At 60.1% G+C, this 98,472-nt stretch carries 75 protein-coding genes and 2 pseudogenes; 32 read left to right on the top strand and 45 right to left on the bottom strand.

Features of this window, described 5'->3' with window-relative positions; genetic code table 11:
• Nucleotides 1-61 precede the first annotated feature (61 nt).
• Nucleotides 62-385, bottom strand: coding sequence for a hypothetical protein (locus CFR71_RS09590; protein ID WP_133251125.1), 324 nt, complete (start codon nt 383-385; stop codon nt 62-64).
• Nucleotides 386-1,004: 619 nt separating this feature from the next.
• Between CFR71_RS09590 and CFR71_RS09585 the strand changes: the two genes are divergently transcribed.
• The 4 genes from CFR71_RS09585 (at nt 1,005) to CFR71_RS09570 (ending at nt 7,535) form a co-directional block, all read left to right on the top strand.
• Nucleotides 1,005-1,610, top strand: coding sequence for a TetR/AcrR family transcriptional regulator (locus tag CFR71_RS09585; protein ID WP_110530508.1), 606 nt, complete (start codon nt 1,005-1,007; stop codon nt 1,608-1,610).
• Between the two features lie 198 nt (nt 1,611-1,808).
• A complete protein-coding gene (locus CFR71_RS09580; RefSeq protein WP_110530506.1) occupies nt 1,809-3,035 on the top strand; it encodes an efflux RND transporter periplasmic adaptor subunit in 1,227 nt (408 codons plus the stop codon).
• Nucleotides 3,013-6,117, top strand: a complete 3,105-nt coding sequence (locus tag CFR71_RS09575) for an efflux RND transporter permease subunit (protein WP_110530504.1) — start codon at nt 3,013-3,015, stop codon at nt 6,115-6,117. The genes CFR71_RS09580 and CFR71_RS09575 overlap by 23 nt, the downstream gene beginning before the upstream one ends.
• Entirely contained in the window at nt 6,114-7,535 is a 1,422-nt protein-coding gene (locus CFR71_RS09570; RefSeq protein ID WP_110530502.1) for an efflux transporter outer membrane subunit, read from the top strand. Before CFR71_RS09575 ends, CFR71_RS09570 begins: the two co-directional genes overlap by 4 nt.
• Before the next feature lie 127 nt (nt 7,536-7,662).
• On the opposite strand, the gene CFR71_RS09565 is transcribed toward CFR71_RS09570, so the two are convergent.
• Entirely contained in the window at nt 7,663-9,216 is a 1,554-nt protein-coding gene (locus tag CFR71_RS09565; RefSeq protein ID WP_239020343.1) for a tannase/feruloyl esterase family alpha/beta hydrolase, read from the bottom strand.
• A 207-nt stretch (nt 9,217-9,423) separates the two neighbouring features.
• On the opposite strand from CFR71_RS09565, the gene CFR71_RS09560 reads away from it, so the two are divergent.
• Nucleotides 9,424-10,617, top strand: coding sequence for a DUF3500 domain-containing protein (locus CFR71_RS09560; protein ID WP_110530498.1), 1,194 nt, complete (start codon nt 9,424-9,426; stop codon nt 10,615-10,617).
• Entirely contained in the window at nt 10,614-11,162 is a 549-nt protein-coding gene (locus tag CFR71_RS09555) for a hypothetical protein (RefSeq protein ID WP_110530497.1), read from the top strand. The genes CFR71_RS09560 and CFR71_RS09555 overlap by 4 nt, the downstream gene beginning before the upstream one ends.
• 209 nt (nt 11,163-11,371) lie before the next feature.
• On the opposite strand, the gene CFR71_RS09545 is transcribed toward CFR71_RS09555, so the two are convergent.
• The 6 genes from CFR71_RS09545 to CFR71_RS09520 all read right to left on the bottom strand — a co-directional run bounded on the left by CFR71_RS09545 (nt 11,372) and on the right by CFR71_RS09520 (nt 17,815).
• Nucleotides 11,372-11,908, bottom strand: coding sequence for a sugar O-acetyltransferase (locus CFR71_RS09545; RefSeq protein WP_110530495.1), 537 nt, complete (start codon nt 11,906-11,908; stop codon nt 11,372-11,374).
• Nucleotides 11,905-12,564: a DUF1349 domain-containing protein gene (locus CFR71_RS09540; RefSeq protein ID WP_110530540.1), complete on the bottom strand. Its 660-nt coding sequence runs from the start codon at nt 12,562-12,564 to the stop codon at nt 11,905-11,907. Before CFR71_RS09540 ends, CFR71_RS09545 begins: the two co-directional genes overlap by 4 nt.
• 263 nt (nt 12,565-12,827) lie before the next feature.
• Nucleotides 12,828-13,559 (bottom strand): pirin family protein, encoded by a 732-nt coding sequence (locus CFR71_RS09535; protein WP_110530494.1) that lies wholly within the window; start codon nt 13,557-13,559, stop codon nt 12,828-12,830.
• Entirely contained in the window at nt 13,556-15,097 is a 1,542-nt protein-coding gene (locus CFR71_RS09530; protein WP_110530493.1) for an efflux transporter outer membrane subunit, read from the bottom strand. The genes CFR71_RS09535 and CFR71_RS09530 overlap by 4 nt, the downstream gene beginning before the upstream one ends.
• Nucleotides 15,084-16,160 (bottom strand): HlyD family secretion protein, encoded by a 1,077-nt coding sequence (locus CFR71_RS09525; RefSeq protein WP_110530492.1) that lies wholly within the window; start codon nt 16,158-16,160, stop codon nt 15,084-15,086. Before CFR71_RS09525 ends, CFR71_RS09530 begins: the two co-directional genes overlap by 14 nt.
• Nucleotides 16,161-16,177: 17 nt before the next feature.
• Nucleotides 16,178-17,815: an MFS transporter gene (locus CFR71_RS09520; RefSeq protein ID WP_110530491.1), complete on the bottom strand. Its 1,638-nt coding sequence runs from the start codon at nt 17,813-17,815 to the stop codon at nt 16,178-16,180.
• A gap of 120 nt (nt 17,816-17,935) precedes the next feature.
• On the opposite strand from CFR71_RS09520, the gene CFR71_RS09515 reads away from it, so the two are divergent.
• The gene (locus tag CFR71_RS09515; RefSeq protein ID WP_110530490.1) at nt 17,936-18,868 is read left to right on the top strand and encodes a LysR family transcriptional regulator; all 933 of its coding nucleotides are present in this window, start codon (nt 17,936-17,938) and stop codon (nt 18,866-18,868) included.
• 102 nt (nt 18,869-18,970) lie between these two features.
• Here the strand turns inward: CFR71_RS09515 and CFR71_RS09510 are convergent.
• Nucleotides 18,971-19,289: pseudogene (locus tag CFR71_RS09510) on the bottom strand (transposase); the annotation flags it as partial.
• Nucleotides 19,290-20,080: 791 nt separating this feature from the next.
• Here CFR71_RS09510 and CFR71_RS09505 point away from each other — a divergent pair.
• From CFR71_RS09505 to CFR71_RS09490, 4 genes are all read left to right on the top strand, one after another.
• Nucleotides 20,081-20,920 carry an ABC transporter permease gene (locus tag CFR71_RS09505; protein WP_110530489.1) on the top strand — a complete coding sequence of 280 codons (840 nt, stop codon included), beginning with the start codon at nt 20,081-20,083 and terminating at the stop codon, nt 20,918-20,920.
• On the top strand, nt 20,917-21,666 hold the full coding sequence (locus CFR71_RS09500) for an ABC transporter ATP-binding protein (RefSeq protein ID WP_110530488.1): 750 nt from the start codon (nt 20,917-20,919) through the stop codon (nt 21,664-21,666). Before CFR71_RS09505 ends, CFR71_RS09500 begins: the two co-directional genes overlap by 4 nt.
• Nucleotides 21,667-22,026: 360 nt before the next feature.
• Nucleotides 22,027-24,561: a TonB-dependent receptor gene (locus CFR71_RS09495; protein ID WP_110530538.1), complete on the top strand. Its 2,535-nt coding sequence runs from the start codon at nt 22,027-22,029 to the stop codon at nt 24,559-24,561.
• Nucleotides 24,562-24,721: 160 nt separating this feature from the next.
• Nucleotides 24,722-25,672, top strand: coding sequence for an aliphatic sulfonate ABC transporter substrate-binding protein (locus CFR71_RS09490; protein WP_110530487.1), 951 nt, complete (start codon nt 24,722-24,724; stop codon nt 25,670-25,672).
• Between the two features lie 150 nt (nt 25,673-25,822).
• Here CFR71_RS09490 and CFR71_RS09485 read toward each other — a convergent pair whose 3' ends face one another.
• Together CFR71_RS09485 and CFR71_RS16530 are read right to left on the bottom strand one after the other, a co-directional pair.
• Nucleotides 25,823-29,230 (bottom strand): DEAD/DEAH box helicase, encoded by a 3,408-nt coding sequence (locus CFR71_RS09485; protein ID WP_110530486.1) that lies wholly within the window; start codon nt 29,228-29,230, stop codon nt 25,823-25,825.
• A gap of 413 nt (nt 29,231-29,643) precedes the next feature.
• Complete coding sequence (locus CFR71_RS16530) at nt 29,644-29,862, bottom strand: hypothetical protein (protein WP_165832082.1); 219 nt, start codon at nt 29,860-29,862, stop codon at nt 29,644-29,646.
• Between CFR71_RS16530 and CFR71_RS09480 the strand changes: the two genes are divergently transcribed.
• On the top strand, nt 29,861-31,099 hold the full coding sequence (locus CFR71_RS09480; protein WP_165832081.1) for an MFS transporter: 1,239 nt from the start codon (nt 29,861-29,863) through the stop codon (nt 31,097-31,099). The two genes, CFR71_RS16530 and CFR71_RS09480, sit on opposite strands and share 2 nt — an antisense overlap.
• A gap of 88 nt (nt 31,100-31,187) precedes the next feature.
• Nucleotides 31,188-32,600 carry a M20 family metallopeptidase gene (locus CFR71_RS09475; protein WP_110530536.1) on the top strand — a complete coding sequence of 471 codons (1,413 nt, stop codon included), beginning with the start codon at nt 31,188-31,190 and terminating at the stop codon, nt 32,598-32,600.
• Between the two features lie 67 nt (nt 32,601-32,667).
• On the opposite strand, the gene CFR71_RS09470 is transcribed toward CFR71_RS09475, so the two are convergent.
• The 3 genes from CFR71_RS09470 to CFR71_RS09460 form a co-directional block, all read right to left on the bottom strand.
• On the bottom strand, nt 32,668-33,513 hold the full coding sequence (locus tag CFR71_RS09470) for a 23S rRNA (adenine(2030)-N(6))-methyltransferase RlmJ (protein ID WP_165832080.1): 846 nt from the start codon (nt 33,511-33,513) through the stop codon (nt 32,668-32,670).
• 164 nt (nt 33,514-33,677) lie between these two features.
• On the bottom strand, nt 33,678-34,691 hold the full coding sequence (locus CFR71_RS09465) for a DMT family transporter (RefSeq protein ID WP_110530484.1): 1,014 nt from the start codon (nt 34,689-34,691) through the stop codon (nt 33,678-33,680).
• Nucleotides 34,692-34,888: 197 nt separating this feature from the next.
• Nucleotides 34,889-35,848, bottom strand: a complete 960-nt coding sequence (locus tag CFR71_RS09460) for an aldo/keto reductase (RefSeq protein WP_110530532.1) — start codon at nt 35,846-35,848, stop codon at nt 34,889-34,891.
• Between the two features lie 182 nt (nt 35,849-36,030).
• On the opposite strand from CFR71_RS09460, the gene CFR71_RS09455 reads away from it, so the two are divergent.
• Nucleotides 36,031-39,231 (top strand): Eco57I restriction-modification methylase domain-containing protein, encoded by a 3,201-nt coding sequence (locus tag CFR71_RS09455; protein WP_165832079.1) that lies wholly within the window; start codon nt 36,031-36,033, stop codon nt 39,229-39,231.
• A gap of 132 nt (nt 39,232-39,363) precedes the next feature.
• On the opposite strand, the gene CFR71_RS09450 is transcribed toward CFR71_RS09455, so the two are convergent.
• Both CFR71_RS09450 and CFR71_RS09445 read right to left on the bottom strand, forming a co-directional pair.
• Nucleotides 39,364-40,326, bottom strand: coding sequence for a D-2-hydroxyacid dehydrogenase (locus CFR71_RS09450; protein ID WP_110530482.1), 963 nt, complete (start codon nt 40,324-40,326; stop codon nt 39,364-39,366).
• Between the two features lie 187 nt (nt 40,327-40,513).
• The gene (locus CFR71_RS09445) at nt 40,514-41,602 is read right to left on the bottom strand and encodes a saccharopine dehydrogenase family protein (RefSeq protein WP_165832078.1); all 1,089 of its coding nucleotides are present in this window, start codon (nt 41,600-41,602) and stop codon (nt 40,514-40,516) included.
• A gap of 127 nt (nt 41,603-41,729) precedes the next feature.
• Here CFR71_RS09445 and CFR71_RS09440 point away from each other — a divergent pair, with 127 nt between their 5' ends.
• Nucleotides 41,730-42,200 (top strand): Lrp/AsnC family transcriptional regulator, encoded by a 471-nt coding sequence (locus CFR71_RS09440; protein WP_165829214.1) that lies wholly within the window; start codon nt 41,730-41,732, stop codon nt 42,198-42,200.
• Between the two features lie 9 nt (nt 42,201-42,209).
• Here CFR71_RS09440 and CFR71_RS09435 read toward each other — a convergent pair whose 3' ends face one another.
• From CFR71_RS09435 to CFR71_RS09395, 9 genes are all read right to left on the bottom strand, one after another.
• Entirely contained in the window at nt 42,210-43,592 is a 1,383-nt protein-coding gene (locus CFR71_RS09435; protein ID WP_110530530.1) for a glucoamylase family protein, read from the bottom strand.
• Nucleotides 43,593-43,814: 222 nt separating this feature from the next.
• Entirely contained in the window at nt 43,815-44,240 is a 426-nt protein-coding gene (locus CFR71_RS09430) for a DOPA 4,5-dioxygenase family protein (RefSeq protein WP_110530479.1), read from the bottom strand.
• A 66-nt stretch (nt 44,241-44,306) separates the two neighbouring features.
• Nucleotides 44,307-44,699 carry a hypothetical protein gene (locus CFR71_RS16525; protein ID WP_165832077.1) on the bottom strand — a complete coding sequence of 131 codons (393 nt, stop codon included), beginning with the start codon at nt 44,697-44,699 and terminating at the stop codon, nt 44,307-44,309.
• A gap of 9 nt (nt 44,700-44,708) precedes the next feature.
• On the bottom strand, nt 44,709-44,900 hold the full coding sequence (locus tag CFR71_RS16520) for a hypothetical protein (protein WP_110559673.1): 192 nt from the start codon (nt 44,898-44,900) through the stop codon (nt 44,709-44,711).
• 460 nt (nt 44,901-45,360) lie between these two features.
• On the bottom strand, nt 45,361-46,683 hold the full coding sequence (locus CFR71_RS09415) for a cytochrome c (protein ID WP_110530476.1): 1,323 nt from the start codon (nt 46,681-46,683) through the stop codon (nt 45,361-45,363).
• Nucleotides 46,676-48,313 (bottom strand): GMC family oxidoreductase, encoded by a 1,638-nt coding sequence (locus CFR71_RS09410; protein ID WP_110530475.1) that lies wholly within the window; start codon nt 48,311-48,313, stop codon nt 46,676-46,678. Before CFR71_RS09410 ends, CFR71_RS09415 begins: the two co-directional genes overlap by 8 nt.
• A 20-nt stretch (nt 48,314-48,333) precedes the next feature.
• Nucleotides 48,334-48,942, bottom strand: a complete 609-nt coding sequence (locus CFR71_RS09405; RefSeq protein WP_110530474.1) for a sorbitol dehydrogenase family protein — start codon at nt 48,940-48,942, stop codon at nt 48,334-48,336.
• A 364-nt stretch (nt 48,943-49,306) separates the two neighbouring features.
• Nucleotides 49,307-49,693: an oxalurate catabolism protein HpxZ gene (gene hpxZ / locus CFR71_RS09400; protein ID WP_275405110.1), complete on the bottom strand. Its 387-nt coding sequence runs from the start codon at nt 49,691-49,693 to the stop codon at nt 49,307-49,309.
• Nucleotides 49,694-50,012: 319 nt separating this feature from the next.
• Nucleotides 50,013-51,710 carry an alpha-keto acid decarboxylase family protein gene (locus tag CFR71_RS09395; RefSeq protein WP_110530472.1) on the bottom strand — a complete coding sequence of 566 codons (1,698 nt, stop codon included), beginning with the start codon at nt 51,708-51,710 and terminating at the stop codon, nt 50,013-50,015.
• 562 nt (nt 51,711-52,272) lie between these two features.
• Between CFR71_RS09395 and CFR71_RS09390 the strand changes: the two genes are divergently transcribed.
• Nucleotides 52,273-53,529 (top strand): carbohydrate porin, encoded by a 1,257-nt coding sequence (locus tag CFR71_RS09390; protein ID WP_338065930.1) that lies wholly within the window; start codon nt 52,273-52,275, stop codon nt 53,527-53,529.
• Nucleotides 53,530-53,572: 43 nt separating this feature from the next.
• Nucleotides 53,573-55,324 carry a D-lactate dehydrogenase gene (dld, locus tag CFR71_RS09385; RefSeq protein WP_110530471.1) on the top strand — a complete coding sequence of 584 codons (1,752 nt, stop codon included), beginning with the start codon at nt 53,573-53,575 and terminating at the stop codon, nt 55,322-55,324.
• 169 nt (nt 55,325-55,493) lie between these two features.
• Here the strand turns inward: dld and CFR71_RS09380 are convergent, their stop codons facing one another.
• A complete protein-coding gene (locus tag CFR71_RS09380) occupies nt 55,494-56,711 on the bottom strand; it encodes an MFS transporter (RefSeq protein WP_239019278.1) in 1,218 nt (405 codons plus the stop codon).
• A 444-nt stretch (nt 56,712-57,155) separates the two neighbouring features.
• Here CFR71_RS09380 and CFR71_RS09375 point away from each other — a divergent pair, with 444 nt between their 5' ends.
• Nucleotides 57,156-57,938 carry a sulfite exporter TauE/SafE family protein gene (locus CFR71_RS09375; protein WP_110530524.1) on the top strand — a complete coding sequence of 261 codons (783 nt, stop codon included), beginning with the start codon at nt 57,156-57,158 and terminating at the stop codon, nt 57,936-57,938.
• Between the two features lie 41 nt (nt 57,939-57,979).
• Here the strand turns inward: CFR71_RS09375 and CFR71_RS09370 are convergent, their stop codons facing one another.
• Nucleotides 57,980-59,521, bottom strand: a complete 1,542-nt coding sequence (locus tag CFR71_RS09370; RefSeq protein WP_110530470.1) for a flippase — start codon at nt 59,519-59,521, stop codon at nt 57,980-57,982.
• Nucleotides 59,522-59,622: 101 nt separating this feature from the next.
• Entirely contained in the window at nt 59,623-60,732 is a 1,110-nt protein-coding gene (gene galE, locus CFR71_RS09365; RefSeq protein ID WP_110530469.1) for a UDP-glucose 4-epimerase GalE, read from the bottom strand.
• Between the two features lie 396 nt (nt 60,733-61,128).
• On the opposite strand from galE, the gene CFR71_RS09360 reads away from it, so the two are divergent.
• On the top strand, nt 61,129-62,259 hold the full coding sequence (locus CFR71_RS09360) for an acyltransferase family protein (RefSeq protein ID WP_165832076.1): 1,131 nt from the start codon (nt 61,129-61,131) through the stop codon (nt 62,257-62,259).
• On the opposite strand, the gene CFR71_RS09355 is transcribed toward CFR71_RS09360, so the two are convergent.
• From CFR71_RS09355 to CFR71_RS09330, 6 genes are all read right to left on the bottom strand, one after another.
• The gene (locus tag CFR71_RS09355) at nt 62,208-63,074 is read right to left on the bottom strand and encodes a glycosyltransferase family 2 protein (protein WP_110530467.1); all 867 of its coding nucleotides are present in this window, start codon (nt 63,072-63,074) and stop codon (nt 62,208-62,210) included. The genes CFR71_RS09360 and CFR71_RS09355 overlap by 52 nt on opposite strands.
• 18 nt (nt 63,075-63,092) lie before the next feature.
• A complete protein-coding gene (locus CFR71_RS09350) occupies nt 63,093-65,129 on the bottom strand; it encodes a glycosyltransferase (protein ID WP_110530466.1) in 2,037 nt (678 codons plus the stop codon).
• Nucleotides 65,130-65,154: 25 nt separating this feature from the next.
• On the bottom strand, nt 65,155-65,559 hold the full coding sequence (locus CFR71_RS09345; RefSeq protein ID WP_110530465.1) for a hypothetical protein: 405 nt from the start codon (nt 65,557-65,559) through the stop codon (nt 65,155-65,157).
• Nucleotides 65,556-66,605 (bottom strand): glycosyltransferase family 4 protein, encoded by a 1,050-nt coding sequence (locus CFR71_RS09340; protein WP_206057872.1) that lies wholly within the window; start codon nt 66,603-66,605, stop codon nt 65,556-65,558. The genes CFR71_RS09345 and CFR71_RS09340 overlap by 4 nt, the downstream gene beginning before the upstream one ends.
• 63 nt (nt 66,606-66,668) lie before the next feature.
• Complete coding sequence (locus CFR71_RS09335) at nt 66,669-68,903, bottom strand: GumC family protein (RefSeq protein WP_110530463.1); 2,235 nt, start codon at nt 68,901-68,903, stop codon at nt 66,669-66,671.
• A gap of 77 nt (nt 68,904-68,980) precedes the next feature.
• A complete protein-coding gene (locus CFR71_RS09330) occupies nt 68,981-70,438 on the bottom strand; it encodes an exopolysaccharide biosynthesis polyprenyl glycosylphosphotransferase (RefSeq protein ID WP_110530522.1) in 1,458 nt (485 codons plus the stop codon).
• Between the two features lie 412 nt (nt 70,439-70,850).
• On the opposite strand from CFR71_RS09330, the gene CFR71_RS09325 reads away from it, so the two are divergent.
• The 7 genes from CFR71_RS09325 (at nt 70,851) to CFR71_RS09290 (ending at nt 79,617) form a co-directional block, all read left to right on the top strand.
• Entirely contained in the window at nt 70,851-72,137 is a 1,287-nt protein-coding gene (locus CFR71_RS09325; RefSeq protein WP_239019279.1) for an outer membrane beta-barrel protein, read from the top strand.
• A 68-nt stretch (nt 72,138-72,205) separates the two neighbouring features.
• Nucleotides 72,206-72,796, top strand: a complete 591-nt coding sequence (locus CFR71_RS09320; RefSeq protein ID WP_110530461.1) for a polysaccharide biosynthesis/export family protein — start codon at nt 72,206-72,208, stop codon at nt 72,794-72,796.
• Between the two features lie 355 nt (nt 72,797-73,151).
• A complete protein-coding gene (locus CFR71_RS09315; RefSeq protein ID WP_110530460.1) occupies nt 73,152-74,348 on the top strand; it encodes a glycosyltransferase in 1,197 nt (398 codons plus the stop codon).
• Nucleotides 74,349-74,389: 41 nt separating this feature from the next.
• Nucleotides 74,390-75,868 (top strand): hypothetical protein, encoded by a 1,479-nt coding sequence (locus CFR71_RS09310; RefSeq protein ID WP_110530459.1) that lies wholly within the window; start codon nt 74,390-74,392, stop codon nt 75,866-75,868.
• Nucleotides 75,869-75,884: 16 nt separating this feature from the next.
• Nucleotides 75,885-76,463, top strand: coding sequence for a phosphatase PAP2 family protein (locus CFR71_RS09305; protein ID WP_110530458.1), 579 nt, complete (start codon nt 75,885-75,887; stop codon nt 76,461-76,463).
• 346 nt (nt 76,464-76,809) lie between these two features.
• Nucleotides 76,810-79,059 carry a TonB-dependent receptor gene (locus CFR71_RS09295; protein WP_207781360.1) on the top strand — a complete coding sequence of 750 codons (2,250 nt, stop codon included), beginning with the start codon at nt 76,810-76,812 and terminating at the stop codon, nt 79,057-79,059.
• 168 nt (nt 79,060-79,227) lie between these two features.
• Nucleotides 79,228-79,617, top strand: a complete 390-nt coding sequence (locus tag CFR71_RS09290) for an acyl-CoA thioesterase (RefSeq protein ID WP_110530456.1) — start codon at nt 79,228-79,230, stop codon at nt 79,615-79,617.
• 121 nt (nt 79,618-79,738) lie between these two features.
• Here CFR71_RS09290 and CFR71_RS09285 read toward each other — a convergent pair whose 3' ends face one another.
• Nucleotides 79,739-81,775 carry an FUSC family protein gene (locus CFR71_RS09285; RefSeq protein ID WP_110530455.1) on the bottom strand — a complete coding sequence of 679 codons (2,037 nt, stop codon included), beginning with the start codon at nt 81,773-81,775 and terminating at the stop codon, nt 79,739-79,741.
• Nucleotides 81,776-82,158: 383 nt separating this feature from the next.
• On the opposite strand from CFR71_RS09285, the gene CFR71_RS09275 reads away from it, so the two are divergent.
• Nucleotides 82,159-83,088 (top strand): 2-hydroxyacid dehydrogenase, encoded by a 930-nt coding sequence (locus CFR71_RS09275; RefSeq protein WP_110530453.1) that lies wholly within the window; start codon nt 82,159-82,161, stop codon nt 83,086-83,088.
• Nucleotides 83,089-83,257: 169 nt separating this feature from the next.
• Here the strand turns inward: CFR71_RS09275 and ddpX are convergent, their stop codons facing one another.
• Together ddpX and CFR71_RS09265 are read right to left on the bottom strand one after the other, a co-directional pair.
• Nucleotides 83,258-83,830, bottom strand: a complete 573-nt coding sequence (gene ddpX / locus CFR71_RS09270) for a D-alanyl-D-alanine dipeptidase (protein ID WP_110530452.1) — start codon at nt 83,828-83,830, stop codon at nt 83,258-83,260.
• Nucleotides 83,831-83,874: 44 nt separating this feature from the next.
• Complete coding sequence (locus CFR71_RS09265; RefSeq protein ID WP_239019280.1) at nt 83,875-84,492, bottom strand: hypothetical protein; 618 nt, start codon at nt 84,490-84,492, stop codon at nt 83,875-83,877.
• Between the two features lie 194 nt (nt 84,493-84,686).
• On the opposite strand from CFR71_RS09265, the gene CFR71_RS09260 reads away from it, so the two are divergent.
• A complete protein-coding gene (locus CFR71_RS09260; RefSeq protein ID WP_110530450.1) occupies nt 84,687-85,358 on the top strand; it encodes an SCO family protein in 672 nt (223 codons plus the stop codon).
• Between the two features lie 28 nt (nt 85,359-85,386).
• Here CFR71_RS09260 and CFR71_RS09255 read toward each other — a convergent pair whose 3' ends face one another.
• Nucleotides 85,387-87,735: a TonB-dependent receptor family protein gene (locus tag CFR71_RS09255; RefSeq protein ID WP_408891811.1), complete on the bottom strand. Its 2,349-nt coding sequence runs from the start codon at nt 87,733-87,735 to the stop codon at nt 85,387-85,389.
• Nucleotides 87,736-87,820: 85 nt separating this feature from the next.
• Nucleotides 87,821-88,213: a hypothetical protein gene (locus CFR71_RS09250; protein WP_110530449.1), complete on the bottom strand. Its 393-nt coding sequence runs from the start codon at nt 88,211-88,213 to the stop codon at nt 87,821-87,823.
• Between the two features lie 404 nt (nt 88,214-88,617).
• On the opposite strand from CFR71_RS09250, the gene CFR71_RS16175 reads away from it, so the two are divergent.
• Nucleotides 88,618-88,842, top strand: coding sequence for a hypothetical protein (locus tag CFR71_RS16175; protein ID WP_133251123.1), 225 nt, complete (start codon nt 88,618-88,620; stop codon nt 88,840-88,842).
• A gap of 263 nt (nt 88,843-89,105) precedes the next feature.
• On the top strand, nt 89,106-89,411 hold the full coding sequence (locus tag CFR71_RS09245; protein ID WP_110530448.1) for a hypothetical protein: 306 nt from the start codon (nt 89,106-89,108) through the stop codon (nt 89,409-89,411).
• Between the two features lie 102 nt (nt 89,412-89,513).
• Here CFR71_RS09245 and CFR71_RS09240 read toward each other — a convergent pair whose 3' ends face one another.
• From CFR71_RS09240 to wrbA, 3 genes are all read right to left on the bottom strand, one after another.
• Nucleotides 89,514-92,012, bottom strand: a complete 2,499-nt coding sequence (locus CFR71_RS09240; RefSeq protein WP_110530516.1) for a mechanosensitive ion channel family protein — start codon at nt 92,010-92,012, stop codon at nt 89,514-89,516.
• A gap of 797 nt (nt 92,013-92,809) precedes the next feature.
• Nucleotides 92,810-93,460 carry a YceI family protein gene (locus tag CFR71_RS09235; RefSeq protein ID WP_239020340.1) on the bottom strand — a complete coding sequence of 217 codons (651 nt, stop codon included), beginning with the start codon at nt 93,458-93,460 and terminating at the stop codon, nt 92,810-92,812.
• 36 nt (nt 93,461-93,496) lie between these two features.
• On the bottom strand, nt 93,497-94,108 hold the full coding sequence (wrbA, locus tag CFR71_RS09230; RefSeq protein WP_110530447.1) for an NAD(P)H:quinone oxidoreductase: 612 nt from the start codon (nt 94,106-94,108) through the stop codon (nt 93,497-93,499).
• A 431-nt stretch (nt 94,109-94,539) separates the two neighbouring features.
• Here wrbA and CFR71_RS09225 point away from each other — a divergent pair, with 431 nt between their 5' ends.
• Both CFR71_RS09225 and CFR71_RS09220 read left to right on the top strand, forming a co-directional pair.
• On the top strand, nt 94,540-94,746 hold the full coding sequence (locus CFR71_RS09225; RefSeq protein ID WP_110530512.1) for a cold-shock protein: 207 nt from the start codon (nt 94,540-94,542) through the stop codon (nt 94,744-94,746).
• A 95-nt stretch (nt 94,747-94,841) separates the two neighbouring features.
• On the top strand, nt 94,842-95,309 hold the full coding sequence (locus tag CFR71_RS09220) for a hypothetical protein (RefSeq protein WP_110530446.1): 468 nt from the start codon (nt 94,842-94,844) through the stop codon (nt 95,307-95,309).
• Between the two features lie 65 nt (nt 95,310-95,374).
• On the opposite strand, the gene CFR71_RS09215 is transcribed toward CFR71_RS09220, so the two are convergent.
• The 3 genes and pseudogenes from CFR71_RS09215 to CFR71_RS17195 form a co-directional block, all read right to left on the bottom strand.
• Complete coding sequence (locus CFR71_RS09215; protein ID WP_110530444.1) at nt 95,375-96,886, bottom strand: sodium:solute symporter family protein; 1,512 nt, start codon at nt 96,884-96,886, stop codon at nt 95,375-95,377.
• Nucleotides 96,883-97,059 carry a DUF3311 domain-containing protein gene (locus CFR71_RS09210; RefSeq protein WP_110530442.1) on the bottom strand — a complete coding sequence of 59 codons (177 nt, stop codon included), beginning with the start codon at nt 97,057-97,059 and terminating at the stop codon, nt 96,883-96,885. Before CFR71_RS09210 ends, CFR71_RS09215 begins: the two co-directional genes overlap by 4 nt.
• A gap of 164 nt (nt 97,060-97,223) precedes the next feature.
• Nucleotides 97,224-98,363, bottom strand: a pseudogene (locus CFR71_RS17195) (TolC family protein); the annotation flags it as partial.
• Nucleotides 98,364-98,472: the final 109 nt, after the last annotated feature.

The following is a 98,472-nucleotide window of genomic DNA, read 5'->3' as shown; positions in this document are numbered from 1 at the left end:
GCATCGGGTTTTCTTATAGCTTACGAAAATTTCTTTTGTGCAAAACAGACTTTTTCATAATCTAACCCGATGTACAACCCTTCTGTGAGATTTCCGCGTCGAAGAGCGAGCGGAAAGTCAGGTTTTCCTGATCCGAAGGCTGCGCCTCATTGGGGAAAGCCGGGGCCTGCGACTGCCGGAGACGGGTTGTGACGGGTTGTGCCAGCCCGGTCGCAGTCATTGCGAGCATCATCATCAGCGTGACGATACCCGCCATGTTTCCGCGTAACAGCCATCCTGAATATATCCGTTTCGCCAATATATTCATAAATGCAAATCCATTTTCCATATTCTTCTCATGATACAGAATGAATCGGGTGGTATAGGTAACATTTCTGATACTCACGATTATATTCATAAGTATCCGGATATTTTCTTTGCCCTGGAATGAATGTAATATTTTCAGGAATTCAAAAAATGCGGCATGCAGGTAGCGAAAAGCATGATCGGCAATGCGGAATTTGGCATGTCCCGGATGTGCGGTTCCGGATTACGAAATTTACAAATTCATCCATTCTGGTCGCATGATTTCCCCGCACCATCACCCTGAAGGAAATTACAGGAGGACGAGCCCATGACCTCCGGTTCGTGACAAACCGCGTGGATCCTTCTGGATCCCATGTCCATCCTCACGCATCGGGCCTGACTTCAAAGCTTCAGGGCGTCTTGCATCCGCAGAGTCCTGCAGGAAACCGACCGGGACATGATCCACGGGTTTGCGCTGGCCGCAGGGGCGCATGGTGGTCCGACATGCAATCCTCCGTATCCGGCCATCAGACCCGTATTCCTGTCGTCAGGACGCGCCGGGCTGGCATCCGTTCCCACAGGAAAGGCACGCAATGGCGTCGCAAAGCCGTTCTGTGGTATGAGGCCCGTGCTTTATCAGACCCGAGGCAACCGAAGGACAGGAAATGCCTGACGCACTATCAAGGCCCCAGCATACAGGTGGGCGTCCGTCACCGGAGATGTCGGCGCAGCTTGACCGGCAGGTTCTTGAGGTTGCGGCAGCCCTTTTCGTCGAGCAGGGATATGCCGCCACGTCGCTCGAAAAGATAGCGCGTGTCATAGGGTGCAGCAAAGCCACGCTCTATCGCCGCTATTCCTCGAAAGAGGACCTGTTCAAGGCGGTCGTGGCCGAGCGCGGCAGGATGCTGCTGGATGAAGCCGGCGCGGTCGAGGTATCATCGACGGATCCGCTGGTGGCGACGAAAGAGATCGCCCTGTTCTTTCTGGACTTCATGCTGCGTCCCGAAACGCGGGAGGCCTATCGCATCGTCATCGGGGATGGGCATCGCATCCCCTTCATCGCCGACGAAATGATGGAAACCATCGTGGAACCCTTCGTGGCGACCCTCTGCCGCCTTCTCAAGGCGGCGGCGGATGCGGGGCGCATCAAGTCCGCGAACCATGAGGAGACGACGCGCGTCCTCATGAGCCTTGTGATCGGCTGGCCATTGCAGAATACCATGCTGGGGCAGAATCAGGTGCAGGATGCCAGGGCGCGACAGCAGTTTTTCGACCGGGCCTGGGGCATCTTCCTTGGCGGCATAGGCTGCACGGACAATGCCTGACCCGGCGGTATTCCATCCATGCGCTGCCTGGCCGCCACTGTGGCAGCCCATCCATCGGGCGGATAAGGGACTGGAAATGGCCGTGCTGTTTCCATAGCCTTTTATCATGTTGCGATACGATACGGGTCCGTATATGTAAATCGTGACGGCCGGATCCTGCTGCCGGGTTCGCGAACTGATTGGGGATGGTGCATATCCATGCAAACCAGAGATGCTGGCAAAAAGGTCATGGGTCATGCGGGGGCCCCTTCGTTCCTGGGCGCCATCCTGTTCCCGGTCATGCGGGGCAGGGGGCGCACCGCGCCGGACATGCATCCTGACCCGACAACGCGGAAGGCGGATGACCGGCAAAGGCCCGTGCTGATCCTGCTCTGCCTGCTGCTGTTGCTTTCGGCATGCCATAAGAAGGCACCCGTGGAAGAAGTCCGCCCCGTGCGTTCGGTCATCGTTCAGCCCGCGCCCGATACGGATGGGGAAGTGGTGACCGGCCAGATTGCGGCCCATCGCTACATTAATCTGGCCTTCCGCCTGCCTGGCAAGGTCGTGGAACGCACGGTCCTGGTGGGAAGCATCGTGCATGCCGGCGATGTGCTGGCGCGACTGGATGATACGGTCCAGCAGCAGACCCTGCGCACCGCGCTGGCGGAGGCCGCGACGGCAAAGGCCGCGCTGGATCAGGCCGCGCCCCTGAAACAGCGCGCGACAGCGCTCCTGCCGGCGCAGGCCATTTCGCGCAATGAATATGATGATGCGGTCCGCCGGTACAAAACCGCGCTGGATCAGGTGCAGGCCACGCAGGCACAGGTGCGCGTGGCGCAGGAACAGCTTGGCTATACACGCCTTTCCGCCCCCGAAGACGGCATGGTGACCGACAGGCTGGTGGAGGCGGGCGAAGTGGTCGCCGCAGGCCAGCCCGTGCTGCGCATGGCGGCCAATGACGGGCTGGATGCGCAGTTCGACATGCCCGGGGACATCGCGCATGCCCATCTGGCCGTGGGCATGACGATGAAGGTCTGCCTGGACGCATCCCCGCATGTCTGCGCGCCCGCCGCGATTTATGAAATCGCGCCCGATACCGATCCGCTAACCCGAACCTATCACACCAGGGCCCTGCTGCATGCCACGCGGGACATGATGCCGCTGGGCGCGGTGGTGACGGGCCATCTGGTCATGCCGTCGGCAGTGAGCGTCCATCTGCCCCCGTCCGCGCTGACAACGCAGGATGGCAGGCCCGCCGTATGGGTCGTCGCCCCCGATACGCTGCGTGTGTCGCAGCGGCCCGTTGCCATCGCCCGGTACGCAACCGATGACGTGGTGGTTGCATCCGGCCTGAACGCCGGGGACCGGGTGGTGACGGCGGGCGTTCAGGCGCTCTACCCACAGGAAAAGGTCAGCCTGCTGGATGAAGCCGATGTCCGTCCCTGAGCCCGCCCCCCCGGGAGGGGTAAACCTGTCCGACTGGTCCATCCGCCATCGCGCGCTTGTGCTGTTCTTCATGATCCTGATCAGTGTCGCGGGCATCCGGTCCTATTTCGGGCTGGGCCGGAACGAGGATCCGCCCTTTACCGTGAAGACCATGGTGGTGCAGGCGTTCCTGCCTGGTGCCTCGGTGGAGGAGACCACCCATCAGCTGACGGAGCGCATTGAAAAGAAGCTGCAGGAAACCCCTGACCTCGACTACATCAAAAGCTATACGCTGGCGGGAAAGACCACGATTTTCGTCAACCTGCTGTCGGGCGCGCCCAAGGCGGAAGTGCCCGACATCTGGTATCAGGTGCGCAAGAAGGTGGGGGATATCAAGGCGCAGCTGCCATCTGGCGCGGTCGGTCCGTTCTTTGATGACGAATTCGGCGATACCTACGGCATCATATACGGTTTTACCGCCGATGGATTTTCCCACCGCGAACTGCGCGATTATGTCGAGACGGTGCGCGACGAACTGCTGCATGTGCCCGACGTGGCCAAGATCGACACGCTGGGCGCGCAGGATGAGAAGATCTATGTCGATTTCTCCACCCATCACCTTGCCCGGCTGGGCATAAATGGCGCGACGATCGCAGCCGCCCTGCTGGCGCAGAACGCCACGGTGCCGTCCGGCGTGATCGATACCGGGCGCGAACAGATACAGGTCCAGCCAACCGGGCAGTTCGGTTCGGTGGAGGACATCGCCAACGTCACGGTGTACGCGGGCGGCCGCAAGATCCGCCTGGGCGACATCGCGACCATCACCCGCACCTATTCCGACCCGCCGCAGACGATGTTCCGGGTGGGGGGGCATGACGCGATCGGCCTTGCCCTGTCCATGCGCAGCGGCGGCAACGTGCTGGAGCTGGAAAAGAACATCACGGCGAAGATGGCCGAACTGCATGCCCGGATGCCCATCGGGATCGAGGCGCACCTTGTCGCCAACCAGCCCAAGGTCGTGCACGACGCCGTCGGGGATTTTACGGAGGCCCTGTTCGAGGCCATCCTGATCGTGCTGGGCATCAGTTTCCTCAGCCTTGGCGCGCGCGCGGGCACGGTGGTGGCGTTCTGCATTCCCTTCGTGCTGGCGGTCGTGTTCGTGTGCATGAAGATGTTCGGCATCGACCTGCAGCGCGTCTCGCTCGGTGCGCTGATCATCGCCCTTGGCCTGCTGGTGGATGACGCCATGATCACGGTCGAGAGCATGGTCAGCAAGCTGGAGGAAGGCTGGAGCCTGACGCGGGCGGCGACCTATGCCTATGTCTCCACCGCCTTTCCGATGCTGACCGGCACCCTTGTGACCGTGGCGGGGTTCATCCCGGTGGGGTTCGCCAAAAGTGTCGCGGGGGAATATACGTTCTCGCTCTTCGCCGTGGTTGGCATCGCCCTGATCGCGTCATGGTTCGTGGCCGTGCTGGTGGCTCCGCTGGTGGGTGTGACCATCCTGAAGCAGCGCCCGGCGACGACGCCCCACACCCCGCCGGAGGGACGGCTGCTGCGCGTGTTCAGCCGCGCGCTGCTGTTCACCATGCGCCGCCCGCGTACTACCGTTCTGACCAGCCTTGCGGCGCTGGTCGTGGCCATTGCACTGTCCCCGCTGGTGCCGCGGCAGTTCTTCCCGGCGTCCGACCGGCCGGAACTGCTGGTTGACCTTTCGCTGCGGCAGGGGGCGTCGATCAAGGCGACGGCGGATGTCTCGCGCCGGCTGGATGCCATCCTGCGCAATGACCCCGATATCGACCACTGGAGTTCCTATGTCGGGCGGGGGGCTGTGCGCTTCTATCTCTCGCTTAATGAGCAGTTGCCCAACGATTTCTTTACCCAGACCGTCATCGTCGCCAAAAGTGCCGTGGCGCGTGACCGGCTGCGCAGACGGCTGGACGTGGCGTTGAGCCGCGACATGCCCGACGTGGTGCATGGGCTGTTCCCGCTGGAACTTGGTCCGCCGGTGGGCTGGCCGGTTCAGTACCGCGTCACGGGCCGCGATCCGGACCGCGTCTGGCATTACGCGCATGACGTGGCGAAAATCATGGCCGACGGCAACCAGCTGCACATGATCAATTTCGACTGGGGCGATCCTGCGCGCAAGCTGAAGATCGACGTGCGCCAGGATGAGGCGCACCGGCTGGGCCTGTCATCCGGCGCGATCGCGCTGGCGATCAATTCGGCGGTGACCGGGCTTACGGCGACCCAGATCCGCGACAGCATCTATCTGGTGGATGTCGTGCTGCGGGCCAACCATGCGCAGCGCCTGTCGATCGAGGACCTGCGCAATCTCGACATCCGCCTGCCCAATGACCAGACGGTGCCGCTGTCGACCGTGGCGAGCGTCTCCTACGTCGAGGAATACCCCCTGATCTGGCGGCGCGACCGGCTGCCGACGCTGACCATACAGGCGCAGCTGCGCGACGGGGTGCAGGCGGATACCGCCGTTGCCACGCTGGCCCGGAAAATCGCGGCGTTTAACGCCCGCCTCCCGGTCGGCTACCATGTCGCGGTGGGTGGTACGGTTGAGGAAAGCGCGAAGTCACAGAATTCGGTCATCGCCGTGATGCCCGTCATGGTGCTGGTCATGCTGGGCGTGCTGATGATCGAATTGCAGAGCTTCAAGCGCCTGGCGCTGGTCATCAGCGTGGCGCCCTTCGGCCTGATCGGTGTGGTCGGCGCGCTGTTCCTGACGCAGCATCCCATGGGCTTCATCGCCATGCTGGGGCTGGTGGCGCTGATTGGCATGATCATCCGCAACTCGGTCATTCTGGTCCACCAGATCCAGATCGAGAAGGATCTGGGACAATCGGAATGGGACGCGGTCATGAATGCCGCCAAAATCCGCTTCCGTCCCATCATGCTGACTGCTGTCGCCGCCATCCTTGGCATGCTGCCGATTGCATCGAGCGTATTCTGGGGGCCGATGGCCGATGTCATCATGGGCGGCCTTGCCGTGGCGACGGCGCTGACGCTGATCTTCCTGCCTTCGCTGTACGTGCTGTGGTTCGGGGTGAAGGAAACGCCATCGCCCCAGGCCGGGGGAAATGCCCGATGAAACGTTCCCCGATACTCCTGCTGCCCGTTCTGCTCGCAGGCTGCGCGTGGCTGGCGCCGACCTATCACCGGCCGCAGATGCCCATGCCTGACAAATGGGGAACGGCGCAGACCGCCGCCACGCCGGATGACAGCACATGGTGGCGCAGTTATGGCGATCCGGTTCTTGACGGACTGGTCGATGAAGCGCTGAAGAACAACGATGACCTTGCGCTGGCCGGCGCGAAGCTGCAGCAGGCGCGCGCGCAGTACAAATATGCCTTCGCCAACCAGTTGCCGTCCATTTCCGTCGCGGGCGCGGATGCCTATGGCCGCGTGCACCTGAAGGATGACCTGCCGACGCCGCACAGGATGAGCAACCTTGGCTTCGTCGGCGGCATGCTGAATTACGAAGTGGACCTGTGGGGCAAGAATGCCAGCCTGAGCAAGGCGGCGAAGGCCGGGGTGCGTGCCGCAGGCTATGGCCACGCGGCGGCCCGGCTGTCCATCGCCGCCGCAACCGCGAAGCTGTATTTCAGCCTGCGCGCGCTGGACAGCGAACGCGACATCCTGCAACGGACGATCCAGACCCAGACGGAACTGCTAGCGCTGGTGCAGCGGCAGCATGAAGTCGGCGCGGTCGATGCGCTTGCGGTACAGAACGTGACGGAACAGCTTGACGCCGCGCAGGCGGCCCTGCCGGATGTGGAGGACCAGCGCGGCAAGGCGGAAAGCGCGCTGGCCGTCATGCTGGGCCGCTCACCTGAACAGATCATCGGACAGGCGATGGATCGGGGTAAAAACATTGATGAACTGACCATTCCCATCCCGACACCGCCGGAAATCCCGTCCACCCTGCTTGAACGCAGGCCCGACATCGCCATGCATGAACAGACGCTGATTGCCAGCAACTTCAATATCGGCTTTGCCCGGGCGGCCTATTTTCCCACCATCTCGTTGGCCAGTCTGGCGGGGGTGAACAATATCGATATTGACAACCTGTATCGCGCGACAACACGGTCATGGACGCTGGCGGCGTCAATGGCCGCCCCGGTGCTGGATTTCGGCCGGACGGCAAGCGGGGTCAAGCTGGCGAAAGCCGAGAAGAACGAGCAGATCATCCTGTATAAACAGAGCATCCGCACGGCCTTCAGGGAGGTGCATGATGCATTGCTGGAACAGAACAACGCCCATGAGCGCGAACAGGGTGACGGGGGCAAGGAAACAGCGGCCGAAAAAACGGTGGAACTGACGCAATTGCGGCTGGAACATGGATATTCCAGCCGGCTGGATGTGCTGTCGGCCCAGGTGATTGAACAGCAGGCGGAACTTGCGCATACGACGGCGCTGCTCGGCAGTCTTGATGCGTCCGTTGATATGTACAGGGCGATCGGGGGCGGGTTTCGACTGACCGCCCATGAAAAGGGGAAACGCGAATGATCGCGGACAGATTTCAGGTGACCCCTGAACGATCAGTCCTGAAGGCTGTTTTGAAGTCATCTTCTGACAAAAGTTTTTGGATGCTGCCTTTTTCAAAAAGGCAGCGTTCTTCCAAGCTTTCCAGATTTTACCGGGGCATGGCGCAGGCGAAGCTGGATGCCTGGTCCATGTCGCCGTGCCCGTCATAACGGGCGACCTTTGGCCATGCGCAGAGCGGGCGGGTACGGATGACCTTTCCATCCGATACGCGCGCGGCGATGATCGTTTCCGGGGACTGTCCACGGACAACCCAATCATCAATGGCGCCAAGCTTACTGAACGTATCGCATCCCGCCCCCCCGTGGCAGTGCCCCATGCCCGGAATGGTGATGAGCCGTGCGGAATCCCGCCCGGTGGGGCCGGCATGCCGGATGACGGATTGATAATAGCTGGCCAGCTGTTCGGGGTTGTGGCCGTCATTCCAGCCAATATACATCAGCAGCCTGCCGCCATGGCGGAAGAAAGGCGTCAGGTTGTCGTCAACATGCAGCAGCGGCCCGAGCCTGCGGGTAGCCGTTGCAATATCCGTATCCCAGTTCAGCGTGGTCCAGTCCCAGTCAGGATTCTGGAAGGCCGCATATTTGAAAAGATCCAGCGCGACGGGAAAGGCTTTCCCGTCAGCTGAAAATCCATCCTCGCTGCCCTTGGCCGGTCCGGGGAAAATGACCTTGCCGGTTTCGGGATTGATGGGACCGCGATAGATCTGCTCCACCGATTTCACTTCATTATCCGTCAGACAGCCCGAGGTCTCCTGCCCCTTGCACAGAAGCTGGCGTGGCTCGAAACCGCAGCGGTCAGGTTCGTCAAGGAAGCCCTGCCTTTTGCCGACAGGCGACGCGCAGGCCGCCATGACGGCATTGTTGAGCAGCTGGAATTTCTGCCGGCTCACACGAAGCGCGGGGTCGTCATAGCTCATCCATCCGGCCCACAGCTGTTCCGCATTGAAATTCACGATCGGATTGGGCGGGGCGCCAACGACAATGCCGTCATAATCCTTGGGATAGCGCCTGGCCTCGATCAACCCCTCCAGACCGCCAAGCGAACATCCGATCCAGTAGGCATGCGACGCGGGTTTTGCATAAAAGCGCCGTATGATCTGCCTGGCCGTAACCGTCATCAGGTGATCGGCCCGATAGGCGTAGTCGATCAGCTTTTCCGGATGACCAAGCGTGAAGCGGCCGCCTTCGCCCTCTGGCGTGGAACTGTCATGTCCGGTATCGGTGCTTGCGACCGCGTAACCTTCCCCCACGCCGGTGACCATGCCGTCATACATGAGCGAACCGGCCCAGCCGAAATTCCCGACGCCAAGGAATTTCCCGTTCCAGCCCCGCAGAGGCAGCCAGATTTCGGTGCGGATCCGGGAATCCTGAGTGGGATGGAGTGTAATGGCAACGCGGCAAAAGGCAGGATTGGGGGCCTGCACGGGATGTCCCGCAAGGTTCATGCCCGAAGATGTCATGATCCGGGTCAGTTGCGTCTGCGGGCTGTGCCAGGCGCCGGCCTCCACGGTTTCGATTTTGGTATAGGTGGCATCCGAAAGCGCGAAATGCGCCAGACTGGCGCAATCGTCCGCATGGGCCCCGGATGACAGGAAGGGCAGCGCGAAGGCCGCAAGGACCGTCCCTGCGGCAAGCGTGAGCATGGGCGGGCACGGCAGCTTTGCAAAAGGAAGGGGGCATCGCTTTACAGACGGCATGACGGTCCTCGACTTTGATCTTCCTGTATCGTGACCTTTCCGGAGCGGGAAAGGCAAAGCCTTGATTTCATGCCTGACGGCATACAATGTTTCAACACTGGCGCCTGAAGCAGGAATTGGGGCGGGAGAGGGTTGAGACGGGATGGTGAGTGGATGAAGACCGGATTTTGGGTGATTGGCAGCCTGTTTCTGGCGGCCGTTCCCGCCGTTGCGCAGGACGCCTTGCCGCGTTCCGCCATCATGCCGGCGGCAGGGGATCCTGCGGTCAGCCAGACCCATGAGGCCGTTACCGCTGCCCGCGCGTTCCTCGCAACCTTCGATTCCCATGGTCGGGAAATGGTGCAGTTTCCCTTTGTTACACAAAAGTCCGGCACCCTTGCCCGTTTCCGCAGAAGCGCGCCCGATCAGCCATCATTGCCCGTAACGGATGCGCAGGCCGCAGCGCCAATGAAACGCGGACCCGGCATGGGACCGCCGGGGGGCTTTGTCGGGGAACGATATGGCACGGCGGTGTGGTCCAATTATCCCGTCAGCGACGTGCCCCGTCCGGGCCTGCAGATGGGCCACCTGACATCGGCGCAGCAGGCCGCCGCCCTGCATCTGCTGCGCACCCTTCTGAGCACGAAAGGATATCAGAAGGTGCAGGACATCATGGGGGCCGATCAGGCGCTTGCGGATGGCGGCACGCCATTCGCCTCGGGCCGGGCGGTCTATACGATCGCGCTTTTCGGGCAGCCCTCGGAAACATCGCCATGGATGGTGCAGTTCGGCGGCCATCATCTGGGCCTGAATGTCGTGGTCGATGGCGCGCATGGCGTGATGACGCCGACGCTGACCGGGGCGCAGCCAGCCCTCTATTCCCGCGATGGAAAGACCGTCCGCGTGCTGGCCGGTGAAAATGACAGGGCGTTCGCGCTTCTCAATTCCCTGAATGCAGGCCAGAAGCAGCAGGCCATCCTTCCATACAGGGTGGAGGATCTTGTTCAGGGGCCGGGCCATGACGGCGAAACCCTTGTCCCCGAGGGTATCCGGGGGACAGCCCTGAATACCGCCCAGAAAGGGATGCTGATGGACATCATCGCGGAATGGGCCGGGATCATCAATGATGCCTATGCCGCGCCGCGTCTGAAGGAAATCCGCGAGGGGCTGGATGAAACCTGGTTCGCCTGGAGTGGGCCGACCACCTGTGAACCCGGCCATAACGGGTCGTCCTATTACCGGATTCAGGGGCCGCGCCTGCTGATCGAGTTTTCGCCCCAAGGGGTTGGTGGGGATCCCACCCTGCATGTCCATACGGTCTATCGGGACCCGACCGACAGCTATGGCAGTCGCTTTACCGTGCAATGAACCGGGTAGGGATCGCGCTGTTCGCCGCAGGTATCCTGCTGCTTTCCGGCGGGGCGGCCATGGCGCACCGGCTGGATGAATACCTGCATGCGGCAACCCTTGACCTGACGCGGACGCATATCCTGCTGCATCTGCGGCTTACGCCAGGCATGGATGTTGCCAATGACGTCATCCGACAGATGGACCGGAACAGTGACGGGCGCCTGTCGCCCGTTGAGCAGCGGGCCTATGTGTCGCAGATCATGCAGGGCCTTTCGCTGTCCCTGAATGGGCGGGCGGCGCGGTTGCGGGTGGAGGCGCTCACTTTTCCCACCATCGCGGAGATGCGGGCGGGCACTGGCGTCATCGACCTGCGTTTCAGCGTGAAAACCGGTCTTCAGACCGGCAGTTACCGCCTGACATATCGTGACAGGGGCGCAGGGACCGGAACGGTATGGCTGGTAAACTGTCTGCTGCCGCAGGATCCCGCGATACATGTCACCCGGCAGAAGCGTTCAGAGGATCAGTCTTCCTATATGCTGGACTTTTCCATCAGCCCGCCGTGATGATGCCATGCGGGCAATGTCTGCTTTTCGGAAATGATCTGTCATTTTATGGGGAGTGACAACACGCGACCGTCGGTGTTTGTCCTGTCGTTGATTGGGAGTGATTTGTTGAGGGCAGGTAATAAAAGTTTTTGGGTGTCGCCTTTTTTCAAAAAGGTGGCGTCTTCCGAAGCTTTTTGAAAAAAGCATCACCAAAAACTTCTTGATGATCAGCTGCGCAAAGGTCGCGCCGGATTGCCTGCCACGGTTGCGCCTGCCGCCACGTCGCGCGTGACGACGCTTCCGGCCCCGATTATGGCATCATTGCCGATCGTGATCCCTGGCAGGATGATGGCGCCCCCACCGATCCAGACATTTTTGCCAATGGTAATGGGGCGACCATATTCCAGCATTTTCCGGCGCTGGTCCGGGTCGCGGGGATGATCGGCCGCAAGGATCTGAACGCCGGGGCCGATCTGCGTGCCATGGCCGATCCGGACCGGAACCACATCAAGGATGATGCAGCCAAAGTTCAGGAACACATTGTCCCCTAAAAAGATGTTATAACCATAATCACAGTGAAAAGGCGCGCGTATGGTCGTGTTCTGCCCAACCGCGCCCAGCCGGTCATGTAGCACCCCATCATGGTTGTTATACCGGCCAAGCCATGCGGCGCATTGCGCCATGTCGCGCTGCAGTTCGGGGTCGCTGGCGATATACAGTTCACCGGCGAGCATTTTCTGCTTTTCGCTTCGCGGGGCGGTCATGTCAGGTCATGCAGCGCCTTGCCAAGCGGCGCGCCAAGTTTCCAGTCCGAAAAACGGACCTTGAGTCCCTGTCGTTCAGGTGTGCAGCACATCGGGCCGACCAGATAGGATCCGGCCTGGGGGAAGGGGGCCAGACGGACCAGCGGCCATGTCCTGCCATCGGCTGATACCTGCAGCCGCAGCACGCCATCGGCGACGGTCGCCCGCATCCAGAAATCTTTGGGATCGCCCTCGTACGGGGCCGTTGCCCAGTCCGAGCGGCCATCCGTCAGGACGCTGCTGAGCATGGCGCGCCCATCGGAAAGCTCGATCCCGGCCTTGACCCAGTGTTCTTCGTCAATCCGGACCATAAGGCCCGCCTGATCGTACAGCTTTTCATATTCAGCACGAATGCGAAGCTGCGCCGTAAAGCGGGACGGTGCGTGCATCCCGTAAAAATGGCCACTGTCGCGGGTAAAACCGTAAAAGGTCTCGCGCCAGAAATCAGAACCTTTGTCGGTGGTCATTTCGAGGGCATCTGCCGTAATGATGCTTTTGCGCGGTCTGTTGAGCCATACACCACCGCGCCATGGACCGGGGGCGCGGGCCTGCGCCTGTCCCCCCAGAACCATGCCGCCCGCCACGGTACCCGCCGCGATGACCGTTCGTCGCGTCATGCCAAGGCGATCGTTTCTTTTGTCTTTATCGCTCATTGCCAGATCTCCCATGCCGGTTGGAATTTTTCTTTAACCGCAAAACCGGCATAGATCAAAATCCGAGGGGTGTCTGGGAAGTTTTTTCAAATGTGAGCTTCCTTGAGGATTTTTGGAAAATTTCACCAAAAACGTCTTTAAAATTAAATGAATTTTGGAATATCCTTCCGGTGACGGAGGGAAATGTCAGCCGTCAATGCGCGGGCATGCCAGCAGGATCAACCTGTCTATCTTGCGACATCAACCAGAAGAACAATCCCATTTTCCTGCGCGATGACCGTCAGGGTATTTTCCCCCTCAATCGCGGCCGCGTCTCCCGCCATCAGCACGTCGTTTCCAATCCGCATGACCCCTGAGGCAACGACCAGATAAAGATCGCGGGCCGTGTCCGTTTGATAGGCCGCACCTTCGCCAGCCCGAAGCGTGGCCTGCAGCAGGCGGGCACAGCTGCTGAGGGGGACGGGGCTCCCATCCCGCACCATCTCTGTCTGTTCAGGGTCATCTTCCGCAAAACCGGAGGCCAGGATGCGGAATGAACCGTCATCCATGGCCGGACAGGGGGCGCGGACTGACTGGAATGGGAAATCGCCCTGCGTATCCGCCATGAACCAGAACTGAAAGACAGCAGCCGCCGCGTCGGTCGTTTTCCATTGCAGGTCCGAACATCCGGACCCGGTACTGATCAGGTGCAGCCCACCTGTCTGGATATGTTCATGGGGGAAATGGTCCACCTGAACGGCGACATCGCCCTGCGCCACCCATGTCGCGATATCCATGCTGGTTTCAGGGCCAAGCCGACAGGTGGCGCCGGGCGGCAGGGTGGCCTGATTGACCGCGCGCAGCCGCCCTTCATGCGCATGCCCGGCGGAGCGCCAGTCGGCAAAGTCGAAATGACAGCGAAAGGTGACGCCGCCATCATGGGCGGTGCCCAGCGTGCTGGCGCGGCGGATGGTGATCATGCGTGCTTCCCCGGTTTTTTACGGACGGGATAGATATTCTCCCACCCCCCACCTAACGCACGATAAAGGCGGGTCACGCAATTCGCGACCTGCCCGGTGGCGCTCACCAGTTCGCTCTGGGAGCCGAGCAGCGCGTTCTGCAGGGTCAGCACGTTCAGGAAGTCGGATGCGCCCTGTACATACTGGGCCTGTGCCGTCTGCACGGCGATCTCGTTCTCATGCACGGCTTCCGTCAGCCTGTCGCGCCGGTTCTGGGCGGCGGTGAAGGCGGCCATGGCATTGTCGATTTCTTCCCATGCCTTGAGGACCGTGCGCTGGAAAAGTGTCGCCGCCTCCTGCTGCTGCGCCTTGCGCAGGCGAAGCTGCCCGGTCAGGCGCCCACCCTCGAAAATCGGCAGGGTCGCGGTCGGGCCAAAGCCATACTGCCGTGACGCCCACGAACCCAGTCCACTGAACTGGAGCGCCTGCACATCCAGACTGCCGGAAAGGGTGACGCGCGGGAAGAAATCCGCGATCGCGACACCGATATTGGCCGTCGCGGCATGCAGGCGTTCGGACGCCATGCGGATGTCCGGCCGACGTTCCGCCAGTTCCGAGGGAAGGCCCGCCGGCACTTCATCCGGAACGGACGGTACAATTTCTGCCTTGCCAAGTTCCGCATTCAGCGCGCCGGGCTCCCGCGCCACGAGAAAGCTCAGGGCATTGAGGAGGTGGATTTCCTGGCTTTTCAGCGGGGACAGGCGGGATTCGAAATTATGCAGCTGCCCCGTCGCTTCCGCCACGTCCAGTCGCGTTGCGGCACCTTGTTCAAAGCGCAGCCGGGTCAGCTGGACGCTGTGGCTGGCGATATCGATATTATGTTCCAGAATGGCAATCTGCGACTGCGTGGCGCGCAGGTCGATATAATCCTGCGCGGTTTCGGCCATAAGGGAGACCAGCACGTCACGCTGCATTTCCTGCGTGGCGTGCATGGCGGCGGTGGCGGCCTCCACCTGCCGGCGGACATGCCCCCACAGGTCGACCTCCCACGACGCATTCAGGCCGTATTGCGGCAGGTTGAATGACGGGTTGCCAATGCTGCCGGGAAAGGCGACAGGACCAAAACCCTGCGTTCCACTGGCGATGGTGCCGGCCGGTTCACGCTCCATCGTGCCCAGCAGGCCCAGAAGCCCGTTCGTGCTGGCCCGTTCGCGGGCATAGGATGCGTTGGCCTGCATCTGGGGAAACTGGGCCGCGCTGGCGATGCGCCGTTCCGCCGTGCTTTCAGCCAGGCGGAATGACGCCGCCTTCAGGTCAAGGTTCGAACGCGCGACATCGTTTTCAAGCCGGGCAAGAAGCGGATCATGAAACAGATTCCACCACGCCGGGTCGGTCGATGCCGTCGTGACGCGGCTTTCGGCGGCAGGCAGGGGATCGTGCCATGTCGCAGCGCTTTTGACCTGCGGCTTGTGGAAATCAGGTCCCACCGTGCAGGCTGCCAGCGCCCCCAGCGCAAGGCACGCGGCAAGACCGCGTCCCGTCGCCTTAGCGCCAGACATAGCGGTCATCTCCGGCATGGGGGCCTTCGGGTTTTGATTGGGTGTCGATGCTGACTTCCACCGACATGCCAACGCGCACTTTGGCGGCAAGTGGCTGGTCCGCGTCGAATGTCAGCTTTACCGGAATGCGCTGTACCACCTTGGTAAAGTTGCCGGTGGCGTTGTCAGGCTGGATCGGCGCGAAGGCCACGCCTGTCGCCGGCGCGAGGGAGTCGACATGCGCCCTGAGGGGATGGCCGGGAAACGTATCGACCCAGATGGTGGCGCGTTGTCCCGTCTGTACCTTCGTCAGCTGGGTTTCCTGAAAATTCGCCAGAACATAGGCCGCCTGCGTCGGCACCACGGCAAGGATGCCGGTGCCGGGATGAACATAGGCACCGACACGCACGCCACGTTCACCCACCACGCCATTGACCGGGGCGGGAATGGTGCAATAGGATAGATTGAGTTTGGCCTGTTTCTGGTCGCCCTGCATGCGCAAAAGGACGCCGCGCGCGCGTTCCAGCTGTCCCTTCAGGACGGCAATCTGCCGGATCGCGGCATCCACGGCGGCCTGGTCGCGGGCGATGGCGGCCTGTTCTTCCTTTTCATGCGCTTCGGATGCCTGTTTCTGTTCGATGGTGCCCGCGCCGCCCGCCGACAGGTTCCGGTAACGCGCACTGTTCTGCTGCGCGAAAAGCAGGTTGGCCTGATCGGCGAGGACGGCGGCCCGTGCCTCGGAAATTACCGCGTCCTGCCGGGAAAGCTCCGCCTCCAGGTTCGCCACGTCACCCTGCGCGGCCAGCACGTTGCCCTTTGCCACGTCGAGTGCGGCGCGATAGTCGTCATCCTCGATATGGGCGAGTTCCTCTCCCGCGTGGACCTGTTCGTTATCCTGCGCGATCACACGGTCAATGCGTCCGGCGACCTTGGGCGCGACCGTTGTGAAATCGGCCGTGACATAGGCGTCGTTGGTGTACTGGTTGACGCCATCCCCATTGACGAGACGCGCGCCGCCCCATGCGACACAGGCAAGGACTGCGGCCGTGCATCCGGCATAGAGAAGGGGTTTTTTATAGATCATGGCGGGATACCCAGGATTCAGCGCGCGGGCGCATTGGGGGAGGGCGCGCGTGGCGGATAGACGCGATGTGGCAGGATCAGGTTCATGACGGCATAGCCAAGGCAGACCCAGATCAGGATGTAGTACAAATCATTGAGCGCGAGTACGAGCGCCTGTTCATGGACATAGGTGTGAAAGACCTGAAGCGAATTGCGGGCGACATGCATGCTGTCGGGGGAGGTGCCCGACAGCTGCCGGCCGATCGGATCCCCCATGCCCTGCAGCGCAAGGCCGTGCGTGCCGTGATGGTCGAGCAGCATGGTGGAGTGGTACTGCTCCCGCCGGCGGGTAAGGCTGGAAAACAGCGCAAAGGCGACCGCATTCGCCAGTCCCTTGAGCATGTTCACCATGCCGGAGATGAAGGGGCCGTCCGCCGGTCCCATCGCCATTGTCGCCAGCATGAGCGTGGGGATGACGGTCATGGGCTGCCCGAAAACCTGCAGGATCTGGGGCAGGTAGAAATTGTCCCGCACCCAGTCTACCGTCAGCCATGAGCCCAGCCAGGCCGACGCCGCAAGACACAGCATACCGCCAGCCAGAATAAAGCGGCAGTCCACCTTGCGGTTGTTGCAGATGGCCGCGATCAGCGGCAGCATGACAAGCTGCGGCAGGGCAACGACCAGCGACACCGGGGCCGCCTGAATGGGGCGGTAGCCACGCACCGCTTCCAGATAGGTCGCAGGGATGTCGCCCATGATGGCGCAGATGGCGAGAATGCCGATCAGCGAAAGCAGGGAGGCCTGGATGTTGCGCGATTTCCAGTACTGGATGCGGAAATAGGGGCTGGGGTGAAATGCCTCGTTGATGACAAAGACGATAAAGGCCGCCCCGCCCCAGAAGGTCAGGTCCGTGATGATGGGGGAGCGGAACCAGTCCAGCCGGTCGCCCTGATACAGCACGATGACCAATGAGCAGATGGCAGGCAACCCGACAAGGATGCCGAACCAGTTGAACTGCCTGAACCGTTCAAAGTGCATCGGGTCTTTCGGCAGGCCATAGGCCATCATGGCGATGGCAAGTGCCGCAGTGGGGATGATTTCCCAGTAAAGCCAGTGCCAGCCGACATGTTCAAACCAGAATGCTTCCAGCGGCAGGCCGAGGTTCGGGCCGAAGGTCGCGCTCATGGCATAGCCGCCGATGCCGAACACGCGGATTTGTGGGGGAAGGTATTTCAGCATGACGGTCATCAGCACGGGCGGCAGGCAACCGCCCGCTAGTCCCTGAAAGGCACGCAGGATACACAGCGACGTGACATCCGGCATGAACGGCGCGGGAAGGGAAAGCAGCGCCAGCATCGCCGTCATGAAGATGGAAAAGCGGTAGATCGAGAACGTCATGTAAAACCACGGCGTAAAAGCCATGGCGGCGATGTTGAATGCTTCGTAGATGGCGATGACCCACGTGCCTTCGTCGTGCCCGATATGCATCGCGCCCCGGATGTCGGACAGCCCGATTTCGGTAACATGTTCGTTGAATCCCGCGACATGCACGGCAAGCAGCATGCCCAGGCAGCCCATCACGGTCCGCAGGCCAAATGGCGGGATATAGGACGGCATCGCGGGTGAGGCATGGATCACCGGCGCGCCATCTTTCGGGGCGGGGGCAGCGGTTGTCATGGACCTGTATCAGCAGCATTGGACGGCGTCTGACCACCCCCGTTTCGGGCAAGAGATGATTCCACTTTCCGGAAGGGTTTGTGCTGGCTCCTGCGCGCAGTGAAGTCTATATTGGAAAGGATGCGAGGATATGATCTTGACCTGCTGCGCTATCTTCAGGTGCTGATCGAAGAAGAAAGCGTCTCCGCCGCCGCGCGGCGCCTGAAGGTGAGCGAACCTGCGATGAGCCGGCATCTCGCCAAGCTGCGGGTCGTTTTTTCCGACCCCATCCTTGTGCAGTCCGGACGCCGGATGATGGCGTCATCCTTTGCCACCGGCATCCTTGATCGTGTGCAGAACGTGGTCCGGGCGGCGGACAGCCTGGTGGAAACCCAGCTTCTGGCCGATCTGGCAAACATGGCCCCCACCTTTACCATCCGTGCCAATGACCTGATCGTCGCCGCGCTGGGGCTGCCACTGCTGCATGCCTTGCGGCGCGAATGCCCGAAATGCGAAATCCTGTTCGCGCCGGAGGTGGATGATCCGGCGTCGGATCCGCTACGTCATAACAGCGTCGATCTGTATATAGGGGCGACAGGCGTCATGAAGCCGGAAATCCGCCGACAGACGCTGTTCCGCCATCAGATGTTCGGGCTTGTGCGGAAAGGACACCCTATCCTTGCCGAACCCATCACGCCGCAGAGCATGGTGCTTTATGATTATATCAGTGTCTCACGCCGCGGCAGGGCCCGTGGACCCATCGACTGGGTCCTGCGGGATCATTACGGACTGACCCGCCGCATCGTGATGGTGGTGCCGAATTATCACGCCATGGTCGAAAGCATGCGGCACACGGACCTGATCCTGACGGTGCCCGACCTTGTGCTGCAACATATTTCAATGGATCGGCTGGGACTGGCCTCCTTCGCGTTTCCGCTATCCCTGCCGTATGTCGAGGCATTTCAGGCGTGGCATCCGCGCCGTGACACGGACCCGGTTCATCGGTGGCTGAGGGAGACCCTGTTCCGTGTTTCACGCCAGGTCTTCCAGAACCCCGGTGGGGGAAGGGCCTGAAGCCGGAGGTTCGGGCAGAGAACCTATATCATCAAGGCAGAACCTTTGCTGAATGAAGTCGATCCCAAAACCTGTATTGCCGACAAGGCTTGTGACAGCGGTCACCGACTGGCGGTCAATAATGCCGACAGTAGACATTGCTTTACGGCCGTCCTGTTCGCACGACAGCACGACGAGGATATGGTTCAGCGCCTCCCATCGCCCTTCACGGATCCAGCGGTAGAAATATCCCTGCACGGTTGTAAAAGGTAGAAAATGACATGGCAGTTGCCGCCACTGGCATCCGGTCGTGACAATATAAAGATTAGCCTTGACGACACGCCGCAGGTCCATGGACCGGGGAGGACCCAACCGTTTCTTCCGCATCATGCAGGTCACTGGCATATTTCAGGTCGTCGCGCTCATACCGTGCGCGGGTGATTTCAGTTCAGGTCATCAAGACCTCATCAGGTTGTCGCAAACCCATGAATCATAACTGACTGCAATCGCTCAATTTATTTTTGGTCAGGTTCTGAAGCTTTTTATAAAAAGCTTCACCAAAAACTTTTAATAATTTCATAATATTACTTGGGCTATATTTTCAAACAGCCTCCAAAATAAAAAAGTCGCAGGAAAAATTCATTTTCATGATCAGAAAAAATCAGGAAGTGAAAACATCTGCAAATGAACGGATTTATCCCAAGATATGGGATGGGCCGATCCGGGTGCGAACCATCAATGATGAATATTTATATAATCCGCTATAATATTGTCTGATAAGGCATGACAGATAATTAATTTTCTAGAATGCCGGTTTGTCGGAAATCGTATTTGTGAAACGACGGATGACTGCTTCAAGGCGCGGGCGTCCGGCCTGTGCGCCGTCTTGCGTATGGCTTTCAATCACACAAGACACTCCGACCGCCATTCTGACAGTGTCGCCTCTGACCGGGGCAGTTACCATGGATGCCCACGGACATGTTCTGGCTGCCCTGCCGTTCCAGCGTAACATCTGGTCAGGACGATCATGCCAGGGTCGCATGGCGTGCGGCACGCCATTCCCAGAAATATCATGTTCATCAATCCAGTCCCGTGCGGGGCATAAATAACTATATAAAATAGTTATAAGAAAAAAATATCATAAATGTGTTGAGAAAATTATTTACCTTTCAAAAACGATAAAATAAAGGACTCTCTCCAAAGCACACCCATTCACGAGGAAAGGAGAGGCGCATGTCAGGATCTCTCGTTCGGACCACATTCGCAGGAGCGGCCAAGGGGAGTGCGCGTTCCTTGTGGCGCATCAGGCTGGGTGTCCTGACACGCTATGCCTCTCCTGTCGTGCTTGTGCTTCTCTGGCAGGCGGCCTGTTCGGCGGGATTGCTGTCCTCGCGCCTGATGGCGTCCCCGGCCCGGATCGTGGCGACGGGCTGGTCCCTGACGCGCGATGGCACGTTGCAGGCCAACCTCACGGTGTCATTGATGCGGGCCGGGTGCGGGCTTGCGATCGGGGTTTTTGCCGGGGTCAGCCTGGGGCTGGTGTCCGGGCTTTCGCGCGTGGGGGAGGATATCGTGGATGCGCCCATGCAGATCCTGCGTACCCTGCCGACGCTGGCGCTGGTGCCGCTTTTCATCCTCTGGTTTGGCATCGGGGAAACCCCAAAGATCTCCCTTGTGGCGCTGGGAGCGAGTTTTCCCATCTACCTCAATCTTTACAAGGGGATCCGTTCCATAGATCCCAAACTTCTGGAAATGGTTCGCACACTTGGTCTTTCACGGGGGCGGACGATCCGCGACGTCATCCTTCCCGGGGCTTTGCCGGATCTTCTGGTGGGATTGCGGTTTGCCGTGGGGATCTCGTGGCTGATGCTCGTCGTGGCGGAACAGATCAATGCCGAAAGCGGGATCGGTCACATGATGATGGATGCGGAGGACTTTCTTCGCACTGATATCATTCTTCTCGGGCTGGTAATCTATGGCCTGCTTGGCCTTGTTTCTGATCAGGTCGTGCGCTTTCTGGAGGGCATGCTGCTGGTCTGGCGCCCGTCCCATCGTGTTGCGGGGGCGCGATGAACAGGATCGTGCAGGAGTTGAGGGAGGTGAGGCTTCCATCACGCAATGACGCCGCCGTTATTGTCCAGGGCCTGACGCGCAGGTTCGGGGATGGGCCGGCCGTGCTCGAACATCTTGACCTGGCCATCGCGCCGGGGGAGTTCGTGGCATTGCTGGGGCATAGCGGATCTGGAAAATCGACCCTGCTGCGCACGCTGGCGGGGCTGGATCCGGTCATCGAAGGGTCCGTCAGCCGCCCGGGCGAAGTCTCCGTCGTGTTTCAGGAAAGCCGTCTGCTGCCGTGGAAACGGGTCTGGCAGAATATCGTCCTTGGGCAGGCCGGGGCAAATGGCCGTGAACGTGCCATGGCGGTGCTGAAAGAGGTGGGGCTTGGACACCGGGGGGATGCGTGGCCACTGACCCTTTCGGGCGGGGAGGCGCAGCGGGCGGCTTTGGCCCGGGCACTGGTTCGTGAACCCGCGTTCCTGATGCTGGATGAACCCTTTGCCGCGCTGGATGCGTTGACCCGGCTGAAAATGCAGCGATTGGTATCGGATTTATGGGTCCGTCACCGCTGTTCCGTGCTGCTGGTCACGCATGATGTTGACGAAGCCCTGCTGCTGGCGGATCGCGCGGTGGTTCTGGAACGGGGGCGGATCCGCATGGACCTGCCCATTCCGATGGAGCGTCCGCGCCGTCATGCTGACCCGCGGTTCGAGCATCTGCGAACCGTTCTGCTGGGTACGCTTGGCGTGCATGATGACTGACATGGATTGATGGGAAAATCTGAAGCCTGTCTCCGACAGGACGGGCCGCCGGGCGAAGCCGGAATGTGGCGCGTCCTGTTGATGGCGGTGGGTTACTGGCAGGATCAAGTGGGCAATCACCCGTAATTGCCGTCTCTGTGCCTGAGATGTCATGAGGTGAAAGAGAGGCATTTCCATCATCTGGAATCTCTCTGGTCGCCTGCAGGACAGGGGCGAAACGCATATGTGCGTGCTTATTTAACTATTTAAAATAGTTTAAAACATTTTCCACAAATAATAATTGACTACACCGGGCGTAAATATATCATGATTTTTGTTGTTATGTAATTATACTAACTTATGTGGTTATTTGGGGGCGGCATGAGTAGCTCAAAAGCTCGATCATTGCGACTTCACGCTGGGCTTTCGTCCAGGGACTCTCTGAATCGAGGCCTGCTTTTCTGCTGCGCTCTGACCGTCACCTTCTCATCCCAGGAGGGAAAGGCCGCAACCACGCAGGGGAATTCATCTTTCCCCCTGAAAAACAGCCATTCGCGTCAGACGCCGCCTGTCCATGCGCAAACGACGAAGCCTGCGGGCAGGGGAACAGATTCTCCTGTCAGCAGGCCTGAAATCCTGCATGTGCGGGCCAGCGCTTCGCCAGCACGGCGTCAGCTTCTTGCGCGGCAGAATGATCCTGTGGCCGTGACGACGATTACGGAAAAGGATCTTCAGACCCACCAGATTACCAATATCCAGCAGGCGACGAAATTGCTGCCTGCCGTTTCCCTGCAGATCACCAACCCACGCAATACCGCCATCAATGTGCGTGGATTGGGAAATTTCAGTTCAAGCGCCCAGGACGGGCTGGAAAACGGCACCACGGTTTATATCGACGGTGTCTATCAGGCGCGTCCCGGGGCCGTGCTGGGTGATATCAGCGACCTGATGGGGATAGAGGTCCTCAAGGGGCCTCAGGCCACGCGGGGCGGCGTGGATAATGACGGCGGCACCATCAACATATCCACACTGGCGCCTTCGTTCAGGCGCCAGTATTCGGTAATCGGGGATTACGGCAGCTATAACACCGCCAATATCCGCCTGAGGGCGACCGGCCCCATCGGGAACAGTGACAAGGTAGCGTTCAGCCTGTCGGGATTTTCCATAAACCGTGATGGGTATGTCAAGAACGTAACAACCGACCGTTACTATCAGGACTATCATGATCTCGGCGTAAAGGCGCAGATCCTGGCAAAGCCGACGGACCGGCTGACGATACGGCTGATCGCGGATTATTCGCACCTCAGGGAAAGCTGCTGCGTTACGCCCATGTCCACCGCGCTGACGCATTATGCGAATGGGGCGGTCATTGCGGGGAATTACTGGGAACGGGCCGCATATGCGGGCGCGGAACCCCTGCCTGCGCACGGGATACGTGACATGCTGATCAGCGCCCCGTCCACCGGTAGCCAGGCGGTAGACCAAGAAACCTATGGAGTTTCACTGAATATTGGCTACCAGTTCAAAAATCAGTGGAAGCTGGAGAATATTGCGTCATGGCATACATGGTTCTGGTATCCCCATAACGGTTTCTCAGGAGGGCTTGGCACCATACCCGGCCTGCGGACATTATCGGCGGGTAATAATCAGGTTTATGAACAGCACGCGACCGAAGAACTGAAAATTTCCTCGCCCACAGGACGAAGGTTTCAATTTTCTGGCGGAATTTTCTATATGTATGAGGAGGTTCCGGATTATTCCTACTGGTCCATAACGGATCAGGGCGCGAAATATTATGGCTATGGATATACTCCGGCGGTCTATAACGCCGGATTGAACGGGGCGACATTTTCATCCCATGACAATCCGATTACCAACGAAGTGGCGGGTTATGTCCGTGCCAGCTATGCGATTACATCCAGAATTTCGCTTGAAGGCGGATTCAGATACTCCTTCGTGACAAAATCCGGCAGTTATGCGTCAAAGATCGTGGGGTCCCAGTATCCCGCGCTGGCTGCCGCCGTTCTGGGGCAGGAAGTTTCCTATCATGCGTTTCATCGCGAACATGAACCCAGCGGAAATCTGAGTCTTCTGTACCGGGCCGGGGCCGATTATCTTCTTTACGCGACCTACAGTCGTGGCGTGCGAAACGGCGGGATCAATCTTGTAAGCCTGAATATTTCACAAGGCGCCAATCCCAGCGTCAGGCCCGAGATCGATGACATGTTCGAATTCGGGTCGAAGAATTCGTTCCTGAACAAGAGGATTCTGGTCAATATGGCGGCATTTTGGAATAATGTTCATAATTATATTACCAGTGCCTCCTATTACACCTCGACAGGAACCACGATTTCCTACCTGACCAATGCAAAACATGTGGTGTCGCGTGGGCTGGAACTGGATGCCAGGGGCGTCATAATTCCGGGGCTTGAGGGACGGGTATCTGCCTCTTACACCGATGCGTTCTATGCCTCATTCAATAATGCGACGCATCCCCTGGAATCTTCGAACATCAAGGGGCTTTACAGCCTGACGGGAAACCAGATTCCCCTGAATTCGAAATGGAACCTTTCGGCGGGTCTGGAATATACCGTGCCCATCAGGGATATGAGTCCATCAGCACATGGTTTCTGGAGCCATCTTCTGTTTTATGTAGGTGCTGATTATATATATCGCTCTGGTTATTATGCAGACGCCTCGGAATCCCGCTATACGCGCATTCAGCCTTATGGCCTTCTGGATGGCCATATTGGCATTCGTCCGGAAGGCGGGAAATGGGATCTCAGCTTCTGGGGCCATAACATGCTGGACAAACGGTATTTCGTGACCATGACGCCGCTGGCGACCGGGGCGGTCTTTTATGGACAGTTGGGCGATCCGGCGATGTTTGGTGGCGAATTCAGCTACAAGATGTAGGCATCATCATATGTTTCCGAAAATCGTATGTAAAAATCGTCCTGTAAGAAAGTGACACCGGAAATTTCCATCAAACGGTGATTTTCAGGCAGGCTTCCAGGGAAAACGGGCGTGTGCGTTATAAAAAACGTGCAGTCGTCCTGAAAAAAGGAGACATAAGTTGATTTCAAGACGCGCTCTCGGAAGGCTGGCCCTTTCGCAAGGTCTGATCGCGCTGCTGGGCCGAAAGGCTTTCGCCGGGCAGAATAGTGTCCGGATCGGTTACCAGAAATACGGCACGCTCGTTCTTCTGAAGGAAAAAGGTTTTCTGGAAGAAGCCCTGCGGCCCAGGGGAATATCGGTGCAGTGGGCGCAGTTTCCCGCTGGACCGCCTTTGCTGCAGGCCATGATCGCCGGGGCGCTCGATTTTGGCGCGACAGGGGACCTGCCGCCGGTTTTTGCGCAGGCAAGTGCGCCGGATGCCCTGATCTATGCGGGAAATGAGAACCGGACTGGCGCCAGCGAAGCGATCATCGTGCCGCAGGACAGCCCGATCCGTACCGTCAGCGACCTGCGAGGCAAGCGTGTCGCCGTGACGCGGGGATCGGATGCCAACTGGCTGCTTCTTGCGTCCCTCATGAACAATGGCCTGAGCCTGCATGACATCAAGGTTTCCTATCTGCTACCTGCGGCGGCGCGCCCGGCGTTTGAGGCGGGGCAGGTTGATGCGTGGTCGATATGGGACCCCTATCTGTCGGGGGCGTTATCAAGTGCCGGGGGGCGTGTCCGTGTGCTGGCCACGGGGGATGAGGTAGGGGGAGGCACCCCTTTCTATCTCGCGCGCAAGGGGTTCTTTATCGAGGATCGTGATCTGCTGCGTGATATCATTGCCGCCGTGGAAAAGTGCGATGAATGGGCGCAGGAAAACAGGCCAGAGGTCGCAGCCATGCTTGCCCGCAGCACGGGGCTGGAACTCGGGGTGGTGGAGCAGTCGGTGGCAAAGATTCATTTTGGATTTTGCCGTATTACGCCGCAGGTCATCGCCAGCCAGCAGCATATTGCCGATACGTTCATGGCGGCCGGGCTTCTTCCTTCCGCGCCCAGGATAAGTGAAGCTGCCCCTGATATATGAGGAATGGCCTGAAATAATTCATTGATAAAAACGACAGAAGTTTTTGGTGAAGCTTTTTCCAAAAAGCTTCGAAGAATATCGGCTTTTGAAAAAAGCAGCCCCCAAAAACTTTTTGTACCAGATGCGATGCCTCCGTGGTTTTCCATCCAGTCAGGCTGACTGATCCATCGTGGCAAGGGAATCCAGAACATGATGCGGATTGACCTGCGGAAGCAGATGGGCTGCATCCCCGAAATAGTTCAGGCCCCCCCACAGCTTGCGATCACCGATCATGTAAAAGCGGCGTTTGGCGCGGGTGACCGCGACATTGAGGATGTTCGGTTTTGACGCCGCCCACTGGGCGGATCCGCGTTTTGTCTCATCCGCCCCCAGAACCATGATGACGGTGTCTTCTTCCTTGCCCTGAAAGGTATGGACGGTGCCGATGCGATTGCCAATCCATGTCCGCAGTTCGCGCGGAGGATACATGTTATGGCTGGCCCAGCATGCGGGATCGCGAAGCGCCTTGCCAATGGCCTGCCTGATTTCCTTGAAGGGCGAGACGACATACAGCGCAGGCAGTTTCTGGTCACGGGAGGTGCAGGCCACGATCAGGGCCACGACATAATCGACCTGTTCCTGCACCACCTGTTTGCCAACGACCTTTCCCGTGACGGAGAACCATGCGCTTTCCCCCAGGAAAGGTGAGCTGTCAGGCCCCGGAGCCGGGTCAGCCGAACCGTGGATCATCTTCCCGTCATAAGCGATGCGATTGGCAATCGTGAACATCGGATCAAGGCAACGACGATGCACGCGCAGGGGACTGCCGACCCAGATCGGATTTCCGTCACGGACGTTCAGGTGGGTGCCATAGGGATTGGCGGCATCGGCCAGGGTCTGCACCGATGCTCTTGCCGGGGAGCAGCGTCCATCGGCGGTATGGGGCGAGAGATCGCACAGTGCTTTGACAAGGGGGGCGGAGAGGGTGAAAACCGGCTCGATCTGCAGGGGATCGCCAATGATGACGGCACGCCGTGCGCGGAATATCGCGCCCACGGCAGCCTGCGGCATGGCCTGTCCCGCTTCGTCCACGAAAACCCACCCCAGCGTTTCGGGACCGACGCCGTGAAACTGTCGGGCGAAAGAGGCAAAAGTGGTTGAGACCACGGGAACGATCATAAAGAAATTCTGCCAGATTGCCGCAACAGTCTCTGGCGTGGACCCGTATCGTCCGGGATTGCTGATGTGGCGGCTGATGGCTGCCAGCGTATCGAAATAATGCAGGGTCCGTGACGTCATCACCGCTGCAAGCCATGATTCGTGCAGGCCAAGGGCGGCCTTGAACAGGTCGGAGCGCAGGCGATTGAGTTTCCGGTCATGCCACAGGCCGGAGCGTTGCAGCCCGTCGGTTTCAAGGTCCCGCGCGTTTTCAAACAAAGTAACGTCGGGGAATTCTTCATGGCAGGCGCGAAGTTCCTTTTCCTCCTGCGCCAGTCTGCCCTGAATCTGTTTGATCGTCGTCTGGATGTCCGTGCATGCGCCTGTCGCTGCCTGTAAATCCCGGGTCAGGTCATTTTCAACCTGCTGGGAAAGATCACGGATTTCCTTGCCAAGCCTGATCTGTGCCTGGGCGTTTTCCCGTGTCGCGGCGGAATGCTGCTCCTTTTCTTTCGAGTTGAACAGAGATTTCCACAAGGAGGGTTTCAGGCGGTCAATCTGTTCCTGTTCGGCGCGCAGGCTTTCCAGTTCAGCGTTCCTGCGCGTCAGTGCATTCCGTGCTTCAGCAAGGGTGTCGGCGCAGTGCTTTTTACGGGCCTGCGCGACTTGAAGCTGTTTTTCCTTTTCTGACAACTGCTGCCGAAGGACGCCATTCCCTGAAGACGCATGCAGATTGGCAAATGCTTCGAGACCCGCCAGACGGGCGGAGACCTGTTGATCCAGATTACGGAAATTCTTGGCCGCATCCCTGAAATTCTGCTGTGCGCTGGCGGGGGACGTCCCTTTTATCCATTGCCATATTGTGGCCGGACGTTCGTTGCCGCTCCATGTTTCGTCCGCATCGTCCGGGACCTTCCTGAAAAAGACGCTGTCACAGAAACGGGAACGATTGGTTGAATTCCCCAGGGTGCAGGTAATCAGGCCCCAGGGATATTCCTTGGGTGGGAGGGCACGGAAGCCGCCATCCCTTGTCTCCGCCGCAAGCTTGTGCGCCACGGGGCGAAGATAGGTGAACGCCTCATCGGGAGAGAGGTCGATCGCCGCGGATTGCGGCAGGTCCTTTGAAATATTTTCAACAGCGGTATTGTTGTACGAGGTGACAACCATCTCATACCCGCTCAGGTCCGGACGCAGCTTCCGGACATTGAATTTGTGCTCTCCACTCTCTGCCTCGACAGAACCGGTGAAGGCGTCTCCAGCCGATTTCAGGCTGGCGAGGACACGGGCGCGGCGGGTGATGTTTTCCGCGAAAATATCTCGCAACAGGGTGGTCTTGCCCGTTCCGGGCGGCCCGTTGACCGAGAAAATGCCACGATCTTTCAGGTGGCTGAACGCGGTGTTGATGGCGAACTGCTGCATCAGGCTCATGGCGTGGGCAGGGTTTGATATCCAGCGCCCGCTGTTCATGAACCGGGGATGCAATGCATCAATGATGTGCGCGCGTCCCCTGTCCGTGCCGAGGTCGGTCCTTTTCCCTTCGGAAAGTTCCGTCAGATACTGTCGCAGGGCAGGCGGAATGGCGCCTGTCTTCAGGGTGGCAAGGGCGCGTTCGATGTCGGTCAGGAAGAAGCTGTTGAGGATGCCGATTTCCGGGAGCTTTTCCTGCTTTTCATCGTCATCGTCATCGTCCTCCTGCGCTGGCGGTTTCGTCTCCGTATCAGGCGCAGGATCCCGACGGATTTTCTCCTTCCCGTAATTGAGCTGCAGCAGGGCGGCAGGAAGGTCCCGGGGCGGGAAAAAATCGGCCCATTCCCCGAAAATCCTGATCAGGTGCGGTATTTCCCCGGCTGCAAGCGGCAGGGGAACCGTCGGGTCCGTAATGTTGGCCGCGTGCCGCCGTTCTTCGGAAAAATTGGCCAGCATCCTTTGCAGGCGCAGCCGGTCCGCCTCGAACGCATCCCATGACAGGGCATTGAGGGAATATTTCAGGGCCTTGCCAATGGCCCATGGAAAGGTCGAGATCTCGACAGACGTGAAATCAGGCTCACCCGCTGCATTTAGGTGAATCTTTGCCATGCATGTCGTGGCGTTGGGATATCCGTGCGGTTCGGGCGTGTCGTCTTCGTCGTTACGCTCTTCGCGGTCAAGTCGGCTGAATTCGGTTTCAGCCTCCAGCCGGCTGGTGACGCGCCGGACTTCTTCCTTATCGAACAGGCCAAGAAACAGGTTTGCGCCAAGCGAGGCTTTCCCGCGTGGGGGAGGATAGTCATTGGGAAGCCTGGGATTGTCAGGATGCACGAAAACGGAAAACTGGTTTTCACTTTTCCTTTCCCTGACCTGCCGCAGGTCGAAAGGGATGAAGAATTCAATTTTGTGCCAGCATGCAAGGATATCAGAAAATGCGGCGGTTTCTGAAGTCATTCTCTGGGGTCTTCTTCTGTGTTGGCCCTGTCATCCGGGCAATATGATAGCATGGCGACCTGAAAGTAACAGCAGGAAAAACCCCTCTTGCGTGAGGTCGGAAAGTTCCTTTCGGGCAGCAGGAAAAAAGAACATGAAGCAACATTTCCCTGTGTACTGCGGTAATTCACATCCGTGGTTGCGTGACCGGGGGCCGTCTGCCTGCTTCGGCTCTGTCCAGTCGCATGTATCGGATGATGTTCACAAGGCGGACGCATGAGTTCCCGACGCTTATGATTTCTTCGGTCTTCGTGTTTCCTGCATGCGCCGGATGAAATGGCGCCATCCCGGTGGGCGGCAGGGAATTATCAGTCCTCAAGACGATACAATCTCCGCGGGATTTCGGACGGTTTATGTTGCTGACATGCAACATGTCAGGCGATTTCGGAAAAATTGTCCCGTGGAAGAAAATGGAACTCATGACAGGACAGAAATGAGATAGCTTCTTCCATGATCGGGAATGCGCGGTGTCCGGCTTTGTCTTCGCGGTTGCGCGGGAACCGGCAGGCATGCGTAAAATCGAAGGGAGAAATCCTCTTGCGGATCCAGTCGGGAAAAGCGCGCAACCTTGTCGCGACGGCAATGGGGAACATGCTGGAATTCTACGATTTTACCGTTTACGCGGCTTTTTCCACATTTCTGTCGGCGGCCTGTTTCCCTGCGGGCAATCCCCGCCTTGCCCTGCTGCTTTCAACCGTGATTTTCGGGATCGGCTTTCTGGCCCGTCCCCTTGGGGCGATCGTGATGGGCGCGTATGCCGACCATCACGGCCGCAGGCGCGCCCTGACCCAGACGATATGGCTCATGGCATTGGGCAGCCTGATGATCGGGCTGTTGCCCGGATATGCCACCATCGGGCTGGCGGCGCCGATAATGCTGAGCGTGGCGCGCCTTATCCAGGGGTTTTCCGCCGGTGGGGAAATGGGAAGCGCCACCGCCTTCCTGGTGGAGGCCTCGGCACGGGAGCGCATCGGCCTTGCGGCCAGCTGGCAGATTGCGACGCAGCATCTCGGGACGATCATTTCGGGTCTGTGCGGCATCCTGCTGGGGCTGTCCATGTCTTCGACCCAGATCGCGGGGTGGGGATGGCGGCTGCCTTTCATCCTTGGCGCCATTATCGTGCCCGTGGGCGCATGGATACGGCGCAACCTGGACGAAACCCTGGCACCCGATCAGGTCCGCCAGGGCATGATCAAAAACGTGCGCCATGTCTTCATGCGCATGCCGGGCCGGATCGCCCTGTGCATGCTGCTGGTGGCCGGGGCGACGATTTCGCAGTATTTTTTCCTGTACGGCACCATATTTGCCATCCACGACCTGCGGTTCCCGGCCGCGTTCGCGATCTCGGTCAATATCGCCCTTGGGCTGACGGGATGCCCGTTCGCCCTTCTGGGCGGTTATCTGAGCGACCGTTATGATCCGTACATCGTCACGCTGGCGGCCCGTGCCATGTTGTGCGGCCTGTTCCTGCCGGCTTTTGTTTTCCTGCTTTCCCATCCTTCGCCACTGGTATTTACGGTGGTGCTGATGCTGCTCATGTCGCTGCATGCGCTGGCGTCGGGCGCGTGCATGCGGATCCTGCCCGACCTGTTTCCGATGAATGTCCGCACATTGGGGACGGGACTGTCCTATTCGCTGGGGGTGACGATATTCGGGGGCACGGCCCAGACGATATTCACGCTTCTTATCGACAGGACCGGCAACAGGCTGTCATGGATATATTTCGTGACGGGCATGCTGGTTGTATCCTCGTCCTCGCTTGTGTTCCTGCGGCGCATTGCCCGACACGACAGGCAACGCAACCGTGCCGGGGACGCGGCAGGGGCATGAGCGCCCATGGCGCGGGATGCGACGTTCCGTTTTTCCCGGATACTATCCTGCGGCGATGCTGTATCGTATTCCCTGCCATGGAGGGGACATGAAAAATATCGATGAAATCTGGGCAGCCGTGGATACGCTTGGCGACGTGTTCTGCGATTTTTCCGATCGCATATGGGATACGCCGGAACTTGCCTATGATGAGTACCGCTCCGTTGACACGCAGCAGGCCATGCTGGAACGCCACGGGTTCCGCATCACGCGAAATCTGGCGGGAATTCCGACTTCCGTCATGGGCGAAGCCGGGGAAGGGGGACCGGTCATCGCGTTTCTGGGGGAATTCGATGCCCTGCCCGGACTGAGCCAGGAAGCGGGCCTTGCACGTTGCAGTCCGGTGGAGGACGCCGATAACGGGCATGGCTGTGGCCATAACCTGCTGGGTGGCGCGGCGATGCTGGCAGCTTGTACGTTGAAAGACTGGATGGCGGAAAAGGGAATTGCCGGCAGGGTCCGCTATTATGGCTGCCCGGCGGAGGAAGGCGGCGCCGCAAAGACGTTCATGGTGCGCGATGGCGTGTTTGACGATGTCGATTTCGCGCTGTCATGGCATCCCGGGTCCATCGCGGGTCCGTTCTATCCGGCGTCGCTGGCAAACATGCGCATTGATTTCACGTTCCACGGCCGCGCGTCCCATGCCGCCGCCTCCCCGCATCTCGGACGTTCCGCCCTGGACGCGGCAGAGCTGATGAACATAGGGGTCAATTACCTGCGCGAACATATGCCCAGCTCCGCGCGGGTCCACTACGCCTATCTTGATGCGGGCGGGGTGGCGCCCAACGTGGTGCAGTCGAAGGTGACCATACGTTACCTGATCCGCGCCGATGACCTGCGGCAGCTGCGTGAACTGACTGAACGGGTCAGGAAAATCGCCCGGGGTGCCACGCTGATGACCGAAACGCGGGTGGAGGAAGGCGTGGTCAGCGCCGTATCCAACCTGATGGGCAATACCCCGCTGGAAGATACGATATATTCCAACCTGATCCGTCTGGGGCCGCCGCGCTTCGATCGGGAGGATTACGATTTCGCGCGGGAAATCCAGAAAACCCTGACGCCGCAGGATATCCGTTCGGCCTTCCTGTCGGCCGGATTGCCACCGCGCGCTGACGTGCCGTTATGCGACATGATCGCGCCGCGTGAATTCGTGCCGCCGCCCTTTGGTTCCACCGATGTGGGGGACGTCAGCTGGGTCGTGCCCACCGTGCAGATGTGGGGGGCGACCTGCGCCATTGGAACACAGCTGCATTCCTGGCAGATGACCGCGCAGGGCAAGAGTGGCATCGCGCACAAGGGCATGATCCACGCCGCCAAGGTAATGGCCGCCACCGCCCGCGACGTACTGATGGCCCCCGCCCTTCTGGAACGCGTAAAGGCGGATCATGACAGCCGTCTTGCGCAGGAACCCTATGTCTGTCCCATGCCGGACGAAGTCGTCCCGCCCGTGCAGGATAAATGACGGAGCGCGCGCAGCGGGGCGGTGCAGGCGCGGATGGACATGTATCCCCGGATGCGCCTGCCTCCTGTCATTCCGGCACGACCCATTCGACGGTTGCGGCGGTTTCCTCGTCCCCCAGATGTCCGCGCAGAACGTCAAGGGCGTGCCGCGCGACGTCCTCGAACCCGAAAGGCGGGTTCGCGACGATCATGCCGCTGCCATTGAGGCGTGATGGGTCAAGGGGAGGACGAAGCGTCAGCTCAAGCGCCAGCAGGTTTCGCTGCCCCGCGTCCTTCAGGGCGTTTTGAAACGCGCGGACGGGGGCGCGGTGCTTGATCGGATACCACGCCGCGATGATGCCCGTGCCAAACCGGCGGCGCGCCGTGATGATGGCTTTTGCCAGACGCTGGAACTCGTCCTTCTGCTCAAAGGGGGGATCCATAAGGACCAGCCCGCGCTTCGCATGCCGGGGCGGAAGAAGTGCGGTAATGGCTTCGTAGCCATCACGGCCATGGACCGAAACGGCGGGAGTGTTGCGAAACAGCCTTTTCAGGCTCTGCTGGTCCTGCGGATGCAACTCGCAGCAGGTCAGCGTATCGCCAGGCCGCAGAAGCCGGGAGACAAGTGCCGGGGAGCCGGGATAGAACAGCTCTCCCCCATGTTCGCGCATGACATGGCGCACGATGTCGAGCCAGTCGTCCAGCACAGGGTCCGCCCCCGGGGATGTCCCGAGCAGGCGTCCGATGCCGTCGCGCCATTCCCCCGTTGACCGGGCCTGTGGCCCCGACAGGTCATATATCCCGACGCCCGCATGCGTATCGAGGACGCAAAAAGGCGCGGGCTTGCGGCAGAGTGCCTTTATCAGCGCCGTCAGCAGGACGTGTTTCATGACATCGGCAAAATTGCCCGCGTGGTAGCCATGCCTGTAATTCAATGTCGTCCTGTTCCCTGAAGAAGCCTTTGCCGCCACGCGACGGCGAGTGCGGAATGTCGCGGTGCCGAGTGTTAATGCATGACCGCGTTCCCTGTCATGGGGATTGATGGCCGGTCACGACAGATTTTTCACAAGGGCGCGGAGGGAGGCCACCGGCGGGGCCGTCATCGCGTTTTTGCGGGATCTGCCGGATGTCCCGGCCGGTCCCTGTCGGGATATGTTTCCTCCCGTGGCGCGGGGACATGCGCGAGGGCGGAGGACAGGACACTGAGCATGAGGAAGATGACGGCAGCCGTTTCGATCGCCGTCGGCAGCCGTCCCGTCCACAGGCATCCGTAGAAAAGGGCAAACAGGGTTTCGCCCACGGCCATCTGGCCGCTTAACGTCATGGGGAGCATCTGGCACGTACGGTTCCAGAAAATGCCGCCCATGACCGAGGCAACCAGCGCCACGCCACCGCTGACGGCGGCAAAGGCCAGCCATCCGGATATCGGGTGGGATGCCGCACCCGGATGGACGGCAAATGGCAGGAGGAGCAGTGCCTCGGCACCCGTGGCGATCCCGGTCAGGAGGCTCCAGTCATCCGCGCTGATGACGCTCAGCCGTTTCAGCCATCGTGAATTGGAAAGCGCGAAGATGCTCCATGACGCAAGGCCACCGATCGCCAGCATGAAACCCGTCAGGCGGGTGACATCCGTGCCGGCGGTTCCCTCGCCGGAATGAAGGGTCTGCATGGCGGTCAGCCCCAGCCCCACGAGCATCAGCAGCATGGAGGGAACAAGCCTGCGCAGGCCAAGCCCATCCTTTTCACGGGTTCCAAGTATTCCGATGATAACGGGCAGGAATCCGGTCATGATGGACGTAATATCGATGCCGCAAAGCCGTACCGCCGATGAAATCAGGATGTAATAACCAAGATTGCCCGTCAGGCCGAGCCATAGCAGCGCGATCCATTCTTTCGGGGCAATCCGTGAATGAATCTGCCGCCAGCGTGGCAGGACGAGAAGGACTGAAATGGCCCCATAGGCAATATAGCGGGCCGTGGAAAGTTGCAGCGGCGTGAAATCCGGCACCATGGCGGGCGCCACGAAAACGCTTCCCCAGCATGCGCCGGTCGCCACGCCATTGGCCAGACCCGGCAGGAGGGGAAAGCGGGACCGTGACTGGGCGCCGTTCATGGTTGTCCTTGGATTACATGACTGTCTCTCTCCCTTATGGGGCAACAGGTCATGTATTGGAACGGATTCCGTGGTCCTTCCTGCCGGTCCTTGTGTCTGATCCCCGTATCGGGTCGGTGCCGCCAAAAGAAAAGGGGACGGATGTCCCATCCGGATCATCCGTCCCCAGCCGCGATATGCCTGAAATGACAGCGGGATTATTCCGGCTGGCCCGCCATTTCCAGCATGCGGATCTCTTCGTCCGACAGACACAGTGCCGCCGCGCGCGCGAAACTTTCGACATGGGCGCGCCTGGTGGCGCTTGCGATCGGCGCGGTTACGCCCTGCCGCGCGATGAGCCATGCCAGGGCGACTTCGGCATCCGTGGCGTCATGCGCCCGGGCGACCCGGTCAAGTGCCGCGAGAATGGCCATCCCGCGCGGATTGAGATACTTGCCAATGCCTTTGCCGCGCTGGCTTTGTGACAGATCTGATTCCGTGCGGTATTTCCCCGACAGGAACCCGGAGGCCAGGCTGTAATAGGTCACGACGCCCAACCCTTCGCGCAGGCACAGATCACGTAGCGCCCCGTCATAGGACGCGCGGTCATAGAGGTTATATTCAGGTTGCACCACCTGATAGGCCGGAAGGTCATTGCGGCGCGCGACATCCAGCGCATGTTCCATCTGCGCCGCATCGAAATTGGAGGCGCCGATCGCGCGGACCTTGCCCTCTTTCCTCAACTGGTCAAAGGCCGCCAGCGTTTCCTCGCACGGGGTTTCGGGGTCGGGGCGATGGGAAAAATACAGGTCGATCCGTTCGATCCCCAGACGGGAGAGGGAGTCTTCCGCCGCCTGAAGGATCCACTTCCTCGACAGGCCCTTTTTGCCCGGAACGCCCAGGTCCCAGCCGACCTTGGTAAAGATGTGGACCCTTTCACGCATGCCGGGACGCGCCCGGAGCCAGCGTCCGATGATGGTTTCCGATTCACCGCCCTTGTTACCCGGAGCCCACGTGGAATAGACATCCGCCGTATCGATGGCATTGAACCCGTGATCGACAAAGGCATCCAGCACGTCGAAGCCGGTTTTTTCGTCAATGGTCCAGCCCAGCACGTTTCCCCCGAAGACGATTGGCGCGATATCAAGCCCGGTCAGGCCGAGGGGACGTTTTTCCATGCTCTGTTCTCCCAGTTCCAAAAGGTTGCCTGTTCCCGAACGGGAAAGGATAGGTCATTGTTGCATGCGAAGGGAGGGGCAGGGCGATGGCCCCGGCCGCGCAGGCGGGAATTCCAATCTTGTCACCTGCCGCGTGTCAGGCGATGAAAGCCTCTTTCCCATTGCCATCTTGCAGGAAGACAATGCCATCCCCGTCCATGATCGCCACAGAGGTCCAGCCACCCGAAGGCGCGGATGTGACAGCCGGGGAAGAACAGGACGAACTCGTCCCACAATCGCGGAACTGCCTGCGCGAAGGGGCCAGAAACGCGATCATCATTCTTGGCCAGGGCGTGCTGGACGCGGATCCGGCGCTGCGTGAGCAGGGCAGGACGGACCATCTGGTCCTCTCCGCCCTGTTTGACGAACTGCTGCGTGCCGTCTGTCGCCTTGTTTTCCTGACCTGTCTCGAGGCGCGCGACCTTCTGGTTTCCCGGACAGGAACAGAAAAGGACCGGCGGCACGCAAGCATCCTTTACTGGCTGGAACGTGCCACTTCCATCGATGCTTCCGACATGGAACATGACGGGTGGGCCAGCGTGGCGACCCTGCTGGCGGATCTTGAAACGGGCAATGCGGGGTGCGGGATTCCGGCGCTGGGCGGCGGTTCGCCTTCGGGGGGAATGTCCATTCTGGGGACGGCGCGCATTGCCAATACCCGTTTCCTTTCGGCCCTTCACGGCCTCGGCGGCACGGACTGGCGATCCCTGAAAAGTGGCGAACTGGGAACGCTTTATGAAAGCCTTCTGGAACTACGTCCGTATATCGGGGCGGACGGAAGCTTCGGTCTGGATGGCAGGCGGCGGGGGGGCGAGCGACGGATATCAGGAAGCTATTATACACCGGACAGCCTTGTGGAGGCCCTGCTCGACAGTACGCTCGAACCCGTCATGAAACGGGCGGAGGCGGCTGGCGGGGCGGAAGCCATTCTCGCCCTTCGCGTGATTGATCCGGCCTGCGGGGCGGGACATTTCCTGCTGGGGGCCGCGCGGCGCATGGCCCGTCGTGTTGCATTCCTTCGCGCGCCCGACACGCCGGATTTTCGCACGGCACTTCGCGATGTCGTCTCGTGCTGCATTCATGGGGTGGACTGTAACCCCATGGCGGTCGAACTTGCGAAAATGGCGCTGTGGCTTGAAACGGGCATGCCGGGACATCCCCTGTGTTTCATGGATGCGAATATACGCTGCGGTGACGCGCTGCTGGGCATCCTTGATATGGGCGCCCTGGAAAAGGGCGTGCCAGATGCGGCGTACAGGCCACTGACGGGTGATGATCCCGCCGTCTGCCGGCATTACCTGCGATTGAACCAGCGCGCGCGCTCCGAAATGCAAAGCCCTGTGTTTCAGCCATCGGTCGCGTCCGCCAGCATGGCGCTGGCGGCAATCAAGGCCTTGCCCGAGACGACATGGGAACAGGTGGCATGCAAACGCCGCCGGTTCGGGGAGTGGTGGGGCAGAATGTCACGTTCCGCCTTTCATGTGGCCTGCGATCTTTATGTCGCGGCTTTCCTGCGGCCACGTAACCACCTGTCCCCTGCCGATGCCGGCCCGACCACGGCGGATGCGTGGTCCGGGCTGGCCTGGCAGGATGTTTCCCGTGATTGCGAATATGGGGCGGTGGATATCGCCCGACAGGCGCATGCCCTGCATTGGCCGCTGGTGTTCGCGGATGTCATGGACGGGCGGGGGGGCTTTGACGTTGTGATAGGCAACCCGCCATGGGAAGTCATGCAATTGCAGGAAGAGGAATATTTCGCTGCCCGCGCGCCTGAAATCGCGGCCCTGAAAGGTGCCGCGCGCAAGGCCGCGATTGGCGGACTGAAGGCCACCCGTCCCGACCTGTTCCGCGGGTTTTCCAATGCGCGGCGCCAATTTGACGCCATGAACGCCTTTGCCCGCGTCAGTGGCCGTTTTCCCCTGACCGCGCGGGGCAGGGGAAATACCTATGCCCTGTTTGCCGAACTGTTCCTGACGATTGTCCGCCCGGAGGGGCGCGCGGGGCTTATCGTGCCGACCGGCATCGCGACCGATGCCATGACCGCGCCCTTTCTGTGTCACCTGATGCGTGAAAGGCGTCTGGCCCAACTGCTGGATTTTGAAAACAGTGCACCATTTTTCACCGATGTTCACCGCAGTTTCAAATTCTGCCTGCTGAGCATGGGCAATGAAACCGGGGCGGCGCGCTTTGCCTGCTTCCTGAACGACCCACGGCAGGCACGCGATACGCGACGCCATTTCAGCCTGACCGCCGAAGAAATCGCGCGGATCAATCCCGATACGAATACCATGCCGGTCTTCCGCTCCAGCGCGGATGCCGAACTGACGGCCGGCATTTACAGTCGTGTTCCTGTCTTCATCGATGAGGCGGGCGGGATCGCGGGAAACCCCTGGGACATCGAATTCAGGCAGGGCCTGTTCAACATGACGAGCGACAGTGGCCTTTTCCGTAACGCCCTTCAGTTACGTGCTGGTGGCTGGCGGCGCGAGGGTACGGACTGGGTGCGTTCCGACAGGGCGGGGCAGGGGGAGGAATTACGTTATCTTCCGCTGTACGAAGCAAAAATGGGATCATTCTACGATCACAGGCATGCGGGGTATGGACGGCGCAAGGGCGAACGTGGTCATCGCGTCCTGCCCGAAACCACGCAGTGCGAACATTGCGATCCCGGTTTCGAGATTACGCCGCATTACTGGGTCCGGCAGGAGGACGTCATACGCAAAACGGGAAACCGGACTGATCTGTCAGCATTTTTCGGATTCCGCAATATCATGTCCCCCACGAATGAACGCACGTTCATCTGCAACCTTCTGCCGCCGTGGGGGGTGGGGAACAGCATGACGGTCATGTTTCCGCGCGGGAACTGGACCGATCATAAAATGGCCTGCCTGATCGCCAATCTTTCGTCGCTACCCTTTGATTTCGTATGCAGGCAGAAAGCAGGCGGCGTTAACCTCAATTTCTTTATCGTGCGGCAGCTTCCCGTCCTGCCTCCTTCTTCATACGGTCCCGATGCCCTGCAATTCATCCTCCCGCGTGTGGTGGAACTGACATATGCCAGCCATGTCATGTCGGGCGTTGCACGGGATTTTGGTTATGACGGAGGGCCGTTCCCATGGAATGAGGACCGACGCGCATGGCTGCGGGCGGAGCTTGATGCGTGGTACGCCCGGGCCTATGGCCTCAGTCGCCGGCAACTGGAATATGTCCTCGATCCCCATGACGTGATGGGTCATGATTATCCGTCACAGACCTTTCGCGTCCTGCGCAAGAACGAGATCGCGGCCTATGGGGAATACCGGACCCGTCGTCTGGTGCTGGCGGCCTATGACCGGCTGGCATGAACTGCCAGGATGCGTCCCCTGCCCGGAGATTGTTTGAAGGCAGCGCCAAAATATAAAAGTTTCTGGGTGCTGCCTTTTTTAAAAAGGCAGCGTCTTCTTGTGATTTCAGGAATTTTCCGAAAAACTTCTGTTTCAGACAATCATGTTTGTCATCGGACCACCGGTTTTGAGCGCGGCAAGATTCCTGAGCAGGATATCAACGACATTGCGTTCATAGAACTGGGTTTCGCCCGCCGTATGGCCCGTCATGACCAGATTGGGCCGTGACCATAGGGGGGAGGAGGCGGGCAGCGGTTCCTCGTCATAGGTATCGAGGGCCGCGCCCGCGATGCGGCCTGTGTCGAGGGCATGGATCAGGGCGGCTTCCTCGACCACCGCTCCACGCGCCACGTTGATGAGACATGCGTCACGCTTCATGGCGGCGAAGGCCGCAGTGTTGATAAGGTGATGCGTCTGTGGCGTCAACGGGCACGTCAGGATGACGTAATCCGCATCCGCCAGTCCTTCATGCAGGCGGTTCATGGTGATTTGCCGCACGCCTGCGACATCAAGCGGACGGGCGCTGTGCCGGGCGCCGCTGACATTCATGCCCAGCGCCTGGCACAGCCGTGCAAGGCGATCGCCAATCGTGCCCATGCCGACGATCAGGACATTCTTTTCCGACAGTTCCTGCAGGCGTGGGCGCGGATCGGTGCCGGTGGTGGACCATCGGCACATTTTCTGGTTGTCACGTGCTTCGTACAGCCGCCTGGCAAGGCTGAGCATCAGGGCCAGCGCATGTTCCGCCACCGCACTGGCATTCGCGCCGCGTGCATTGCACAGATGGACACCGCGTGCCTTCAGCCGGTTCAGGTCGAACTGCTCCACCCCGGAACTGATGGACTGGATCAGGCGGAGACGGGGGGCGATTTCCAGAAGGTCATTTTTCCACAGCATGGAAATGACAAGTATTTCTGCATCCGCGATGATCTTTTTCAGGTCATCCAGCGTCGTCACCTGAATGCATGGTGGTGCCGAGGGACGTTTTTCAAGTTCGCGGCGGATATCGTAATACGAATGCGCGGCATAAATGCACGGGATCTGGTCGTGGGGCATGACGGGCAGGCAATCCGCAATCTGGCGGGTGCTGGCGCATATGGAACCAGCCCCGGTTCGCCGGCACCTCATATGGGGGAAGGGCAGTATGTTGCGATGCTATATCGAACCCCACCCCGGTTCAATATGGCGGAAAGAAGTGGGCAGCGGGATGCGTCCGCTGCCCGGGAAAAGACACCAGGGCCTGTTACTGCCTGCCGTCCTGATAGAATTTTCCGAACCGGTTTTCCAGGAACTGCGACAGGGCGATATCTTCCTGCAGCACCAGCCCGGATGTCGGAATCTTGCCTTCGGCCAGCAGGTCGAGCACGGCGCAGATCGCGCCCGCCGTCGTGATCTGGATGCCGGTGCGCGGGCGGCCATTGACGGTCGCGCCATGGATCGCGCGCACGAACGTTTCCTGCGTCAGGCGCCCGTCGCGCTGGCCCGACACGGTGATGAGGATGACAATGACATCCTGCGTCGTCACGGGCAGGGCGTGTTCGAATATCGACTTGATGACATCGCGGCGTTCCGCCAGGCGAAGGTCATTCAGCAGGACCTTCATGATCGCGGCATGACCCGGATAGCGGATCGTGCGGTAATTCAGTTCCCGCACCCGGCCGTCATAGGTATCGCACAGCGATCCCAGCCCGCCGGAGGTATTGAAAGCTTCATAAGTCACGCCATCGATGGTGACGGTTTCCAGCCCCTCCAGCGCGGGCACCAGGCGGCGCTTGCCCCCGACGATGGCCTCGCAGGGTTCGATATATTCGTTGATGACGCCATCCGTGCTCCACGTCAGGTTGTAGCCCAGCGCGTTGGTGGAATATTCCGGCAGCGCCCCGACACGCAGCTGGATCGTGTCCACGCTGTCGAAACGGCGCGCGATGTCATGCGCGACGATGGAAACGGCACCCGGCGCCAGTCCGCACTGCGGGATAAATGCGACGGAGGGAGCAGTGGCGGACAGTTCACGCACGACCTTGGTGCTGGCCACGTCTTCCGTCAGGTCGAGGTAGTTGACGCCCGCGGCGGCGGCGGCGCTGGCGATGGTGGTGGTCAGGTGGAACGGGGCGGCCGAAAGGACGGCGAAACAGCCCTTCAGAAGGCCCGGCAGGACGTCAGGCGTGCTCAGGTCGGCGGTAACGCGATTGACCGTGTCAGGCACGTCCGCGCCCGCAAGCGTGTTTGCATCGCGATCGGTCAGCGTAACGGCGTAATCGCCCGTGCTGGCAAGAAAATCTGCAATGGTGGACCCGATGTTCCCGGCTCCGATAACAAGTATTTTCCGCATGACCATCCTCGGCATGATTGTGGGATCAGACCCATTGATCAGACAAAGCCCGGATGTCGGCAGCAAGCCGAGGATAGACGGCAGATAGGGCTTTTATTTCGGCATAATGTTGACCATGATCGGCACTATGCACATCGACGCCACCGATCGCCTGATTCTGTCCCTGCTGGAGGAAAATGCCCGCATGTCCACGGCGGAACTGGCCCGTCGTGGCGGCCTGTCGCGCACGACCGTGCAGAGCCGGATCGAAAGGCTGGAGCGCGGGGGCGCGATTGCGGGATACGCGGTGGTGATGGGGGCGGCGGCGCGCGATGCGATCCGGGCGCATGTGATGATTACGCTCACGCCCCGTCATGTGGCATCGGTGGAAGACGCACTGCGGCAGTTTCCGGAAATCCGGGAACTGCATGCCGTCAGCGGGCATGTGGACATGATCGCCGTGGTCGGTGCCCAGACGACAGAGGCGATCAATGACGCCATCGACCGGATCGGCATGCTGCAGGGGGTGGACCGCACGAATTCGGTTATCGTACTGTCCACGCGCATCGCACGTCAGGGACCGGCCACGGGTTCCCTGACGCGACACCGGACGAGGTAGCCCGGCGGTTCAGTGCAGGGGCATGGCCTGCGCAACCCTGGCGGGGGCAGGGGCATTCGATAGCCATCCGCCTTGGAATCCCGCGCGCTGCAGGCCGGCGCGGATATAGGGGTTGCGCTTCATGGTGTTCCACACCAGTCCCGTGCGCCAGTTTTCGATCATCAGCAGGATCGGCCCCTGATCGATCCCCAGATATTCATTATCTGACCAGAACGACTTCCCATCCCGGAAACTGGGATTGAAGGCGTCCACGAAACCGTATTTTCCATAGATCCTGCTGCCGTAACGGGTCTTCATGTCATGAAGGGTCGGCAGCACGATTTCGGGTGCAAAGGCAATGGAACCGACAGCGGCGGTCGGGGCGATGGTCCCATCATCCTGTGTATAGTCGCGTCCCGCCCCCCGCGCGGAATAGGACAGGTAATGCCGGTCCTGCCCGTCCATCTGCTGCGTGGTCTCGCCCGGCCCGTCACAGGCCGTCAGCCCCCACATGGTCGGACCGTAATCCCGCCATTTCCCCGGATTGGCAATGGCATAGGCACGTTGCGCATAGACCGCGCGGCGGCTGTTTTCGAAATAATCAATCTGTTTCTGATGCGCCCAGTCATCCTGTATGCCACGGAAATCAATCCATGCGTGACTGTACTGATGACCGAACAGGGGGGCGAAATTCAGGAAGGTCTGCCCGTAATAATCGCCCCAGCGGCGGTCATTGGTGGCAAGCCACGCCTGCCATGACGTCGGTTCCAGCGAGAAGGTGGGCGACCCCAGCCCGAGGATATAGACCATCATCCCCTCGCTGTAGCCTTCCCAGTAGCTGGCGATGAACTGGTGCTCGGGGCTCCATCCCATGCTGAGCCGGTTGTCGGGACGACGTATCCACCGCCAGTTGACCCGCCTGTAAAGCTGGTCTGACAGGTCGCGGATTTCGTGTTCCTGCGGCGTGTCGCGGTCGTAGAAGGACTGTGAAAACAGGACGCCCTGCATCAGCAGCGCCGTATCGATGCTTGAAAGTTCGATATCGCGGTTCAGTCGCAGGCCGTCCGACTTCTTCAGGAAATGATAATACAGGCCCTGATAACCCGTTGCATTGTCTTCGCTATCGTTTTGTGGGGAGCGCAGCAGATAGCGCAGGGTGGAAATGGTGCGCGTCACGGCCTGTTCCCGGGTGATGTATCCGCGCGTCGCCCCGATGCCATAGGCCGTCAGTCCGAAACCTATCGAGGCCACGCTCGCCTGCGTCTGCGCGGAAGGATACCTGTCAGGAACCAGGCCGGACGCCGGATCGGCTGCGTCCCAGAACCATTGAAACGTCCGGTGTTCCAGATCATCAACCAGCGCCGCATCGGTGGCCGTGGTAACCGCCATGCCGTGCGATGTCGTGGCTTTCATGCCCTCCGCATCGAGGGCATGGGCAGGAACCGGCAGGGCAGACAGCAGTGCGAGGGAAAGGAATGCCGATATGAACGAGGGGATGGTACGCCGTTGATCCGTCTTCGGACAAAGCAATGTCTTGTCTCCCGGCCTTTGATTCGCCGGTATTTATGGCGGGTTGTCCGCTTCGATGGCAATCCCGGTTCGGTTTCTTTTTTTGCTTGTTACAAAAGATGCGAATCAGGACACAGGGGGCAGGTCCGGCGTCGTGTTCACTGGCCCCGCCATGTCGGCATGTTCCTGCGTTTCGGGCAGGCGCTCGGGAAGCAGGGCGAGGGGGGTGCCAAGCCACAGGCTGTCCTCGACATGGTCGCGACGGGGATGGGTGGTATTGGGATGCACCAGGATGCTGAGGCCGTTTCGATTCAGCATGAGCCATGGCACGAGGGTCGCGAACAGGGCGGTTTCAAAGGCGACCTGAAACATGCTGGCACGATGCGGTCCCACCGGTGCCTCGTGAACGCGGCCCAGCCGGACGGAAAAACGCCGCGCCAGCGCCGTCCGTAGCGCAAGCGCGTGGGATGCCGTAGCAGGCGAGAAATAGACATGCGCGTGATAGCTGGCGATTTCATCAACGGACCTGGGGGAAAAGCTGGTATCGGGCATGTCTGTCGTTCCTGCGCCATTGTGGTGGCCGTTCCACCTTCCGGTATTCGACGTGGTGGCCGGAAATCATATATTGACGCCAATATAACAGGGCATGCTTGCCAGCACGACAGGCATGCGCAAGATGTTGTGATCGCGTCGGGAAACCGACGCACCATAACCGGAGGTCACGCCATGCGGCATCATTCTGTCCAGCTTGCAGTTCCACTGGCGCTTTTCCTGATGGGAACGGCCGTCGTGTCCACATCGGCATGCGCGGCAGGTTCGCCATACATCCAGATGGCCCAATGGGGCGGGGGACCGCAGCAGCAGCAACAGATGCAGCAGATGCAGGAACAGTTCCGCCAGCAGCGCGAGCAGCTTCGCCAGCAGCGCGAGCAGCTTCGCCAGCAGCGTGAACAGATGCGTCAGCAGACGGAACAGCAGCGCCAGCAGATGGAAGATCAGTATCGTCAGCAACAGGACCAGCTACGCCAGCAGGCGGACCAGATGCGTGGTCAGCCCAACGCCGGGTTCCAGCTGCAGCAGCGCCAGCAGCAGATCGAAATGCAGCGTCAGCAACAGATGCAGCAGTTGCAACAACAACAGCAGCAGCAGCAGATGCAGTTGCGCCAGCAGGCCGAACAGATGCGTCAGCAGCAGATGCAACAGATGCAGCAACTGGGCGGACAGGGGTGGAACGGGCAGCAGTGGAATAACCAGGAATGGGGAAACTGGTAAACCTGTAAGGAAAGACCTTGTCCGCTGGTCGGGCAACCAGTGTGTCATCAGGCACCGGGTTGTTTGAAAACAATCCATTTGTGAAAAGTTTTTGGATGCTGCCTTATTTTAAAAAAAGCAGCATCCTTTGCTACTGTTTCAAGAAGCCGTCTGAAAAGGCAGGCCCGGTAATACAGGGAAATTACAAGAAGTTTTTGGTGAAGCTTTTTTCAAAAAGCTTCGAAAGACATCACCTTTTTGAAAAAAGGCGACACCCAAAAACTTTTATTATTTTTTATCGGCAGGTCGTTTTCAAACAGCCTTGTTAGGCTGTGGAAAGGGTCAGAAAAAAGAACGCCATATCCATTCGTGGTGAAATACCAGAACGGATATGGCGTTCATATTGGATCTTGCGAAACAGTCAGGGGGTCTTGGCAATATCCTTGCGCAGTTTTGCAACCTGTTCAGGTGTTGCCGCATGATCGCCACTGCCAAAGGTCGTCATGACGTAATTGGTGACGCTTGCGATTTCACTATCGCTCAGGCGCTGCACGTCAGAATCATGATCGAACCCCGGCATATGGACATGCTGCCCATCTGCGGTCCTGTCCACGCCGTTCAGGATCGTCATGATCAGGTTGTCCGGACGTCCTGCCCCCGTAACGGAATTATGGAACAGGGAAGGCGCATAATGATCGCTGGTTCCCGCACCGTTGGGGCCGTGGCACGCCGCGCAGTTCGCGTCATAGATATACTGCCCGCTCATTTCCGACAGGTCGTCAATTCGGGTCAGATCGCCACTGCGCACATCAGCGGCCTCAACCGGCTGGCCAAAGCTTTCACGCGGTTTATGCTCGGTACTGTCTTCTTTTGCCGGGACCTGAAGGATATACGCCGCCAGCGCATGCAGATCCGCATCGGTCAGGTGGCTGGTGCTGTGTTCAACCGCCTCGCCCATCGGTCCGGCGGCCTGACTCAGCCCGTCCACGTGACCCGTGTGAAGATACTGCACGAGGGTGTCCTCGCTCCAGTTCCCGATCCCGCTTGTCTTGCTCGACGTGATGTTGGGGGCATACCAGCCAACCAGCGGCGCGCCAGCAAGGTAGCTGTCCTGCTCCTCGCTCAGCATCATGTTGCGCGGGGTATGGCAGGTGCCGCAATGCTCAAGGGCGTTCGCGAGGTAACGGCCCCGGCGCATCTTGTCGAAAGTGGCGGAATCGCCGCTTTCAGGCGGGGTATTGCTTGCCAGCATGTTCCATGCCGCCATGGCGACGCGCATGTTGGCGGGAAAATTGAGCGAGGTCGCAGGCGGGGTGACGGCAACCGGCTTTACACCGTGCATGAACCACGCATACAGCGCCTTGACGTCGCCATCCGTCAGCCCGGAATAGGAAACATACGGCATGGCGGGATAGAGGTGGCTGCCGTCACGGCGGATGCCCTGACGCAGGCTCTTTTCAAAATCCTCTTCCGTGTATTTTCCAATCCCGTGGTCGGGATCGGGCGTGATGTTGGTGGAAACCACATCGCCCATCGGTGTGGCGATTTTCAGCCCCCCCGCGAAAGGCTTGCCGCCCGGCGCCGTATGACAGGCCACGCAGTCGCCCGCGGTGGCCAGATACTCGCCACGTGCCAGAAGATCCGCCGGGGCGTCATCGGCATGGGCCAAAGACGCCGGCAGCGAAGCGAAAGCGGTTCCCGCGGCCAGAACGGACCACAGGATGTTGCGCGTGATATCAGGCATGGACGAGTTCTTTTTTCAGCGTATCGGCGACACGCAATGCAAGTGCCGCCACCGTCAGGGTGATATTGCCGGTTCCGACCGAAGAGAAGACCGACGAACTCGCCATGAACAGGTTTTCGTGGTCATGGGTGCGGCAGAACCCGTCCACCACGGAATCCTTGGGATCGGTTCCCATGATGGTGCTGCCCGCGGGATGGTCCTGGGGGAAGTAGCCGGGCGTCCACTGTTCATCCGTGCCGTGCATCAGGCCGATCAGTTCACGGAACATGCCACGGGTATGTTCGCAGCTTTTGACGGTATATTCAGGAAGCTTGTAATAGACTTCGGGATGCGGGATCCCCAGGACATCCTTGTGCGTCTGGCTCAGCGTCAGGCGGTTTTCGGGATCGGCAATCCCTTCGTTATGGCTGAAGAGGCGCACGGTATGGGAGGCGAGGTAACGGATCTGCTCTTCCAGTTCGCGTCCGACATAACCCTTTGAAATCGCAAGCGCCGTGGCGAGATCAACCTGATTGTCATCCACCATGTGCACCAGATAGGCGCCACGGGTGTTGCGCCAGTCGCCGTCGCGGAAATTGTCGATGACGTTGGTTTCCAGCGGGCCACGACCCGGCCACAATGCCTTGTCCCCGCTGATGAAGCTGACCTGGACGCCGGTATGGTCCATCATGTTGCGCCCGACATGGCCGGAACTGTTGGCAATGCCATCAGGGCTCTGGTCATCGGCGGAAACCAGCAGCAGTTTCGCGGTTTCGATGCAGTGCGCCGCGATGACGAAATACTTGCCCGTGACGCGATGGCTGCCCTTGTCCGGATCATAGTAATGGACGGCTGTCACGCGCTTGTTGGCACTGTCGCGTTCGATCCTGTAAACCACAGCGTTGGGCACGAACTTCGCGCCTGCCGCTTCGGCATGGTAGACGGAATAGCTGCCGTTATACATGGCCCCGATGGGACAGATCGGCATGCAGTTGTTATGCCCCTCGCACGTCGGACGGCTGTCATACGGGCGGGTGTTGCGGGCCTGCGGCTCGTGCACGACCCGCCACGGGGTCTTTTCGCTGATCAGCTGGCGGAACTGCCGCGCGGCATAGGAAATCGGCAGGGCTTCCATGGGATAGGGCTGCTTGCGCGGCGATCCCAGATCCTCCACCGACGGGTGGGGACCGCATACGCCCATCATGACCTCGGCCTGATAGTAGAAGGGTTCGAGGTCATCGTATTTGAGGGCCCAGTCGCGTCCCTGCCCGTACCGGGTCTTCAGCTCGAAATCGGAGGGGAGGTAACGCCACGCGCATCCGGCCCAGTGCCATGTCGTGCCCCCCATCATGCGCAGGTACACCTGCTGGTAGGCCTCGGCATCAGGGCCGGTGGTGTGGAGGTATTCGTTCGGCGTGATCTGGTTGGGGGGATGAATTGCCCACGGGACGGAAGGGAAAGGCCCCTGGTAAGAAGGCTTGTTTTCCAGATTGCGGAAATTTTCCACGAAATGCTGCCGGTCGACCCGGGGGCCAGCCTCCAGCACGATCACGGAAATGCCGGCACGGGCCAGCTCATTGGCGATGGAACTGCCCGCGACGCCGGAGCCGACGATCACGACATCCGCAGAGAGGGATTGTTCGGAAGACATGGATAAGGACGCTCCGGCTGTCAGGTGGGTTCCACGACGAATGTGGAGGGCGAAAGGGCGGGCTCGCCGGTCGGAAGCGCCACTTCCGGCGGGGTCTTGGTCCAGTAGAACGGGCCACCGCTGGCATAGGTCTTGGGATAGACGGCGTCTTTCGTGATGTCGAACATCAACGCGGAGCGATAGACAACCACCTTGTGATCCGCAAGGCCGCGATACCAGCCGGTCATGATGTCATGAATGGCGTCCTTCAGCCCCGGATCGGCCTGTTCGGCGGCGCGCGCCAGTTCCCTTGCACTGGTGAAGCTGTTTTTCGTCATCAGTTCATGCAGCTGATTGACCTGGTCACGCCGCGTGGGCACCGCATGGACAATGCCCATGAATAGCGCATGCCCGATCCGTGGGTCCAGCGTGTCGCGATCCGTCAGGCGCTGCGACACGGTCATGAATGTGGCGATATCCGCGTCGTCGGGCGTGGCGGCGAAAACATTACCGGTGCCGGAGACCAGCGCGGCCCCCATGCCCGCAAGCAGGACATCGCGCCGGGACATCCGCATCAGCCGGTTCAGGCGCGCGCTGTTGGGGGTGGAAAGATGAATGTCAGCAGGAAAACAGCGCTGGTCTGTAGCCATGTAGCGTCGCCTCTCGAGGACGTTTGGTCCAGCCGGATATGCCGGGTCATGGCATGGCCGTACGGGGTGTAGTTAAATTAGCGATAACGCCATTCCGTTCGCTCCGGCAACCTTTGACCTACTCGTCTTTGGAATGGCTGCCTCGCGGGGCTTGGATGAAATAGGTGAAATACAGGGTATGGATAAAAGGAAAAAATAGCGGAAAACATGGGTTCTGGACCATTTTGCATGGCGTGAGGGCAAGAATATTTCGCGTTAAACGGAAATATGACATCTTGTTTCCGCAAAAGATGCATGCGTGATGGTGGTTTCGTTGCGCATTGTGGCTGGTTTCATTCACGCGGGCCACGCCATGACTGTATCGTCAGGAAATGTCCGCCATCAGCGAAACATGTGCCGCGATGACTTTCCATCCATCCGGCGTGCGGATCCATGTCTGGCTCTGCCGTCCGATACGGGTGCTTCCGACGCGCTGGAATTCCAGGTCAACTGTTCCGACATCCGGCCCGATTGCCGTGATGACACGCCGCAATACGGTGCGTGGTGGCGACCCGCCTGTCCGGGCACGGCGGAAGGCGGCGATTTCATCCGCCCCGTACAGGTTTTCGCCCACCCCGTACCGAACGGTTTCGGGACCGTCATAAAACAGGCGGTCAAGGGTTTCGAGGCGGTTTTCCCCCAGCGCCGTTTCATACAGGTCCGACATCGCAGTGATTTCGCTGACAGTCGCGGGGTCGTTCAGAACTGGCACGGATTTATCTTTCGATCGTGGAAACCGGGCGACCACGCGAAATGACCGGACAAGACGGGATCGGCCCTGCCAACCTATTGCCAGAAGGCTTCGCCGATTGTCCAGTGTCGGGAGCGTGAGGCACGCAATCATGCCAGTCCAGAGGGCATCGAAAGACATCACCTTTTTGAAAAAAGGTGACGCCAAGAAACTTTATTGTTTTTATATGAAAATATTCTGTTTCGGGAGATGAGAAGAAAGGAGGATTCATTTCCTCCTTTCTTCTCTTCCGTGACCTTGGGAAATACAAATAAATGCCATCCGGATGTATGGACTGCTTTTATTCTGCGTTTCTGGGGGGACGTGCATTTGCCGTGGCGACACGCCGTCCCCATGAAATCAGTTCACTGGTGCAGTCATCGCGGTCAATCTGACATTCGATCAGGGTGGGGCCGTCATGGTTTTCCAGCGCGGTGGCGATAGCCGCCGCCAGTTCGCCCCCCGTGCGCGCGCACAGGCCGCGTCCCTTGCCGTCTTCGGCGTTGAAGACCTCCATCAGGCCGGCATAGTCCCAGTTCTTGATATTGTTGTACGGACCATCGTGGATCTCGACCTCGATCGTATATCCCCTGTTATTGACAAGGAAAATTATGACCGGAAGTTTCAGTCGCACCATCTGCGCCACTTCCTGTGCCGTCAGCTGGAATGAACCGTCACCCACCATCGTGATGATCCGGCGTTCCGGTGCGGCGACCGCATAACCGAATGTCGCGGGGATGGACCAGCCGATATGGCCCCACTGCATCTCCAGCTCCACGCGCGCGCCCTGCGGCAGGGTCATGCGCATGGCATTGAACCAGGAATCCCCGGTTTCGGCCAGAACGGTGGTCCGCGGCGTCAGAAGCGCCGAAATCTGGCGCGCCATTTCCGCGCGGACCAGCTTTGCCTTCGGATCGGCGGGGGGCTGGGGGGCGGGTTCGCGCGCAATGCGCCTGTATTCGACCAGTGTCGCCGGCCGGCTGACCTCTCCCCTGATGCGCGCTGTCAGCGCCTGGAGATAGTCGCGAAGGTGGATGCCGTCGAAGCTGCTGTTGCCCACTGTCACCTGGTGTGTATCGGCCAGCAGCACGTTCTCGCCCTTTGGCCATGCCGTCCAGCCGGCAGTGGAATAATCGTTGAAGACGGGGGCAAGGGCGATGATGCCGTTGGACCAGTCCATTACCTCCCGCACGCCGGCGCTGCTGGCGTCGCCCCAGAAGGTGCCGATATAGTTGGGATCATTTTCGGGATAGAAGCTTTTTGCCGCCGCCATGGTCGCAACCGCGCATCCCAGCGTCGTTCCCAGCTGCCGTGCCTGATCCTCGGCCCCTGCCGCGCGTAACCTGCTTCCGACCAGCAGGGATACCTTTTCGCGCGTCCGAAGGAATTCGACCGTTGCGCTGACAGCCGCCTCCAGCGTGTCGGGGTCGCTGGGAATATCATGCATCAGTGCGCTGACAGGACCTGGGGCGGCGCAGGGGGCTGCGGACACATTGCATGCGATTTCGATATAGGCTGGCTTCTTTTCACGCAGCGCGGTGCGGATCGCATGATCGATCAGCGCCGGGGCCTCGGTCGCGGACGTGATGGAGACGGCGGCACAGGTCAGGCGTTTCGCGATTTCCAGCTGGTAGGAATAATCCGGCGTGCCGATCGTGTGGTGCAGGATATGCCCACTGCCGATATCGTTGGAATTGGGCGCGCCCGAAATCAGGATGACCGGCAGGTTTTCGGCATAGGCCCCGCCAATGGCGTTGAGCGCCGACAGCGCGCCGACGCTGAAGGTCACCACGGCGGCCCCCGCGCCGTTCGCGCGGGCATAGCCTTCGGCGCTGAAGCCGCAGTTGAGTTCGTTGCAGCAATAGACCTGCCGCAGCCCGTCAATTTCCAGAAGCTGGTCCAGCAGGACGAGGTTGTAATCCCCCGCGACCGCGAAGTGATCCTTCAATCCGATCTGGGCCAGTCGCGTGCCAAGGTACCGTCCGACGGTATAGGTCATGCTTCATGCTTTCTGTCTGCGTGTTCCGGAATTCGGGGGGAATGGCACCGTATGCCCATGGGACGACAGCGTCAGGCAACCCGAAATACATATTTTTAAGTCGCAAGTATTTATAAAAAGGACAATGACGGAATACGCATCACTCTCTTTTCTTTTTTCTTTAGGTAACGAAGGCGTCAATCCCTTTTTCGTGTGTTGCTGAATCGAGAAATGCGATTTTAAAAGCCATTTTATGATTCGCCTTCTGAAAATAATGAAGCGCGCCTATATCAATGGATTATATGATTTATACAAAATAGGACTCGCTGGTTCACTTGCAAGTTCCTGTTTTTCCTATTCTCCATCTCTGGCGCAGCCTTCATTTGCGAACAGCAATGTTCAGAAACCTCTTCACGCCCATGCTGTACTGCATGACGATGAACCTGTTGCCGCGCCAGAACGGGAACCGGGGCAGGAACACAAACAGGCCGGCAGGCATGCCTCGGTTTCGACGCGGCTCAATACTATTTTCAAGACGGAAGGCCTGTCGATCCTGCTGAACAATCGCGAGGACGCCCTGCGGGTGCGTGACCTGTCGGCGGGATATTATGCCGCGTCCGAGGCGCCGGGACACATCCTGCCGCAGATCGGTGCCTTTCGCTCCCGCCTGCAACGCTATGGCGTGGCGTTCCAGTTTACGTACAAGGGCGAGGCCATGGCCGATGTGGGTGGCGGCATATCACGCGGCATGGATTATGTGCATGAGCTGACATTGCAGACCCAGTTCGACCTTGGCCGCCTGTTCGGGCTGAATGGCTGGACGGTGCATACGCTGCTGATGGAACGGGTGGGGCGCGAAGTGTCCCATGACCGGGTTGGCGATTACAATATCAGCCTGATGGAAGTGTACAGCCTGTCTGGCCATTCCGTCGCGCACCTGACGGACATGTACGCGCAGAAATCCTTTCTGGGGAATACGGTCGACCTTGCATTCGGGCGCATGGCGCTGACGCATGTGTTCTCCACGTCGCCCTTGCTGTGCAGTTTCATGATGACCTGTTCCGCTCCCGTCGCCATCAAGCTTGATGCGGGCTTCAGCGTCTATCCCAAGGCGACGTGGGGGGGTAGGGTGCGGCTGCGTCCCACGCGCGATACGCTTCTGCAGGTGGGGGCATACAATGTCAGCCCCCTGAACGAGGATATCAGCGGCTGGGCCTGGGCGGGCGAGAAAAGCACGGGCCTGATGCTGCCGGTCGAATTTACGTGGCAGCCCTTTCTGGGGCCGCGACGGCTGCCCGGCCATTACGTCCTGGGGTTCGCACACGATACGACCCGCTATGCCGACAATCTGGGAAGTGTACCCGCCGGTACCGCGCGGGCGCATGCGGGGGAGGCGCGCGATACGTTCTATCTGGAGGCCGACCAGATGATTTATCGAAAAGGCGGCACCAACCAGATGGCGGGCGGGTATGTGCTGGGTGGATATATCCATAATACGCCTGACGTTTCCGTCATATCGGATGAATTCTATATCGGGTCGTCCCTGCTTGGCATCATTCCCTACCGTCCCCATGACCGTTTCGGGGTGATGTATTCCTATTACCAGATCAGCCCCCGCACCACGGAGGGACAGCGCCTGCGCATGGATGCGGGACTGCTGCCGGGGGGATATGCCAATGGTCCGCAGACGCATGCCGCCGTGCTGGAGGCCTATTACGGTGTCCCGGTCTATCCCGGCATCCTGGTCCAGCCAGAGTTCCAGTACATGATGCGCCCGGGGGAAACCTCGCGCATTCCCAATGCAGAGGTCGTGGGCCTGAAAGTCATCGGCACCCTGTAGGCAGCCCGCCGTAAGTTCCCCGCAACAGAAAGAAGAAACCGCCATGTTCGGAGCCCTGATATCCCGCTTTTCCCGCGCCCGTCACTCCGGCGACCCCGACACGCCCTTCGTGGCGCAACTGCGCCAGATCGTGGGGGATGCGCATGTCCTGACGGACCCGGCCCAGACATTGCCATTCCGGCGGGGATTCCGCTTCGGACTGGGAAACGCGCTTGCCGTGGTGCATCCCGGCTCGCTGGTGGAGCAGTGGCGTGTCATCCAGGCCTGCATGAAGGCGGACAAGATCGTGCTGATGCAGGCGGCGAATACCGGCATTACCGGTGGTTCCACCCCCGATGGCAACGATTATGACCGCGATATCGTCATCATCAGCGGCATGCGGATGAAAAAGATATTCCTGATCGGTGGCGGACGCCAGGTCGTCTGCCTGCCCGGCGCCACGCTGGACCAGCTTGAACGCACACTGGCCCCCATCGGGCGTGAACCGCATTCGGTCATCGGATCGTCATGTATCGGGGCCGCGGTATTTGGTGGCGTCAGCAACAATTCTGGCGGTGCCCTGGTACAGCGCGGGCCGGCCTTTACACAGATGTCGATCTTCGCGCAGGCCGATGAACAGGGTAACCTGCACCTTGTCAACCATCTGGGCATTGAACTCGGTTCCACGCCGGAAGAGATACTTGGCAACCTCGACCGGGGCGTCATCGCCGAAAATGCGATCAACTGGAAGGCGGGCAAGGGGCATGATGACGACTATGCCACGCATGTCCGCGATGTGGAGGCCGATACCCCAGCGCGCTACAACGCCGATCCGGCGCGCCTGTTCGAAGGGGCAGGGTGCGCTGGGCGCATGGCCCTGTTCGCGGTCCGGCTTGATACCTTCCCGGCGCAACGCAACCCGTCGGTCTTCTACATCGGGACGAACAATCCAGATGAACTCGAAGAAATCAGGCGGCATATCCTGACGTCGTTTTCCGAACTGCCGATCGCGGGCGAATACATCCATCGTGATGCGTTCGATATTGCCGAGGAATATGGCAAGGACACGTTCCTGATCATCCGCGCGATCGGCACCCGCCGCCTGCCCATGCTGTTCGCGCTGAAAAACCGCTTCGACCGCCTGACGGAGCGGGTTCCTTTCCTGCCCGGCAATATGAGCGACCGGATCCTTCAGTTTCTCAGCAGGCTTTTCCCCAGACATCTTCCCAAGCGCATGTATGAGTATCGGGACCGCTTCGAACATCATCTGATGCTCAAGGTCGGCGCGGAACTGGCGGGCGAGGCACGCGCGTTCCTCGACAGTTTCTGCGCGCGAAGCGGGACCCGCTATTTCGCCTGTACGCCCGATGAAGGGGCGAAGGCCTTCCTGCACCGTTTCGCGGCGGCGGGGGCGGCGATCCGTTATCGCACGACGCATCACCGCACGGTGGAAAACATCGTCGCACTGGATGTCGCGTTGCGGCGGAATGATCGCAACTGGTCCGAAACGCTGCCGTCGGAGCTTGATCGCAGGCTGATCGTAAAGCTCTATTACGGGCATTTCCTGTGCCATGTTATGCATCAGGATTATATCGTGCGAAAAGGCAATGACTGCACCGCGATCGAGACGCAGATGCTCGGGCTTCTTGACGCAAGGGGCGCGCGTTATCCGGCGGAGCACAATTATGGCCACCTGTATGCCGCGCCGCCTGCGTTGCAGCAGCATTATCGCAGCCTTGACCCGTGCAACTGCTTCAACCCCGGCATCGGCAAGACCACGAAGCGCAAGAACTGGAAGGCCGAAAGCGTAGCCTGACCGTTATTGCGGGACGGCCCATGCTTCATGAAAGAGAAAGAGACGCCCTGACGGGGGGGGGGGGGGCGTCACCCCGTCAGGGCGTTTGTGACGCGTATGGAAAGGCCTGCCGAGACTGGCGCGGGCGCGTGGAAAACGGCCATCCACGCGGCGCCTGACCGGGCCCGGGTCAGGAATGGAGGTGTTCAGATGGGGCGGAGGTCGCGGCCATTGTGGAACGGGGGCGTATCGTATCCCTGGACTGGAAATGCTGCGCCAGAAGCACCAGCCCGAAACCGATGGCGGCAAAGCATGCCGCAAGGATGGGCAGGCCGGCGTAAGACCAGTGGGTGCCCACCACCACGCCGCCAGCCCACGCCCCGATGGCATTGCCGAAATTGAAGGAGCTCTGGTTCATGACGGCCGCGATATTGGGCGCCGATCCGGAACAGGTCACCACATAGGTCTGTAACGGGGCCATCGGGGCATAGATGAACACTCCCCACAGGAACAGCAGCGCAAGGCAGCTCCAGACATGCAGGCTGCCGGGTGCCAGGCAGAGCTGCACCAGCGCCACGGCCGCCATCAGCCCGGCGCACGAAGGCAGCATCTTCCAGTCCGCCAGGCGCCCGCCCAGCAGATTGCCAAGGCACAGCCCCCCGCCGATCATCAGCAGCACGCCGTCGATCACATGCGGCGTCAGGCCGGTACGGACCTGCAGGAAGGGTGAAATATAGGTAAACAGGGAAAACATGCTGGAGGAGGTGCACATTGACACCAGCATCATCGTCACGACCAGCGGCTGCGTCATGGCGCGGAACTGTTCACGCAGCCTGATGGGGGTTGCGGCTTTTCCATCCTGTGGGATCCATATCCACATCGTTCCCAATGCCACGATGCCGATGCCGCAGATCAGCCAGAACGCCATGCGCCACGTGGTCATCTGTGCCACCACCGTTCCCAACGGCACGCCGAGGATCATGGCAAGCGTCAGGCCGATATAGACGAGGGAGAGGGCCTCGGCCCGTTTTTCCGGTACGACAAGCTGGGCCGCCATGATGGAGGCCGCGCCATAGAACGTTCCATGGGAAAATGACGTCAGGACGCGCGCCGCCATCAGGAACCAGTATCCACCCGCGATGGCGCTGCAGGCATTGCCCGCGATGAAGATGGCCATCATCAGCAAAAGCGTATCGCGACGGGAAAAACTGTTGGTCAGCACCGCCACCAGCGGGGAGGCTATGGTCACGCCGATCGCATAGCCGGACACCAGAAGGCCCGCCTGTGCGATCGTGACATGCAGGTCGCTTGATAACTGGGGCAGCAGCCCCATGACAATGGTTTCCGTGGTGCCAAGGCCAAAAGCCCCGATTGCAAGGGCCAGCAGAGCAACAGGCAAGAACTCCATCCTTTTCGATGAGGGGCATGCAGTACGGGGGATATCCGCGTTTCATGGGTTTTTCATACCGGGCATGACCGCGCCAGTGCTGCCAAGGGGCTTCTGATCTTCCTGATTTACCATTGCCGTCTGGTAAAAAACCTGAATGAACCTGCATCACGCATGAAAAGGGCGCGGTTTACGGTAATTCTGGTCAATTCATATATAAATTTTCCTGTTCCATTGATGGATCCTATAAATGCCACGCCGTCCGCAACGGCCACGCCTATGGGGATGGTCCTGCGGGTTCGTGCGGGGGAAGGGAAATGGATTTTTAAAAATTCCTGATAGCTGTAAAAGGGCACGCGGCCGGGACGCCCGATGCGGCCCTCCGGCCGTTGTCGCGGGACGCATGGGCCTGGTGGAGGAACGACGGATCGATGGGAATTCCCTGCTTTTGTGGATGGCGGTGGCATGATGTCTGATCCCGCGCATGTGCTGCTTGAACTGCTGTCGGGGGGTGTCGTGGGGTTTACCCTTGGCCTGATCGGGGGCGGGGGATCCATTCTGGCCGTGCCGCTGATGGTCTATGTGGTGGGGGTGTCGAACCCGCATGTGGCAATCGGGACCAGCGCGGTCAGCGTGGCGGTCAATGCCCTGGCGGGACTGGTGCATCATGCGCGCGCGCAGACCGTGAAATGGCGGTGCGCGGCCATTTTCGCGTCATGCGGCATCGTGGGGGCATTGGTTGGCGCCTCTGTCGGAAAGGCGGTCGATGGCAGGCGGCTGCTGCTGTGTTTCGCCATCCTGATGATCGGGGTGGGATTTCTCATGCTGCGGGGGCGGCATGATCGTGGATGCGCCGATGCGCAGTGCAATCGCCAGAACGCGTCAAAGGTCATGACCTTTGGCGGGCTGACCGGACTGCTGTCCGGCTTTTTCGGGATCGGCGGCGGTTTCCTGATCGTGCCGGGACTGATCGCATCGACCCATATGCCGATCCTCAACGCCGTGGGCACGTCGCTGGTGGCTGTCGCGGCCTTCGGCCTCAGCACCGCGATCAGTTACATGATTTCAGGCTATATCGACTGGGGGCTGGCGGCGCTGTTCATTATCGGCGGAACAGTAGGAAGCTATGCCGGAATGCGGGTGTCGCGCCGGATGGCGGGATCGTCCGGCGCGCTGACCATATTTTTCGCCGGGGTGATTTTCTGCGTGGCGACCTATATGATCTGGCGCAGCGAAACGGGGGGATAGCCCCCGCCTGCCGACCATGCCGACAGGCAGGGTGATCAGCGTCATCCCTGTGAATGCCAGCGCAGGCCCTGCCGTCCCAGCGTCCATGCCTGGCCGAGCATCTGGCGTATGGAGTTCCTTTCCTCATCCGCCAGTCCCTGCCGCCACAGGATGACGTAAAATACCACCAGGCCAACCGCGGCGATCAGGCAACTGGTCAGATGCGAGGTATGGGGCAGCGCCAGCAGCAGGGCACCCACGCCCGCGATTGCCGTCGGCACCAGATGACGTATCACCTGTGTCAGCCACGAATAAAGCCGGATGCCCAGACGGATGCGCACCAGACAGTCCATGACGCTGCGGCTGGCCCATGCGAACGCCGCGCCATTGACGCCGAACCAGTGCAGGAACAGCAGCAGCAGCGGGATATAGACGATGACTTCCACCACCGACAGCATGGCGTTCATTTCCGCCCGCCCTATGCCGTCAAGGAAACCGGCAGCCACCGCATCCATGCCGAAGACGAAGACCCCGATGCTCAGGCATTTCATGATAAGCGTGCTGTGCCGCGCAAAATCCGCCCCGACCCACAACGCCAGAATATCGTGGCTGAAGATGGAGCCGATCAGGCAGAAGGGGAACAGCAGCCCCACCACCGTCAGGATGCTGTTGCGATACAGGGCGACGGTGGCGGCGGTATCCGTCCGCCAGCATGCGGCCATGGCGGGATAGGCGGTGCTGGTCACGGCCATGGTGATCATCGAAAGGCGTGCCACCACGTCAAACGCGGTGGTGTAATATCCCGTCACGGCGGCCGACAGCACCGTCGCGATCATGAAACGGTCCATATAGGACAGGATCGGAAACATCAGGTTGGAAATGGTCATCCACCCGCCAATGCGGAACAGCGGCCGCAACAGTCCGAACGCGGGGCGGGCATGTCGCAGGGAGGGCATGATGCGCAGGCACACAAGCCCGTATCCCACCGTCATCGCCAGCCGGCATAGCGCCAGCACCAGCATGACGCCCACCAGACTGTCCCAGACCTGAAGGATCAGCAGGGGGCCGAGGTAATACATGATGGAAATGGGAATATTGATCAGGTTTGCCGTGCGGAACGCCTGATAGGCCGACATGACCCCCCACATCGCGGCGTTGATCATCACCAGTGGCGCGGTCGCGCACAGCACCCACATGGATACCATCGTCTGGTACCGCAGGTCCGCGGGAATTTTCAGGCCGTGATAAACCCACAGCCGCACGCACAACGCGGCGATCAGCCCCCCCACCAGCCCGAACAGGCCAAGCGTGAGGATGCCCGTCAATGTCAGGCTGGCGCTTTCTTCTTCGCAGCCATCGGTAATGCGTTCGGCAATGGCGCGGGTCAGCGCGCGCCCCAGCCCGAAATCGAAGATGCCGAATGTCCCGACCAGACTGAGCGCGATGGTCAGCACGCCCCACCGGGCAAGGCCCAGCCTGTCGATGAGCGGAGGCGTCACCAGCAGGGCAACCGCGACCGGCCCGATGCGGCCAAGCATGTTCCATCCTGCATTGAACAGTACCGTCTGCATGCGGGTCAGCCGCGCATGTTGCGAAGATGTCATGGAACTATGATCCTGCCCGTTCTGCGATGGTGTGATATCGGGTCATGACGGTTCCCCATACGAATGGACCGTGCCGTGGAGGCGGAATTCCGGTATCCGCGTTATGACGGCCTGGGTCGGTATGCTTCGTCCACGGCGACGGGAATGGGGAAGTCCGCGACATGCGGCGGCAGGGGCATTTGTGGGGGCATTTGTGGGGCGTCGTTGGAAAATGCGGGCTGGGGTGCGGGGGCCGCATATCCTTCCGGGTGGGTCAGGCGCCAGCGGTAGGCGGTTTCGACGATATCATCAAGGGCGGCAATGCGTGGCGTCCATCCCGTTTCCGTGCGCAGCCGTTGCGAACCCGCGATCAGGATGGCCGGGTCGCCCGGCCTGCGATCTGCCCAGGACCAGTTGATACGCTCCCCCGTGACGCGTTCGACGGCGCGAATGACATCAAGGTTTGAAAAACCTGTTGTATTTCCGACATTGTATGTGACGCTGCGTGTCTCGATCTGTTCCAGCGCGACCAGATGCGCATGGGCAAGGTCGGTGACGTGGATGTAATCGCGCACGCATGTTCCGTCATGCGTGTCGTAATCCGCGCCAAAAAGGGAAAGGCTTTCGCGCCGTCCCAGCGCGGTATCGATCGCAAGCGGGATCAGGTGGGTTTCGGGGCGGTGGTCTTCGCCCGCGCGTCCCATGGGGTCGGATCCGGCGGCGTTGAAGTAACGCAGGCATGCGCTATGCAGTCCGTAAATCTTTTCCGACCAGTGCAGGACACGTTCTATCAGGAACTTGCTTTCCCCGTATGGGGATCCCGGATTGACGCCCGCATGTTCCATGATCGGCTGCTGTTCAGGGGTACCAAACAGCGCAGCGGTGGAGGAAAAGACAAACCGGCGGATGGAATGATATACGCACAGTTCGATAAGCTGCAGGCTGTTGAAGTAATTTTGCCGCAGGTAGGTGAACGGCGAACGCATGCTGTCCCCGACAAGGGAGAGGGCGGCGAAATGCAGGACACCGTCGAACCTTTCGCGTTCCATGATCCCGCCCAGAAGGGCCTGATCCGAAAGGTCACCGACAATCAATGGGACATCCGCAGGAACGGCAGCCCTGTGTCCCGTGCTGAGATTATCGAATACCACGACGGAATGACCTGCATCGCGCAGGGCAAGTACTACATGGCTGCCGACGAAACCGGCCCCCCCTGTCACAAGGTAATGCATCGGAATTTTCCTGTAATGTTGGGATGCCATCTGAACCAACCTGCCGGGATGATCCCTCTGGCTGCTTGTCGCGAACGACCGGAAGATGGAACGGGTTCCATATGAACAGCACTGTCATGAAGAATTTAATATTACAATTTCCATTATATATTTTCTTATTAATATATAATCAGAGTAATATTTCATAAATGGAATGGTCGTGGAAATGCGCCGGATGCTCCTGTTCGCGGGCATTCCCTGCCGGCCGCGAATGTCTGTTCCATTCACCTGCACATGGGGACGGAACGTAAACGGCCGAAAATATTTTCCATCTTCCAGAACCGTACCGCCTGCTGGCCTGTTTCATCCGACAGATCACATGATGGGCGTGGTCCAATCCAGCACAGGGAACGGGATATGGGGGCTCCAAGACATCATTATGCGGCTCTGGATGGCGTGCGTGGTTTTGCGGCCCTTTCCGTCATGATATTCCACCTCGGCCATTGGCTGGATGTACCGGGACTGGCGGTCAACAGCGGCCTGGCCGTGGATCTGTTTTTCTGTCTCAGCGGATATGTGCTGTCGCTTTCCTATGGCACGCGCATGATGGGGCAGGGATCCCTGTCCATGGGACAGTTCCTTTTCCGTCGGCTTGTCCGCCTGATGCCGGTCATCGTCGTGGCGACCGTCATCGGGGCGGCATATGTGCTCTCACGCGGCCATCTGAATGGGGAGGTCGCGTCATACGGCGTATTCCTGACCGCGGTCCTGCTGTCCCTGCTTGACATTCCCTATCTGTCGGCACCGCGCGTAATTGGCGGGCCGCAGGTTTTTCCCCTTAATGGTCCGCAATATTCTCTTTTTCTGGAACTTTTCATCAACCTGTTCTGGTGGGCGACGCGACGGCTTGACCAGCGTTACCTGTCGCTGGCGATCATCGTCATCTGCCTGCCGCTGGTGGGGATATACGGCCTGGGAGGAGATGTGCCCGCGACGTTCCTGAGCGGCTTTCCACGGGTCGGGGCTTCATTTTTTATCGGTGTGGCCCTGTACAGGTTCGCGCCCTCCATTCCCGCCGTCATGACAGGCAGGATAACATTCGTGGCCAGCCTGTCTGTCATGGCGTTGCTGTTTTTCTGGCCGTATGCTGTTTCGCGTGGGGTTGAACTGGCATGGATTGCGGTGTTTTCGCCACTTCTGGTCATTTCGGGCGCGCGCGTGCGTCTTTCGTCCGGCCTGTCACGGATATCCCTTCTGGGGGGGGAACTTTCCTATCCGCTTTATGCACTGCATTATCCGGTTTTCTGCTGGGTCAATGGCCTGTTTCAGGCCACGATGCATGCGCGCATGGCCCAGATCGAAGCCCCCCTTGTCCTTGTCATGGCGATCGCGATATCATTCGGTGTGCTCAAGGGAATTGATGAACCGCTGCGACAGGTCATATCCAGTCGTTATCCCGGAAAAATCGCTGCCGTGCGCGCCCCGGCCCCGGTGGTTTATCCTGTCGGGGAAACCTCCATCGCCATTTCCGCACGGCAGGAAAGGTAGCCTTTCATTCTTCCAAGGAATGTCATTACATAATAACGTGAAATTGAAAAATCTCCTTTCAGGAGATAAAGGATGCTGCCTGCGATCGGCCGCAGAAGGAATGACACGACCGTGGCAGGGGCAAGGCGGTTCTTGCGCATGACCCGTCCCATCCCGGCGCCATAGCCATAGGCGCGCGTGACATTAAGCGCCACGGGCTTGTCTGCGTGAATGATGTGCAGGGAAGGAATATACAGTCCGGCAAACCCTTTTTTGAGTAAACGCAGCGCCAGGTCCTGTCCTTCCGCGGATCCGAAGGGCGTTCCCGGCCCAAGGCTTTCATCAAATCCGCCAACCGCGATAAATGCCGGGCGGCGGATGAAAAAATTGAATTCGATCAGGCAGGTCCAGACGGTGTGGCTGTCGATGACCGTTTCCTGCGCATGCCATCGTCCGGAACGGCCGGCATGTCCTTCCTGCGTGATGACCGATCCGGTGATGAATTCAGGCGATCGGACATTGCTGAACATCCGGTCAACCGTTTTCAGGACATTTTCAGTATAAATGCAGTCATCATCAGGAAATGTAAGGATATCCCCGCCCGAATGGCGGGCGCCGAGGTTGCGCGCATGATTGCATTGCCGGATGTCGCTGCGTAAATGCAGGATGCTCAGCGTCTGCGCAAACCCGGCAACAAGGGGGACAAGGCGGTCATCGTCATTCTGATCGACAATGATAACCTCGAACGTTTTCAGGGACTGGCGGGTCAGGGACAGCAGAAGGTCATGCAGTTCCTCTACCCGGCCCAGTGTCGGAATGATCAGGGAAAAGAACATGAAAAAAGCCTTTGCAAGTTAAAGTGTCAGCATTTTCTCTGGGGCGACGTGACCGCGCATGGCGTCACGCAGCGCCAGCCAGTTGCCGACGACGCGGCCCCGCCGGTCGATATAGGGTTCAGGCCACAGGCTGCGCACGATGTTCATCGCGATATTGCGCCCGATGCTGCGCAGGGCATGGTCAAGGGGAAATGTTCCCTTGCGGAAAAGATAAAGCGGATTGACCACCTGCGAATAACCCAGCCGACGCCCCGGCGTGCGTCCGGATTTGCTGCCCAGATGGATGCCTTTCGCCCCGTTGACGCGCACGATGCGTCCCCGCTGTCCCAGCTGTCGGGAAAAATCGATGTCTTCGTACCATGCATAAAGCGGCAGGCGTTCGTCAAAGCGCAGTCCTGTCTCGCGGATGGTCGCAAGACGATAGGCCATGTTGCACCCATATCCGTTCCACGCCGGCTGCACGGCCGGCAGGGACGATGTGTCGTTGACGCGTGGATCCTCCAGCATGGCGCGTCCTTCGGCCACCGTCAGGCCCGGCCCTTTCGCCCCGTCCGCCAGGACGCGTCCGGTTGCCACCACGATGTCCGGATCCGCGGCAAAGGCGTCCGCGCAGCGTGCCAGGTAATCGGGATCGGCCAGGAAATCATCATCGAAGAACACGATGATATCCGCATCCCTGGCATGATCCAGCAGGACATTGCGCTGATGTGCCAGTCCGCGCGGTCCCTGCAGCAGGGTTACCCCGGCGGATGAATCCAGGCCTGCCATGTCCTGCGCCGTGGGGGCGCATATCAGGATCTGCTGCGCGGGATGGGTCTGGCGACGCAGCTGGGCCACGGTTTCGCGCAGGATTTCAGGGCGCCCACTGGTGGCGATCCCGATCGTGATCCTCATGTCGCGGGCGGCGGGCGCGGTATTTTCCCGCGGATTGTCCGACGCAGGCACCCCCTGCGACAGCAGTTCGCGCGACAGGGCGACATGCCGCAGGGCATAGGCGTGGGAGTTCAGCCGTGTGCGGATCCGCGCGCGCGCGCGTTCGACCATGTCCGCGCATCGATCCGGATCACAGGCCAGCGTGACGATAGCCTGCGCCAGTGCCTGCACATCGCCGACAGGAACATAGAATACGCACTGTTCATCGAAATAGTGGCGCAGTCCCCCGGTATCGGTGGCAATGACCGGCAGCCCGCGCAAGGTTGCTTCCTCTATGACCGTAATGCCGGAGGCATGCAGGTTGCGCGTCAGTGGTACCACCACCAGGTCGGCCTGATCGTACAATGCGAACAGCGTGTCATTGTTCGTGGGGGTGACGCGCGTGACGTGGGGTGGCGCATCGATCCGGTTGGCCGTGGCGATGGTGACATGACAGGGCACGTCATCGGGCAGGCGCGATGTCGCGGTGACAAGGGTGGTCCAGTCGCGATGACGGTCATTGCCCAGCGACAGGACCCTGATGGGATCGCCGGGCGTATGCGCCATCGGCGCGTGGGGCGTCATCTCGTCCGCGCGGATGCCGAATTCCACCCATGCCATTCTCTGCCCCGGAAAGATGGCACGCGCGCGCGCCATGTTTTCCGGCGACAGGAACGTCAGCAGGTCCGCGCGCGACAGCAGCAGGCGCATGATCCACCTGCGCCACCATGTTTCCTGGTCCCAGCGATCCATCAGCCACACGCTCTGGGCAATCAGCGGGGGATGGCGGGCGCGGGGTGTCAGGCGATACAGCAGCAGGACCGCCATGGCCTGCGCCTCGGTATGGGTCCAGACGACATCGGACGACATGATCCCCGCCCGATTGCGCCATGCATGCACGAAGTCAAAGCCGATGAGGAAGCGCACCCCGTAACGGACAAGGCGGGAGAACGGATTTTCCACCCTGTCTTCTGACTGTTCGATGACGACATCCGGTCCCGCCGCGCGGTAATAGCCATAGGCATAGGGTTCGTTTATGCCGGGAATGGCACCCTTTTCCCATCGCGTGTGCCAGCTTGTGGCTCCATACCCGTAACTCAGCTGGACAAAGGCGCGCAAAGGGGCATGCGACGGTGCTGACATGTATGTTTCTCCTGCTGCGCGGGATCTAGAAAATACCGACCGAAACAATCTGGAAATCACGTGCGGCCAGGCGGCCGATCAGGTCCGCATGTGCCGTGGCGGCGCGATGCGGCGTGGAAAAACCGTGGCAATACGCGCCCTCCAGCACCAGATGCATGCCAAAGCGCAGGTTGACGGTGCGGGCGAACCTGCCGCCATAGGCGTAAAGCGCCATGCGCGATGTCATTGGCAGCTGATAGGGGTGGCTGATGAACAGGCGCTGGCTGGCGGGGTCGCTGGCGCTGCACCAGACGGACTGCGTGGGGGCGGCGCGGGCGAACGGGATGGCGGCTGTCAGCATGCCCATGACAACGCCCATGCAGGCCGTCCAGCGACGCATGCCCATGGGGGCAAGCGGACGATGGGGGACGGACGGACGATGCCCTGTCATGCCGTTATGTCCTGCGCGATCTGCAGCAGGGCCTGCGCGGCCCTGTCCCATGTGAAGGCGGACGCCCGCATCGTGCCTGCCGCGCGCAGTTCCTGCGCCAGGGCGGGTGTGTCAAGGATGCGCACGACGCTGCTGGCAATGGCCTCGGGGTCGGTGGGATCGGCATAGAGCGCGGCATCGGCGCAGACTTCGTGCAGCACGGGAATGTCGGCCGTCACCACCGGACAGCCACAGGCCATGGCCTCCAGCGGCGGAAGCCCGAAACCTTCGTAAAGCGACGGGAAGACGAAGCAGGCCGCCGCGTCATAAAGCGCGCGCAGTTCCGCGTCGCTGACGCGCCCGACATAGGTGGCGGGTTTCGGCAGGACCTGGGTACCATTGGAATTGAAGACGGCGTTATTCACGCTGCCGCTGATGACAAGAGGAATCCCGCGCAGCGACAGGGCACGGGCAAGGGCGTCGAGCCGCGCCAGGTTCTTGTGCGGCGCAAGGTTGCCGACCGCCAGGACGAAACGCTGGCTTTTCAGGTCATGGCGCGCAAGGATCGCGGTGTCGGGCATGACGCGCGCGATATGTTCCGCCCCTTCGCCAATTACCGTGATCCGTGAGGCCGGAATGCGGAGATGGCGCGACAGTTCCGTGCGGGAAAATTCGGAAACGGTGACCAGCCGCGTCCGGGTCCGGCACAGGAAGAAATGTAAAAACCGATACCACAGGCGGAATTTCCATGAATAGGATTCCGGATGGCCGAATACGCCCGCGTCATGAATGATCACGATCTGGCGGCGTCCCCACAGGGGGGCCGTATTGCCAAGGTTGATCAGCACGCCATGACGCGCCGCCAGCGGCAGTTCGCACTGTTCCCATATCTGCCCATGGCGCCTGCCAACGGTGCGTCGTGGCAGGTCGGGGGCGTCCTGCTCGGTAATCTGTGCATCGGGGAGCAGGATCAGCGGGGCGGGCCGTCCCTGCGCGGAGCTGACGCGGGCGAGGGCATGACAGATTTCGATTGCGAAACGCTGCACGCCGCTCAATGGCTGGGTCATGAAGCGTCCGTTGACATAGATGACTGGTCTCACCAAAACACTCCACACATTGCGCGCCACACGTCAGCCGGGGGGCAGCAATCCATAATGGCTGTAGATCCGGAAGGGATGTTTCTCCGCCTCGCCCAGGCTGTGCGGGGGGGCCTGCGTCAGCACCGCGCCCAGCGTGCGGGCGTCATAGGTGTGCAGCGTGCGCATCGCCTGTACCAGGGTGGAGGCGCTTGTCCGGCCCCATTTGACCACCATCACCACGCCATCGGTCTGGCGCGACAGGACGGCAGCGTCCGGGAAGGCCAGCGCCGGCGGGGTGTCGAGCAGGATCATGTCATACTGCGATCCCACCTGCGCGAGTATGCGTCCCAGTTCCTCGGGCAGCAGCATGGCCCGGCCACCGCGATGCATCATGCCCTCCGGCGTCAGGATATCGACACCGGGCAGCACGTCGCGTTCCAGCCCCGCCAGAAGGGGATCGACCGGCATGTGGCTGTTGCGCACGATGCTGACCGCGCCCATGACGCGCATGGCCGACGGATTGCGCATGTCACAATCGATCACCAGCGCGCGCTGCCCGCACCGTCCCGTATTGGCCGCCAGCGACAGGGCAAAGGTCGTCTTGCCCTCGGCCTGTTCGGCAGAGGTGACCAGCACCACCTTGGCGCGAAAACGGCTGTGGCCGAATGACAGGACGCTGCGGATCGATTCCACGGTTTCCAGATAGGCCGAGCGTTCCCTGCTGGCGTACTGGCGTGACAGGGTGCCGGCGAATGCCGGGACAAGCCCCAGCGCGAACAGCCCCGGAATGGCGTCGAGTTCCGCCGTGCTGCGCACCCCCTTGCGCATCCGGTCGATGATCAGGGCGGATCCCGCCCCCGCGATAAGGGAAAACAGGAGGGCAATGGCCATGTACTGCGTGCGCGGCGGCCCATAGGGACCAATGGGGGTGTCGGCCCGCGAAATGAGGTCGGCCTCCGCCACCTGCAGTTCCGCCTGCGTGGATGTCTGGGCAAACCGCCCAAGATAGTCCTGGTATACCGTGCGTGCCGCCGTGGCCTCGCTCTGCAGCTGGCGCAGGGTCACGTCCGCCTCGTTCTCGGCGGTGACCTGTCCCTGCAGCCGGTTGACCTCGGCCGACAGGGCCGCCACGCGGGCTTCGGCGCTGGCCAGTTCCTTGGCGGCACTGTTGGCGATGCGGTGGACCTCCGCGCCGATGCGGCTGCGGACCTGGGCGGCTGCCGCGCGCACGGACTGGAGGTCGGGATTGCCATCCATCACCGTCTGGCTCAGGCTGGCGGCACGGCTGCTGATCTGGGCTTCCTGCGCCTGAAGCTGCTGGATAAGGGGCGAAGAAACCGCGTCGGGAATGCTGTCCACGCTGCCATTGTTCAGCGCGTTCCGGATTTCCGCGTACCGCGCGCGCCGGCTTTCCAGATCGCCGCGCGCGGTAATAAGCTCGCGGTTCATCTGGATCAGCTGCTGGTCGGTGACGGTCGTGCCGCCATTGTCGTTACTGGCGCCGTTGGCCCCCGGCGCCCGTTCCAGTTCCGCGGCGATCAGGCCGTTCTTTTCGCGAAAGGCCTGTACCGCCTGTTCCGCCTTGCGCAGCCGCTCCCGCAGGGGGGCGATCTGTTCGTCCAGCAACGCGTTCGCCTGCCACGTCGCAGATATCTTCATGTGACGCTTGAAGTCGAGATAGACGTCCGCATAGGCATTGGCGATGCGCGCGCTGGTCTGCGCATTGTTCATGCTGGCGGTAATGGTGATGATATAGGAACGCCCGTCATTAAGGATCGTCACCCACTGGTCCAGCAGCAGGCTGGTCGCCTGCAGCCGTTCGTCCGGCGTCATCGGAAGCTGTGGCGGCGGGGTGATGAACAGGCGCGATACGGCATTTATGATGCGTTTGGTCAGCGGGACATGGTCCAGCGCCTCGCGCACGTCGGGATCATCCACCAGGTCGAGTTTTTTTACCACGGCGCGTGCGATCGCCGGGCTGCGCAGGATGCTGACCTCGCTGTTGACGGCCACGGTATCGACCTCGGGCGAGGAAACGGTGGCCTGCAGGTCGCGAAACGGGGCCTGCCGGGTGCCGACGATCAGGATGGAGGACGCGCTGTAGTAGGGCCTGAGGGAAAATATCCCGAACCCCGCCGGCACCGCGATCCCCAGCGTCACCAGCGCGATGGCCAGGCGGTGGCGGTTCATGATGCTGAAGGCATGCAAGGGTGAAACCTGTTGCGTCGCCATCGGGTCCGGCGCCGCCGGGCCGTTGAATGATGCGGGCAATTGAAGCGTATTCATCGCTTGCGTCCTCTCGAAAGGGGAGGGGGCGGATAAAGGGGGCACATGTGGCGTCCCTGGCGCGGCGTGGACAGGGGTCAGCGCGCGCCTTTCTGTGCCAGTACCGCCGGGACGGTTTTCAGCAGGATTATGATGTCACGCCACAGGCTCCAGTTACGTACGTACCAGTTATCCAGCTGGACACGCCGGGTGTAGGACGTATCGCTACGGCCACTGACCTGCCACAGGCCGGTAATGCCGGGGCGGGTCGCCATGTAATATTCCAGGTCGGCGCCGTAATGGACCTCTTCGGCCATGACGATGGGACGCGGGCCGACAAGGCTCATTTCAAGGCGCAGCACGTTGAAGACCTGCGGCAGTTCATCAAGGCTGGTCTTGCGCAGTATCTTTCCCACCCGGGTGATGCGGGGATCGGACGTCAGCTTGCGCGTCGCCGCCCATTCCGCCGCCGCCGCCGGGTCGCGCGCCAGAAGATCGGCAAGGATGCTGTCGGCATTGACCGCCATGGTCCGGAATTTCAGGCAGCGGAAAGGCCGTCCGTTGCGTCCGATGCGCATGTGGCCGAAAATCGCCGGTCCCCCGTCGAGCCGCACGAAAGCATAGATCACCGCAAGCACCGGCAGCAGCGCCAGAAGGACCAGCGACGCGACGAACAGGTCCAGCGCGACCTTCGCCCCGCGATGGAACGGGCGTTCAAGATTGCTGCGGAAGGTCATCATCATGCCGTCATGGCTGAAATATGACTGGCATCCATGGTCCAGCGGCAGGCCCTGCATCGGTGGCATCAGCGAAAAGGGCAGGCGCGTGCGGGTGACATGTTCCACCACGTTGCGACCGTCGCCGTCGTGGACATCCATCACCAGCAGCAGGCGGGCCGCCCCGTGGCGCGCCAGCAGCATGCGATGCAGATGGGTGCCGGACATGCGCAGCAGGCGCGAAGGGGGAATGCAGCCGACCGAACGCAGGCCGGGAAAGCGTTCGCTGGTAAGGATTTCGATGGCGCGTGCGCAGTCCTCCGGCTCCCCCGCGAGCAGCACGGGAATACGCCACAGGCCCATGCCGTGCAGGACCCGTTTGGTGGCCTGGCGCAGCATGATGTCGATGAAGGGGAAGGCAAGGAACGGAAACAGCACCGCAATGTCATGCATGTCGCGCCATGAAAGGATGACGAGCGCCGCTGCCGCCAGTCCCGTCGTCATGATGATCTGCGCGCTTTCGGTCCAGAACGGCAGGCGATCGGTATAATGGCGCAGATAGGCAAGATATCCGACCATCACGATGAACAGGGCGCATGAGGTGAGAAAAATACTTTCCCCGTAATAAATGTTTTTTGGGAATAATATTTCTTCCAGGGCCATGGATACGGAAAATGCGGCGCAGTCCGTGGCGATCAGGGCCGTTGCACATGAAAAATGTATATGGCGCAACTGTGTTGTGGGAATGATGATCTCATCCACGTCGCGCAGGGAGGCATCGTCAAGCGGGAGCGCCGAAGGGGCGGTTCCGGCCGTCGCGGCGGAAAGATGAGCATCCATGATATACTCCGCATTATTACAGAACATGAAGAGCCAGAATATTCGATGCCAATTTTTTCATCTGGTTCGGCCATGTCGGGGGGAGCATGTCCATGATTGCTCGTCTGGCCGTAACAGGCCCTATACGTGGAAACCGGGCGGCAAGTTCCGCGCAAAGGTTAAAAATTTATTTCCAAGAATAACGCAAACGTGACAACCGTTCTGTACAAAAAACATGCAGATAAAAATGACGCTGAACGAATTTAATCTTGGATAGGGGATTAAATCTGTATGGTTGCAAGCTGTTGTGCGTTAAGAATTAAAAATAATATTCCCGGGGCCATTTCCTGATGACTCTCGTCCTTTCCCGTTTTCCTGTCATGAATGTCCAATAGGGTATCTGGTGCGCAAAATAATGGTCATCAGGCTGGGCTTGACCGCTGCCGCCCCTTTTCTTTCGGTCGACAGCGCCCTTGCCCAGGTTATCGACAACTATTTCCCGGCCATCGGCAGTGGCGCGGGTGATCTGTCGGAAGAGCCCGCGCAGGTGCGCGCGATGGGGGCGTACGCCCCGCTGGGCAAGCGTTACGGCCCCCTGCGCATTGATGCGGAAGGAAGCGAATCGGAAGGTTACGCCAACAACGTTGACCGTAATGTCGGTGGCCATTCCAGCGCGGTCATCTCCACGCAGGGGAGCCTGTCGGCCGTGTCGCGATGGGGAAAGCGCGACCAGGTCCATGGCAATATAAGCGTGGATGACATCCGCTATCCCTCCCGCAGCATCCAGAACCGCACGAACTGGACGGCGAATGTCGGCGGGGTCCATGATTTCGGGCATGATACGATCGGTGTGTCGTACACGCATCTGGCGCTTGTCCAGATGCCCACCGACCTTGGCGCGCTGATCGTCAATCATCCCGTTCCCTATCAGGTGGATGATGGAAGGCTGAGCTATACCGCGACGACGCACGGGCGTTTCAGCTTCATTCCACAGGTTGACGTGCAGCGTTATTATTTCGACAACTTTGCCCCGACACCTTCGCAGCCGAGCCAGAGCTACCGCGATCGCGTCCTGATTACCGAAGGTGTGACGGCGCAGTATGAAATGCGTCAGGACAGCCATATCCTGCTGGTGATGCAGGGCACCGAAATCCGTTACCAGACCCAGCTGACGGGCGCGCCATCGCGTGATTCAAACGGGGCGTCGGTCATGGCGGGTTATGATTTCGGCATGCGCGGCCCCCTGCGTTTCCGCGCGCTGGTGGGTTACCAGACGCGTCGTTACCGCGCAAACGGGTATGGAACGATCAATTCCCCGATGGCGGAGGCGGAGCTGAGCTGGTCGCCAACGCGCCTGACGACCGCGACGCTGAGTGTCCGTCATGGCATTGAGGACAGCGCCTTTGAAAATGTCGTGGGATATACTTTTACCGGCGCGCGCATCGGGGTTACCCACACCTATCAGCGCAATATTGTTTTTTCTGCATACGGACAGATACAGAAAGCGAACTATCCGTCCGCTCCGGCCTTTTTACAGAACACGGTCCTGTATCAGGAGCGCAACAACCAGACGTACTACGGCGTGGGCGCCGAGGTGGATTGGCTGATCAACCGCCATATGCGCCTGGCGGCCAATTATGATTTCAGCAGTCAGAATACGGTGGGCAGTGGACAGTTCCCCATTCACACATTTCTGGTCGGATTTCATCTATCGCTTTAGGAAACGCGCGCATCGGGGTCGTCTGGTTCGCCTGCCTGGACAGATATGATGACAGGAGCATACCACGCATGCCGACTACCTGTTCAAGAACACGCCGCGCCGCCATCTGGCTGCCGGCATTTACGGGCATGATGGGGGGCCTGCTTGCAGGCTGCGCGCCCGGCTGGGACCTGAAACATGTCCCCCCCTATGACCCGGCTCAGTACCGTCTGGGCGTGGATGACGAAATCCGCGTCATGACATACGAGCAGGATCAGTTCACGTCGGATTTTCGCGTTGACAGCAGTGGGAAGGTGGCATTCCCCGTAGCGGGCAGCCTGCAGGCCGCCGGACTGACGACGGAGGAATTCAGCGCGGAGGTTTCAAAGGCCCTGCAATCGGCGCGCATGCTGCGCGAACCGAATGTCTCGGTCGAGGTCTCGGCCTATCGTCTCGTCTCCGTCCTGGGGGAAGTGGCCAAGCCGGGACAGTATCCCTACCAGCCCGGGATGACATTGCTTACGGCCGTGGCGGCGGGTGGGGGATTTACCTATCGCGCGCTGGAAACCCGCGCCTATGTCGCGCGACAGATGGGCGACCGTACGGTCGTCGGATATCTGAAGCCCTACGACTATGTGAAGCCGGGTGATGTCATAAAAATTTATGAACGGCACTTTTAAGGGGCCAGCCGCGTTCATCTGAGCAGGAGGACGCCTGCGATGATGACGCCCCATCCCAGGGCGCCAAGCGTCAGGCCAAGGACGATCCCGCGCGCCGGGCGCAGGCGATCCGGTGCCGCGGGACGTGTCATGGGGGGAGCGGCAGGGGAAATGCTCGATGGTTTCCTGCGCGATTTCAGGGGCAAGGGTCATCTCCTGCGCGGCAACGCATCCGTTCGCGTTCATGGATGGGCGGATGTTGCCTTCAGTATTGATATCTCGGGATATGGATAACGCCCACGTCTTTCATCTGTAAAGCATGCAGCTTCCCGCGCGGTAAGAAACCGTTGCCATCGGGAAGCGGGAGGGTCCGTTCATGAATGTTCTTCATCCGGTGCAGCCGGAACAAAAGACGATGCGCGTGGCCATCGTTCATGAATGGCTGGAACATTATGCCGGTTCCGAACGCGTGCTGGAACAGCTTCTGGTCATGTATCCGCAGGCGGCGCTGTTCGCCATCGTCGATTTCATGCCGGGGGCCGAGCGCGTCATGCTGGGCGGGCGTCGTGTTCAGACCACATTCATCCAGAACCTGCCCCTCGCGCGGAAATATTTTCGCTACTATCTCGGCCTGATGCCCATTGCGATCGAACAGCTGGACCTGTCGGGCTTTGACCTTGTGATTTCGAGCAATCATGCGGTGGCGAAAGGCGTTATTACGGGACCGGATCAGGTGCATGTCTGTTACGTGCATTCACCGATGCGATATGCCTGGGACATGCAGGCCGCGTATCTGCGGCAGGGACGCATGGAACGTGGGGCGCGGGGGCTGTATGCGCGCTGGCTGCTGCACCGCCTGCGCAACTGGGACGTGCGGTCCGCGGCGGGGGTGGATGCCTTTGTCGCGAATTCCAGCTATATCGCGCGCCGGATCATGAAGGTTTACCGTCGTGAGGCGACGGTTGTGTACCCCCCGGTCGATATCGCGCGTTTTGATGGACCGGAACAGCCGCGGGGTGATGCGTATGTCGTGATATCGCGCATGGTGCCCTACAAGCGCATCGACCTTGTGGTGGAGGCATTCCGCCGCATGCCGCAGCGTATCCTGCATGTCGCGGGCGACGGGCCGGAGCGTGAGCGGATCCGCAAGGTCGCGGGGGATGCGCCAAACATCGTCTTTCGCGGCCGTGTCAGTGATGCCGAAGTCCTGGCGATGATGCGCGGGGCGCGTGCCTTTGTCTTCGCCGGGGAGGAGGATTTCGGCATCGCGATGGTGGAGGCGCAGGCCTGCGGCACGCCCCTGATCGTTTTCGGGCGTGGGGGGGCATGCGACATCGTGCGGGGCGAGGACGCGCCCGACGGTCCGACAGGCGTTCTGTTCGCGCGACAGGATGCCGCGGCCATCATTGAGGCGGTCGAACGGTTCGAGGGCATGCAGGACAGGATCACCCCGCAGGCCTGCCGGATCAATGCCCGGCGCTTTTCACGCGACGCCTTCCGGCAGGGCATGTTCAGGGTGGTGGAACGCGCCATGCATGACGTCCATGAACGGGGAATGCAGGCGGCGGAATAGGGGTGAAAGGGGACTGATGGGAAAGGCAGAGGTTACGCGCGATGACCATTCCACTTGTCGGAATAATCCTGTTCCCGCTTTGTCTCCTGTTGTGGATGCGTCCGATCTGGATGCTTCATATCCTGCTGCTGGCGGGGGTCCTTCCGGCTTCCGCCGCGCTGATTCTGGGCGGGCTGGGGGTTCAGCCCGCCATGGTGCCCGCCATGGCATTCATGAGCTTCGTACTCCTGCAATGGATAATGGGGGTCCATTATCCCGGGGAACGGACGGTCATGGCGCTCTGCCTTCCGTTCATTCTGGTGGTGGGGTGGACGCTGCTGGCCTCCATCATCATGCCGCGCCTGTTCATGAACCAGGTCATGGTCTGGCCGCAGAAAAGTGATTCCGTGGGGGGCAGGGTCCTGCTGGCCCCCAATTTCGGCAATATCTCACAGGATATGTATCTTGTGATCAATGCCGTCTTCCTTGTGATCGCCGCGCGCTTCATGACGCGCACGGACGTGCGGCTGGACCGGCTGTATCGCACCTTCCTGCTGTCGGGATGGTGTGTCGTGGGCATCTGCATGTGGCAGTTCGCGCACAGGGTCGCCGGGATCCCGTTCCCCGATACGTTCTTTTATTCCAATCCCGGCTGGGCGGTGCTCAATACCCAGATGGCCGGGCCCGTGCCGCGTATCAACGCCTCCTTTTCCGAACCAGCCGCCTGCGCCGCGTTCCTCAGCGAAATCCTGTTTTCAAGTGTCTGGATCGTCCTGCAGGGATATTCCGTGGCATCCGCGAAATGGCTGGTTCCCGCCTCGGCCATGGCGCTGGTCTGCACGACCTCGACCACCGGGTTCATTACCGTGGCGGTGGAGATATGCCTGCTGCCGGTCGCGGCCCTGGCGACAGGGGCGATGAAGCTGCTGGGGAACATAAGCCGGATGATCGCGGTGGGGATCGCCCTTCTGGGGATCGGGGTGCTGGTGCTGGTGACCGTTGCCCCCCAGGTCGTGCCGGCAGCGCAGTTCGTATTCCAGTCCACGGCCGAAAAGAAGGACAGCCAGTCCTATCAGGACCGTTCGCAGGTTGATCGTGATTCCATGTCGCTGGTGGCCGAAACCTATGGCCTCGGGGTGGGGTGGGGCAGCAACCGGGCCTCGAGCCTGCTGCCCGGCCTTTTATCGACCATCGGCCTGGTGGGGGTGATGGGGCTGATGGTTTTCGACTGGAAGCTGCTGCGCGCGGCGATGGGCGCGCGAAAGCGCGTCAGCCCCGGCCCCGAGCGGCTGGTGATCGAGGGGGTGATCCCCGCGCTGGTCGCCCGCCTGATCGCGGCCAGCCTTTCAAGCCCGACGGTAGGCTTCCTCGATTTTTACCTGCTGATCGCGATGCTGATCGCCGCGATTGCCCGTATCGACCTGCTCTGCATGGCGGCGCGCGCGTCACGGCCCGCGCAGCTGGCCCTGCCGGACATGTATGCGCAGGTGGCGCGGGGACATGCCATGACGGAGACGGACAGGCCGCAGATTCATGCGTGAAACAGGGTGACACCGGATGCAGTTCATTACCAATGCCGGGGATCAGGCAGTCATCATTCCCATCGAGGCAGGTGTCTTTCTCGTTTTCCTGTTATGCCGCTGCTGGCGCATGGCCATGGCATGGGCGGTCATGATCGGGGCCGGTTCGGGACTGGTGCTGCTGCTCAAGCTCTATCTGGAGGCATGTGGTCCCGGCCGTCATCGCGTCCTGTACAGTCCCAGCGGCCATACCATGGCGGCAACGATGGTCTATGGCGGGCTGCTGTCCCTGACCCGCGTGCGGCGGTCCGTGCTGATGGGTGGCGCGCTGGCCATCGCGGTGGTCGAGGGATGGACCCGCGTTGCGCTGGGCTATCATACCGTGACGGAAACGGTTGTCGGCGGGACGGTGGGCCTTGTCATGGTGATGGGGTTTCGCATCTGGACGGAGGATTTCCAGAAAAAATTCAGTCCTGTCGTATCCGTTCTGGCGCTGCTGCTGCTTGTCGCGATTTTTGTTCGTGGGTGGCATCCGGATGTCGAGGGCCACATACAGTCCATATCCCGGTTGTATTTTTCGAAATGGGAATGTAAAAGTCCGTCCCTGTCGAAATAGAGCAAATATTGTCATAACATTCCAGATGATGCGTTCCGATACATATGCCCCCTCGGCAGGGATATGGGGGCATATCGCGGCGGTTTACATCATTGCCATGGCCCTTATGGTTCCATCCGGAAATGACAGCAGGAGCAGGATGGTTATGTCCCGTGACGGATGCGACATGTGTGCCAGATATGCCGTTATCCACGCATGGATTGCAGGGGTACGCGTTCATACCAGCATGAAATGACGTCATGAAGCCGTACGAATGCTGGAATATGACAGAAATATCCCGATGCGACCTGCCTTGAGACGACCTGACCCCGCGCTGCCTGTCCTGTCGCGTCGCCATGTCCGGCTGATGGCATGGGGGCTGGCGATCCTGACGTTCCCCCTGCATGTCCAGGCGGCCACAGGGAACCCGCATCATGGCCGCCCGCGTCACCAGCGCCCGGCAACCCCCGCGCGTCCCAGGGTGGAGGCCATCACGGTGAATGCGCAGCGCCGTGATTTTTCCTATCCCGAGGCCCAGCATGTCCCTGACGCGGATACGCGACTGACGGCCGCCCGCCTGATCGAGCGTGGCGTGGTCTCCCTGCGCGGGCTGGAGCGGGTGGCGCCGAACCTGACCATCCAGAGCATCAATGGAACGGCCTCGACCAACTTTTACCTGCGTGGTGTCGGTTTCAACGACTTCACGCAGAACAATATGCCCACCGTCCTGTCCTATTTCGATGATGTGCCCTTTGCTTTTTCCACCATGACGGACGGGATGATGTTCGACATGGCGGGCGCGGAAGTGACGCCCGGCCCGGTGGGAACGCGCCATGGGCAGTCGGATACAGGCGGGGAGGTGCGCCTGCGCACCAATGACCCGACCGATACGTGGCATTACGGCGCCCGGCAGGATATCGCGTCGTATGCCCGCAGCCGGAGCGAGGCTTACGTTTCCGGGCCGCTTGCAAAGGGGCTGAGCTTTCGCCTCGCGGGGCAGACACAGCAGGGGGGCGGGTGGCAGCGCGATCCCCTCAATGGCGATCATCTGGGGGATGCCAACCTGTGGGCCCTGCGTGGCAAGCTGAAATGGACGCCCGACAGCCATACGACCCTGATGATATCGGGTCATTTCACGCAGGACGACAACGAGGTCGTCAACGGCATTCCCGTCCACCAGCTTGTTGGTACCTCCGGCCTGCCGGTGGAAGGCTGGCAGCAGACCGAATGGTCCATGCGTGACGCGTTCGCGCACCTGATCGGTCGCAAGACCGGCCTGAAGCCCAGCGAGCATGACCAGTTCTGGGGCGCGGACGTTCATTTTTCCCATGATTTCGGGCCGGTGACCTTCTCGTCCATCAGCGCGTTCGAGACCGAACGTGAGGGAGAATATACCGATCAGGACGGCACGGCCCTGGCGCAGGCCGATACCTATCGCACCATCGATGCGAACGCCTTTACGCAGGAGGCGCGGCTTCAGTCATCGCATCCCCATGACAGGTTCCAGTGGACTGTCGGCGCATTTTACCAGCGCAGCCGCATGCAGCAGCGGTTCTTTTTCGATTATACCGATTACGTGCCACAGCGCGGGTACATGATGGCGACCCATTTCGGCATGGATCAGGAAAGCACGTCGGAATTCGGGAACATCAGCTATCGCTTTCCCCATGGCGTTACCCTGTGGGCGGGGTTGCTGCATGAAATTGATGACCGTTCCATCTCCGGCCTTCAGTCGGTCATTTTTGGTAGAAGCCAGCAGGATTTCCATGGGGAAAGCACGGCCGCCGCGCAGTATGCGGGACAGGCGGGCGTATCATGGCAGGCAGCCCGGCATGCGCTGGTCTATTTCAAGATCAGCAAGGGATTCAAGCCCGGCGGCTTTACCGCAAACAATACCCAGGTCCAGGCGCAGCTTGATCCCTTTAAGCCGGAAACCGTGCTGACCTATGAACTTGGCCTGAAAAGCGATCCGTTCCCGAACAGGCTGCGTCTCAATGCCGCGGCATTTTATAACGATTATCATAACCAGCAGATTGTCGGGACCGTGCTGATCCCCAATTATGGTCCGTTGAGTGAAATCACCAACGCCCCCAAATCCGAAAGCTGGGGATTTGAGGCGACGCTGGATATCCACCCGTTCGCGCATCTGTTCGTAACGCAGAATCTGGGCTGGCAGCGTGGTAATTTCCAGAATTTCCCCACCGTGAACCGTGCCGCGACCAATGCCTATTACGCGCAGCATGGCGTGTGGAAGGCCATAGATGACAATTTCGCCGGGGTTGATAATGGGCAGCCCAAGCTGACGCTGAATGGCAATGCGGAATGGCGGCAGCCCCTGGGGCCGCATTATGGGCTGGATGTGGGGCCCGACTGGCTCTATCGCGACAGCCAGGCGATCACCCCCGGGGGGACGGGTTTCTATCGTCTTCCACCATATTTCCTGCTGGGCGCGCATATGACGTTTCATCCCGCGTCCAGCCACTGGTCTGCGACCGTTTACGCCACCAACCTGCTGAACCGGCGTTATGCCGAAAGTGGGGGGATGGCGACCACGACATATTTCTATATCCCCGGGGCGCCGCGATTTGTGGGGGGACGTATTTCGTGTGATTTCTAAGGCCGCGACCTGTCACAAAAATGTGCGGCGTGCCGGGGCCGCGTGGCTGCATGACCTGAAAACAATCATGTATGGTACAGGCTGTTCATAAAAAGACAGAATTCGAAAATCCACCCTTCCCATTCCGAAAACAAGAAAAATGCACGCCTGGCGTGAAAGGGGAAACTCATGAATGAAAATACTGCCGGTCCGTCAGGCGATCTGGCCATCCGTGTCGTGGCCATGCCCGCTGATACCAATCCGGCGGGGGATATCTTTGGCGGGTGGCTGATATCACAGATGGATATCGCCGCCAGCACCACGGCGGCCCTGCGGGCGCGGGGACGGTGTGCCACGGTCGCGATTGACCGGGTTGTATTCCATCGGCCCGTCGCGGTCGGTGATGAGGTCAGTATTTACACAAGCATCATAAAGGTTGGCCGTACCTCCATGACCATCGCGGTCGAGGCATGGCGGCGGGTGCGTCATACAAGCGAAATCCAGAAAGTAACCGAAGGACATTTCGTTTTTGTCGCCCTTGACGCCAACGGACGTCCGCGTTCGGTGCTGGATTCCTGAAAGGATTGTCTGAAAACGACCTGTTGGCCCAAATGACAAAAGTTTTCGGGTGCCGACTTTTTTAAAAATACAGTGTTATTTTGAGGATTTTGGAAACAGCGCGTGGCAAGGCGCGGCGGTATCAGGTCCGGGCGTTTTCAGGCACGATGGCGGGATCGTTCAGCATCGCCGCCATTTCCTCAAGCGTTGGCGCAATGTCCGGGGCTGTCGCGACGATATCCGACCATGCCATCCGTTGCCTGATCATGTCCCATCGTGGTGATGGTGGCGGGCACGTATCGGATGGGACGCAGGAACGTTCCATCCACTCGACACTTGCCGCGCCCGCGATGTGGCGTAGCGAAAGCAGGATCTGCCCCGTCATCTCCAGTCGGGGGGACCTGCGCAGCCCTTCCAGCCTGTTCTGCTGATAACGGATTTCGGCCCGCGTGCTGGCGGTGCCGGCCATGCGCCGGGCCTGTTCGATCCTGCCATGATCCGTGATGGGAAAGGTTGTCGCCATCATGGCGTAACGGATATTGGCGATGAATGCATCAGCCACCTGTGCCGCAAGCGGAGGGGAGCGTCGTTCCGGCCAGAGCAGCAGGCATCCCGCAAATCCGACCAGACTGCCGATGATATTGTCCAGCGAACGCGCCAGGCCGACATCCCAGCCCATCGCCGGGCTGACCAGATCCGTGACCAGTACGAACAGCTGCGTCATGAACAGGACAAGCAGCGTGTAATTGACCGCCCGGAATGCGATGGTCGCCGCGGCAAGCGGGAAAATCGTCGCCAGTATCAGCCATACGGGAAATATGACACCCATGATGGCGGCGGCCATCCCACCGGCGATGCTGCCGATGACACGTTCGATCGTACGCGGCAGCGTGGCCGTCGCCTGTGGCTGCATGACCACGATCACAGCCATCATGGCCCAATAGGCATAGGGAAGGGCGAATTCCAGCGTGATGCCATAGGCGATCAGGACGGACACGGACAGGCGCGCGGAATGGCGCATGACCACCTGCCACCCATGCCATTTCGACGCGGAAGGCGGGGGGCGGTTTTTCATTGGCACAGGGGCGCGGCGAGGCGTGTCCTGCAGGGTTGCGATAAAATTCCCCAATGCCTCCGCGCAGATCAGCGCGCCTGATCCGAAAAGGGCATTTTTGTCCCCGGACGACGCACGAAGCCACGCAACCTGCTGTTCCAGTTTCCGGACATCGGGAAGGGGCTGGATCATCATCCGGGCGGTGCGTTCCATCACGCTCATGAATCGACGGATGACCCGCCGCTGTTCCGGGGAAGGTGGCTGGGACAGGACAGCGTGTTCAAAGGCGATGAGGACCACGAAAATCCTGTCGGCTGTCTCCAGCGTCGATAACAGCAGGGCGCGCGTCTGGTCGCTGGCGGTATAGGGGGAGAGCGTTTCGATACGTCCCCGCGCCAGTTCGATGCGCATGCGGATTTCGCGTCGATAGGCGCCAGTATCACGTGGGGCATTTGGCGTCCCGTCAGGAAAACCCGGACGTGGCGTCATCAGCTGACGTGCCATGCGTCCTTCCTCCCGGAAAATCGCGGCACATGCCTGACGCAGCGGGGCATCGGCATCGACCGGCCATGCGACAATGCAGATGGCCAGCGCCCATCCCGATCCCAGCGCGAACAGCCCCGCGATTGCCAGCGCGCCATGTGGCGGCATGGGATAACATACCGCCACCACGGCAACGATGGCCGCCAGCGCCCCGACCTGCGTCGTGATGGCGCCACGCAGCCGCCCGACGCCACAGGCGAATACGATTGCCCCCAGACATGGCGCGGCCATCATGGGGCCATATCCCGCGGCCATGGACATGACGGCGGCAATGACCGTGCCAATCAGGCCAAATGCCAGCAGCGTGCGCAGCCGGACATGCAGCGGTCCCCCCGGATCGACCAGACAGGTCCAGAACGCGGCAAAGGCGGACCATGCCATCAACGGCATGCCCAGCGCCATGGCAAGTGCCATCATGATCCCCACCGCCAGCGCGGCGCGCAATCCCTCGCGCAGGGCGATCTGCTCCGGTGCCATGCTGATGGCCCGCGCACCCAGCCAGTGCGTCAGGCTGGCTGGCATCAGGCGCAGGAATGCAGCATGCAGGCTGTCGTTCCTGCGCGGGCGAAATCCTGTCGTCATGGATTACCGGATGGATGAGGGTAAAAGATGCAGGCGGAAACTGGTCCTGTTCTTCATGTTTTCCAGTTCTTTTCCCATGTATCCAATAATGAGGGACGATACCGCCGGATCCCGCCGTGGTCATGTCATGCAAAGGATGGATATATACGATTGTCCATATCGTTTCATGAAAAAAACATCCACCTGTCGCGTCCACGCGGGCGGGGTGGAAAATATCCCCGCTGGCGCGATTGCGTGGGTGGGAAAGGGCATGGCTGCAAGGGGACTGCGCAGGTAAATCCCGCCGGGTAAGAAGGATATGGCGCATTATTGATGCATTGGTGGGCGCGAAATATCGCGGCCTGCTGTTATGTTCTTTCCCCCATCGAAGAAGGAGAACACCGATGAAACCCGATATCTTGTTGATGGAACGCATGATGCCCCGGATCGAGAAGGCACTGAACGATGCCTATACGGTGCATTACCTTCCCGATGTGCCGGCCCTTCCGGCCATCGCGCCGCGCATCCGTGCCGTGGTTACCGGCGGCGGGACCGGTGTTCCCCCCGATATCATGGCGGCCCTGCCACAGCTGGGGCTGATCGCCATCAACGGGATCGGCACGGATGCGGTTGACCTCAACGTGGCGCGCCAACGCAATATCCATGTCACCACCACTCCGGGTGTCCTGACCGACGACGTGGCGGATATGGCGATTGCGCTGCTTCTGGCGCTCAGCAGGGGGATTGTTCGGGGTGATCGGTATGTGCGTGACGGAAAATGGCCCCAGGGGGCACCAATCCCGCTGGGACATCGGGTGACGGGACGCGTCATGGGGATCGTGGGGATGGGGCATGTCGGCCGCGCGATCGCCCGCAGGGCGGAGGCCTTTGGCATGCGCGTCGCCTATAATGATGTGCGGGAAATGACGGATGTCGGTTTTGCCTTCCATGCGGATCTGGAGGACCTTGCCCGTTCGAGCGAGATTCTGGTGGTCGCGGCGGCAGGCGGCGCGGGATCGCGCGGGATCGTCAATGCCAAAGTGCTGGAGGCACTGGGGCCGGAAGGATTGCTGATCAATGTCGCGCGTGGAAGCGTCGTGGATGAAGACGCCCTGGTCGCGGCCCTGCAGCAGGGGCGGATAGGGGGGGCCGGGCTGGATGTCTTTGCCCATGAGCCCGACGTTCCGCCTGCCTTGCTGGGAATGGATAATGTGGTGCTTCAGCCGCATCGCGCCAGTGCTACGGTCGAGACACGGCTGGCGATGGGGGAGATGGTGCTGAAAAATGTGGCGGCTTTTTACGCCGGGGAAAAACTGCTGTCGCCGGTCGTATGAAACGGGGCCAGGAATAAGGGACTGATTGGAAAGTTCAGCCCAATGATATCCAAAAATCTTTGAAAATACGTCGTATTTTTCAAAAAATATGGCGTTCATGTCAGGCTTTGTAAAATATTATGCCATGGAAATTTCCCGGGGCTGTTCCTCGCCGCCCCGGGAATTACATTCAGGTGGCGCCGGTGTCGGCCTGCAGGGGGCCATCAGGAACATCCGCGGCTGTCATGGTCGGGAAGTTTTCGCGTGATGGAAGGTTGTAGTGCCACCATTCCGGTTCGTAAGGTTCCCAGCCAGTCGCGGTCATGATGCCCAGCAACAGGGCACGGTTGTGGATGGCGTCAGATGAAAGCCCGTCCAGCGCGCCATGGGCGGACAGGGGCGTCATGGCGTCGAAATCCGTGCCCATTGGCAGGTTGTATCCCGTCGCGGGATCGAACAGGGTCAGATCAATCGCGATGCCACGCGGATGCGTACCGCCCAGCGCGGGATCAGCCACGAAGGCGCTGTCCGATATCGCATGCCACAGGATGGCCTGTGCCTCCAGCGGCCGGAAGGCGTCGAATACCCTGAAACCCAGACCGATGGCCCGCGCGCGGGCGAGGGCACGATGAAACGCGGCATGGGCCTCTGCCCGGAGAAGGGCGACCCCACGGTCATATATCGGGCGTCCCACGAAGTTGTTGCGGGAGGCATAGCGGATATCGAGGATGACATCCTCTTTTTCATCAATGGGCAACAGCATTCATGACAATCCCATGGGACGACAGGGGTCGGACGGGAGGAATCCTATTTTATCCCCATTTCATCCTTCATCTTGCGTATTTCGACTTCTTTTTCATACTGCGCCATCCTGTCCTTGAGATGCGCGAACAGGATATTGTCATCATGGATTACCAGCTTACGCAGACGCCAGAACTGCTCGGCGTCCATGATCAGCGTGCGTGATATGCCATCCAGCGCATCGACCTGAATGTATTTCCGGTGATTTTCCAGATCATCATAGGTCTCTTCGGCGAAGATGGGCACGAAGCACAGCCTTACCGTGCAGGAAATCGGCTTGTAGGGGAAAATGTGAAGGCCGTCGAAAACCTTGACGCGGCTGACATCGAACTTCTGATATTCCTTCAGCAGCCATGCCTTTTCCTGTTCGGTTGCCATCTGGTCAAAATCCGTCAGGTGCACGTCAAGGAAGATGCTCTGGTCGCGCACGACGGTCTGGTTCGCGGCGTCGAGCTGACTGGCATAGGCAGCTTCCTCCTGCGAATGCTTTATCAGCACATTATGCTTGGCGAAGTCCTTGTCACTATGGTCCGTCCAGAGGAAATATCCTCCCAGGGACAGCAGGGTGGCAAGGCCGATCACACCCGCAGCGACCAGTAACAGGTTGCGCTTGATATACAACAAAATCCCCTATTGCGCACATTGCGTTACAACAGGGCGCATCGTATCCGTGAACATGTCATGCAGGCAATCTGTATTCATCACCAGCCCTGACGGGGCGCATTGCCCGCGCGTCATGCCCGGTGACCCAGCAGGACCGGATGAGGTGACATGTCCATCCATGGCATTGCGGCGGCAGATGGGGTAACGACAGGGACATGAAGCGTTCGTCATCCTTCCCCCGGCCCCCGCGCGCAGGAAAGGGCGGACGGGACAGGACGGACCGGGCGCGCGGACGGCATGACCGGCGCGCCGTGCTGGTCCTGTCCGGCGTGGCCGCCGTGCTGCTGTGCGCGGCGGCGGCGTTCCGGACCCTGATCGCAGAAAGGCCGGCCGGGGTGATCGGGGGGCCGTACGCCCTTGTCGATGACCATGGCCATCCTGTCACGGAACGATCGTTTCAGGGACATTATACGCTGCTGTATTTTGGATATACCCACTGCCTTGATGTCTGCCCGCTGACGCTTGCGACCGTCACGGCGGCGCTGGGCCGGCTGGGGGAACGTGGACGGCAGGTCACGCCGGTTTTCATTTCCGTCGATCCGGCGCGCGATACCCCGGCAAGGGTCCATGCCTATGTGGCGTCCTTTTCCCCCCGCATTGTCGGCCTGACCGGCGATCCGCAGGATATCCGCAAGGTGGCGGCGGAATTCCATGTCACGGTCCGTCCCCGCCAGATGACCGCCGCCACTGCCGGTAATTACCAGATCGATCACAGTTCGATGCTGTTCCTGATGGATGGGAACAATCATCTGGTATCGATGTTTCCCGTCGATTCCAGCGCGGAGGAGATTGCAACGCGGCTGCGCAATCTCCTGCCCGGAGGCTGAGGCGGCGCGATCGATGGCGGCCAGTGGCCTAGAACCGGATTCTGACGCCGCCGAAGAAAGCGCGGGGAGAGCCGGCGTAAATCGACCCCGTGCGCGTCGCCAGCGTTGACGCCCCGGCATCGCGACCATTGGCGCCCAGCACGTCGGTAATGTTGGTCGCCCCGGCAATATAGGTCTGGTTGGCAAGGTTCTGTATCTCGAAAAAACCATGCAGATAATGTGCGAAGCCGAAGCGTTCGGGCGGGTCATAATGCAGTTCGAGATTGAGCAGGTCATATCCCGGCGCCTTGAGGATATTGGCATTGTCCAGCCAGTAATCGCCGCGCCATGTGACCTCGACATAGCCGCCGATACCCTCCAGCGGACCGTCCGGCTGGTCATAAAGGAAGCGGGCATTCAGGAAATGGGGAATGACGCCGGGGATGCTTCTGCCGGATCGGTCAAGGGCACGTGACATCGTGGTATTGGACAGTACTTCAGTATAACTGGTGTAAATCTGGTTGTCATAGGTATAGCTCAGCATGATGCGTCCCCCCGGCAGGGCACGGGGCAGCGGCGTCCATGTCGCCCCGATTTCCACGCCGCGATGCTGGGATGCCGGCGCGTTGAAGGTATAGGATCCCACGGTGTTCACGCCTGCCGACTGGCTGACCAGTTCGTTATGATAGAACTCATAAAAGCCTGTCGCCTGAAGATTGAGGGTGGGCAGCGGATGCCAGTCCATCCCCAGGTCGAACCCCAGGCTTGTCTCGCTGCGGAGTTGCGTATTGTTGCCATAGGTGCCCCGTGGCGTGATGAACAGGTTGGAGGTGGTGGGCGTGGCATAGGCCGTGCCCACGCGCGCGTGCAGTGTCCATGCCCGTGATGGCGCGTAGATGAGCGATGCTTCCGGCGCGAGGTTGAAGAAGTGCCGGTCCGCCGCCACGACCCGCTGGCTGGTGCCCGCCGCGCTGCCGGTAAACAGGGTTTCTGCCGCGTGCAGCCCGGAATATGTCCCCCCAAGCCCCACGACAAGATGCCATGACCGGGCAAAGTGCAGGTCTTCGTGAAACCGCAGGCCCGCGTTCCACTGATGGCTCCAGCTCGACTGGCTCAGCGCGCCCTGATGGGCATGACCGGCAGGCGTGACGTTATAGACCATGGACAGGGCATCCATGTCGTCAAAGCTGATTCCCCCGAAACTGGTCAGATCCATTCCGCCGACACGTGACCTGCTGGTGACGTCGCTGCTGCCTGCATAGGAATCGTATGGCCCGGTATAGGCATAGGGGGAGGTGGGCTGGTCGATATGCCTCTGGTCGTAAGTGAACTGGGTTCGCACGGTCGTGCTGGCGTTGACGTCATGTTCCCATCGCACCCCCGCGACCGTGCGACGGTCAAACCGGCCGAGGCCCGCCGCCTGGGGGCTGACCGCGACGCGGGTTCCGTAGCTGCCATTTTCCAGCAGGCTGACGCTGGCGCATCCGGCGGCGGCATGGCTGGCATCGCTGCACCCGGACTGAAAGGGATTGGCCTTGTACTGTGCCAGCGACAGGCGCACCGGCAGATAGGCGTCGGTTATATTATTGACGAATTTGACGATCAGGCGGTCCGTAGATGTCAGGTTGATCCGCAGGCGCAGGTTTTCGGTCGATGTCTGGTATCCGCTGTTGGCGATGAAGCCGTTGCCGCGCACGTCGCTGCCGAAGATGGCAAGGTCATATTTCTTTCCCGCCAGGCCCAGCGTCGCGTAATTGTTGATCATGCCAAAGCTGCCGAAATCTGACCCGATTTCGACCCCGTGGATATCGGCCCCCTGGCGCGTCCGGAAATTGATCGCGCCATTGATGGCGTAATTGCCATAAACGGTGGAGGCCGGTCCCTGAAACACGTCGATACCGTCATAGGCATGGGGATCAATCAGGTCGGACCGGGCCGTGCCATCCGGCTGGGTCATGGGAAAGCCGTCCTCCAGCACCTGAATGTTCTTCATGCCATATGCCTGCCGGTCACCCGATCCGCGTACCGAGACCACGACATCGCGGGGGCCGTTTCCCGCGACGAAACTGACGCCCGGAATGGTCACCACCATGTCGGCGACGCTCTGGCCCACATGCGTGGCGAAAGCGTCGCGTGACGCGCTGTAGGTCGTCTGACCGGCGGGGCGCACGTTCGCGGCCGCGGGATGGGATGATGTGCCGATAACCGTGATCGTCTCGTGTGGCGGCTGTGGGACTGTCCGTCCGGGGGATGTGTCGCCACGTGATGCCGGCTTGCGGGGATGCTGGATGCGGGAGGGATCCGATGTTGAAGGCGCGTCGCCAGCGCGGGCCGGCATGGTCGGCGCACTGGCCAGAAAGGCCAGTGCGCAGCCAGCCATGCCCGCGTGGCGGAGCATCGCACTGAATGCAGGATACATGTTGGGATGACCTGAAAGATGAATCGGGTACGCCCGCGCAAAGGCGGGGCGGAAAGCACGTGATTCAGCTCAGGTGGGGTGGTCCCTGCGGGCAGAGCGCGCAGTAACGGGCGCGTGGCGGCCCACGCACGGGCGGAAAGATCCACAGGCGCGATATCAGGATGCCGGAACCCAGCGCGGAAAAGCCAGCTTCCCCCGACAGGGGGCCGTCCAGTCCGTGTGCGTCCGTCAGGAGGGTCGCTGTATCCCCCACGGGTAGGTGATGGTCATGATGACCGTCATCCGGGGGCATGTCCCCCTGACACAGGATCGACAGCAGCGACAGGCGTTCCGTTTGCGGATGCAGCACGTCATCTGGCGTGGCGATGCCGCCGAAGGCGATGCGACTGATCAACGCCAGCAGGATCAGCGGCCATGCGATGATGGCCAGGTCTCCCTTCTGTCGTGTGATCGTCATGGCAATGCCTTCATGAAATCCCGTTGGCTGTCAGGAAGGACAGGGGCACGGAAATGGCGGACAATCGTTAGCAGGCGAAAGGTGGCGGAGCAATTCCCGCATGTAGGTGAAGGAATGCGTGCACGGTGTTTCCGGCAGATGGCATAAATAACGAATTTAATATGTAAATTTAATAAAAATCATATTTATCGCACATCTTGTTGCATGTGGCTATAATTTACATATTATATACGCATATAAATATTGCACAGGAACTCAGGCGTCATGGACTTAAATGCCCAGACAAACCGGATGGCGACATGCAGCGGCCGATGTCGCATGGCGCGGCAGTGCGCTGATGGAACCGGCTGTCCGTTTTCCCGCAGTGCGAATTCTCTTCATCTCGTGGTCCGGGATTCCAATTGATGTCAAAGCTGATATCCAGTCTTCCATTGCGTTCACCGTCGGGATGGTGGACCGGGTGGCGTTCGGGCCGCATGGGAAAGGCCAAGGCTTCCCTGCGATACGAAGATGTCGGGGCTGGCATTATCGGGCTGTCCCTGCTTGCCCTGCTTTCCTATGGCGTATGGAACGGGACATGCGGACTGTCTGATCTGTCGGATGCGACCGCCAGCATCCTGAAATACTGAACGCTGGCGCACGGACCACGCCGGGACAGGGGCGGTCGTTCCCCATATCCCCGCTGCGATCGGACATGACGGCCTGTCCGTCCCCGATGGGACAACCGGCATGACAAAAGGCGATGCGGACCGACCGCGTCCTGCGGCGCAGGTCAGGATTGCACCTGGCAACAGTGCGCAACACTTCTCTGTTCTGGCGGGAGGGGTATAAAGGCAACCTCCGTTATAACAACGGATGCAAGAGTTTCCTCCAGTCAAGACGGAAAATACTAATGTCAGTTCGCGATATCCTTCGTGATGCAATCCAGAAAAAAGTCGTTGTTGGCTTTACCTTCGACGGCAAGAACTACATCGGCTCTCCCCATGCGCTGGGGGAAGGCGACGGGGGCGGGCTGGTGCTGATCTCTCGCGGTGAAGACGCGCATGAAAAAGGCGTTCCGCCCACGGGACAGTGGAGCTGCCTGCGCCTGGCGGACATCACTGATGTCAAGCTGCTGCCTGAAGAGCCGTTCCATGTCGGTCATCCGGATGCCCACGCCCTCAAGGCGCTGCATAAGATCGACATCCGCGTCGCCTGATGCTGCTGCTCCCGCGTCCGGTACCGGGCGCGGGAGGGTGCCGGCCACAAAACGGTCCTGTCGTTGCCTGCCCACGCATGTCGCGGGGCAGGCATTGTTTTTTCATGCCTCCGCGTGTGGCGGCGCGGCCTGCTGGCCCGGCGTGACATTGGGGGCGTCGGCATATTTTATATCCAGAGCGGACGTGCCCGGCATGTTCCCAAGGAAGCTGATGCTGCTGGGGACGGGGAATTTGACCCCTTCCTTGGTCATCCGCACCGCAAGCCTGCTGTAATACGCGCGATAGACCGTCCATTTCGAGCCCGGCACCGTCCGGAACGCGCCAAGGAAATTGGCGCCATTGCCATCTGCCTGCTCAATCCCGAGGAACGAGAATTCCGACAGGATCAGGTGGCCATACCGCGTGGTCTTGCGCAGTTTTTCCAACTCGTCATGCAGGATTGCCGCGACACGCTGGGGGTCCTCGCTCAGGTCGATCATGAAATTGGTGACGACGAGGTTGTAATCGCGCGACGTGTTGGCGATGGATGACACCTCGGAGAACGGGATGATGTGAAGGTCGCCGTTTACTGAACGCAGGCGCAGCGTGCGGATCGACAGGTGTTCCACCGTACCTGAAATGCCGCTGGCGGTGACCCAGTCCCCAACCTGGATGGCGTTTTCCGCCAGCATGAAAAAGCCGGTGATGAAATCCTTGACCAGGCTCTGCGCGCCAAAGGCGATGGCGGCACCCATGATGCCCGCGCCCGTCAGCAGCGGCGCGACATTGATCCCGATCTGCGACAGGGTGGTCACCGCCACGATAATGACGATGATCGCCAGCAGGACGGTCTTGATGATGGGCAGGACCGTTCGCAGGCGGCTGGCGCGCCCTTCCTGCGATGTGCTTTCGAAATGGCTGATCTGGCTCTGCAGCGCGGCGTTGATGCCTTCCCACACGATGACGGCAATCGTATAGGCCACGAGGACCGTCAGGATCGCCTCGACAATTTTTGTGCCAAGGCGGCCATACATGAAGAAGTGGATCGCAGGCAGGCCCAGCGACTGCAGGAACAGGACGGCGGTGGCGAAATACAGCAGGAAAGCAAGGATCCTGCGCGAGATGGGATAGTAATAATCCACGCGCGCCTGCAGGCCGGGATAACGCGCCTCCAGCGCGGGAGAGATATGGAACAGACGGTTCTGCAGGTTGTAGGCCAGCACAGTGAACAGGCGTGACAATATCACGACCAGCGTCGTCAGGATGACGGTCCGTATGATCCATTCGTACCCGCCGCTGATATGCGTGGCCCATATCAGCCACAGGGCGAAGTTGAAGAACATCGCCGGGATCCACCACAGGTAGACCAGCCGTCCCATGAACATCCAGAAAGGCTGTTTTTTCAGCCGGTCGGATGGCTGCAGGGCGGCCGCCACATGCATGCGCACGCGCCATGTGAAGATCGCCACCAGGATATGTTCCACCAGGACCACGGTGCGTATGATCGCCTCCGTCCCACGGGCGGGCATGTCAAATACCCCGCCCAGCGTGGACAGGCAGACGACGACCGAAGGTGCCGCCACCAGGAAATTGAGCCAGCGGGTCACCATGAAGGCGGTCTGGTCACTGGCGTTGCACAGGCGGATGGCCGGGGAATGGGGAACGAACAGGGTCTCCATCAGCAGGTACACGACGCGCGCGACGACATAGGCATTGGTCAGCGTGATCGTGACGAGGGCCGCCTGATGGGTTGTCGTCAGCATGTAGGCAAAACTGTAGCCCAGTGCCAGAAACAGCCCTACCGGCAGAAGCTTTATCAGCAGGTGCAGCAGGGAATAGGGAACCCGGGCCAGCAGGCGCAGTGTCGCATGCTGTGCCTGTGTGTCGAGTTGCTGCGTCTGTTGGGTGTCCGTGCTGTCGCTGGTCTGTTGCGTGGTGGTTGAGGCGGTCGCGGCAGCGGACGGGACCATGCGGCGTTCGGTCGCGATCGCGCGCGCGGTCACGTTTGCCAGGGGCCTGCGCAGCAGAAGCGAAAAGACATGTTCCGCCGCAAGGGCGATCAGCAGGATGGCGGTCGCGCGTCCCACCGCGTCGAGCATGATTCCGCGTGACTGCGGGTTCGTGAATACGGTGTGCGTCCAGTGCACGACAAAGACGAGATCGCCGAACAGCGCGACGAAATGCTGCGCCTGTATCAGCAGGCGGCCACGCAGTGACGACATGTCCTGCACAAAGTCGCTACCCAGGCTGTCGGGTTGTACGGAAACCTCGTCCTGCGCATGTCCCGCCGGCGGCGCGGCGGCAGGGGCGGGCGCCTTTGCCGGCGCAGCGGGCAGGGTGGTTGCGATGGCGGAGAGAGTTTCCACGAATGCCTGCCGTTTTTCGGGGTCATTCATGACCGACAGGACCTGCTGCGCCTGTTCAGGTGTCATGGCAGGGGAGGCTGATGCCGTGTCTGCCGCATGCGCCCGCAGCGGAAAGCCGGAGAGTGAAAGAAGCAGCAGGAGCAGGGCTGTCACGCGCAGGCATGTTGCCCTGATGGCATGGTGGCTATGTTCGTGGGGGGGAACACACAGGGGCGATATCGCGCCCTGAAAAGAAGTATCCCTCGAATGGCGCATGTTCCACATTCCGTCCCGACTGCATGGTCCATGCCTGTCCGTGACGTAGATGCGGGGTCTCATTCAGCATGCCACACAGGCGGCATGGGTTATTACAGACCTGGATGGGAAACCACATGTCGGAAAATGCCGATCTGATATGCGATAAATTATTCTATCCGCCAGAATTGTTCTGGTATTGATTAAAGGATTTACAGGGGATGTTTTTAATATCAAAGATTCCATGAATATGCATTATATAAAATACATTGAAATGGCAGGGTGCTAAACCATTTTTCTATTTTGAATTGTATTCGTAGGATACTTTCCACGATGGTGGGGCTACATGTTTCCGGGCGTGTCGGGCTCTGGATGACAGAATGGACTGCATGGCCGTAAGTGATGGGCGTGATGCAATCTGTCTTTGCTGGTCAGGACAGAACCGCCTGAGGACCCTGATCGAGGAAATCGGTCCGAATGGCAGGTTTCGGTCGAAGCGTCTGCGAATGACGATATTCAGGAAGAACCTCACGATTCTGGCGGCGCAGGGAGGGGGCGGTATGCCCCATGATCGACAGCGCACATCTCAGGATGCACCAAAAGGCGGCCTCATTACATAAAAAGGGGAAGCGGTCTGTGGGGGAACAGATATGCAGCGGCCATCAGTTTTCGAATGTTGTAAATGGTAACGATCCTGAACATCCAGTCTTTTCGTTCATGTCAGTTCTTTATTGTTTTCATAAAAGCATAATAAATGCTTGGAAATGTCGATATATATCGCCTGCTGCTTGTCGCAAGCAGCCATGCGGCCCGTCCTGTCATTTGAGGCCCGGCTGTTCCTGATCCTGTCGTTCAAACGCGCCCGCGATGCGCAGCGTCACCGTATCGCCAATCATCGGAAGATAGGCCGTGATGCCATAATCGCTGCGTCGCAGCGTGCCGGTCGCGTCAAAACCCACCGTATATTTCCTGTTCATCGGATTGATTCCGGCGCCCACGAAACGCACCTGCAGGATCAGGGGATGCGTGATTCCATGCAGCGAAAGCAGCCCGTTCAGCGTGGCCGCGTCCGGTCCTGTCTGACGCAGGCTGATGGAAACGAATGTCGCGTCCGCGAACCGGGCGGTATCAAACCATTCGGAACCGCGCAGTTCATTATCCAGCTTCATGCTGGGCGTCTGGATGGACGCGATGGGAATGATGACGTGCAAATTCGTGGCCGGCAGGTGGCGCGGATCAAGGGTCAGGGTGCCCGAAATGTTTGAAAACATACCGCTATAATGACTGAACCCCATGTGGAGCACCGAAAATCCTGCCTCTGTATGCACGGGATCGACCTGATAGGTGCCCGCCCTGACATCGCGCGGCGCGATTGTGGCCTGGGCGTGGGCGGACATGCCGCCCACCGGGGACAGCACGCCCGCACACAGCAGGATCGCGAGGGGAAGAGAAAGATTTGTCCCTGTCATTTCCTTGCTCCCGATCCGATGTGGGGCGATTGATGTTTAAAGTGATATCTGGCCCGACAGTTTTGTCGCCAGTTCCGCGACGTGCCGGCCCAGAAAACGCGCGCCCTCGCGCTCATTGTCGGTAACCTGTCGTGAACCGTCGCCCGCGGCGATGGTCGTTGCGCCATACGGGGCGCCGCCAGTGATTTCATCCAGCCGCATCTGCCCCGCGAAGCTGTAGGGAAGTCCGCTGACCACCATGCCGTGGTGGATCAGGTTGGTCAGGATTGAAAACAGCGTCGTTTCCTGTCCCCCATGCTGTACCGCGGTCGAGGTAAAGGCCGCGCCCAGCTTGCCGATCAGCGCACCCTTGGCCCACAGTCCGCCCGTCCGGTCCCAGAAACTGGCCATCTGCGACGGCAGGCGGCCGAAACGGGTCGGCGCGCCAACAATAATGGCGTCATAATCCGGAAGTTCCTCGGGGGTTGCGATGGGGGCGGCCTGATCCAGCTTGAAGTGGCTGGTGCGGGCAATTTCCTCGGGAACCGTTTCCGGCACGCGTTTGACATCGACCGTAACACCTGCCTGGCGCACGCCTTCCGCCACGGCATGGGCCATGACTTCTATATGACCATAAGTGGAATAATAAAGTACGAGAACCTTCGTCATCACGACGCTCCTGTCAGGACAATATTCAGAATGCGCAAGGCATCGGTCGGGATGCCATCACGTAATGGAGAACAGGCATGCCGGATGCCGCGACATGCGGGACGGGGTGCAATCCCATGCCCGCAGGCCGCGGCAGGCTGTCATGCCGGCAAGAAAAGTACAGAATTCCGTAAAAATATAAATGGGGGAAAACCGCCTGTTTCAGGCGATATCCGTTCATTGAACTGCATGAAGGACACGATTGTTCTGGGGGTAGAATGACAAAAGCCGTGCATTTGAACATGGTTTGATTTATACACGACCCACGGCTGAACTTTTCTGCCACGGTAAAACTACCAGGTGCCTGATGGGCACGCTCACGTTTCTCCGCAAATGAAGGGTTTTAATCCATGCAAGGTCGCATGGCTGCCGGGTTATATAGGAGTCCTGTCATGGCTACAGGCACAGTTAAATGGTTCAACGCCCAGAAGGGTTTCGGCTTTCTTGAAGCGGACGATGGCACGGCGGACGTGTTCGTTCACATCAGCGCCGTGGAGCGCGCGGGCATGCATGGCCTGAACGAAGGCCAGAAAGTATCTTACGATCTGGAAACGGGTCGTAATGGCAAGACGTCGGCTGCAAACCTGCAGGCTGCCTGACTGTCATTGAAGAAAAGGGGTGCTTGCGCCCCTTTTTTTATAAATAAAACAAGTAAAAATATCGGAAATTCTGGTTTGAGGTCGCTTTGGTTCAAATGCGCTTCCTCTCGAGAATTGCCTTTGCCGTCGCCAGTGGTATCCTGATCCTGCTGGCCATGGCACTGATGGCCTATGGTCTTTCCGGACCGGTCATCGCGATGCGGAATTCCTGGCTGGGCATGCGTGATGCCGTCATACAGGCGGTCAGTTACGTCGTGATTGCCATTGCCGTTTTCGACGTCGCAAAATATTTCCTCGAAGAAGAAGTCGTGCAGATCAAGGGGAAGCAGACCCTGTCCGAAGCACGGATCAGCCTGACACGCTTTATCACCACCATCATTATTGCTGTATTTATCGAGGGCCTTGTCGGGGTTTTCGAGGTCAGCAACAAACAACCCGCCGAAATGGTCTATCCGGTTTTCCTGTTGCTGACGGCGACGCTGATGGTGCTTGTGCTTGGCGTCTATCAACGCATGAGCATAGGGGCGGAAAAGGAACGCAAGGAAAAAGACCTGCCTGAATAAAGCTGTTCTTGAATATTTCCTTCCGGGTGGCGGGAGGGGCCTTCTCCCGCCTTTGTGGTGGAATGTTATTCTCCCTGCTGCTCTGCCGGGACCGTCAGGCGGGATGCGGACGGAAACAGGGCCCGCATCATGAGCGAACAGCCCAGTGTCACGACAATATTGATCCCCAGCGCCAGAAGCCCGGTCGAGATCGCGACGGAAAACCCGCCTGAGCCGACGCTGTGCAGCGGTTTCAGACCATCCATCCAGCAGAGCCACAATCCTGAAACCGACCCGATGACCCAGCCAAGGAGCAGGGCCGGGGCAGGCATGCGCAACGGCAGGAGGCCCATGACCAGGGCCGGGAATGTCTGCAGGATGATCACCCCGCCCAGCAGTTGCAGGTCAATGGCGAATTTCGCATTCAGGAACAGGACGCATAACAGCGCCCCCACCTTGATGCCAAATCCCGCGATGCGCGCTCCGCTGGCGGAATTCTTGTGGCTGGGCAGGATGTTATGCATGATAAGGTTGGCCGCGCCGATGGCCATGACGGATGCGGGCACCAGCGCCCCGATCGCGATGGCGGCGAAACAGAATCCTGCGAACCATGATGGGAAAATCGCAAGGAAAAGCTGCGGCACGACCTGCGATGAGGAAGAGGTCACGATGCCTGCGGCATGGGCCATAAGGCCCAGCATCGCGATCAGGCCCAGCACGATGGTATAAATCGGCAGGAAAACCGCGTTCTGCCGAATGGTATCCGCCGATTTCGCCGCCAGGATTCCTGTCAGGGTATGGGGATAGAGAAACGCGGCAAAGGCGGAAGACAGCGCCAGCGTGGCATAGGGAATAACCTGCGCGTCACCAAGGGGGTGTCCGGATCCTGTGGGCGGCAGGTGGCGGGCCGCGACCGAAAACATCGCGCCATATCCACCCAGATGGATCGGCACGATCGTGACCGCCGCCAGTACCGCGATATAGATCATGACATCCTTGATGAATGCCGTAAGGGCAGGGGCATGCAGCCCACCCAGCCATGTATAGGCCGCCAGTGACACGAACGCGAAAACCAGCGGCAGCGTGCCGGAAAATCCAAGCGCCTCGATCACGGTGCGGATTCCGATCAGCTGAAGCGCGATATACGGCAGCACGGCGACAAGCCCGCTCAGGGCGATGGCCAGTTCCAGCGTGCGGCTGTTGAAACGCGCCCGCACGATATCCGCCGCGGTGGAGTGGCCGCCATTACGGGCGATCGTCCACAGGCGCGGCATGACCGCGAAAATGAACGGATAGACGATAATGGTATAGGGCAGGGCAAAAAATCCATAGGCGCCCGTGGAATAGACAAGGGCCGGGACCGCGATGACGGTATAGGCCGTATAGAAATCCCCTCCCACCAGGAACCATGTGATCCATGCCCCGAACTGGCGCCCCCCCAGGCCCCATTCGTCATTTTTGTCGGTGGTGGGCGCGGCCTGTCCCCGCTGGAAAAGCGGGCGCCAGAAACGAACGGTTGTTCCCAGGAATATGGTGGCGAAAAAAAAGAAAAGGAACACGCCAATCCCGGTGGCGTTGGATGCGGGTGCGGAGTTCATGAGCGTTTCCCCGTTTTCCAGGCACACCAGATCAGGACCGACGTGATCGGCACCCAGGCCAGCTGGTACCAGTAGAAAAAGGGAAATCCGAACAGGCTCGGATCCATCCTGTTATACAGGGGGACCCATAACAGCCCCACGAAAGGAAGGAGTAGCAGGCAGGCTTGTTTCATGGCTGAGCGTCTTTTTTTGTTTTTGGTAGCCTGCGACAAACATCTGAAACAGGACGCTGGATGTCAAGTATTTATGGTAACTTTACAATAATAAAATTCGTATTTCTGTTTTAATTGTGCGACGCACAATATATTTTATAATTCTGTATTGTGGAGTCGTGCGCCTATGTACGGTTTTCCCACCCGCTGCCCAGCGCCACATGCAGGTCCACCGTGCGGTAAAGCCAGTCGATATGGGCGCATAACTCGGTATTTTCCGCCCGCAGGGCCGACTGTTCCGTCTCCAGCACGTTAAGGAGATCGGAAATACCGGCCTCGTACAGCCTGCGGCTGCGCAGGTTTGCCAGCCTGCTGTCCTGCGCGGCCTGATGCAGCAGGCGCACATGCGTCTTCTTGCCGTTCCACGCCACGATAGCGTCTTCCACTTCCCGTAACGCGATCAGGATCTGCTGGTGGTATTTCAGCCGTTCGGCTTCGGCGATCGCCTGCGCGGAACGTACGCGCGCCTGCTGCTGTCCCCCATGCCCCAGCGGCAGGGATGTCAGGGCCAGCATGCGCCATGCCTGCGCGCCGGTCTCGAACAGTTGCGAAAAGGTGGAGGCATTGGGATTGTAGGTCAGGGGAAGGGTAAGGTCCGGATACATGCGCGCGACTTCGGTGCCGATGCCGTCCATGGCCTGTGCATACATGCGCTCTGCCCTGCGTATGTCCGGACGATGGCGCAGCAGCCGCCCCGGAAGCGTCCGTGGCGCAGGCGGAACCTTCGGCAGTGGGGAAGGGGATGTCAGTTCCGCGCGCAGCGAACCCGGCAGCTGTCCCACCAGAATGTCAAGCGCATGCAGGCTCTGGGCAATCGTCTTGTGCAGGACGGCGCGCTGTGACTGCTGCGTGTGCAGCAGGGAGGACGTCTGGGCAACGTGCAGGGTGTTTCCAACCCCCGCGCGTTGCAGGCGCACGGCACGGTCATGCAGGCGCGTTGCCGTGACGATATGGCGGTCGATGATGCCCAGGCGCTGCTGTGTGCCGCGTAACGTCATGTAATTGCGCGCGACCTCGGCCAGGACGGTCAGCATGATGGCGTGCCGGTTTTCCTGCGCCTGTTCAATCACCCTGTCACTGGCATCGACCTGGTGGCGAATGCGCCCGAACAGGTCGATCTGCCAGCTTGCGCCAAAGCCATAGGACAGCAGCGAGGCATGCGGGTCCCGTGGCAGGTCGTCCACATGGGGCATCGCGTTCGCCAGCGAGGTGGATTTCATCAGGTCGCCGTTCAGGCTGCTGAAATCCACCTGCGGGTACCATTGCGAGGCTTCGACGCGGAAATCTCACAGAAGGGTTGTACATCGGGTTAGATTATGAAAAAGTCTGTTTTGCACAAAAGAAATTTTCGTAAGCTATAAGAAAACCCGATGC

The sequence above is a fragment of the Novacetimonas pomaceti genome (genome assembly GCF_003207955.1).
GTDB classification, from domain to species: Bacteria; Pseudomonadota; Alphaproteobacteria; order Acetobacterales; family Acetobacteraceae; genus Novacetimonas; species Novacetimonas pomaceti.
The sequence above is the reverse complement of the archived record's forward strand: the minus strand, read 5'-3'. Positions and strand labels throughout refer to the sequence as shown.

What these genes read in the sequence shown, in the direction of transcription:
- CFR71_RS09585 (WP_110530508.1), top strand. Translation starts at nt 1,005, where the DNA reads ATGTCGGCGCAGCTTGACCGGCAGGTTCTTGAGGTTGCGGCAGCCCTT.
- CFR71_RS09580 (WP_110530506.1), top strand. Translation starts at nt 1,809, where the DNA reads ATGCAAACCAGAGATGCTGGCAAAAAGGTCATGGGTCATGCGGGGGCC.
- CFR71_RS09575 (WP_110530504.1), top strand. Translation starts at nt 3,013, where the DNA reads ATGAAGCCGATGTCCGTCCCTGAGCCCGCCCCCCCGGGAGGGGTAAAC.
- CFR71_RS09570 (WP_110530502.1), top strand. Translation starts at nt 6,114, where the DNA reads ATGAAACGTTCCCCGATACTCCTGCTGCCCGTTCTGCTCGCAGGCTGC.
- CFR71_RS09565 (WP_239020343.1), bottom strand. Translation starts at nt 9,216, where the DNA reads ATGCTCACGCTTGCCGCAGGGACGGTCCTTGCGGCCTTCGCGCTGCCC.
- CFR71_RS09560 (WP_110530498.1), top strand. Translation starts at nt 9,424, where the DNA reads ATGAAGACCGGATTTTGGGTGATTGGCAGCCTGTTTCTGGCGGCCGTT.
- CFR71_RS09555 (WP_110530497.1), top strand. Translation starts at nt 10,614, where the DNA reads ATGAACCGGGTAGGGATCGCGCTGTTCGCCGCAGGTATCCTGCTGCTT.
- CFR71_RS09545 (WP_110530495.1), bottom strand. Translation starts at nt 11,908, where the DNA reads ATGACCGCCCCGCGAAGCGAAAAGCAGAAAATGCTCGCCGGTGAACTG.
- CFR71_RS09540 (WP_110530540.1), bottom strand. Translation starts at nt 12,564, where the DNA reads ATGACGCGACGAACGGTCATCGCGGCGGGTACCGTGGCGGGCGGCATG.
- CFR71_RS09535 (WP_110530494.1), bottom strand. Translation starts at nt 13,559, where the DNA reads ATGATCACCATCCGCCGCGCCAGCACGCTGGGCACCGCCCATGATGGC.
- CFR71_RS09530 (WP_110530493.1), bottom strand. Translation starts at nt 15,097, where the DNA reads ATGTCTGGCGCTAAGGCGACGGGACGCGGTCTTGCCGCGTGCCTTGCG.
- CFR71_RS09525 (WP_110530492.1), bottom strand. Translation starts at nt 16,160, where the DNA reads ATGATCTATAAAAAACCCCTTCTCTATGCCGGATGCACGGCCGCAGTC.
- CFR71_RS09520 (WP_110530491.1), bottom strand. Translation starts at nt 17,815, where the DNA reads ATGACAACCGCTGCCCCCGCCCCGAAAGATGGCGCGCCGGTGATCCAT.
- CFR71_RS09515 (WP_110530490.1), top strand. Translation starts at nt 17,936, where the DNA reads ATGCGAGGATATGATCTTGACCTGCTGCGCTATCTTCAGGTGCTGATC.
- CFR71_RS09505 (WP_110530489.1), top strand. Translation starts at nt 20,081, where the DNA reads ATGTCAGGATCTCTCGTTCGGACCACATTCGCAGGAGCGGCCAAGGGG.
- CFR71_RS09500 (WP_110530488.1), top strand. Translation starts at nt 20,917, where the DNA reads ATGAACAGGATCGTGCAGGAGTTGAGGGAGGTGAGGCTTCCATCACGC.
- CFR71_RS09495 (WP_110530538.1), top strand. Translation starts at nt 22,027, where the DNA reads ATGAGTAGCTCAAAAGCTCGATCATTGCGACTTCACGCTGGGCTTTCG.
- CFR71_RS09485 (WP_110530486.1), bottom strand. Translation starts at nt 29,230, where the DNA reads ATGACTTCAGAAACCGCCGCATTTTCTGATATCCTTGCATGCTGGCAC.
- CFR71_RS09480 (WP_165832081.1), top strand. Translation starts at nt 29,861, where the DNA reads ATGCTGGAATTCTACGATTTTACCGTTTACGCGGCTTTTTCCACATTT.
- CFR71_RS16530 (WP_165832082.1), bottom strand. Translation starts at nt 29,862, where the DNA reads ATGTTCCCCATTGCCGTCGCGACAAGGTTGCGCGCTTTTCCCGACTGG.
- CFR71_RS09475 (WP_110530536.1), top strand. Translation starts at nt 31,188, where the DNA reads ATGAAAAATATCGATGAAATCTGGGCAGCCGTGGATACGCTTGGCGAC.
- CFR71_RS09465 (WP_110530484.1), bottom strand. Translation starts at nt 34,691, where the DNA reads ATGAACGGCGCCCAGTCACGGTCCCGCTTTCCCCTCCTGCCGGGTCTG.
- CFR71_RS09460 (WP_110530532.1), bottom strand. Translation starts at nt 35,848, where the DNA reads ATGGAAAAACGTCCCCTCGGCCTGACCGGGCTTGATATCGCGCCAATC.
- CFR71_RS09455 (WP_165832079.1), top strand. Translation starts at nt 36,031, where the DNA reads ATGCCATCCCCGTCCATGATCGCCACAGAGGTCCAGCCACCCGAAGGC.
- CFR71_RS09450 (WP_110530482.1), bottom strand. Translation starts at nt 40,326, where the DNA reads ATGCCCCACGACCAGATCCCGTGCATTTATGCCGCGCATTCGTATTAC.
- CFR71_RS09445 (WP_165832078.1), bottom strand. Translation starts at nt 41,602, where the DNA reads ATGCGGAAAATACTTGTTATCGGAGCCGGGAACATCGGGTCCACCATT.
- CFR71_RS09440 (WP_165829214.1), top strand. Translation starts at nt 41,730, where the DNA reads ATGCACATCGACGCCACCGATCGCCTGATTCTGTCCCTGCTGGAGGAA.
- CFR71_RS09435 (WP_110530530.1), bottom strand. Translation starts at nt 43,592, where the DNA reads ATGAAAGCCACGACATCGCACGGCATGGCGGTTACCACGGCCACCGAT.
- CFR71_RS09430 (WP_110530479.1), bottom strand. Translation starts at nt 44,240, where the DNA reads ATGCCCGATACCAGCTTTTCCCCCAGGTCCGTTGATGAAATCGCCAGC.
- CFR71_RS09415 (WP_110530476.1), bottom strand. Translation starts at nt 46,683, where the DNA reads ATGCCTGATATCACGCGCAACATCCTGTGGTCCGTTCTGGCCGCGGGA.
- CFR71_RS09410 (WP_110530475.1), bottom strand. Translation starts at nt 48,313, where the DNA reads ATGTCTTCCGAACAATCCCTCTCTGCGGATGTCGTGATCGTCGGCTCC.
- CFR71_RS09405 (WP_110530474.1), bottom strand. Translation starts at nt 48,942, where the DNA reads ATGGCTACAGACCAGCGCTGTTTTCCTGCTGACATTCATCTTTCCACC.
- CFR71_RS09395 (WP_110530472.1), bottom strand. Translation starts at nt 51,710, where the DNA reads ATGACCTATACCGTCGGACGGTACCTTGGCACGCGACTGGCCCAGATC.
- dld (WP_110530471.1), top strand. Translation starts at nt 53,573, where the DNA reads ATGTTCGGAGCCCTGATATCCCGCTTTTCCCGCGCCCGTCACTCCGGC.
- CFR71_RS09380 (WP_239019278.1), bottom strand. Translation starts at nt 56,711, where the DNA reads ATGGAGTTCTTGCCTGTTGCTCTGCTGGCCCTTGCAATCGGGGCTTTT.
- CFR71_RS09375 (WP_110530524.1), top strand. Translation starts at nt 57,156, where the DNA reads ATGATGTCTGATCCCGCGCATGTGCTGCTTGAACTGCTGTCGGGGGGT.
- CFR71_RS09370 (WP_110530470.1), bottom strand. Translation starts at nt 59,521, where the DNA reads ATGACATCTTCGCAACATGCGCGGCTGACCCGCATGCAGACGGTACTG.
- galE (WP_110530469.1), bottom strand. Translation starts at nt 60,732, where the DNA reads ATGCATTACCTTGTGACAGGGGGGGCCGGTTTCGTCGGCAGCCATGTA.
- CFR71_RS09360 (WP_165832076.1), top strand. Translation starts at nt 61,129, where the DNA reads ATGGGGGCTCCAAGACATCATTATGCGGCTCTGGATGGCGTGCGTGGT.
- CFR71_RS09355 (WP_110530467.1), bottom strand. Translation starts at nt 63,074, where the DNA reads ATGTTCTTTTCCCTGATCATTCCGACACTGGGCCGGGTAGAGGAACTG.
- CFR71_RS09350 (WP_110530466.1), bottom strand. Translation starts at nt 65,129, where the DNA reads ATGTCAGCACCGTCGCATGCCCCTTTGCGCGCCTTTGTCCAGCTGAGT.
- CFR71_RS09345 (WP_110530465.1), bottom strand. Translation starts at nt 65,559, where the DNA reads ATGACAGGGCATCGTCCGTCCGTCCCCCATCGTCCGCTTGCCCCCATG.
- CFR71_RS09340 (WP_206057872.1), bottom strand. Translation starts at nt 66,605, where the DNA reads ATGACCCAGCCATTGAGCGGCGTGCAGCGTTTCGCAATCGAAATCTGT.
- CFR71_RS09335 (WP_110530463.1), bottom strand. Translation starts at nt 68,903, where the DNA reads ATGAATACGCTTCAATTGCCCGCATCATTCAACGGCCCGGCGGCGCCG.
- CFR71_RS09330 (WP_110530522.1), bottom strand. Translation starts at nt 70,438, where the DNA reads ATGGATGCTCATCTTTCCGCCGCGACGGCCGGAACCGCCCCTTCGGCG.
- CFR71_RS09320 (WP_110530461.1), top strand. Translation starts at nt 72,206, where the DNA reads ATGCCGACTACCTGTTCAAGAACACGCCGCGCCGCCATCTGGCTGCCG.
- CFR71_RS09315 (WP_110530460.1), top strand. Translation starts at nt 73,152, where the DNA reads ATGAATGTTCTTCATCCGGTGCAGCCGGAACAAAAGACGATGCGCGTG.
- CFR71_RS09310 (WP_110530459.1), top strand. Translation starts at nt 74,390, where the DNA reads ATGACCATTCCACTTGTCGGAATAATCCTGTTCCCGCTTTGTCTCCTG.
- CFR71_RS09305 (WP_110530458.1), top strand. Translation starts at nt 75,885, where the DNA reads ATGCAGTTCATTACCAATGCCGGGGATCAGGCAGTCATCATTCCCATC.
- CFR71_RS09295 (WP_207781360.1), top strand. Translation starts at nt 76,810, where the DNA reads ATGGCATGGGGGCTGGCGATCCTGACGTTCCCCCTGCATGTCCAGGCG.
- CFR71_RS09290 (WP_110530456.1), top strand. Translation starts at nt 79,228, where the DNA reads ATGAATGAAAATACTGCCGGTCCGTCAGGCGATCTGGCCATCCGTGTC.
- CFR71_RS09285 (WP_110530455.1), bottom strand. Translation starts at nt 81,775, where the DNA reads ATGACGACAGGATTTCGCCCGCGCAGGAACGACAGCCTGCATGCTGCA.
- CFR71_RS09275 (WP_110530453.1), top strand. Translation starts at nt 82,159, where the DNA reads ATGAAACCCGATATCTTGTTGATGGAACGCATGATGCCCCGGATCGAG.
- ddpX (WP_110530452.1), bottom strand. Translation starts at nt 83,830, where the DNA reads ATGCTGTTGCCCATTGATGAAAAAGAGGATGTCATCCTCGATATCCGC.
- CFR71_RS09260 (WP_110530450.1), top strand. Translation starts at nt 84,687, where the DNA reads ATGAAGCGTTCGTCATCCTTCCCCCGGCCCCCGCGCGCAGGAAAGGGC.
- CFR71_RS09255 (WP_408891811.1), bottom strand. Translation starts at nt 87,735, where the DNA reads ATGCTCCGCCACGCGGGCATGGCTGGCTGCGCACTGGCCTTTCTGGCC.
- CFR71_RS09250 (WP_110530449.1), bottom strand. Translation starts at nt 88,213, where the DNA reads ATGACGATCACACGACAGAAGGGAGACCTGGCCATCATCGCATGGCCG.
- CFR71_RS16175 (WP_133251123.1), top strand. Translation starts at nt 88,618, where the DNA reads ATGTCAAAGCTGATATCCAGTCTTCCATTGCGTTCACCGTCGGGATGG.
- CFR71_RS09245 (WP_110530448.1), top strand. Translation starts at nt 89,106, where the DNA reads ATGTCAGTTCGCGATATCCTTCGTGATGCAATCCAGAAAAAAGTCGTT.
- CFR71_RS09240 (WP_110530516.1), bottom strand. Translation starts at nt 92,012, where the DNA reads ATGCGCCATTCGAGGGATACTTCTTTTCAGGGCGCGATATCGCCCCTG.
- CFR71_RS09235 (WP_239020340.1), bottom strand. Translation starts at nt 93,460, where the DNA reads ATGACAGGGACAAATCTTTCTCTTCCCCTCGCGATCCTGCTGTGTGCG.
- wrbA (WP_110530447.1), bottom strand. Translation starts at nt 94,108, where the DNA reads ATGACGAAGGTTCTCGTACTTTATTATTCCACTTATGGTCATATAGAA.
- CFR71_RS09225 (WP_110530512.1), top strand. Translation starts at nt 94,540, where the DNA reads ATGGCTACAGGCACAGTTAAATGGTTCAACGCCCAGAAGGGTTTCGGC.
- CFR71_RS09220 (WP_110530446.1), top strand. Translation starts at nt 94,842, where the DNA reads ATGCGCTTCCTCTCGAGAATTGCCTTTGCCGTCGCCAGTGGTATCCTG.
- CFR71_RS09215 (WP_110530444.1), bottom strand. Translation starts at nt 96,886, where the DNA reads ATGAACTCCGCACCCGCATCCAACGCCACCGGGATTGGCGTGTTCCTT.
- CFR71_RS09210 (WP_110530442.1), bottom strand. Translation starts at nt 97,059, where the DNA reads ATGAAACAAGCCTGCCTGCTACTCCTTCCTTTCGTGGGGCTGTTATGG.